The sequence below is a fragment of the Marinobacter sp. Arc7-DN-1 genome (assembly GCF_003441595.1).
GTDB classification, from domain to species: Bacteria; Pseudomonadota; Gammaproteobacteria; order Pseudomonadales; family Oleiphilaceae; genus Marinobacter; species Marinobacter metalliresistant.
Genome location: NZ_CP031848.1, coordinates 3,045,434 through 3,157,704 on the forward strand (window position 1 = coordinate 3,045,434; position 112,271 = coordinate 3,157,704).

A 112,271-nucleotide genomic window follows, 5' to 3' on the forward strand; every position below is an offset into this window, starting at 1 on the left:
ACCTTCCGCAGCCTGGCCGAGCAGGAGCGGGTGAACGAACTGATTCAGGCCGAGGTGAACAAGGGCAATGAACAGCTGCCCCAGGTGGCGCAGATCAAGCGTTTCCACCTGCTTGCCAAGGAGCTCGACCATGATGATGATGAAGTGACTGCGACCATGAAGGTGCGCCGGAGCAAAATCTACGAAAAATACATGGACCTGATCGAGTCGCTCTACGCCTGAGCACGGGGTGGCCTGGAAGCGGACGTCCTCTGCCCCTCGGCCATGTGCTGTAACTCATTGGCCAGCTGGTCGCGACCGCCTCAGTCCTGCTTACTGATCCCCAGTTTCTTCATCTTTTCCCACAGGTTCTTGCGACTGATCCCCAGCTCGCTTGCGGTTTCATTGATATGGAATTCGTGGCGGTGCAGTGTCTCGCTAATGATCTGATATTCATAGTTCATGAGGCGATTGTGTAGATCGCCGCTCATATCCGGGTTGTCCTCTGTTTGCTCACCGTTCATGCTGAAGGCGCTGGCGCCGATGGCCGGCTCAGGGGTGAGGATGGTGGCCCGTTCGATGCTATGGTGGAGTTCCCGTAAGTTGCCTGGCCAGTCGTGTTGCAGCAGTTGCTGTTCAGCAGAGGGCAGCAGGTAGTGTTCGTTCTCCGGGTCGATCTCGCTGAGGAACTGGTGGGTGAACCAGAGGATATCCTCGCGCCGCTCACGCAGTGGCGGGATATGGACATGTACCACGTTGACGCGGTAGTAGAGGTCTTCGCGGAACGCGCCTTCGGTCACCATCTGTTTGATATCACGATGGGTGGCGCAGATTATGCGAAGGTCCAGAGGGATGGGGGTTTCGCCACCGACGCGAACCACCTGCCGTTCCTGAATGACACGTAACAGCCGAACTTGCATGTTTGTCGGCATGTCTCCGATTTCGTCAAGAAAGAGGGTGCCACCGTTAGCCTGCTCGAATACCCCGTGGCGGGTTCGCACAGCACCGGTGAAAGCGCCCTTTTCCGATCCGAACAGCTCGGCTTCCATCAGCCCTTCGGGAATGGCACCGCAGTTGACGGCAATGAAGGGGTGTTGCCGGCTGTCGCCAAAGGCGCAGTGGTGCAGAAAGCGCGCGGCATACTCCTTGCCGACCCCCGACTCCCCGGTAATCAGGGCGGTGGCATTATGACCGGAGACCCGGCACAGGGTCTGTTCCAGTCTGCGCATCGTGGCGGATATACCCAGCGTGGGAGGCAGTGTCTCGCGTTGTGGTGAGCTGTCACGACAGATGAGGTGCAGCTTCTCCATCAGCACATCAAGATCGAAGGGTTTGGTAATATAGTCGGCTGCCCCCTTTTTCAACAACTCGACGGCGTCGCCGATACTGCCAAAGCCGGTGATGAATATGGCCGGAGGGAGCGTACGCCCTTCGTCGAGCAGTTGCTGGTACAGTTCATTGCCGCCCATGTCAGGCAGGCGAATATCGCTCACTATGGCGGCATAGTCAGAAATTCCAATGTGCGCCTGCGCGGCCAGTGCGCTCTTGAACCAGTCGCAACGGTAGCCCTCCAGCTCAAATCGGTAGCGGAGTGATTCACCCATAATCGGATCGTCTTCGACAAGGCAGAGCTTTGGTGGCGTGGTCATGATGGTATGGGAATGGTTGCGGTGAAACAGGTTTCACCATCGCTGCTGTGAGTCTCGATGGTGCCACCGAGTTGACTGACAATCTGATAGCAGACCCAAAGCCCGAGGCCGTTACCGCCAGACCGGTAGTGGACGAAGGGCTCGAACAGGTGTTTCATCTGTTTGTCCGGGATGGGGGGGCCGCTGTTGCAGATTTGCAGCTCCAGTTCATCGGCACCGGCATGAGTGGCACGGCAGAGAACCTGGCCATGGGGTGGCACGGCCTTGGCCGCATTGAGCAGCAGGTTGATCAGTACCTGTCGGATCAGCGAGGCGGGGAGGGGAACAGTTGCCATGCGCACATCCCACACCAGACCCGCCTGTTGGCGCTGAATGTCGGGGCTAATGAGGGTGCGGATGTCACTCATATCCTCAGGGCCAAAATCGCGGCTGCTTTGGCGTGTCTCCACCAGCAGGGCGGAGACGGTGTCCTTGATCTGCAGCAGTCCCCGTTCCAGCATCGCCAGGGTTTTGTCGGTCATGGCGTCATTTTTGCCGTAGCGCTTCTGGGTACTGATGGTGTTGAGCATACCGCCCAGAGGGTTGTTGATCTCGTGGGCGATGGAGGCAGTCAGCTGTCCGATAGCGGCAAGACGTTCAGTGGCGATGACCTGTTTTTCCAGCTCCTGTTTGAGTTGCAGTTCGTGGAGCATCGACTTGAAGCGGGCGCTGACCTGACCGATCTCATCCTTTGATTCACGTAGTTCGTAGCGCAGATTCTCGGGCGCTTCACGACCTACACGCCCAAGGCAGTCGGCCAGTTTGACCAGCGGCTTGGCCAGTCGTGCTCCCCAATACCAGCTCAGCGGTAACAGGGCGGCAAGGACCAGTAGTGTGGCGAAGGCAGCACGTTTGGCAAGCTGGGCAAATCGGGGGGTAAAACTCTCGCGGGGGTAGCTGATCACCAGCGTACCGAGGCGGACTTTGTCGGAGATGATAGGTGTGATGACATACAGGTTTTCGGTCAGTGGCAGATCCAGCACCTCAGTGTTGGCAGCGAGGTTCTGGCGCAAGTGTGTTTCAAATTGAGCGAATTCGGGTCCGGCCGATGAGATGGGAAACTGCATCTGGAATTGTTCCGGGTTGGAGGCGACGTAGATCTGATATTGATTATTGATGATCAGGATGTCCTTCGCCTGAAGGGATGAGTTCTCCGTTGTCACGGCATTGAACGGCGTTTGGACGATTTCGAAGGCACGCCAGATATCGTTCTTGAGTATAGCTGGCACCAGGGTGTATGCCATGACCTTCGCGAGCCCCTCGGCGTTGGCGATGAGGTCCTGTTTCAGATCGTCATAGGCGCGAAAGATCAGGGCCGCGGTAATTGCGAAGGAGGTGATCAGGATCAGCACGGTTCCCCGCAGGGGGATTTTGTAGCGGAAACTCAGATCACTGAACATGCTGACGCTCTTCAATGAGCTGCGCCATTTCGGCGATGTCTTTATAGGCAGCGGGAGTGATGCGGGTGAAACCGTCCAGGTTCAGGTGGTCAAGCAGCTGTACCGCATCCGGATCGCTGCCCATGGCCAGCAGCACATCGCGCATCCTTGTGTTGAGTTCTGGACTGGCCTTGGGCCCGGCCACTATCGGCGGGAATGCAAACGGTTTTGACTGGGTGACCACCCGTGTCAAGTCAGTTATCTCCGGGTTGAAGCGCTGCATGGTCTCCCAGATATAGCCGTCAACATGGGCACCATCGGCCAGACCCACGCCGACCGCCTTGATGGCATTGCTGTGGCCACTGGTGAAGAACGTCTTGCGGAAAAATGTGTCCGGATCGAGGCCCTGTTGTATCAGCTGAAAGTGGGGGACGAGGAAACCGGAGTTGGAATCGGGGTCGGCATAGGCGAAGACCTTATCGCGCAGATCAGCGAGCCTTTCCGTTGTTGTGTCCCGGGCCGGTACGATGAGATAGGAGCGGTAGAGTGGAGCGCCCTGATAAAGGGGCGCAGCGGTCAGAGCCAGGCGGGACCGGTTGCTGACGTAGGGCAGGCCGCAGATCCAGGCAAAATCGAGTCGGCGGGCAAGCAGGTTATTGATGATGTCGCGGTAGGTGTTGCTCTGTTCGAAGCTTACCGGTCGTTCGAGGCGCCGTTCGAGATAATCACGCCAGGCGCGGATAGTCGAGGTACGTTCGGTCTGGAATACTGGGGTGATTCCAATGCGCACCGGTGCGCGCTCCACCGTGCCCAAAGCCCGCCATGGCGCCAGTGACAAGGAGACAAGGTATACAAGCAGTTGGCGACGGCTTGGCATGGGCATCAATCGGCCAGTGATGGGGAGTAGCACTGATAAGAAATATATCAGACATCCAGATTACAGCAAATACTTGACACTCAAGCGTCAAGCGTCGGTGATCGACATCAGCCGCGCGGTCACCCGCCGCCAGGTGACATGCCCGACCGTTACCAGACAGTAACCCCTCCAGGCGATGGAGAGCAGACAGGTTACCTGATGGTAACGACGTGGCAGCAGGTAACGTCAGTCAGAATAAACCCTGTACGCAGCCCCCTTCTCGAACAATCCGTTGTACTCCCCATCGTACTAAGCTCCTCCCTGGCCTAGTTCTCTCTACCCGATTGCGAGGGCGGTGATGTATCAGGCTCTATACCTGTGCTGCGTTGAGTTGGATCGGTTTTTGCTGGAGACCATCAGACGGATATGACAAGAACAGGAGGGGTGGGGATGAGTGAGGAGCTGAGAATATCGGAGCATGAGACCCGTGGCAAGGCGGGGGTGCGGCGCTTTGGGATGGTCATCGACTTACGGCGCTGTATCGGTTGCGATGCCTGCATGGTCGCCTGTAAGGCCGAGTTTGATGTACCCATTGGGGTTTTCCGCACCTGGGTTCCTTATCGCGTCGTGGGCAAGTACCCGACAGTCAAGAAGCAGTTTCTGCCGCGTCTGTGCAACCATTGCGACGATCCCCCCTGTGTGCGTGCCTGCCCGGTGGAGGCCACTTTCAAGGTAGAGGACGGTGGCTTCGTGTTGCAGAACTATGATCGCTGCATTGGTTGCAAGGCATGCATGGCGTCGTGCCCCTACAACGCTCGTTTCATGTTGCCGGAGCACCGCACCCGTACCAGCATCACCCAAGTGGTTGACAAGTGTACCTTTTGTTATCACCGCGTCGTTCAGGGGCTCGTTCCAGCCTGCGTGCAGACCTGCGTTGGCCGTGCCCGTGTGTTCGGCGACATGAACGACCCGAACAGCGAGGTCTCGCAGCTGGTAGCCCGCCACGGCAGCCAGACGCTGCGACCCGAGCAGGGAACCAAGCCGCAGGTTTTCTACATCGGCGCCGACCGCAATCTGACCGAGTATGGCCGAAACATCTATGATCCTGTTCCTGAGCAGGACGAGGAACGCGTCATATTCAACCGGAAAAACGAAGTTTAGGGAGATGAACGATGCTTGACTATAACGTTTTTCATACCATCGCCTGGCCAGGTGCGTACGCCTGGTACTTCTTCGTCATCGGGATCTCCGCGGCGCTCTTTTTCTTCTCGGCGCTGTCCTGGTTTCGCGAGGAGTTCCAGTCATTGCGAAAGTCGGGGCTCTACCTCTCATTCGCACTGCTGGTTGTTGGTGGATTGCTGCTGATCAGCGACTTGTCGCAGCCGTTGCGCTTTCTCAACATGCTGAATCCGGCCTACCTGCAATTCAGGTCGCCGTTGGCCTGGGGGAGTCTTAACCTGATGAGCTTCGGTATCGTCTCCGTTGCCTACTTTTTCTTCATGAACAACGGCAATGACGGTCTGGCGAAGAAGGCAGCAGTTATCGGTGCGCTGCTGGCGCTGGGTCTGCCGATCTACACCGGCTTCGACCTGACCGTCCATCAACACCGGCCGGTGTGGAACACACCGCTGATGCCGGTGCTGTTCGTCGCGCTCTCCCTGCTCTCTGGTGCTGCGCTCGCTTCGTTTCTGGCCCGGGGTAACGACAAGCTGATGGTGACGCTGCGCTACTTCATGCTCTGGTCCGGCGGCGCCACCGCAGTGATGCTTATCCCCCTGCTCGGTACGACCGCCTACGGCGGCTCGGCTGAGGAGTTTACCTTCATGTTCCTGACCTCCGGCGCCATGGGGATGATCTTCATCGGGCTGGGGATGGTGGTCGGGCTGGCTGCGCCGATTGCACTGCTGCTGGCACCGGTTGGGCGGCAGCCGGCGAGCGTGATGGCCGCCGGTACCCTGTTGCTGATCGGTGTCATGGCGCTGCGCTACGCCATTCTGATCGGGCCGCAAATTGTTCATACCTATTATTGAAAACCGTGGTAAATGCGGGGGAGTGAATACCATGTTGGAAATGACGCGCAGAAATTTCGTGAAGGCCAGCGCCGGCACCACGGCAGCGGCATTGGCGGCGCCGTCGATACTCAGGGCGATGGAAAATGAGCTCGGTGGGCGGGACTATAACCCCAATACGCTGAAGGAGCGCACGGCGATCCCCACCAACTGCCACGTCTGCAACATCCAGGACGGTGCTCTGGCGTTCGTCGAGGATGGTCGCGTGGTCAAGCTGGAGGGTAACCCCAATCATGTTTCCACCCGCGGTCGTCTCTGCGCCAAGGGCAACGCCGGAATGTGGCACAGCTACGACCCGGACCGGATCATGTATCCGCTCAAGCGTGTCGGCAAGCGCGGCGAGGGCAAGTGGAAACGCATCAGTTGGGACGAGGCGCTGACCGAGGTGACCGCCCGTATCGACGATGTGCTGAAGAACGGCGACCCCAACGAAATCATGCTTAAATGGGGCCGCAACCGCACCGGCGGGGTGCTGACCCGATTCATGCATACACTTGGTTCGGACACCATCCTCAACCATACCTCGGTGTGCGAATCATCCAAGAAAGTGGGTATGGAGCCGACCTGGGGGCCCGATATCGAGACTCCGGACTTTGCCAACAGCAAATATATCCTCAATTTCGGATCCAACATCCTGGAGGCCGCCTACTTCCATAACCCTTACTCACAGCGCATTACCGAGGGACGGGTCGACAGCAACGCCAGGATTGTCTCCTTCGATGTGCGTCTCTCCAATACCGCCGGCTTCTCCGACGAATGGATCCCGGTCTATCCGGGCACCGACGGTGCGGTGGCGCTGGCCATCGGCCATGTAATCCTGCGCGAGGATCTGCAGGATTCGGAGTTCATCACAGACTGGACCAACGTCACGGTGGAGGAGCTCAAGGCGCATTACACTCAGTTCACTCCGCAGTGGGCCGAGGAAATCTCCGGCGTGCCAGCCGATACCATCGAGCGCATTGCGCGCGAGTTCGCCACTATCAAGCCAGCCACCACCTATACATACCGGGGCCCTGCCAAGCACCTCTACGGCTCCTACAACGAGAGATCCTGCATGATGCTCTCCATCATGACCGGCAACGTTGAGAAGCAAGGCGGCTACTGTCTGCCCCGGGGCATGAGTTATGACCAGCCGCAGCCGCAGCCGCCAGCACCAAAGAAGGTCTCGGTGCTGGCGTCGCCGCCTGAGTTTCCGCTCGCCTCGCACAAGGTGAGCCACCTGGTGCCGTTCTGGATCGCCGAGGGAAGGCAGAAGATTAGTGTCTATATCAACTATATGGACAACCCGGTCTACAGCAATCCGGGCTCCGAGGCGGTGTGGGGCGAACTGTTCCGCAACGAGGAGTTGATCCCCTTTCGTGTGGTGCTAACTCCGTTCATGGGCGAAGAGGCACAGACGGCGGACATCATTCTGCCAGAGCTGCCCTACCTGGAACGCTGGGAGCCCGAGTCAATGCCTAACTCTCTGTGGCCGTGGCTGGGGATCCGCCAGCCGGTGATCGAACCGCTGGGTGAGGGCAGGGAGCATCGCGTCTACATGCAGGAGATCATCCACCGCCTCGATCCGGACGGCTCCCGCGGGATGAAGCAGTACTGGAACTTCAAGGACTCCGAGGACTACATGCGCCAGCAGTTCGAGAACGTTCCCGGGCTGAAAGAGGCCGGCGGTCTGGACTGGCTGAAGAAGCACGGCGTCTGGCCCATCTACGGCAAGCTCAACCCCGCCACCGGTAAGATCAGCGACAAGACCGGTCGTGAGATCCGTGCCGAGTACGGCCTTCATCGCAAGGAACTCCCGGCCTCAGATATGTTGGGAGCGACGGTCGATGAGCAGGGAATCATCCACAAAAACGGCAAGGCAATCGGCGTGCAGCGCCATGGCAAGAACCATGTCGGCTTCCCCAGCGGCAGCCGGCTGATCAATGTCCGTGTCGATGAGTGGGCGGAGTACGGCTTCAACCCGATGCCCGCCTTCAAACGCATCCCGTGGCATGAAAATCTCAAGGATGACGAGATGATTCTCACCACCTATAAGTACAATGTTCACGTACAGTCACGTACCGCTTCGGTCAAGTGGCTGGCGGAGATCGTCCACCGCAACTGGGCACCGATCAATACCGAAACGGCGAAGCGGATAGGCATCAGGACCGGCGACCTGATTCGGGTGGAGAGCCCGGTGGGCTACCTGGTTACCAAGGCCTATGTCACCGAGGGGCAGCACCCCAACGTCATCGCTATCTCCACCGGCTGCGGCCACTGGGGCTATGGTCGTCTGGCACAGCTCAAGCTCAAGGAGAAAGGTGGGCAGTTCGGCGCACAGGAGGATCCGGATCTGAACAACGTCTGGTGGGAAGATAAGGGTGTGCACCCCAACCTCATCATTCCCCCGGTAGCCGATCCCATCGGCGGCTCCGCCGGCTACTATGACACCGTGGTGAGGGTGACCAGGGCCAAGGCGAGGGACAAGTATGGCGATATGGAATCCTCCTGGGACAAGCACTTTGAGTGGTACAAAAAGACCATGAGCTATACCTATGTGGGCGATGAGCACCGCAAGATGCACCCGGAGATGGCCTCCTGGGCCGGCCCGGAGAGCGTCAAGCCGAAGAAGCCGTCCGGTAGCCACTGAGGCCGAACCGGTGTAAGCAAGGCTCCGCTCCATGCGCAGCCTTGCTTTAAGAGGGGGTGGATATGAACGATTCAAGTATTATTCTGGTGGCAATTAGTCAGGACGCAAGTAATCAGGTGGGGAATGTCGAGACTCTGAGCAGCCGTGCCCACTGGTATCGCCTGCTGGCGGGCGTCTTCGCCGAGGAACCGCAGGCCGCCTTTGTGCGCCAACTGCGCAGCCAGGCGTGCTTAGAGGCTCTGGCGGAGGTCGGGGTGAGTTTCGGCGACGATTTCCGTGCTGCCAATGAAGAGGCGCTGATTGAGGAGCTGGCCGCGGAGTACACCATGCTCTTTGTCGCCCCTGGTGGCTTCCCACCGGTAGAATCGGTGCGGCTGCAGGGCGGGTACCGCCAGAGCGCGTCAAATGAGGTGCGCTATGCCTATGCTGCCGAGGGATTCAGCGTACAGTCCGGGCGTTTTGCCATCTTCGATGACCATCTTGCGGCACAGATGCAGTTCGTCGCGGCGCTGCTCGAGCGTCAGGCCGAGGCGTTGGTGGCTGCTGATGAGCAGGAGCAACGGCGTCTGGAGGCGACCGTCAGGCGCTTCTGGATGATGCACCTGGGGCGCTGGTGCCGGGGCTATGCCCAATTGGTGGAAGAGGCCGCTGAACACAGCTTCTACCGCGAGATGGCGCGACTGCTCGACGCCTTTGTCACTGCCGAACTGGATATTATGAGACTGGCTGTGGTCGATGAGGATGGAGGTAGGCTGCGTGCTCCCAAACCCAAGGCTGTGACCGAGCCGATGTGGTGTGGGGGAGCGGCCAGATGAGTCTGTTGCTGTGGGATGAGTTGGCCGCGATTTGGCAGTCAGGCGACTTCCGTGGCGCCCACGACTGGATCAACGAACGCTGGTCGCGCACTGTGCAGGAGTCGCCACAAGGGGATACCGATCCCTTTGCCCGCTTTCTTCAAGGAATCGCCTTTGCGGCCCTGGCGTTCCACTTTGCCGGGGAGCAGAACGGCGAAAGCGCTGCCATCTTTGTCGAGGACGGTCTTAGTACTTTGTCGCGATTCCCTCTATCCTATGCCGGCGTTGAGTTGGCGCCGATCATCGACGCCTTAGCGGAGCTTCGTCACGGCCTTCCAGCCGCCGGCTCCGGCCTGCCCATCCCGCCGGTCATCTCTGGAGTACGGGCACTGCGCTTCGCCGGGAGGGTAGTGCAATGAACGATTACCGCTTTTCATGCTGGCGTGACGTTGGTGTCACCACCCAGGGCCCCTGCTTCCTTCACGAGGCGGCCATTTCAGCAGAGGAGCGGCTGGAGGGTTGCTCCGTGGTTTCCGTCACGGGTGACCTCAGTCGAGTCGATATGCTGCTTGGCGCCGGGGCGCAGGAAGTCCTGTTGGGCGAGGCGGCGCTGAGAGACAATACACTGATGCGCGAGGCGATTGCCCGCCACGGCGGCGAACGGATCGGTCTCTGGCTGCCGGTGCGCCGCGCAGTGGCCAGTTGGGGCTTCGACACCGTCAGCAATGCCGACTTCAGTACGCTTGCCATTACCAATCCCATACCGCGCTGGATGATCCGCCTGGCCGACGGCACGCTCAGCGATGTTGACGCCTGCTGGTGGGCGGGGAAGATGATCAGGGCCGGTTGTGGCAAGGTGCTGGTCTCGGTGGTGGAGCCGGAGGATGACGACCTGTCTGCCTGCGCCGAGATGGCGGAGTGCGCCGGTGAGCATTTCTGGCTGGATACAGGTTCGGCTGATGCAGAGGATCTGCGCTTCTGGGCCCGTTACGGTAAGGCGCGGCAGATGGTGCTGCCGGCCGGGAGTAATGCTGTGGCCGCTTCTACAAACCTTTTCCGATAAGGAACGCTGAAGCCTTATGCCGCTGCCAATGGTGGATGATCTGCCCGAACTGCGCAATTCACGCTGTGTGCGTTATCGCTTTCGCTATAGCCAGTGTAGCGATTGTGCCGACAACTGCCCGTCGGAGGCGTTGACACTTGGCGAGGAGGGGGTGGAGCTGGATGCCACACGCTGCAGTAGTTGCGGTCTGTGTGTGGCAGCCTGTCCCGTGGGCGCCTTTCGTCAGCCCACCTTTCCGACTGCTGCCCTGGCAAAGCCTGCCGAAAAACGGCTCTCCGTGGCCTGCAAACCGTCGGGCGAGAAAGGCGATTTGCTTATCCCCTGTCTCGGCGATATTGAACCGGCGTTGCTGGCCAGTCTGTCCCTACGCAAAATCGCCGTAACACTACGCGGTGCGGGCCACTGCGCCGAGTGTGCCTATGCACCACAGGGTGCTGAGGTGCTGCGGATACTGCTGGAGGGTATGCAGGCACTGGCCGAGTCCGCGTCCACCCAGTCGACCCTGCCGGTGTTAAGCGAAAGTGTTGGTGGTTCAGGCTATCGCGCGGATCGGCGACAGTTCTTTCGCCGTTTCAGCAATCGTGCCGTGGAGAATTTTCGTGCCGAGGATAGTCTGGAGGTGGTACCCCAACAGGCAATAAGGGCTGCGCCTCATTTCGTGCCGGCCCGACGTAAACTGGCTGAGACTGTGCTGGAGCAGCTCGGCGGGATCGATGCCGCCTCGCCGTTACCGGCACTGTTCGGAGTTGCGGTGGTGACTCCGATTGCCGGTCGTTGTACCGGCTGTGAGGCGTGTGCGAGGGTCTGCCCCACCGGCGCGCTGAAAATCGACGAGACAGAGAATCGCTGGGTGCTGCGCTTTGATGCCGCCCGTTGTGTGGGTTGCGGCGTCTGTATTGAGGCTTGTGGCGCCCAGGCTTTGCAGATCGAACCTCGTTGGTATCCCGGACCTGTTGAGCCAGATTCTCCCTTGCATGAACTCGGGCGCTGCCGCTGTGAAAGTTGTGGTCGTTTCTTCATCGGGCTGGAGGGTGAGGGCTGCCCGGTCTGCCGCGATGACGAAGAAAATTTTGGCGCCATATTTGGCTGAGGAGGTAGGTAACATGCAGTGGGAGTTTACACCGGAAGATGTGGTCAGGGGGGAGCTGGAATACGATCTAAAGGCATTTCGCCAGGATCTGTTCGAGGAGGTTGCCGCAAACCTGCCCAGCGACGAGGCGCATGTTGTGCAACAAAGTTTCAACCTGATCTATGACCTCTGTTACTGGCAGGCAACCGGTCGTGAGTTTTCAGGCTTTGTGGCCACACTTGATGAGATAGCCTTCCTGGATGCGCCTGCGTTGCAGGAAATCAACGAGCATATGGGCGACAACATCACCATGCTGGGAGCGATCCTGCAACGGATGATCATGGACGGTGTCGAGAGTGGCCTGGTGCTGGAGCAGGCCGTGGCTCAGGCGGCCGATCTGCACGATCAGGCCGTAGCGGAAACCCGATGAGCTGGGGCTTGACCATCACAAATCCATGGTTACCGAAAGGTAACCTCTCGGGGTGACGGTAGGGTAGGCAAGTCACCTGATGGTAACGAGGTGGTACCCCTATAAATTGAGAGAGTCCCACTCATGGCCCCTCCCAAATGACCTGTCATACCACTCCCTTCTATGAGGCTCCTCTTTTTTGTCTGACGCGAGGACAATTACACCTGGTCCGGCACGAACCGCATCAAGTTGGATCGGTTTTTGCCCCGAGCCAAGGGTCAATCTAACAAAAACAGGAGAAGTAGGGATGAGTGAGCAGCTGAGATTAGCAATGAGGCGTGGACCAGGTAGCGCATTACTGGCGGCCGCCGTGGCGGTGCCGCTAATGAACGCGCCGGTTGCCGCCGAGGAGTCCTTCGAGTCGCTGCAGCGGCAGATCGATGAGCTGCGGGCGGAGCGCGGTCCGGAGGCCAGCTTTGGCGGCCAGTATCGTATCAACTCCTACAGCGCCGACAACGACCTTCCGACTGAAGATAACAATCAGGCGGCGAACCGGTTACGTATCCGCCAGAATATTGACCTGCGGCTCAGCGAGCAGTTTGACACGCATCTGCAGCTCGAACTGGGACACACCACGGGCAATATCGGCACTACCGGCCGTGGTACGCTGAGTGATCAGGACAATCCCGGGACCGGTGAGGTTCGGGTCCGCCATGGCGTGATGCGCTACCGTGCCGACAGCGATACGGTGCTGCGCGCGGGCATTATACCGCTCAGTGACCGGTTCGGTGACGCCCTGTTCTCCGGCGACTGGGATTACAATCCCCTGGCGGCGGCCGCCGACATCCCGCTGACCAATGGCAGTCTGCGCCTGGTCGCCGGCAGTCTCAGTGAGGGCTCAGAGACGCTCAGAGACGATGACGCCAACCACTATCAGGCCGACTTCAGCTTCACCGCCGGCGCTGCCGAGCTCACTCTGTCCGGCGTGCTGTTGCGGATGCCCGATGACTTCACGGGCTCGCCTGGCGGCAACTACAACCATGCCAACTACGGGCTGGCCCTGAGCTACCCATTGCATCACTGGCAGTTGGATGCTTTCGTGCTGGCATCGAGTACCGACAAGGAACTTCTGGGCACAACCGAAGACGGCAGTGGCGTGGCACTGAAGACGGCGCTGAGTGGACCGCTGGGGATTGGCCGGTTGGGAGTGATGGTAACCTACGCCAGCGGGGAGGGTGATGGCAGTGGATTCCTTCCGACCATGGCCCTGCCGGGGACCTATGGCTATTGGGGTTACACCGGGGTGTTGACAGTGCAGGGCCCGACCGATACCGGCATCGACGGTGACGCAGTCAACATCTCCAACAATGGCTATGGGATGACCACCGTGCAGGCCCGTTACAGCTTTCCGATCATGCCGGATCTGGATGGCTACGTAGCGGCGGGCTGGTTCGGAAACACCGACGCGGCCGGGCGCAGCGGCTCCGTGGGCACCGACCTGTTGATGATGGCCACCTACCATTTCAACAAGGTTCTGGCGCTGGACTTCGGGCTGGCCGCAGCTGCCTTGGAGGACAGTGTCAGCGGGTATTGGCGGGGTGCTGCGGGGCGAAGGGCTGGCGACGGTGCTTTCAACCAGGCCGCTGGCGAGGATCGTGACAAGCGCCTCGCCTTTACCAGGATTCAGGCAGAGTTCTGATCTTGCAGGGTGGCCGGTCAGCACTGGCATCGGCGTTGTTGCTGAGTTGACGAACTGTGTGGGGGCGATCAGTACCCCCGCGCGCGGGCGTCTCTCTGTATTCGTTGAAGCTGGAGGTTACCGAGCGTCTCCTTCCGGATAACCCCGATTACCACTTGGCCTTGTAGTGGGTTGCGTTCCTTTTGTTCGTTCTTAAACATGGCTGACTGAATACTCATCCCATCTTCAAAGGAGGCGATCTATGTCCCTTAAGGACGAATTGATCAGAAAAGCCGAAGACCAGCTGGGTGCGTGGGAGAAGGAAGCGGATTCCCTGAAAGCCAAGGCCAAGGCAAAAGAAGCCGAGGCCCAGAATGAGAAGGCCAGTGCGGACATCCAGCAGAGCGCATCCGATGCCTTGCGTTCTGTGGAGGAGAAAATCTCCGATGGCCGGAAAAAACTGGATGAACTGAAGCAGAGCGGGGAAGACAATATGGATTCGCTTCGCAAACAGCTGTCGGATCTTATGGGGCCGGGAAATACACGTTAAGGCTATTGATATTGGCTGTAACAGTGCAAATCTCTGACTGGGTCATCCGAGTCAGGTTTTCCTCATCATCTGGAAATTTCCTCTACAGCTCCGAATTCTACATCTCGGCACCACGTTCGTTGGCAAACATCATGGGCACCACCTGAATGATTTTCGGGTTGCCCGATACTTCTGAGGCCTCGGCTTAACAGCAGAATGAATAGCCAGACGGGACACTGTTTCATACTCCTTTCGTCCCGACTGAGGTTTGCCGAATTTCGATAACCGTTCATCGGCCGCACGGTTAGAATGAAAGAGTGGGCAATATCCATTCCTTCCGGCTGTGTATCGGTGATGCCGGGGCGATCTGTTGGAGTGAAGGCATGCAGCACAAATACTCATACCGGCTGGGTGAGCGGACCTGGCACTTTCGAAGCCTGGCAGACCTGATGGCGAAGGCGACACCGGCCCGCTCCGGTGACCGGCTGGCGGGTGTGATTGCCGAATCCGCCGAACAACGTGTGATCGCGCAGATGTGCCTGGCCGAGCTACCTTTGAAAACGTTTCTGTCAGAAGCACTGATTCCTTATGAGCAGGACGAGGTGACACGCCTGATTCTGGATGAGCACGATGCCAGTGCTTTTCAAACCGTCGCTCACCTCACGGTCGGTGATTTCAGGAACTGGCTGCTCAGTGATCACGCCACACCCGAGGTGATGCTCGGCCTGCGGCCCGGCCTGACCCCGGAAATGGTGGCTGCGGTGAGTAAGCTGATGCGCAATCAGGACCTCATTCTGGTTGCACGCAAATGCCGGGTTCAGACAGCTTTCCGGAACACCATTGGCTTACCCGGGCATTTGTCGACACGGCTGCAGCCCAATCACCCCACGGATGACGTGGCCGGTATTGCCGCGAGTATCCTTGACGGTCTTCTGTACGGCAGCGGTGATGCCGTGATCGGAATCAATCCGGCGACCGATAATGTGGCGCAGGCCACAAAGCTGATGCACCTGATGGACGAGGTGATTCGCAAATACGACATACCAACCCAGTCCTGCGTGCTGACTCATGTGACCAACACCCTCGAAGCGATTGAACAGGGCGCGCCGGTCGACCTGGTGTTCCAGTCCATTGGCGGCACCGAAGCCACCAACAGCAGCTTTGGTTTCAATCTGTCCACGCTTCAGGAAGCCCGGGAGGCGGCTCTCTCCCTCAAGCGGGGGACGGTCGGCCAGAATGTGATGTACTTCGAAACCGGCCAGGGCAGCTCGCTCTCGGCCAACGCCCACCACGGCCTTGATCAGCAAACCTGCGAGGCCCGTGCCTATGCGGTTGCCCGCCGGTTCAATCCGCTGTTGGTGAACACGGTGGTGGGTTTCATTGGCCCCGAATACCTGTTTGACGGCAAGGAAATTATCCGCGCGGGTCTGGAAGATCATTTCTGCGGGAAGTTACTGGGCGTCCCGATGGGGTGTGATATCTGTTACACCAACCACGCAGAAGCCGATCAGAACGACATGGACAATCTGTTGACGCTGCTGGGCGTGGCCGGTTGCACGTTCATTATGGGCATTCCCGGTTCGGACGACATCATGTTGAACTACCAGACCACATCGTTTCACGACGCCCTGTATGCGCGACGTGTGCTGGATCTGAAGCCGGCGCCGGAGTTTGACGCCTGGCTTGAGCGCATGAACATTTTCCAGGACACCGCCCGGTACGAGCCCAGCGTCGCACTGCCTGCCGTCTTTCAGAACAGTCTCAAGGGCCTGGCCCGGGAGAGCGGCAATGACTGATCGCAACAAAGACCTGGTGACTGAGAATGTCTGGCGGTCGCTGCGCCGTTACACCGACGCCCGGATCGGGTTGGGGCGGGCCGGAATCAGCCTCCCGACCTCGGAACTGCTGACCTTCCAACTGGCACACGCACAGGCGCGGGATGCCGTGCATTTTCCACTGGATGTAAACCGCCTGGTTGACGATCTGAACACTCGGGACGCAGTGACCACCCCAAACACACCGCTGTTGTTGCATAGCCAGGCCGAGGATCGCTTCACCTATCTTCAGCGGCCCGATTTGGGCCGGCGTCTGTCCGAGCCGGATCGTGAACGGTTAACGGCGGGGCTCGATCCGGACGCGCCGGCGCCCGATCTGGCGATTGTTGTGGTTGATGGGCTGTCCTCGTCTGCCGTTCAGCACAATGTTGCTCCGTTTCTTGCCAGTTTTCTCAATGCATTGGCTCACGAGCCCAGGGACTGGCAGCTGGCGCCTTTGACCATCGTGCAGCAGGGCCGGGTGGCCATTGGCGACGAGGTCGGGGAACTGCTCAAAGCCCGCATTGTGGTGGTGCTTATCGGTGAGCGTCCAGGTCTTAGCTCGCCCGACAGCCTGGGAATCTACATCACGTTTGGGCCCCAGGCGGGCCTGTCCGACGCGCGACGGAATTGTATATCCAACGTCCGGCCTGCCGGTCTTGATTTTGAACATGCCAGCCAACGCCTCCTTTATCTGATTCGTGAAGCCGATCGCCTGAAGCTTTCAGGGGTAGGTCTCAAGGACAGAACAGAAGAGGTGGTGATCGAAAATCAGCGAACCAACAACAACTTTCTTACTAATGGAATCAACTCTGGAGAATGCAAATGACGACCAGGGAAACTGACTATGAGAGCGAGCCCTGCCCCCTCTGGCAGGATAGTTGGCCAGTTGGCAATTTTTGCGTAAACCGCTGAAGGTTGCCTCCCCATTCCACGTGAGGCCTGCCACCCGGACCGGAGCATGGCTGCCAACCGTCGGAGCGTAGCGACGCGGGGCTCACATTGGTATCTCGGCGGTCGGCTATTCAAAGGTCGATACCTGCCAATCTTTTGATGCCACCAATCAACTGATTAAAACTTTCGGACCGGTTCTCATCCAGTGACAAAGCTGGGCTGATGGTGCCCGTTCCAGCTCCTCATCCTGCTTGCCAAAGTCTTCCTCGTTGGTAATGGCGTAGCCGGTGTCTTTGGTAAGAACTTGATTTCCAGTTCAATGGATTCGGTATCGTCCACGCCCCGGCTGAGAACCTCACGGAACACACCCCTGACTTGTAGGGCCTGTTAAAAGATAGTCGCCAAAAGCCAGTGGTTGACGTATCTGGCTGGTGATGGCCATCAGGATCACATCCGGGCGGCCTTGCTGGTAAGCGGCATTGCTGATTACCACAGCGGGGCGCTTCTTGGTGGCTTGCAGGTTGGTGAAGGGAAAACCCACCAACACCACATCGCCAAACTTACAGGCTGTCGTAGACGGCATTGTCATCGTTATCCCAGACTTTGTTGAATGTGTCCTGGGAAGCCTGGGCGTAATCCTGGCGCAAGTGCTTGTCTTGGTCCCGTTGACTCAGAAAATCGATAAAATCCTCCACTTCCGCCAGGCGGCCGGGTGAGAGGTGTTCCAGTTTTTCCAGCATGTGTTCTACCTGCGGTTGCATATTGAACCCCCTTTAATCCGGATCGCTCACAACGACACAAAAGAAGTCGAATAAAAATGCTTAAGGTACAGTGCGTTAAGGAAATGACCGACATCACCCGCTTGCGAAAATAATACCTGAAACACTGACACTCTCGCCACTTACAACTACGGCAACATGATTGCCTCTGCTGATGGCATCGGGCCGCGTCACCCGCACCAGGCTGGTGGATGACGGTGACACTTTCTATCTTGACCACAAGTACAACGGCCGCTGGCCGCCGTATTCAAACCTGGCCAGGGTGGCGGGTAACCTTTCCCACCCATCTACTGGCTGAATTTTTAAAGAACTAAGGAGCCTCTGATTAAGCTCCGAATACCACCCCGGCGCCCTTCGAATGGGAAGTGCGGTTAGAACGATTATGCACGCCTGAAAAGCATTACAATGCCTGGAAAGCATTTTAATGTAGCTAAACGTGAATTTATTGCGCCAAGACTTGAATAAGTGCAGTATAGTGATCAAAGAGTGGTAACTGTTAACCATTTAGGCAAAGTAATGACAGGCGACTAAAATCATGAAGACCAAACAGGGGTTACTGGAAGCAGTCAATGAAGAGATCCAGCACTTGCAGGCGCTGGCGGGGCGAATCGAGGCATCAGATGAGCCAGATCTGCGCCCTCTTTCGGAGCTGTCCGAGCTTTTGGAGAAACGCAGGAATGCGCTTAATCTCAACCCCACCGAGGTAGGGGAGCTGTGCGGCTTAGCCCCCAATACATACCGAGTCATCGAAAAAGGTAAAGGTAATCCGACGATCCGGACCCTCCAAGGCATAGGTTCGGTTCTCAACTTCAAGCTATGGATCGAGCTGAAATGAGAGCGGAAGTACGAATGAATGGTCGGATGGCCGGTATCCTGGAGCGCGACGGCGAAACGGTTAGGTTTCAGTACGACAAAAAGTACCTGCAACTCCGCCAGCCACCGCTGAGCATGAGTCTGCCGCTGCGTGAGCAACCCTTCGAGTCCAAGGGGCTGCTGCCGTATTTCTGTGGCCTCGTCAGTGAGGGATGGCTCAAGCGTGTGCAGGCCACAGAACAACGCATTGATCCTGAAGACGCCTTTTCCCTGCTGGTACACAACGGGGACGATTTACCCGGAGCTATAACCATTGAACTGCTTGATCTGCCTTAAAGAGTTGCCGGAGACTGCGGCATCGCAATACCACGGCTATTGCCTTGACCGGATGTTTGGCATCCGTAGTTTGAGTCTGGAGCTGGCGGAGAGTCGGAGCGATCTTGTGACATCTATGCCCGAGAAGACGCATGGGTTTTCGATCAGTGGTGTCCAGATGAAAGCTCAGGTCGCCATCAAGAAGGATCACCTTAAGCTGGTCGATAGCGGCGGGCAATTCATCATGAAGCCCTCTCCCGAGGAATACCCCAACGTCGCCGAGAATGAACACGCAACCCTCGTGCTGATGAACAAGGTGGGGTTCCCGGTACCGCCCTGCGGCCTGATAAAGCTTAAAGACGATCACCTGGTCTTTCTGATTCGGCGTTACGACCGAGATTTTGAGAGCGGCGGCAAGCTCCATCAAGAAGACGCCATGCAGGCACTTGGGATCTCCAATTCCGATTCGTCACAGAAGTACACTGCCGCCAGCTACCAGTCGGTGATTGAGTTGGTCATCGAGAGGGCGGGCGTGGCCGTGGCCGTGGAGCTTCTTGAGCGCATCGCGTTCAGCTATTTGGTGGGCAACGATGACCATCACCTGAAAAACATCAGTTTCCTTTACGACCCGGTGGTTAAGTTGACCCCCTGCTACGACGTATTGGCGTCGTCTCTTTACAGTCGCTCCAACGTCGAAAGCCCCCTGGCCCTGCCGATGCTCAAGGACGGTGTGCCGGAGTATTTCGGATCTATGGGCAATGGCTATTACGCGGGGTCGGACTTCGTGGAGCTGGGGACCAAAGCCGGGTTGGTGGAGAAGGCAATCAAAAAGCGCCTGAAGGCACTGCTCAAGCGAGTGGAGAAAGAGGCTTCAACCATTATTCAGGCGTCGTACATGCCCGAAGAGATGAAGGCCCGTTATCAGGCACTCGTGACGGAGCGGCTTAGGTTCCTCAGGTTGTTGGAATCCGGCGAGTAGGAGCGTGTGTCCAGGAGATATTGGATACCCATCCCTTACCACAACACGTTTCTCGCTCTCATGAACAACTCTGTCTTGAGGCAAATCACAGAAAGGACAACTGTTCAAAGTCTTCACTAGTTGTCTCATCTTTTGTCCCAATATAGGTGCAAATTGAGCTTTCAGAATATTTATGTGAATATATTGGTGCATTTTGCGTTTGTCAGATAACACGGTGATTTCCATGGCCTCTAGAGAGAAAGAGCTCGGCCAACAATTAGCAGAGCGAAGAAAGGCTCTCGGCTTCAAAACTCAGCAGTCTCTAGCGGAAGCAACGGGCGTGCTTAGAAAACGCATTAGTGAAATGGAGACTGGACGGTACACCGGCAGAATCACAGACCTTTATCGCGTTCTGGCTGAGCTAGGTCTCGAAATGGATTTCAGGGTGACCACCCGGCCGACTCTCGATGATCTTGAGTCGTTATTTCCTGCTGAGGAAAATTAATGTCAGGCAAGATAAAAACCCTGCGCGTGATCGCGGGGCAAGTGGAAGCCGGGAAGCTGGCCAAGGACGCCCAATTCAGCTTTCAATACAGCACATCTGCCCTGGCCGCAGACGCTGTATCTCTGGTCATGCCTGTCAATGGGGAGGCGGTGACTAGAAACTCCCTGCACCCCGTATTTGAGATGAACCTTCCTGAGGGGTACTTACGCCAGCGCATAGTTGAGCGGTTTCGTAAGCATGCGAAAGTTGATGAAATGTTTTTTCTTGCCTTGCAAGGTTCGGCATCAATTGGTCGCCTGGGATTTGAATCGGAAGATATGGAGCGGGATTCGGTCGAGGGCCTTAACCTTCAGGAGCTTGTTTCGACAGATGATCCAGGGATGTTTGAAAAGCTGGTCGACCGCTACATCGGTCAGACAACTATTGCCGGCGTTCAGCCAAAGGTGCTCGTTCCAGAAAACACCGAACCAAAATCTGCTATTCACCTTCCTGAATTGATTGTGAAAACCAGTGGTCCTGAATTCCCCGACCTGGCCATAAATGAATACGTTTGCATGATGATCGCCGCAAAGGCTGGTCTTACAGTCCCGGAGTTTTACTTGTCTGAGGACCGACGTCTTTTCATCATGCGACGGTTTGATATTACAGACGACGGGCGTCGACTCGGTATGGAGGACGTATGCGCACTTATGGGCATTCCTGCTGACCATAAGTATGATCGCAGCTATGAGCAGGTGGCGAGGGCGATAAAAATCTTTTCGATTGCCCCCAACGACGACCTCGAGGACTTCTTTCGCTCTTTATGCGTCTCAGTGCTGTTGGGGAACGGGGACGCTCATCTGAAAAACTTCGCCATGCTGTATAAAGACCCCAGTACAGGTAAGGGATGGTTGTCGCCAGCGTATGACATCGTGAATACTACGGTTTATCAAGAGGGAGATACCCTTGCCTTGAAGCTCTCTAAGACTAAAGACTTTCCAAACCGTACAACGATGAAAAGATTTGGTCGCGAGCACTGCAACCTCACAGATAAAATGGCCCAAGGTATTATTGATCAGTGCATAGAAGCGGTTTTGTGGGGTATCCAGCATTTTTCCGAATTTGCCGAAACCGTGGAATTCGAGGGGCGAACGCTCAGTGCGGAACTAGAGCACGGTGTTTGTCGTTTGATGACGCCCGAGAAGAAGCAAAAGTTCTGGAAAGGTGAAGTACGCAAGCCCAAACGGGCGAGGTAACCAGCCGGGCCTGATTACTTCCAGGTTCATCAGAAACTGAAGAGCAAGGGTGTCACCCTGTAACTGCTGTGGGCCGGGTACGTGGAACGCGGAGGGGGGAGGTTCTAACCTACACCGGCAGCAGACTGCCGTACTGGAAATCTGCGTCCCCAGGTTGTGTACTGAGGCAACCGTTCATTGATGAGCGTGACTGCATCACCAGGCGTCGGCGCGCTGAAGATCTGGTCGTCCGGAATGTCGGGGTAGCGCGGTCGCTGGTCCAGTGGTGCACCGGCAAGCCTCTCTGCCCACCCTGGTGTCTCCAGCGCAACGATGAGTCGGCGTAACGTCCATGCGAAGGCTATCTCGGAGAGGGTTCCAGCGCCGCCTCCAATCGCGATGACGGCGTCTGCGTTGGCAACCAATGCGTTGCGGGCGTGGTTCATGCCCGTGGCAATGACAACGTCAACCCAAGGGTTTGCTTCCCGCGGATCGTCATGGGGCAGGATGCCGACGGTGTCTCCTTCTCGATACTGATTCGACTCGTGGGCGCCCATGCTCGCGGCCTCCATTACGCCGCCCAGTCCGCCGGTAACGATACGATAACCATGATCTACTGCGAGCTTTCCAGCGAGTCGGGCGGCTTCGTAGCATTCGGACCCGGGGGCTACACCGGCACTGCCGATAACTGCGATAACGGGACGTCTGTTCATGCGGCGTTCTCCTTTGTGGGTTTGATGACCTTGGCAATGTATTCGGGGTTGTCCGGCATGACGATGCGCCGGACCGCATAGGCTGAAGGAACCGACGACGGTGTCGAATTCAATGTGAAGGCAGCCTGGAATCCCATGGCGGCGACCCGCGCAGCCACATCTGTACTGCATGCCCCATCGGGGTACGCAGCAATCGGCAGCCCTCCGATCTCTTCCAGCCACCTCAGGCTGCGACGCAACGTCTCATCCAAGGTATTGGCGTCCAGTGTGGTCCACCGGATATGCTCAATGCCGTGAGTGCCTACGGTGGCCGTTGAGAGAGAGCGAAGTTCTTGGTCGGACAGGTAGAGTCGCTTGCGCTCCGCCGAGAGTACTTCCTCTGGAATGTTCCCGAATTGCTTTCTGACCATCATAAGCTGCTCCTCCAGAGGAAGGGGCAGCAAGCATTCACGCCATTCAAGACTGGGCACAGCGCTGTCGGCGCCGTTCAGTGCCCGGCCAACATAAAGGAGATCCAGAGGGGCCCAAGCGGGGTAACCGTCTGCGACTGGTAGCCTTGGGAATATCACAGGTTTTATTCCCACCTGCGACAGCATCGGTAAAGCAATGTCCTGGAGATCGCGATAGCCGTCATCAATGGTCACCAATAGCGCGTTTTCAGGTAGCGAGCGAGCTTCTCTTCCGGAGGTCGGCACGTCGAAGGTTCGTGCAGGTAGAGCGCATCGCGGATCCAGACCGGATTTTTGGCCATCTCCACCATTGGCAGCATGTACGCCCAATCGTTGGCCAAATCGACCCACTCATTATCTATTTTAAGGTCGCGAGGCTCAATGCGATCGAAGAGCGATTTTCGGAAGGTGCGCAAGTGTTGCCAGACGTTTCCGCCGCGGTTAGCTCTCGGGTCCGAGAAGTTGACGGGATAACGAATTTTTTTGTCGGTGCGGACCATTGAGCCGACGGTGAGGTCCGCACCGGCTCGATGATGTTCGGCAACCTTGCTTAAGGCGTCGCGGTCGGTCAAAGCGTCGTCGAGATCGAGAAGAACGATCACTGCATCCGGGCAGCTGACCAAGTCTCGGACCGCCAGGAAGGTGTTGGCGAGCAGACCCATGCGTCGGCGCCGCCGAATGACGGTCGCGCGATCTCCGAGTCGGGCGCGGGCGCGTGCAATGACCTCATCTGATCCGTCGTCTGAGGCGTCATCGATGATAACGGCGCCCCAATCGACATGGGTTTGCTCTGAGAGGGAAGCCAGGCAGCGATCAATCGCGCCAGGGCGAACGTTGCGTCCACAGATGACGACAACCAGTGGCTCTGTCCGCTGGGGCTGGAGCCAGTCATGCAAAGCACCTTGAATCAGCGGCTTTTGCTGCTGAGCAACAGGAAAATGTCCGGCTTCAATGCGTTCCATGAGCAGCAACAGCTCGTCCACGTTGCGCTTGCGAGCATTGTCAGGCGCCGTAAACCAAATTTCGCCGGAGCCCCTTCGCAGAGAAGTTGCATGCCCACGACTGATCAACTTATCAACTAATCGGTGCCATGGAAGGTCGAGCCGGCTACCTGTAACTGTGGCTGGAAGAGGCCTTAGTAGGCCGAGTCGTTTTTTGGCAATCCATCCGGCCATCGCCTCGGTTCGATACGGACGGCCGTGGGCATCTGTGCTTCGAGCAACGGTGGTGTGATCGCCGTTGACGGCCAGGCTTAGGGTAACCGCTTCGGGGTTTTCATCGAATAAACGCACGGTTTGAGCAACATGGTCGCATCAAGGGTCGGGCCTGCTGATAAGAACGTCAGCATCCGCATGAAGGATGTAGTCGCCCTGACATTGGTCGAACGCCATGAGGATGGCGGTTGCGGGCTGTCCGTTGGCGCAATGGGCATGATGTGCCCCCTGCCCAGTCCAATGACGTGCCCAGTTCGAACACCATGAACTCCGGAGCCCGTTCAAGGTGCTTTGCGTCGAATCCCTTAACGACGGTCTCTTCCCTGATCGCCAGACCTGCGCGCGCAAAGGCGCGCCGGTAAGCCTCGATAGGGCGGTGAAATTCAGTTCGGCTCCTCGATGATCCTGTGACCGTTTTTTTATAGCTGGAACAGAGGGAAGGGTTAAGATCTTCGGTTTCGTGCCGGGTTTGGTCTACAGCATGAGAGACCTTAAGCGCCGCCGGGTCGCAGACAGCGACAACAACGCGCCCCGCTTCGCCGGTCAGACGACGAATGTTCTGGAGAATCTCCATCATGTCCTGGTTGTCGACAGCGCAGAGCACCAGCGAGCAGATGATCAGGTCAAACGATTCTTCCCCTTCAATTGCTTGTTCTAATAGTGGCGTTGTCCAGAAGGGGATATCTGGAGCCTCTCGCTGCCACCTCCCGGGGAGCGCAGGATCAATATCAAAGACCGTCAGGTGGCAAGTCTTGGCCCAATGACTGGCCTCTCTAGGCTTCCCGCATCCATAATCAAGTACCTTTTGGGAAGAGAAGGCTTCCAGCCGGCCGTGAATGTGCTGGTCCAGACGAGTCTTTGCTGGCTCGCTTAGGACGGCTTCTTGCAGTGCCCGCCAGCCTGTGAGCTCCGGCAGTCGCTCAGATTTAAGCGAAGCCCGCATTAATTCAACAAGGTCTTTGCGGTACGCAAAGCGCCAGGACAAAAAGGCCCGTCGGATCATCATTTCCTGGCCAACGGGCGTCGCAAGCTCGAGTGATTTTCCAATGTCGACCAACTGCAGTCCCGAAGGTGTCATGCGAAGATTTTTCGGGCTGACGTTCTCTAGGTCATTTAAGAAGCCGTTAAAATCGCCGACCTCAAGCGACTCTTCTACGCCAGTCTCGACGCGCTTCAAGTGGGCCGGGTCGCTAGTAAACCGCAAGAGCTCGATGAATCTGCGGAATGCCCTATCATCGTTGGCTGAAGCATGTTTGAGCCACCATGGCTCGTCGTTCGCCAACCCCGACAGCACTTTCGTTAATCCCGCGACCCTCCAGAAGCTGAGTCGATAAGCGGCCAAACGCTCAAGCGCGTACTTGCGCGTCCGGCGGTCGATCTGCTTCCGCTCATCGTTGGTGAAAAGAGCGGCACAGGTGCCCGAGCGGGCGCCTAAAGCTTCTTCATAGCTGCGGAAGAAACTGTAGCCGACGATATCGTCAATCAATCGCTGCGTGTCATCTTCGTCGGCCCGCTCCGTGCTTCGATCATGGTTCATGGGCAAGGAAACGGCCTTCACGCTCTTTCCGAACACGAACCTTGCGCTGGCGGCCCAGATCATGTCTGAGCGGCGGGTCGGGCGGCCGTTAACGCGCGGTGCCATGTTGGGAATATCCCGCAAGAGCGTGGAATCGAGAACCAGCGTATTCCCTCCGCGCAGGCAGGAATCTTTTGCCAGTTGAGGCGGGCAGGCAGCAGGAGGGAGCACCGGGCGTGAGACCGCTTCTCCGGCCATGATGCGCTCAGCGCGGCGCAGGAGCTCGCTTGTCGCGCTTGCCAGCGTGTCTGCTTCGAAGTGAGGCAGGAAAGGTGTTTCCAGGCGGTCGGTCGAACTGCGTGTCAGGTCATAGTGGTAGTCGTTATGGTCTTTCAGCCAGCGATGATTTTCCGCGTCGGCGTCAGGCATCTCCATATCTGGATGATGGCAATTCGCCCATTGCAGAAAGTGCGTAATGTCCACCAGCTGAGTTCGCAGTAGAGAGGAAGCGGGCACTGGAGCCGCGCCCGAGTTGCCGCCCAACGCCACATGGATGCCACTGTTGCGGCAGGCGGAGATAGCCTCTACCAGTTCATCAAGGTCATTGGGTAGCCGGAAATCGTCGTCAAGAATCCAGGCAGGCGCGTAGTTGCGGGCATGCGACACCTCGAATACGAACCGCTGCAATAATGTACGGGCGATGGCGATCGGCTTTTTACGAGTGATGTCTTCGGGCTGCAAAGGCACCGCCGGCACGGCTGCATGTTGCGCGTCCATTCCTACCGGCCATAGGTTGAGGCCGAGTTCGCGACCATGCTCAATGATGGTGCCAAACCCGGATGCCTCGCCATTTTCCAGTAGGACGATTTCGATACCGCGGACTTGCCGGTGCTGCGTGAGCCTCCGAAGTCCTTCGAGCAGGGGAAAGCAACGTTCAGGCCGGGAGCCGCTAACAATGACCCCGACGATGAGTGTTAGTGGCTCGCAAGCCCCTTCGGTTTCAGGAAGGGTTGGCGATTGGAGGGGCTCTGGTGCTTGAGGTTCGGGTGCCGGCGACCAGCCAAAGAGTCGCTGTGCGCGTGCACAGGATTTTCCATACTGCTCTGCGCTCATTCGTCGCTGCCATTTGGCGTGAAAGACGTCAAGACCCTTGAGTTTTGCAGCACTACCTTTGTCCGATAGCCGTGAGTAACCGTGCAGGGTGTCGTGGTGCGCAACAGCGTTGGGTATGGCTCGGTATGCGGGTTGAAGGTCCGATAGGCGGAGGCACAGATCCCGGTCAGTGCAACTGCTAAGGGCCTCGTCGAAGAGTCCTGCCAGGAGGAGAGTGGATAAACGCGCCGATAAATTCGAGCCCTGAATACCCGGGTTGCCACGCAGAAAGTCTTTGGCGAGGAGGCGTGCCGGAGGAAGGGAGACTCTTCCTTCAGGCGTAGCAGTGTCGTAGCGAGTTATAGCCGCGGCCATAACATCTGCACCGGATCGTGCGACATCATGTACCGAGGCGAGATAATTGCCGTCCCACCAATCGTCATCGTCGAGGATGGATACGATGTGGGAGGTTGGATCCGACACGAAACGGGCGAGGTGATCCAGGCCTGTGTTCCAGGCGCCACTTGCACCCGGCGTACGCCGGTTCGCAAGGACTTCCACTGGCAGTTCTAGTTGCCTCCCAAGGCGACGAATTGAATCTAATTCTGCTTCTTTCTGATCGACGACTACGACGATGTGCTGAGGCCGCAGGCATTGGATTTTTATGGAGCGGAGGGCGCGCTTGAGGAGTTCGAAGCGGCAAGACGTGGCAATAACCACGGAGTGGCAAAGCTGAGACATTTGACTTTCCCCGGAATGGGGTGATTACGGCGTAGCACAGAACCTTGCAGCGCATTCCGAAAGGCCTGCCGGTCCGATGGGTCTTCCTGCTCAATACGAGCGAACCACAGGGATGAGTCACATCCCCAAGGCCTCTAGAAGGTCATCGCAACCGCACTGCCCGGAACTGTAGGCGACACGCCCAGAAAGTGTCAACTGCGGGATGAGGCCAGTTTCTATCACTGACTGACGCCGACCAGAAAATTGAAGCTCGGATAACCTTCAATAATCAAAGTACTGAGGGCTTGAGCAGTCCGGCCTGCTGCCAGTCTGTTAAAAGATAGTCGCTAAAAGCCAGTGGTTGACGTATCTGGCTGGTGATGGCCATCAGGATCACATCCGGGCGGCCTTGCTGGTAAGCGGCATTGCTGATTACCACAGCGGGGCGCTTCTTGGTGGCTTGCTAGCTTTCCCGAGCGTCAATTATGCTAAACAGATACGATAACGCAGGACGCCCGCGTCCTCCTCCCGAATCCATTCAATCCTGTGACCGGTTATCTCGCACAGGGCCTGTAAATCCCGACGGCCGCTGGGGTCATCGGCCAGGAACTCGACCTGCGTCCCGCTAGGCAAACCCTGAGTCCGTTTTTTGAAACGCAAGATAGGGAGCGGGCACACCAGGCCGACGGCATCGATCTGGTGTACCGTTGACTGATCAGTCAAGGCGGACGCTCTCACTGCGGCTTTGCTCGGCGGAGGACCAGCCGAACTGGTTCAGAACTGGTGGCGCGAGAGAGGCAATTACCAGGGCGGCGATAAATGCGGAAATCATAACCTTCATGATGAACCTCCCTCGCCCTGTTTGGCTTTGACCTCGGCCACCCACAGATCGTGGTGTTGGCGCGCCCACTCCAGATCAACCTTGCCGTTACCCATGGCATCGAATGCCCCTTCCATACCGATCGAGCCGATATAGATGTGCGCAATGATGGCCACCATCAACACGAATGCCACAATCGAGTGCCAGATGTTGGCATACTGCATCTCTTCGTGCGGCGTCAGCACTGTCGGCAAATCCGTTCCCAAAACACTGTTCACGACGCCAAACGTCTTGGCAAACATTGGAATTTCAAACGGAAACAACAGTGACAGGCCCGACAACGAGACAGAAAAACCCAGCAACATCACGGTCCAGAAAACAATTTTCTGGCCGGCGTTGAACTTCCTCGCTGACGGATGGGCGTTGGTGAAGATGCCGCCGCCCACTTTGAGCCACTGCCAATCGAGCTTGTTGGGGATGTTGTGCGCCACCCACATGAAGAAGGTCATCACCAGCCCCAACATAAAGGCCCACGCAATGTTGTTGTGAAGCCATTTGGAGCCGGCAGCCAGAGTGGCAAAGGCCTCGGGCCCCATAACCGGAATGAGGAAACTGCGACCCATCAAGGTGATTAACCCTGTTAACGCTAATGCGACAAACGAGCCCGCCAACAGCCAGTGACCAAATCGTTCGATGGCTTTGAATCGTTCAACCGTGGTGCCCGCAGGGCCGCCTTTAATTTTGATTCTTCCGCGCACAAAATAGAACACTGCCAGTAGCGCAATGATAGCCAGGATTGCACTGCCACCGTAAGTGATGACCGGCCCCTCTCGTAACTCGTACCAGGGTATGCCTCCGTCCTGGATCAGGACGTCAGCGGCAGGCCCCCGGGCCTGGGTACTGGGGTCAATCTTGTTGAATCGAATGGCACGATAGATGTCGGAATCCGAGCGCCCTCCCAGGGTGCCGAGTCGACCACTGATCGGTGCCGCATTGGCAGGATTACCCAGGTTTTCCGAGCGAAAGGACTCGTCAATTTCCAACTGTTTTTGACGAGCCAGGATGTCTTCCAGGGTTTGAGCACCCCCGGTAGACGTGCGATCAACCGCGGGGGCCTCTTCCGCCCAGACAGGATTAAACACCAGTGTCGCCAGTGCAAGGACGACAGCACCTAACAACTTACGCTTCATGCGAGCACCCCAAAAGAATCAAGAAGAAGAGTTCGTTGCCTTGAGGAATCCGGGGCCCGAGGGCCCCGGAACACCCAGGCGGGCTTAAAGGACCTTCTTCCCGTAGGCCGTGCCCCATCCCCAGGCGCCCGAGCCGAAACCACGGCTCACCACACGCTGGCGATAGATGTCTGCCACCTCGCTGCCATCACCGGCCAGCAGCGCTTTGGTCGAGCACATTTCGGCACAGATTGGCAACTTGCCCTCGGCAATGCGGTTGCGGCCGTACTTGGTGAACTCGGCTGTGGAATTGTCTTCTTCAGGGCCACCTGCACAGAACGTGCATTTGTCCATCTTGCCCCGGCTGCCAAAGTTGCCCGCCTGGGGGAACTGAGGCGCACCGAAGGGGCAGGCATAAAAACAATACCCACAACCAATACACAGATCCTTGGAGTGCAACACAATACCGTCTTCGGTCTGGTAGAAGACATCCACAGGACAAACGGCCATACAAGGCGCGTCTGAACAGTGCATGCAAGCTACCGAGATCGAACGTTCGCCAGGCTTACCATCTCCGATGGTCACCACGCGTCGACGGTTGATACCCCAGGGGACTTCATTCTCATTCTTACAGGCCGTTACGCAAGCATTACATTCGATGCAGCGTTCGGCATCGACCAGGAATTTTGCGCGTGCTTTTCCTTCAAGTGCCATGATCTACACCTCTTGTTATGCCGGCATAATCGCGCACAGGGTGGCCTTGGTCTCTTGCATCTGCGTGACCGAGTCATACCCATATGTCTGAATCGTGTTAGTGGATTCGCCCAGGACTATGGGGTCGGCACCTTTGGGGTACTTGTCCCTCAGGTCTTTGCCTTCCAGATGTCCGCCAAAGTGGAAGGGCATAAAGGCCACGCCTTCGCCAACGCGCTCGGTGACCATTGCCTTCACCCGGATGCGCCCGCCTTCGGGGCCGGAAACCCAGACGTCCTTGCCGTCACGAATGTTCAGGTTGTTCGCGTCGCGCGGATTCACCTCGATGAACATGTCCTGCTGCAGTTCCGCCAGCCAGGCGTTTGAACGGGATTCATCACCACCACCTTCATACTCAACCAGTCGGCCTGAGGTCAGAATGATGGGGAAGTCCTTGCTGAAGTCCTTCTTCTGAATGGACTCGTACAAGGTCGGCACGCGCCAGAAATGCTTATCCTCATAAGTGGGGTAGTCCTTGACCAGGTCCCGACGCGGGGTGTAGAGCGGTTCACGGTGAATTGGCACCGGGTCCGGGAAGTTCCAGACCACCGTGCGCGCCTTGGCGTTACCAAAGGGGGCACACTCGTGCTTGATGGCAACACGCTGGATTCCGCCTGAAAGATCGGTCTTCCAGTTGGTCTCGGGACCCGCAATCGCATCAATAGTGGCACGCTCTTCGGCCGTCAGGTCCTTATCCCAGCCCAGGTCCATCAGCATCTGCATGGTGAACTCCGGGTACCCGTCCTTGATCTCGGAGTTTTTCGAGTAAACGCCGTCAGCAAGCAGGCTCTCGCCGTTGCGCTCGACGCCAAACCGGGCACGGAAGGTGAGACCGCCCTGGGACACCGGCAGGGACATATCGTACAGGTTCGCTGTTCCCGGATGGTTCATTTCCGGCGTGCCCCAGGATGGCCATGGCAGACCGTAGAAATCACCATCACAGGGTCCACCTATCGCACGCAGGCTGGTCTTGTCGAAGTGGTGCTGGTACTGCATGTGCTTCTTCAGGCGTTCGGGCGATTGGCCGGTGTAGCCGATGGTCCACATACCGCGGTTGAATTCGCGAGTGATGTCCTCAATCAACGGTTCGTCGCCTTCAATCGCAATATTGCGGAACATGCGATCGGTGAAACCGAACTTGTCGGCAAACAGCTTCATGATCTCGTGATCGACTTTCGAGTCGAACAGTGGCTCGACAACCTTTTCGCGCCATTGAAGCGACCGGTTCGAAGCGGTTAGTGATCCATAGGTCTCGAACTGGGTGGTCGTTGGCAGCAGGTAGGCGCCTTCCTTGCGATCATGCAGCACCGCTGAAACGGTTGGGAAGGGGTCCACGACGACCAGCATGTCCAGCTTTTCCATGGCGTCTTTCATTTCAAGCATGCGGGTCTGCGAGTTGGGCGCGTGGCCCCACAGAACCATGGCCCGGGTGTTATCGGGCTGCCCCAGGTTTTCCTTGGCTTCCAGAACACCGTCGATCCAGCGCGACACCGGAATCCCCTTCTCGTTCATCATGGCTTTGGACTTGCCGTTTTTGTCCCATACGGCAAACCGACCCTTGAGCCAGTCCAGGTCCTCCTCCCAGACCCGTGCCCAGTGGGCCCAGGCACCAGCGCTCAGGCCGTAGTAACCGGGCAGGGTATCGGCCAGGACACCCAGATCAGTGGCACCCTGCACGTTGTCGTGTCCGCGGAAGATGTTGGTACCGCCACCGGAAACACCGATGTTCCCCAGCGCCAGCTGCAGTATGCAGTATGCGCGGGTGTTGTTGTTGCCATTGGAGTGCTGGGTACCACCCATACACCAGATGACAGTGCCCGGGCGGTTATTAACCAGGGTGCGCGCAACGCGCTCAAGCTGTCCTCCGGGCGCACCGGTTACACGCTCAACCTCTGCCGGGTTCCAGCGCTTCACCTCTTCACGGATGTCGTCCATTCCCCACACTCTGGTGCGGATGTATTCTTTGTCTTCCCAGCCGTTTTCAAAGATGTGCCACAGGATGCCCCAGATCAGTGCGACATCGGTACCCGGCCGGAGGCGAACAAACTCATCGGCATGGGCCGCGGTGCGCGTGAAACGCGGATCGCAGACGATGAGCGGCGCGTTGTTTTCTTCCTTGGCTTTCAGGACATGCAGCAGCGACACCGGGTGCGCTTCGGCGGGGTTGCCCCCGATTATGAAGATCGCTTTGGAGTTGTGGATGTCGTTGAACGAGTTGGTCATCGCACCGTAGCCCCAGGTATTCGCTACGCCGGCGACCGTGGTTGAGTGACAGATCCGGGCCTGGTGATCGACGTTGTTGGTACCCCAGTAGGCAGCAAATTTACGGTACAGATAAGCCTGTTCGTTGTTGAACTTCGCACTGCCTAGCCAATAGACCGAATCGGGGCCGCTCTCTTCGCGGATTTGCAACATCTTGTCGCCGATTTCGTTGATCGCCTGGTCCCAGGAGATCTTCTGCCACTGGCCGCCGACCATTTTCATCGGGTACTTCAGGCGGCGCTCGTTGTGCGCACTCTCGCGCACCGATGCGCCCTTGGCGCAGTGGGCACCCAGGTTAATGGGGCTGTCCCAGCCAGGTTCCTGGCCCGTCCATACGCCATTCTGGACTTCAGCCTCGACCGTACAGCCTACCGCGCAGTGCGGGCACACTGACTTTTTGCGAACGACTTCGCCACCCGCCGTCGACGGGGCCGCGGCCTTGACGCGGGTAGATGTCAGCGACAACGCCGCCAGGCCACCCACTGCGACACCGGAGGCCGTCAGAAACCCACGACGGTCCATCGTGCTGGCAGCGAGGGATGAAAGTAAAGATCCCGCACGGGGGCCTTTCGCTACCCCGTTGGTCTTCTTTCGTAACATGTCACATACCTCTCTCTTTTTTTATTCTCGTTTTCCCGGAGGTGTGATCATCCAAGAGCGTCACGCAACCTTGAATGATTCACGCTTCCTCAAAAGCGAGCCGATTCCAGATATTTGCGTGTGTGCTCCGTGTCACGGAGGCCGCGGCTTTTAGGGACGTCTTTTTTGACGATCTCGGCCGCGGCGTTCGGTGCAACCGCCACGGCAACGGCAGCTGGAACGGCAGCGACTGTCATGCGCAAGAAACCGCGACGGCTGTTTTCACACTTTGGGTTATCCACAGGACACCTCCACCTGAGTTAAGGGATCGGGGTGATCCCGGTTACTGAATTGCAAACGCCTCGGCCTCTACGATCATGAAAGCCCGCCCCAGCGAGCCCACAGGCGCGTAGAAGATCGCGGATTGCGCTTCTTCTAAATCGGTAAAAAACAACGCCGCCCACTTTGCCAGGTGCGCGTCAAAAAAGGCTTTCTGTGAAGACAAATCACTGTCACACACGAACTCGCCGGTGATGATGCCCGCCATGATTTCACACAGCGTGCCTATATGATCCTCAGGCTCTTTAACGTCGTCACTGGCCTTGATGCCCCTGGCCATCAGATCAGTACGCAAGTCCGCAAGGGGCTTCTCGTTCAGAAAACCGGTCAGGTAATAACTGGCGTACGGCAGCAGTTCGCCGCGGCCGAGTCCAACGAACAGGTTGTTATACTCCCGCTCGGCGTCATAAGGCGTGGTGCGCTCGGCAAGAGCGGCCAGATTTTTAGAGGCGGAGCCCAGAGTGGTACCGTCACCCTGTAAGGATGCCAATCCCTGAAGCAGCTCTCTCGAAGGTGGGTCACCCAGCAAGACGCCCAGCAATTGGTATATTTGGGCTCGCGCGCGATCTTCGTCGCTGATCGAGCGAGGGCACTGAACTTCAGCAGTGTTGACCAAGTCTCAGTCCTTAGTATTATTGTTTGATTTTTGCACTATTAATCTTTATAGCGCTGATCGGGCTCTGGCGCAACCTGCTCCCGAACATGGTTATTCAAAACGCATCCGGGGGCGATAGCGCGGTTCAGGTTCGGGCTCCGGCTCAGCTTCGCCAACTACCCGTTCGAGGCTGCCGGGATCGGGCAATAGCTCAACCGCAATCCCGGGCTCCGATTCTTCCGTGATCCCTTCAGACTCAATCGGTTCCGGGTCTTCGGCGTGCGCCTCGATCCGGTTTTCGAGTTGCTCATCAATCTTTTTGGTTTTATCGATCAGGCCCTGGCCCACCTTGTATAGGGTCTTTGCGCCTTTAACCGCGGCTCCGGCGTCAGTGAAATCTTCGTCATAGTCATTAAGGCCATCCAGCACCGCCAGCACGGGGTTGGATTTCCAGAGTGCTCGCAGGGCCTTACGGCGCAAGTAGTCAGGAATCTCGTTGCCCATGAATCCGGCGATGTCGGTACCCAGCCCGATGGTATCCGGATCAGGCAAACCGTACTTCTCCAGCACCTCGTGTTCCGGCAGGGCCTCATTACGAGCGAGTTCCTCTGCTTCGGGAGACGGCCCGGAGCCGGCAGCCGAAGGGGGGGCGGGCTCAGCTTTTCTGCCGGCTTCGGTTTTTCTGCGCGACCAACGCTGTAGACGTGACTCAGTCATCACTGAACTCTTGGTTTCTTAATGTTGGAAGGGGCACGATAAACGTCGCTTTGCTGACGGATACGCGGATCGCCTTTGGCGTCCTCGATACCATCGACACGGATCTCGTCACGACGGCGCTTTTTGAAAGGCTCCTCGATATAGTGCATGTCGATAAACTCTTTGATCCAGGCCGCCAGGGACTCGGGAATCGGAACCGCTTCGACGATGCTCTCGCCACTATCCAGGGCATCCAGCGCCTCATGGGCACTGGCGGTAATGGTGCTGACAACCCACCCTGAAGGAGACCGATTGGACTGGTCCTTATCCAATATGACCCAGACGGAGGGAACGATCATATTCAAGGATACAAGGTAACCCTCTACATCGGCGCGAAATAATTCCATTGCCACGGTGCCTGCGTGGTAATCGACCACCTCGCCCTTGCGGACCAGCTCTTTCCAGAATGCCTCCGGAGCCCCCGGTATAAGGGCTACTGGCTTCCAGATGTCCCGCGCCCACCGGGTTACGCCGGGTGACCGGCGAACGACGGCACCGACTTGTAATTCGCGTTTCCAATGATCTGTACGACTACTCATGGCATGTCTCTTCTGTTATAGCTTAAAACTAGCAGGGCCCGAACGATTATCCAATTGTCCAAAAGTAAATAGCTGTGGCATGCTCAAAAAGCGAACCGATACGTATACGCATAACAACAACGAAAAGAGTCGAATTCCTGATGACGGCACACAAGACCCTACTGTTATGTACCTGCGACAAAACACAGTCCTTTGATCCAGAGGCACTGCGGACGGCCGCGGCAGCTGGGCAGGTGATCGCGGTGGATCAACTGTGCGGCAACGATATGAAGACTGCCGCTGATCATCTGGGCGCCAGTAACGAATTGCTCATAGCCTGTGGCCAGCAGGCCGCTTTATTCGAGCGCCTGGGTGAGGACGTATACGCTGGGATTCAGCACTGCGCGCCGTTCAGTACCATCGACATTCGGGATCGCGCCGGCTGGAGTGCCGCCAGCGCGAAGCCCGGGCGTTTACATGCCAAGCAGGCGGCCTTGATCGCCGCGGCCCAACTGCCCGCTCCCATGGCGCCTGCGAAAACCATTCAGTCCAGCGGTGTGTGCTGCATTGTCGGCCCCACCGAGCAGGCCATCAGAATGGCCGAGCTGGTCCAGGACGAGCTGGGCGTCACCTGTATCGTCAATGATGCAGGCCCGATACAGCTACCCTCCGCCGCCTACGACGTGGCCAAGGGGCAACTGACGGGGGCTTATGGCGCGCTGGGCAACTTCAAACTGGAATTTGCCCAGTTGCAGACCCTGAATCCCGCCGGTCGCGGTGCACTGGGTTATGGCGAGGTTAAGGCCACCGCCCGGAGCGAGTGCGACGTGTTTATCGACCTGCGCGGTGCTGGTCCCGCGTTTCCCAGTCATCAAAAACGCAACGGCTACTTCTGGGCTGATCCGGTCAAAACCGGGGAATTGGAGCGTATAGCACTGACGGCGAGAGAGCGGGTCGGTGAGTTCGAGAAAACGGTGTATTTCAGGTTGGAAGAATCGCTGTGTGCGCATTCCCGGGCAAACAAGACCGGTTGTACCCGCTGCCTGGACGCCTGCTGCTCCGAGGCTATTTTTTCCGCCGGGGACCACATCCAGATCGATTCGGATATTTGCGCTGGTTGCGGGTCCTGTGCGGCGGTCTGCCCCACGTCTGCGGTGACCATGAACGAAACCCCGTTCGAGGCTCTGGTCAAAGCCATGGATGTCATGGCGAGGGTTTATCGCGAACATGCCAATGAAGCCCCGCGTCTGGTTTTTCACACGTTGAAAACGGGTGGTGATGCCATCGCCTACCTGGCTCGATATGACGATGGGCTGGCGGATGATCTGATTCCGCTGGGGCTGGAGAATACAGACCGGGTCGGCCATGCCGAGATAATGTCCGCGTTGGGCGCGGGCTACGCCGAAGTGTTGATCCTTGCCGACAACGAGATAGACCGCCGGGCGGTGGCTCCGGAAGTTGAACTGGCCCAGGCCATGCTCAAAGGTACTCATAACTCCCCCAGCCGGGTGCGGATTATTTCCGCCATCGAACTCTGCGACGCCGGCGACAACGCCGGGCGAGTGAGCGAACCGGTACTGCTGGTCGGAGGCCGCCGTGACATCACGCGGGTGACCGTCGGCGCGATGGTGGACAAGCTCGAAGCGCCGATCCCCCTGCCAGCGGGCGCACCTTACGGCGCGATCGAAATCAATTCCGACAAATGCACGCTTTGTCTGGCCTGCGTATCGCTGTGTCCCACCGGTGCCCTTGGCGACCATCCGGACCGGCCTGAGGTTCAGTTCACGGAAAACGCCTGCGTTCAATGCGGCGTCTGCAAAAGCACCTGCCCTGAGACGGCCATTACTCTCAAACCCCGGCTGGACTTGTCGAAGGACGCCCTGAGTGCCCGGACATTGCATGGCGAGGACCCCTTCGAATGCATCAAATGCGGCACGCCGTTTGGCGTCGCGAGCACCATTAGCCGAATCGTTGAAAAACTGGAAAACCAGCACTGGATGTACAAGAACTCTGACAACGTTCAGCTCATCAAGATGTGTGACGACTGTCGGGTCAAAGCCCAGTTCCACGGCGAAAACGCGCCCATGGCGGGGGGCGAGCGTCCCCGGGTTCGCACCAGTGACGACTACCTGGACAGCTAAACATTAAACAGGACACAACATGGTTCAATACGTAGACGCAGCGCGACCAAACCTGATCGGTACCGACGCGCCCCGGCCACAGGACAGAAACCCGAAGGGCATTGATCGCATCATCGCCATCGCCTCGGGCAAAGGCGGCGTGGGAAAGTCCACAGTGGCGTCCAATCTGGCTGTCGCGCTGGCCTCGAAAGGTCTTAAGGTGGGCCTGTTGGACGCCGACGTCTACGGGCCCAGTCAGCCCCGCATGCTGGGTGTTTCAGGTCGCCCGTCCAGCCCCGACGGGCAGACCATCCTGCCCCTGCGCAATCATGGCGTGACCCTGATGTCTCTGGGCCTGATGGTCCCGGATGACGAAGCCATCGTCTGGCGTGGCCCCATGCTGATGGGCGCCCTGCAACAGATGATGAACCAGGTGGACTGGGGCCGACTGGACGTGCTGCTGGTGGATCTGCCCCCGGGCACCGGTGACGTCCAGATGACCCTGAGTCAGAAATTCTTTGTGGCGGGCGCGGTTGTGGTCTCGACACCTCAGGACATCGCCCTGATGGACGCGCGCAAAGGCATTGACATGTTCAACCGGATGGACGTGCCGCTATTTGGCTTGATCGAAAATATGGCATCTTTTGTCTGTGATGGCTGCGGCAAAGAACACCACCCCTTTGGGTCCGGCGGCGCCCGGGCTGAGGCGCAAAAGCTCGGAGCGCCCTTCCTCGGTGAAATCCCACTCGATCTGGATATCCGTGTCGGTTCGGACGGCGGCGTTCCGATTGTGGTGTCAAAGCCGGATAGCCCTCAGGCCAAGGCCTTCCAGCGCATCGCCGATGAACTTGTCGCCTCTGATGTCTACGCCCGGGCCATCCGATGAGTGAGTCACCTCAATTCCCGCCGCTATTCACCGGCGAAGTGCTGCCCAAACACACGGATCCCTTTGATAAGGCCGTCAGCCGGGCCATCGCAGGGGTTGATTCAGGCACGATTTTTTACTCCGAGGCGGTTGATACCTTGCGCGCGGCCCTGGTGCTGGCGCCGGAAACGCCTCTGGAAGAGGCTATTCAGGCCGTTTACGTTGCCCAGATAGGCCTGGCCGAAAGTCTGGGCGCGCTGGCCCCGCCCGAAGTGCCCGTTCACTTTGTATGGCCTGATCGGATCAAGGTCAATGGTGCGGTCTGCGGTGGCGTTCGCTTTGCAGCGGATGTGTCGGATCCTAAAGCCCATCCTGACTGGCTGGTCATTGGCATTGAGGTGCCCTTCATGCATTTGAGCGGCGAGCCGGGCGAAAACCCGAATCAAACCTGTCTGTATGAGGAAGGTTGCGTCGATATCACCCCCATGGCGCTGCTGGAAAGCTGGTCCAAACATACCCTGCTGTGGCTGACCTACTTCATGGACAGCGGATTCGCGCGCGTACACAACGAGTGGCGGCCACGCTGCGACACCCTGGGCGAGACGATCAGCCAGCCCCGGTCCGGTGTGTTTGTCGGCCTGGATGAAAAAGGCCGGATGCTGTTGCGTCAGGGTGTCATGACCGAGACAGTGAGTCTGATTGAATTCGCGGAGCACCTATGAAACTGGCCCGAACCCTGCGACTGGATATCTCCGATGACAATGTGTTTGAAGTGCCGGCCGCCAGCGGCGAATGGGCCATCTCGGGCGGATTTGAATTCTCCAACTGGACCGAAGCGGATCTGAAGGGGAAGGCTCGCCAGGCGTTCAGTAACGGCTGGTACAGCATCGAATCCGGTGGCCGCGCCAGTTTTGTGGGCGTGTGCGACATTACCGGGGCCGAACTGGAGCGGCTGCGTCAGACCCTGGCTCAAACCTTTGTGGAGGTGTACGGTGCGCCGGATATCGACGCCGCCTATCCTGTCGCCTGCGACGAAATCGACCAGATGCGCAGCATGTGTGAGGATTTTGAGGACAACACCCTGCTGATGGTCAGCCGCCGGCTGACCGAGTTGGGTGTTGAGGAAACCTACCAGAGCCGGGTGCCGCAGGATGCTTCGTTGGAAGCCTTTGCCGTCCACGGCAGCTACGAGTAATCACAACCCGAAGCTGCCGTAGGGAATAAACCGCACAGGGGTTCCCGGCTCTATCTGGCGGGCGCTCTCATCCAGTTCCACCAGGCCCTCGGACCAGGCCAGACCGGTCACCCGGCCCGATCCCTCAGAGCCGAAGACCTCAACCTGCCCGTTGCGGACCCGGGCGCGCAACATCTCGCTGCGCCCGGGCTTCTTGTTCTTGGTAAAGTTGGCGGGCACGACATAACCCTGGGGTTCAAACCATTCACCCCCGGCCAACAGCGCCATTGCCGGCGCGCCAAAGCGCAGGGCGCAGACCCAGGCCGCCACCGGATTGCCCGGCAAGCCCACCACGGGTGTGCCCCGGAACATGGCCAGCGCCAGGGGCCGGCCCGGCTTGATCGCGATGCGCCAGTTGCTGATGTCGCCATGGGCCTTCAGCGTTTTCGACACATGATCCTCGTCCCCGGCAGAAACGCCGCCACTGGTCAGGATCAGGTCGCACTGCTCAGCACCGCGCTCCAATGCAGCCTTCACATCCTCGGCCCGGTCCAGCGCATGGCCCAGGTCCACCAGTTGATAGCCAAGTTGCGCCACCAGGGCACTGAGCATCGGGCGGTTCGCGTCATAAATCTGCCAGTCGGTGACCGCTGAACCAACCGGCTTCACTTCATCACCTGTGGACAGGACACCGACGCGCAGCCGCTGATACACATCCACCGACTCGACACCGACGCTGGCGAGGACGGAAATCTGGGTAGGCGTCAGGCGGGTACCTGCGGTAAGAATCCGATCCTGCGCCTTGATGTCCTCTCCGGCTTTGCGTGTGTTGGCGCCGGCTTTTAGTGTGCCGTTCAGGTGCAGCTTTCCCTCTGTGACCTCGCAGTCCTCTTCCAGCACCACCGTATCCGTGCCGGCCGGAATCACCGCACCGGTCAGAATCCGGATAGCATGGCCCCCGGGCACATGCCCCATGTACGGCTCCCCGGCGGCACTGCGGCCATCAACCAGGGGCAGGGCGCAGGGCACCTGAGTTAGAGGTCCCGCAAACGCATAGCCATCGACCGCCGAATTGTTGCTCGGGGGGTGAGCGCGAGGCGCATGGACGTCGCTCGCCAGTATCCGGCCATTGACCTGTGACAGCGGGACAGCGCGATCCACACCCACCACAGGATGCAAGCGTGAACGTAGCCGCTCCAGGGCCTCGTCTACCGGCGTCCAGTTCACCCCGGGGGGCAGGGCAAAACAGTCGTTACGAAGCGGGTTCATAGCTCTCCCGTTCATGGTTTTCCAGGGGTCAGAATAAAGTCAGCGATTCCGGGCACATCGTTCAAATCAAAGCAGGGGCCCGCAAACTCCGAGGCATAGTCCGTCGCCACGGCAATAATACTGGCGTCTTCCGGGTGAAGGGGCGCACGGGAGCTTTCCCGCCTGTGCACCTCAATTTTGGGGTGTGAATGGGTCTTGAACCCCTCGACCACGACCCAATCGCAGGGGCCCAGCCGGGCCAGCAATTCATCCAGCGTCGGCTCCCTGGCGCCCCGCAGCTCGTGCATGATGGCGAAACGCTGTCCACCCGCCAGGATGACCTCTCGCGCCCCGGCATCACGGTGTTGGTAGCTGTCGGTGCCGGGCTGGTCCACATCCACCGTGTGATGGGCATGCTTGATCGAGTTAACCGTTAATCCCCTGCCGGACAGCTCACGAATCAGAGCGGCGGCCAGGGTGGTCTTTCCGCAGTTTTTCCAGCCCACGATGCCTATAACGTTCACTTCAGGTGTTTCTCCGCCCAGGCCAGGTCTTCCGGCGTATTAATGTTGAAAAAGTCGTCCTCACCAAAAATCACCAGCGTCTCACCCTGGGCCTGGGTCCACTGACGAATCTTGCGGACACCGTCGTTCAGGGCGGCTCTCAGATTATGCCGCAACGCGACCTGCCAACGGCCAAAGGTTGGCTGGGGCAGTCGGCCGCGTTCCGGATCCGGCGTGGCCGCCAGCACCACCGGGGTATCGCATTCGGCCAATCGTGCTGCCAGGTCCAGAGGGAACGACGGGGTATCCGCGGCGACGCTGATCAGCCACTCATGGCCCTGTTCGGCAGCCCAATCCATGCCCGCGAGCACACCCGCCAGCGGGCCCGGAAAATCACCAATCGAGTCGGCCACCACCGGCAGACCCAGATCATCAAACCGGCTCAGATCCCCGTTGGCGTTTAACACCACGGCGTCGACCTGCGGCGTGATTCGGTCGATGACACGATGGATCAATGACTGATCGCCCAGCATCAATCGTCCTTTGTCACCACCGCCCATTCGGTTTGCCTGGCCACCGGCCAGAATGACCGCACACTCAGTCATGCTGTGCCTCCGTCAATCATGCTGCGCGCCTTTGCGCCGCAGCTTTTTGTCTTCATCGGGAACCTGCGACAAATCCTGATCGAACACCAGGCGATGCTGGCCGCCGAGGCAGGTGAATTTCCTGCCTCGCATCCTTCCGATCAGCGTTAACCCGACCTGCCGGGCAATATCGACACCCCAGGCGGTAAAGCCTGATCGGCTGATCAGGGTCGGGATGCCCATCAGGGCCGTCTTGATCACCATTTCGGAGGTCAGACGGCCAGTGGTGTATAGGACTTTGTCGGCCGCCGGGATGCCGTTTAAGTGCATCCAGCCTGCGATCTTGTCGACCGCATTGTGACGCCCGACATCCTCCATGTAGGCCAGGATCTGGCGTCCCTGACACAGGGCAGTGCCATGAATGGCACCGGTTTCCATATACAGGCTGGGCGTGTGGTTAATCTGATACGAGAGATCGTAAAAGGTACTGGTGTGCACCGGTGTATCCGGCAATGACAGCCCGTCAAGCCCGGCCATCATATCACCAAACACAGTGCCCACGGCACAGCCGGAGGTGCGGGTTTTCTTTTTCAGCTTGGTCTCTACATCGGTAACACCTGCGGTACGGACCACAGCGACTTCCAGCTCTTCGTCGAAATCAATCTTCGTGACCTGATCGGTCTCTTTCAGCATACCCTGGTTCAGGAGAAAACCGAGCGCCAGATACTCCGGGTGATCGCCGATAGTCATTGCCGTGACGATCTCCTGGCTGTTCAGATAGATGGTCAGGGGACGCTCTTCGATCACGCTGATCGACTTCGGTTGGCCGGCTTCATCAACGCCCTCGACGGTGCGGGACAGCCGGGGGTCGGTCGGGTTAGGTAGAAGGGGTGCACTCGTCATTATCGCTTTAGTCCGCTCAGGAAATACACGTGCTCGAATCTGGCTGGCCTAGTCGGCGTTCGGGAAAAACAGCTGCTTGCCGTCAACCTGATAGGCACCAATCGCGGCTTGTCCGGTGTCAGACAGCAACCACTGTGCAAAGGTCTCCGCCGCCTCTCGATTAACGTTCGGGCATTTTTTCGCACTGACGGGAATAACACCGTACTGGTTGAAAAGGGCGGGGTTTCCCTCGAATAGAATGGCGGCGTCCTGTTTGTTGGCAAAGGCGATCCAGGTGGCTCTGTCCGTTAACACATAGGCGCCCAGGCTCACACCGGTATTCAGGGTTGCGCCCATGCCGCTGCCGGTTTCAAGGTACCATTGACCGGATCCGGCGTCAGGGTCGATAGCGGCCGCCTGCCACAATGAGCGTTCTTTTTTGTGTGTCCCCGAATCATCACCGCGTGAGGCAAATTTAGCGCCGGCTTGCTTGATTCTCTGCAGAGCGTCAATGACGTCGCGGGCGTCTGCCAGATTTGCCGGATCGGCTTTGGGTCCAATGATGACAAAGTCGTTGTACATCAGGTCGCGGCGATAGTCGCCATAGCCATCAGCAACCAATTTTTCCTCGGCCGGCCTGGCGTGAACCAGAAGCACATCGCCATCACAGCGCCTGGCATTTTTGATCGCCTGTCCCGTGCCTACGGCGACGACATTCACCTTTATGCCGGTGTCCTTTTCCAATAGCGGTAACAGGTAGTCATATAGGCCACTGTTCTGGGTTGAGGTGGTGGACTGAACGATGATGGTATCCGCCAGAGTGTGAGCGCTGAAAGCCAACGCAACGCAGATGATCAGGTGCTTCATAGCCGTCCTCTAAAACAGGATTTCGCCGGCTAAATACGCTTTAGCCATCGGGGTTTTGGGCGCGGTAAAAAACTGACCAGCCGGGCTCTGCTCGGCTATCTGCCCATTGGAAATAAATACGATTTCATCGGCTAAACGTCTAGCCTGACTTTGGTCATGACTGACCAGAATAACCTTGGTGCCCCGGGCGCTCTGGGCTTTGACCAACGATTCAATTAATAGCACCGATGCCGGATCCAGGCTAGCCGTCGCCTCATCCAACAGCAATAACGCAGGCTCACTCAACAGGGCCCGAGCCAGGGCCAGTCGCTGTTGTTCTCCACCGGACAGCATCCGGGCCGGTTGATCGGCCCGGTCAGCCAAGTTGACAGACTCCAGAGCCTGAATCAAACGCCGGGGGGCGGTCTTGGCGATCCTGGGGGCCGCAAAGGCCAGATTCTGTAGCGCCGTTCGGCGCAGCAGTACCGGGTGCTGAAAGACCATAGCCTGTTCATCGCGACTGGCGGCCACCGTCAGGGAGCCCAGAGTAATCAATCCTTCATCCGGAGTGATCAGTCCATGCAAACAGCGAAGGAGCATGGTTTTTCCCGCGCCGTTCGGGCCCATAATCACCGTGATGCCGGGTTCATCAATCCGCAGGTTTACACCCTGCAACACGGCACGATCACCTTTAATAAGGCGCAGGTCACTGATAATGATAGGCAGGAGCAGGTTAGGCATATTGGCGCTTTGCAGCGTATTCACGGACGCCGATCACCAGTGCGTTGACCAGCAATGACAGAGTCAGCAACACCGCACCCAGGCCCAGGGCAAGGGTCAGGTTGCCCTTCGAGGTTTCCAGTGCGATGGCGGTGGTCATGACACGGGTCAGGTGATCAATATTGCCGCCGACGATGATAACGGCGCCTACTTCGGCGATGGCCCGGCCGAAGCCCGCCAGAATGCAGGTGGTCAGCGCATAGCGGGCATCCACCAGATAGGCCCCCACCGCGCGGCGCCCGGTGATACCCATCGAGTAGAATGTATCCCTGTACTCCTGATGAAGGTGCTCAATCACCTGATTCGAAAGAGCCGCGATAATCGGGGTGATCAGCACCACTTGCGCGATGATCATGGCAGAGGGTGTGTACAGCAGGCCCAGCCAACCCAGCGGACCGGACCGTGACAGCAGCAAATACACAATCAGCCCCACCACCACGGGGGGCATGCCCATCAGGGCGTTCAGCAAAAGGATGCAGAATTTGCGTCCCGGGAATCTGGTGATCGCCAGCCAGGTCCCCAGAGGCAAACCAATGACGGCGGATACGACCAGCGCACTCAGGCTGACCTGGATGGACAGCCAGAGAATTTCAAATAAATCCGCGTCCAGTGTGATAATCAGTCGGAAGGCTTCAGCCAATGCATCCATTTATAAGGATAGTCCTGAATTAGTACATTGAGGATTCAAGCCTCTTTGCCCAAGATTCGCAAGGATTTTGAGCGGGCTTATGTTTCAGTCCACCAGTATCCGCTCAAGTGCCGCCCGGATTTCGCCGGGGATGGGGGCCGATGCATGTTTCCTGCGGTCCACGAACACGTGCACAACCTGACCGAATGCGGCCGCTTCCGGATCGCCTTCCCTGAAAACGCCAACCTCGTAAGTCACCGAGCTTCCGCCGATTTTTACCACGCGGAGTCCTGACTCGATGGCCTCAGGATAGGCTACCGGTTTTCGGAACTGACAGTTTGAACTGACGATATATCCGACGACGGGGGCATTGTGGATATCCAGGCCTCCCTCATCAATCAGATACCGGTTTATGGCCGTGTCGAAGTAGGAATAGTAGGTGACGTTATTGATGTGCCCATACACATCGTTGTCCATCCATCGCGTGGTGACGGGATAAAAAACGGTGAAGTCTTCTCGTTCCAATGTCGGGCTCCTGAATCTGTGTTAGGCCGGATTGTTCAACTGTAAGGACATAATGTTCTCACATAAAGAGAACCGGTCCGGAAATCGTTCCGGAAAACAGGGCCCGACCGCTCCGACTAATCAAACAGGACAACCTGGCGGACTGCCTTGCCCGAGGCCAGCTTTTCAAATCCCTCGTTAATCTGGTCCAGGGTTAGCGTGCCGCTGAGCAGTTTGTCCACCGGCAGCTTGCCCTGACGAAACAGGGTGACGTAGCGGGCGACATCACGTACGGGAACGCAACTACCGACATAGCTGCCTTTGAGGGTCCGTTCCTCGGCAACCAGGCTGACTTGCTGGATGGCGACTTTCTTTTCCGGATGGGCCAGACCGCCGGTGACGGTGGTGCCACCGCGGCGGGTGATCTGGTAGGCGAATTCCAACGCTTTTTCGGAGCCGGCCATTTCAATCGCGCAGTCCACGCCGCCGCTGGTCAGGGTCTTGATCTTGTCCACGCAACCATCTTCACCGGAGTTGAAGGTGTGGGTCGCCCCCAGTTCCTTCGCCAGCGCGAGCTTGTCTTCGTCCAGGTCAATCGCAATCACCTCGCCGGCTCCGGCTACCAGGGCGCCCAGTACGCTGTTGAGGCCGACCCCTCCGAGACCAATGACGGCCACGGCCTGCCCCGCCTTGATGTTCGCGGAGTTGATGGCGGCACCGACGCCGGTCAGTACCGCACAACCGAACAGTGCAGCGTGATGCAGGGGTAGCGCTGGATCGACCTTGACCAGGGAGTCCCGCGATACCACTGCATGATCGGCAAAGGCGGAAACCCCCAGATGGTGATTGATGGCGGTGCCATCCGCCCGGTGCAGGCGGTGTTCGCCGCTGACCAGTGTGCCGGCGTTATTGGTTTTCGCTGCAGGCTCGCACAGGGCCGGCCGGCCTTCCGCACAGGGGGCGCAGTGGCCACAGCTGGGTACAAATACGGCGACCACATGATCACCTTCTTTCAGGTCACGGACTCCGCTGCCGACCGATTTCACAATACCCGCGGCTTCGTGGCCCAGGGCCATGGGCACCGGGCGCGGCCGGTTACCGTCGATCACCGACAGGTCGGAGTGGCACAGGCCGGCGGCTTTGATCTGCACCAGCACCTCATTATCGCCGGGCGGGTCCAGTTCCAGTTCTTCAATGACGAGCGGTTTGGTGTCTTGATAAGGGCGCTCGGCACCAATGGCTTGCAGAACGGCGGCACGAATTTTCATTGAATCTCTCCTCGGTCAATCGTTGTTCGGGCTCAGTCCACTGACGCCGATGCGTGTTCACGACCCGCCGAAACGGAGCCGCGTTCGATGCGCCAGGTGGCGTCTACCAGATCCGCAGAGTGGGTGTCGTCCGACTCTGCGATCAATACCGTCAGGCCTTCCCCGCGCAGGTCTGCAATGACAGACGTCAGTCGCTTGGCCAGTACCGGCGCCACGCCTTCGAATGGCTCGTCCAGCAGGATCAGCTCCCGACCCGGTATCAGGGCGCGGCCCAGGGCGACTAGTTTTTGTTGACCACCGGAGAGCTGCAGGGCCTTGCGCTCTCCGAAATCGGCGATCTCCGGCATCAGGGAATAAATCCACTTCAGTCGCTCTTCACCGTCTTTGATTTTGTTCGCCCAGGCCGGCATCAGCATATTTTCGGTAACGGTCAGTTCCGGGATCAGGCGGCGGTCCTCCGGCATATAGCTGATGCCCATACTGGCACGGTTATAGGACGCATAGCGGGTCAGGTTCTCTCCCTTGAACTCGATCTTGCCGGCGGTCGCCGGCAGCAGGCCCATGATGGCCTTGATCAGCGTCGTCTTGCCGGCACCGTTATGGCCGATCAGACTCGCCATCTCCCCGCCGGGAATGGTCAGGTTTATATCCCGCAGAATACCGATTTTCTCGATCGAGACGTCAAGGTGGGTGATGTTAAGACTCATGTCAGACGTCTCCCTGCTCGGTTTGTGGCTGGTGGCGTTTACCGGTCACCAACTCCTGGACCTGTTCATCCGCAAGGACCTCGTCGACGGCTCCATCCTTGATGACAACGCCGCTGGCGAAGGCCAGAACCCGGGTAACATAGCGTTGGACAATCTCCATGTCGTGCTCGACAAAAAGCACGGTCAGGCCCCGCCGGCGAACCACCTCCATTACGGTGTCCATTAGAGTGTACTTCTCTTCCGTGCTGACGCCGCTGGTGGGCTCATCCAGCAGCAGCATCTTCGGCTCACCCAGCATGGCAATCGCAATATCCAGCAGTTTTCGGGCACCCTGGGGCATGGCCGTGACCATTCCATCCCGGTACTGAGTGATATTCATCTGCTCCAGAATCTCGTCCGCTGCCGAAATACGTTCCGGCGTGCGCACTGGGCGCGTCATGTTCAGTTGCCGGCCTTCAGCGGCGGACAGGGCGATCGCGAGATTGTCCAGAACGGAAAGTTCCAGGAAAAGTTGTGGAACCTGGAACGAGCGAGCCAGACCACGGCGCATAAGTTTCCGGGGGCCGAGATTCCTGATGGGCTGGCCATCAAAGTTGATGACACCGGAGGAGGGCGGCAGATAACCGGTGACCATATTGATAAAGGTGGTCTTACCCGCCCCGTTCGAGCCGATGACCCCGACGATTTCCCCATCCGTGATGGTGACGTTGATATCCTCTGCGGCAACCACGGCCCCAAAATAGCGGGACAGGCTTTCCGTCTTCAGTATGTCGGTCATGCTGCAGCGCTCCGCTTGCGGGTGAACAGGCTCCAGATACCTTTGGGCAGGAATAGGATAATCAGTAGCAGAACTATGCCAAGAATGAGTTGCCAGGAGTTGGGAAACAGCTCGACCGCGTAGGTCCTCACCAGGATAAAGATGAACGCGGCAATAAACGGCGCGGCAACGTGGCCCGTCCCGCCAAGCAGTGCAATGAACACAAACTCACCGGAAATCGTCCAGTAAGCCATGGTGGGGTCGACATGCCCGGCCGTCAGGGCCGTCAGTGAACCGCCAACGGACCCCAGGGCTGCAGCAATGATGTAATTGACGTACAGCACCTGGCGCCGCGAGATACCCATGTATTCAACGCGCACCTCATTCTCACGGATCGCCTCGCAAGCCAGCCCGATACTGGACTGGAAGTAGCGGTTCAGGAACAGTGCCGCAGCAAGAGCCAGGACGACCGCCAGCCAGAGGGTCGTGGCACTTTCCAGGCCCTGGCCGGGCTGATAACCCAGGATTGACCACTTCACCACGCCAAAGCCGTCCGTGCTGCCGAGCCCCTGGCTCTTCACGAGGACACCGTAGAGAATCATGGAAAAAGCCAGCGTGAGCATGGCGAAAAAGATTTCCCGGTATCGCGTCAACAAAAGCCCCAACACCATGGCCAGGGCAACTGTTGCGATGATGCCCATGCCAATGAGGGCCAGCGCATCGGTCACACCGAGGAAGCGTCCACCGAGACCGACCGCATATCCACCCATGCAGTAAAACAGCCCCTGGCCAAAGGAAATCAGGCCTGCCCGCATTAGCATGACCACACCCATGACGACGAGGGCGGCGGCAATCGCCAGGGTCGATGTGAAGACCATCCAGTCGGGGCTGATGAACGATGACAGCCCAAGCAACAGGGCCGCCACCATCAGCAACATTTCTGTTTTTTGCAGGCGCATCATATTTTCCTCGCCGTGGCCTGACCAAACAGTCCGTGGGGACGGAAGATCAGTACCGCAGCCATCACGGCATAAATGATGAACAGTTCCAGTTGCGGCATGGTATGGATCGAGGCCGCCCGGGCCAGGCCGACGATCAGTGCCCCGATGGCGGCACCGGTAATGCTGCCCAGCCCACCGGTAACGACGACCGCGAAGGCCACGACAATGACCTCAACGCCGATGCCGGGAACCACCGAAATAATGGGTGCGGTAAAGCCACCGGCAATCGCGCCGAGGCCTGCACCGATTACGAAGGTCATGGTAAACATGCGGCGGACATTCACTCCCATGGCCTCGGACACTTCGCGATCGTGAATAATGGAGCGCAGAATCTTCCCGGTACGCGTACGCTCCAGCCAGAACCACATGATGGCGCCAACAACCACGGATACGCCGATCACCATGATCTGATAGCCGGATACCGTCAGCACGCCAATATTGAAGCGGCCCAGGGCGGTGTAAGGCTGATAGGCGAAATAGGGTGTCGTTCCCCAGACGAGCTTCATAAGGTCTTCCAGGATTAACAGCAGGGCAAAGGTAACGATCAGCATCAGTACTTCGTCACGCCCATACATCAGTCGGAGGATTCCCCGCTCCATGATGAGGCCGGCCACTGCTCCGATGGCGATGGCACAACCGGCAAGGAGCGCGAAGGCAATCCACAGTTGATCCCCACCACTGGCGTAATACCAGCCTATGGATGAAGCCGCCGCGTATGCCCCGAGAGCGTAGAGGCTGCCGTGCGCCATGTTCAGGATTCGCATAACGCCGTAAATGACGGTCAGCCCGGCTGCAACAAGAAACAGCCAGGACGCGTAGATAAGGCCGTCTATCAGAATCGCCCAGATGGTTAACATCTGCGTCTACTCCTGTTGGAAGGGTTCCGGTACCTCACAAGAGTCACCGGAACCAGAGTGATGGATCAGTCGCACCTGGCTCCAGGGAAGCCTGCCTTGATCCACTCCTGGGCATTGTGATTATCGGGCGGAGAGACACACTCACCGGCATAGGAGCGAACGTTACGCAGCTCCGGTCCGGAATCCGGTGAATAGTAGTACTCGCCGTAGTACATCGGTTGCAACGCCTGATGGCCATTGGCCAGTGCCATACGAACCGTGCCACTCACGGATTCGAAGGTTGCGCTTTTAAGAGTAGACGCAAGCTGCTCATCCGACGGCTTGTCCTTGGCCCCGGAATTGTCAGCTGCGTACTTCAGTGCCAGCAGCGCCTGGGCCATCTTCGACGAAGGATAGCTGGGCGGTACACCGTGCTCCGCTTCATAGGCTTTCGAGAACCATTCACTCAGGTCGTTGTCTGGCATGAAGGCACCGAAGGGGCCACGGCCACCGATGACAGTGCCGTTAGGTGCCTGGTTTTTAAACCGGTTAAAACCGGATTCGCCAGTAGTCAGCACAGCGGTTGCCTGTTCGAGAAGGCCGCGCACATTGGCCTGTGCTACGAACGCCTCCATGTCGCCACCCCACATACTGGAATGAATGATTTCAGGACGGCGGGTCTGGAGGGCGGAAATTTCAGTGCCGTAACTGCCCTGGAAAATCTGGGGCGTCTGGTTATCCACAAACTCGGTATCTGGCATCAACTGCTTCATGGATTCCTGGAAGTCATTCCAGGAATCCTGACCCCAGGCGTAGTTCTGCTGGATACCGGCCACACGCGTGATGTCCGGGCGGGTTTCTTTCAGGTAGTGGGCGGCGCCAACGTTATCCGCGGTGGCATCAAGGCCGGTCCGGAAAAAGTACTGCGGGTTGTCCAGTTCCGGGAAAAGGCGCGGCGTGCCGCAGTCAAAGGCGATGGTGAACGTCTTCAGTTCTTCGGCGGCCGGGCTGACCGCCAGGCAATCACCACTGGAGATATAGCCGATCACCGCATCAACGTTCTGACGCTGGACCAGGTTCCGGTATTCCTCAACCTGTTTGGTGGGGCCACCGGCTTCGTCGATGACGACCGACTCCAGCTGCAGTCCGTTGATACCCTTGGTGTTGTAAGGCGCCGGCAGGGTGCCCTCGTTAATTGCCTTGATCACTGTCTCAGCGGCCTGCGCCGCCGGGACCCCGAATGGACCGGACGCACCGCCGGACAGGAACGTCACAAGTCCGACCTTGAAGGTGCCTTCCTGGGCGCTGGCGAAGCCCGCGAAGCCCATGACACCGACAGAGGCTATGGCCAGCGAGGTGGCGGTGCCCAGGAGCTTCCGCTGCCATGGTTTGGGTTGCAGGGAGTGTCCCATTGTCTTCTCCTTCATTGTTTTTGTGAAAAAGCAGCTGACCAGAGGTCAGTTGCCGGATTCACCGCGTCGCTTCTTGACGAGAGCGGGGGACGGTTTCAGGGATTCAGCATCGTAAATGTGCCAGTTGCCCAGCATGACCCGGGCTGGCGGATATTGTGTGTTGGGTACCGGTATGCCGACGGCTTGCGCCTGGACGATTTGGTGAGTGTCCGGGTCAATATAGGAGACATAACCGTCGGGATCCTTGGGCAGACGAATGTGCAATCCCTCCAGTGCCGCAATCATGGCGTCTGTGTCGGTGACCTTGCCGGCCTGGCGAATCGCGCTGGCTATGATGAGCATGCCTGCGTAGGCCCCTTGCGCGGAGTAACTGGGATAGCGTCCCGACAGGGCGTGGAACCGGTTGACGAATTGGCGGTTCAGTTTGGTGTCGGGCCAGTTCACGTGGTGTCGGGCGGACAGAATGAGCCCTTCTGGGGCTTCCGGGCCCAGACTGACCAGGGTTTCGTAGTCGCCGCCGGCATCAAAGTTGGCCACGCGCATCTGCGGGAACAGTCGTGTTGTGCGGGCCTGAGCGATAAAGGCCGTAAAATCGCCACCCCACAGAGACACCACGAGTACATCCGGTTGTGACTCAAGCAGAGCCTGGATGTAAAGTGAGTAGTCCGGCTCATAGAGCTTGGGCCAGTATGTACCTGTCACCTCATAGTCCACCCCGAGCAGTTCCAGCGCCTGCTGCAGGTCGCGCCAGGCGACCCGGCCGTACTCATAATCCGGACCCAGAAAAGCCAGCTTCTTCCAACCGGTTTTCTTTTGCAGTTCTTGCAGGTAACGGGCGCCAGCGGCATGGGAATACCAGGTGTCGCTGGAGACCCGGAAGTAGTATTCGTGGCCCTCCTCAAGAGTTGCTCTTGAGGAGGCGTGGTCGGTGCCGATCAGAATGATTTTTCGTTGTTTCGCCAGACGGCTGACGGCCATGCCCACACCCGAACTAACCATGCCGCAGAGGATGTTGGCGTTATCCTGGCGAATAAAGTCTTCCGCCATGCGAACGGCAAAGGAAGACTTGGAGCGGGAGTCGTCGACGATCACCCGCAGCCTGGGCGCAGCAGGATCAGCGCTGAGTTCTTCAAGGGCGAGTTTTATGGCGACAATGCTGTCCCGGCCATAGCTGGCGGAGCGACCGGTCATGGGATACATGCAGGCGACCGTAGCATCGGCTGCATGTATAGCGGCACCTAACTCGACCCGCCCCACTGGTGGTGTGGCCGGCACCCGGACTGCGGCCTGGCTCGAGCTCACGCCGAGCAGTATAACGGCAGCCAAACCCGTATAGACTGGCAAGCTACCCAGGCAGGTCGTTGTGCAATCAATGAATGGAGCTTGGCGTAAGCGGGCCAGCAGTCCCGGCAACTCAGCCTCCCGGGCCGAACGTATCCGGCGTGTGGTTATGTGTTTTTATTGTGAACCAACTGGCAGGACAAAAGGCAAAACGGGTGCCAATGTACGTGAAAGACGCTTTCAGGCCGGACGCAAGTCGAATGAGGCTTCCCTGTCGCTACACCAGGCGGCATTGTGAGCGCAAAGCGCTCAGATCGGGCGGCTGGAGTGAGCGCTTTTCGCTCAATTGCTCAGGTAATCCCCAGGCGTTGCAGGCGGCGTTTGAAGGCATGCCGGGAAAGCCCCAGCTGTTCGGCCGCCTTACCCTTGTGGCCGTCGGTTTTTTCCAGGGCCTCCAGCACCAGCTGACGCTCCGCACGCTGAAGGTGCTGGTCAAGGGAGGATTCCCTCAACTGCTTGTTGTCTCCCTTAGGCGCGCTGGCTGCGTGGAATTCGGCGGGGAGGTGCTGCGGCCGGATCAACTGGCCGGGGTAGAGAATGGTCAGGCGCTCCACCAGATTGCGTAACTCACGAACATTGCCCGGCCAGCTATAGGCCAGCATTAAATTCAGGGCCTCCAGGGGTATCTTGATAGGACGGCAACTTTCTTCCCGGGCCTGTGAGTCAATGAAGGCGTCCAGCAATTCACGAAGGTCTTCGCCTCGCTCGCGAAGTGGCGGGATCGTCATTGCAATGACATTCAGCCGGAAATAGAGATCCTCCCGGAAGTGGCCCTGGCGGACTTCATCTTCAAGGGATCGATTGGTGGCCGCAATGACCCGTACATCTGCGATATGGTTGCTGCCGCCGCCAACCGGCCGGTAGTCACCGTTTTCCAGAAAGTGTAGAAACTTTGCCTGTAATGGGAGAGGCAATTCTCCGATTTCATCCAGAAACAGGGTGCCCCGGTGGGCCATAGCCACCAAGCCCGAGCGCTTTTGGTGAGCGCCGGTGTAGGCCCCTTTTTCAGCGCCAAACAGTTCCGCTTCGATGAGCTGTTCTGGCAGTGCGGCGCAGTTGATCTCAACAAAGGCTTCGGAGGATCGCGTGCTTTGCTCATGGATGGCCCGGGCCACGACGGCCTTGCCGGTGCCAGACTCGCCCAGCAACAGAATTCTGCCTGCACTGCTGCCGGCGACGCGCTGGATCGTCTGCCAAAGATGGGTCATGGCCTCACTTGAGCCTACCAGGCCCGACGAGGAGGCCCCCCGGGTGCGATGGTAGGTGAGCTCTTCCTGCATGCGGGTGCGCTCAGTGATGTTCTGGATCAGGTGAAGTAGTTCGTCAAGTGCAAAGGGTTTGGTGAGGTAGTCGGTAGCGCCGGCCTTTACTGCCTGTACCGCTGCCCGGGTATCGCCATGGGCGGATATCATGACCACAGGTAGTTCAGGATACAGTCGGACCGCTTCGTACAGGACATCCATGCCGCTCATTTCCGGAAGCCGCAAATCGAGCAGCATCAAGTCCGGCGGATTTTCTTCCAGAGCTGCCAGGCCCGCTTCACCCGTATAGGCGCACTGGCTTTGGATGCCGGCCTGGTTCAGGGCGAAGGTGAGTGAACGGACAAAACGTTTTTCGTCATCAACGATCAGAATCTGTGAGCGCATGTTGGTTGTCGGTGGGTCGTTGTTTTTGTGTTTTCTGCTGTAGTAAAAGGTTATCACTGTTTGCTGCCGGCAGGGTGACGGAAACCGTGGTGCCCTCTCCCTCGGTGCTCTGGATCAGCAAATCACCCTCATTAAGCTCAATCAATTGGCGAGTGATGCTCAGTCCGAGGCCGGTACCTTCCTGCCGAGTTGTGAAGAAGGGTTCTGTGACCCGTTGCAGGACGCTTTCATGCATGCCGCAGCCATTATCGTTGATATCCATGGTGATCCGATCCCCGTGGCGGAATGCCCGCAGCTGAACGACGCCCCCAGGTTCGCAGGCCTGAATGGCATTGGCTACCAGGTTCACCAGGCACTGGATGATTTGGTCGGGGCTGGCGTAAATGGACTGCCGTGCATCGCCGCTGGCGCTTACCGTCACCTCATGGGTTTCTGCCAGCCCGGTGGTGAGCACGGAGGTATGGCGGAATACCCGCCTGATATCGACTTGCTGAGGTGCCCCAGCAACCGGACGGGCGTAATCGAGCAAGTTACCGACCACGCGATTGAGGCGATCAATTTCATCCTCCACGGAGATCAGCAGATCCCGTCGCTGGTCATCGGTTTCACCTTTTTCCAGTGCCTGAACCGTCAGCTTGATGGTGGCCAGCGGATTGCGCACCTCATGGGCGACCCCTGTGGCGAACTCCCCCAACACAGCGAGTTTTTCCGCCTGAACCGTGCGCTGGATCATCTCTTGCAGGCGGTCTGCCATGGCGTTGAAGGCGTGTGCCAGCACATCGATCTCATCCTTATCGTTTTTTGGTGCCTGCAGGCGAAATTTCAGGTCACCGGAGGCAAAGGCTTCGGCGCCTTCGGTCAGCCGGGCAACCCGCCGACGCAGACTCCTCGCCAGTGCCCAGAATAAGGCCACCGTGCCCAGGACCATTACGCTGGCCAAAGCATAGAGTCCGAGCTGGGCATCTCGCAACGGGCTCAGGATTTCACTCGCGGAAACCACGTAATCAATACGCCAGCCGGGCAGCACTTCCGGCCCGGTACGCAGGGCCTCCGGCGCGGTTGTCTGCAGGTTGCCGGTGGCATCGAGCAGGTCGCCTGCGGGGGTGCGCAAAAAGGATTTCAGAACGCCGGCCAGGTTTTCGGTGCGCATCAATTCGGTGAGGGACGCTAACCGCACATGCAGACCAATGGAGCCCTCAATAGCCTGATTGGCACTGTTCCGCAAAGGCTGACGGATTAACAGCCAGGCGGGGCCATCGCCATCGGGCAGGTGGGGGCCGATGATCTCACTGCTGCCAAAAGTGATGGTGGGCAGGCCCTTCAGTGACCAGCTCTCACGATTCCAGTAGGGGCTGCCGGAAGCGGCCTGACCCGGAATAACATCAGTCAGCTCCTCATTGCCGTCGAAAAACAGAACGCCGTAGAGGTCCGGTGAATCCGCCTCCACCCGAACCAGTTCTTTGACACCCTCGGGCACCGCATCGTTGTATGAAAGATACAGGGGGGTAGAGGGGTGGGTGGACAGGGTTTCAAGCTGGTAGATCCGGTTCTCGATAAAATTGGTTAAACGATTGACATTGCCGGCGACCTGGGCCTCAAGGCGCTCCCCGGCGAGACGCTCAGTCAGCAAGTCCGAGACTGCGGCGTAAAGCGCGCTGAGCAACGCAACCGAACCAACCATCAGTGTCAGCGAGAGAAAAGTGTAACGGCCCACCAGACTGAATCTGGGTTTCATGGCAACCTCATTTTTTTCATCAGACAGCGATAAAACTGGCCTTTACTGTCTTGTCCGCTCCCCTTAAAGAGGGCAGGCCGCCTGGTAAAGAGCGCCGATACTCTTTTGTGCAAATTCGCGGGCTCGTTGATCTCCGCAACGGCGGTTAAGGAACTTGGGGCATCAGCTTCCGGAAACAGGAACACTCAGCAGACAGCGTGATCGGTCTCCGCGCCGCTGGCAAGATCTTCCGTTTCAATCATAGTTCCAGTGTGAAGATGGCGGCGACGGCGTGGTCCCCATTTAATGGTGTGATCGCCACAGGTTCATTTACAGTTCGATTGCGGAAAAGGGGCAGGCTAACCCGCCGCAGTGGCACGTCAAGTTGTCGAGTGGGCTAAGGTCCCGTGTTGCGGGGCCTGGTCATTAGGCGTTCAAAAATTCGTTCACGTCGACGCCAGACTGTTTCAGAATGGCTTTCAGCGCCCTCTGGCATGTCGCCGGGGTGGCTGGGGATAGTGGTGTAGCGGTCGGTGCTGGAGTTATACCAGATTTCATGGGAGCCGGCTGCTTACCGGTCAAATACAAATCCCAATTTCTTGAGCTTCTTGATGATCTGCCGGTACTTGAAGCCTGCCAATCTACCCATTAGAGGTTAGAGGCCCAGGATCAGTGGGTAATCAAAGGGATCTTGGGTGGTGGCCAAGTGGGCTTGCTGATGGCGTTCCGCTTGCGCTTCCAGCAGTTTCTTGGCGACATCGCGGGCAATCTCGAGGGTTTCGGTAATGGTACGCCCTTGGGCGATCAGGCCGGGAATATCATCCGACGTCGCCAGATAGACGCCTTCGGGCAGCTTTTCGATATGCAGGTTGGCAATCTGTTCCATTAAGACTCTCCAGATCAGGCCGGGTTATGGCCCTCTCTTCTCCAGTTTTGGCAAAGCCACCTCCGGCAAGCCGAATTCCTAGTCTGAAAGGTGTTATTCAATGCAAATAACCTAGCGCTCGTGGTGTTCCCTGTCGAGCCACGCGATCCGCAAGGAATGGCATGCGCTGGGAAGCCTGCCCTGGTCCAAAGAGGTTCAGTATCCTTGTGCCGCCTGCCCAACAGCAACCAACACAGTTGAAAGAAGGGATTGCGGTTGTATCACTAAGTGCTATACCTGCTGTCAATAATAAGGACGAGGAATGCAGGTATTTAAGAACAAGGCTTTCGGCAGGTGGGCCCCCAAGGAGGGGGTAAGAGCGGGGGGGGGGGCAGAGCCCTGCTGGCCTATCGGGCGGGTGACAAGGCCTTCTTTGTCTACGGCTTCGCCAAGAACGTGCGAGCCAATATCAGCGACAAGGAACTGAAGGCCCTAAAGTTATATGCGGATACCTTGCTGCACTACAGCAAGGCCGAGTTGAGAAAAGCCGTGAAAAGCGGCGCATTGATTGAGGTCATTAGCGATGGATAAATCAATCCTGGACACCATCCACGAAGGTGCCAAAGAGTTGCACGACGCCGGTGTGATGGGCGATGTTACCTTGCGCGAGTTTGATGCCCTGTGCCTGCCGCCGGTGAAAGTCTACACCCCTGCCCAGATCAAGCGCATCCGGCAGAAAGCCAGGGCCAGCCAGGCGGTATTCGCCGCCTATCTGAATACCAGCCTCTCCACAGTACAGAAGTGGGAGATTGGCGGCAAAAAGCCGAACGGTCCCTCGTTGAAACTGCTGAACCTGGTGGATAAGAAGGGACTGGACGCACTGGTCTAACCCCCAAGCCTGCGGAGCCATCTTCGCGGGCATTTTTGTCCCGTTCCCACTGGAGTGGTTGGGATCGGCAGGAATTTGATCATATCCTGCTCTGAGAGCGCCCAATATCGACAGTTTGAGCCACAGTCCCGTTCACACCGTTCGCATGATGGGAGCGGTTGGGAAAGGCCGAATTTTGATCAATTTCTGGTCAAGGTTCGGCCAGGTAAGCCTAAAAAGTTGGCAATGTCAGCCAGATTTTGACGGCTTCCGCTCTTTAACAGCCTGACTTTTCGTGTTCCGGGCAGGTATAACCCTCGTTCGATGCGAACGCGGTCTATGTCTGCTGTTTCATTCTGTTAGATGGCGCCTTGTATCCATCAATCCGGGAAATAATACCCCGTCAGCACCCCATCCCAGGCGCTGGCCCAGAGAGGCTCGGTATCCTTGTGCCGTTTGCCTCGGAAGACTTCTTTTGGCGTGAGGCCATCAAGATTCTGGTGTGGCCGCAAGCGGTTGTACCAAGCCTGGTAGATGAGCAATTCGGTCTGCAGGTCCGGGCTGTTAGAGGAGTCCATACACGCCACTAAATCAGCACCTACATTCCAGTCCTGAGATTGAACACACTGATTCCCTCTTCAACTCCAGGAGGAATCAGCATGACCCGCGAACGAGAACAACTTTGGCAGCAGCATATCACGGAGTGGCAGGCCTCTGGATTGTCTGGAATGGCCGCCGTGTCACTTCGCCCCGATGTATGGAGAACCGCATGGAATCACCCGCTGAAAGTTATGGACTTGAGAACATCGTCCTGCACCATTCGTTCAAAAAGTTTGCTGGACGCACCGTTCGGATCCAGTGCAGAGAGCGGACACATGTTGGCGGTACCAACGGAGCTGGAAAAACCTCCATCTTGCATTTGATTCCTGCCTTCTACGGAGAAGAACCGGATCGGATCGTGAGTCGCGCTGGCGGGCGATTATGGTCTGGGTGGCCCTGACAGTAAGATGAGCCATATTGATCGCCTGACCCATGTCGTCCTGAACAAGAATCGGCTGCTTTCCAGCTTCAAGGGCATGATCTGCGAGACCATGTTCGATTCGATTCACATCAACAAGCGACCAACCATCCTGCATGAGCGCGATCTGGTCAACGATATCCGCAGCCTTGAGGCATTTGAGCGGGAAGAGTCGGCCATACGGGAATGCCTGGTCAAGGATGCAGAGCGTAAGGCACCGGGAAAGGCACGGTCTTGATTCCCGCCGACTGGGGGCGCCTCATCGAGGACGAGGACTTACGCGAGGAAATCAGTCAGCGCGATGCCCACCGTCGTCAATCCAGAGCCATGACTCGGCTCAAAGCGTTGGCGAAAGGCACGGACTGGGAGTCTGTCGTGGTCGCCATGGGAGAAGCCGAGCTGGCGGTAATGCAGGAGCACCTCACGGTAAGAGGATGGCTGCTGGCTGGGAACTGCTAACCGCTAACCTCCATGTACGCCAACTACAAGCGCTTAACTAGCCTGGATACAACCGCGGATGTGAGCGTCGATCGGGATGATTTGATACCAGGAGCGTTTTGGTCGGACAAACCGGTCATACGGAATACTGTGGATGATCTGCATTATGAGCTGGAGACAAGACAAGCAGAAAGGGAAGGCTGGAAATTGCCGCTATAAACCGAGAGCGGCCAGAAAATCCATGGACTGCAAGGAACCGAGAGCGAAAGCCCAAAAGGCATTAAAACGCTTGCCTGAAGCGTTCGGACTGTCCAGCTAGCATCATCATCCTTGATGTGAATGTGCTGGATTTCTTCTTTGTTCAGCACCAGATTGCGAAACTCCCCCAAGGTGAGCCCTTGACCAACAGCCGTTTCCTGCGGCTGGGGTCGCGTGCTGCTGTCGGTAAGGCACTAAACTTCGGTCCTCAAGAATGCCGGCCTGGATGAGCGAGGCGTTCAGAGAATACGAGGCAGGGCGAGCCCATGGCTGAGCAGGCGTTTCTCTATCTTAACTCCGAAGTTGCAGTGTCCGTTAACGTTGAGCGGCATTTATTCCGCGAGCTGTCTCCGGTTTGGTTCTATATACCATCACGATAGACTATAGATACCGGCTTAGCGGCATTATATATCAGTATGCTGGTATTTAAGGTCGTTAATAGCTATGGTAAAGTCTACTATGCTGATATTTAGATATGGCTATGCAGAGCGAGCAAAAGATCCTGACCCTACAGGTCTACTGGAACTATCAGTGGCACGACGCCGGCACCGTCCGGTTCCCGAACCCCAAGACCGGCCTCACTGGTGATATGGCGTTCACCTACAACGGCAAGTATGTGAATGCGGTCACCACGGCGAAGGAAGGCCTGTCGTTCAGGGATGAGCGGGCCATTGGCCACCATGTCCCCGGACACCTGATGAAGAGGTACCCCCGGGAACCGGTTGCCCCGGTACTCCGGGACATCATCCCCCAGGGTGCCGGGCGACGGTATCTGCTCCGTCATTGGGACGTGACCGGGGATCCGGGTCCGTCCGTTGACTTCAAATTGCTCAGCGAAGGGTGCATCGCACCGATCGGCAACCTGCGCATCAAGGAGGCCGCGGAGGCTTTCGAGGCGCAGGTAAAAGACACCAAAGTGATCTCGTTCACTCAGGATGACATCAGCGATCGGGATGAGTACCTGCTGGAGTACGCCAATCAGCTGGGTGTGGTCATCGGTGGCGCCACCGGCGCCGGCGGCGATGCGCCAAAGCTGCTGGTCGTCGAGGACCGGGACGGTCGATTCTACCTGGAGGGGACCCTCCCGGAGCTGGAAATCGCCAATCACTGGCTGGTGAAGTTTCCCCGGGGCCGGATGATGCCAGAGGATCAGGACATCCTGCGAGCAGAGGGAATCTTCTACGAGGCCTTAGATCAGCTGGGCCAAAACACTATTCGGGGTGCCCATGTGGTAGAAGGCAGGGTCCCGGCATTGTGGCTGCCGCGATTTGATCGGGAGGTAGCCCCGGGCGGGGTCCGGCGGTACGGGGTCGAGTCGATGTACAGCCTCAACAAGATGATTGGCGACGGCGCCAGGATGGAACACCCTGATGTTATAGTCCGGCTGCGCGAGGCGATCACGCACCCACCGGAGTTCGATACAACCCTGTGCGAGTACCTGGTGCGCGACGTCATCAACTACACCTTCGGCAACAGCGACAATCACGGGCGCAATACCGCCCTGATCAAGCGCGACGGCCGGATCAGCCTGTCCCCGGCTTACGACCTGGCGCCCATGGTGCTGGACAAGGAGGCCATTGCCCGGACGACAGTCTGGCCGCAGGAATACCAGCATTCGGTCTATGAACCGAACTACCACAAGATCATCCGGGACTTTGCCGAAAACCCGGACATCACCCGGGCCCGATTCATTGCTGAGCTGGAAAAGCTGGCGGGCCTGAAGAAAAAGGTGGTGGACCTGGGTGCACCCGGGCGGGTCCTGGAACATAAGAACATCGTCTTTGAGCGCCCGGAGAGGTTCTTGGAGACCCTGAAGACCGAGGCGGGAGGCGATGATGCCCAGAATGCCACCAAAGGTTGAAGATGATGAGCGCGAGGCGGCCCAGGCTGATCTGGAAAAGCGCATGAAGCAGGGCAAGATCTCGGTGGGGGCCGCAGTGCGTGAGATCCGCCAGCGCTTTGTCGGTATCACGCTGGAAGACTACGCTCGGCTGTGTGGACTGTCGAAGACCACCCTTATGAATATTGAGCGTGACGACCCCCGGGTCCTGCTCGAATCTGTCAAGAAGGCCGTGCAGCCACTGGGTTACCAGTTGTCCCTGGTGCCCCCTGCAGATCTTTAGAGAAGGCAGTACCCAAGCGTGCAAGTCTGGCTCCAGACCATGTTGGTACGAAGGCCGTTGTCTACTGCACCTGATAGGAATGGAGCGCCACATAAATGGCCGTCCAAATTAACTGCAAATAGGTCTTCCTGTGGAGCGCAACGGTGAAGCTGATCTTGAGCCGAAAAGGATTCGATTCATCCGCCGGTGGATGTCCCAGCCCGGTATTTCCCGACAACTCCTTTTACGCACTACCTATCCCGGACAAGAAATCACGCATTACCTATCAAGAGCTGAACTATCAGGGTATAAATATCGGTAAGCTCGTTGCAGATTTAACGGGCGATCCCCGACGCATTGCGCATTACGCTCACCTCGATCCTGATCTCATTGATCATGTTTACCCGCGACATACTGACTGGCGACCTCTGCTTGGGCAGTCGGGTAGTGCTCAAGGGCATTTGCGTAAGCAAGAAGTAGGCGTGGGTGACGTCTTCATGTTTTTCGGACTATTCAGACCAGTTGAGAAAAGTGGTGAGAACTGGAGGTTCATTAAGTCGGCACCCGCATTTCATGCCCTGTGGGGCTGGCTCCAGATCGGAGAGATTCGTAAGGTTGACCAATTAGCAGAAAAAGAGTTGGCCTGGGCCCGTTATCACCCTCACTTTCACGGTCAAATTGATGCAAGCAACACACTTTATCTTGCTTCTGAAACCTTGCGCCTGGATGGACTGGATATTGGGTTACCGGGGGCGGGAACATTCAGACAAATGCATGACCAGTATAGGCTGACCGCACCAGGGGTAACTTCCCCAACACATTGGCGCTTGCCCGGTTTTTTCTATCCCAATAGCTCTGGTTTTACATTGAGTTTCCATAGCAACCCGGCTCGCTGGTCCAGGGCTGGAAAGTACTGTCATCTGATGAGCGCTTCCAGAGGTCAGGAGTTCGTTCTTGACGCTTCGGGTTATCCTGAGGCTATCTCCTGGCTTAATGGGCTTTTGCGGCAGTGATCAGCTATTAAGCAGTTTCTCTATTTGGGCACAAGCCTGATAAGGATTTGATGTCCGGAAGACGGACGTTTGATGCCAGTGGATCGATCTGTGTATGAGTAGACGCCCGGTGACGACCATCGATTCGTTGAAGGCGCTGGTTTTCGTGACTTGAGCCACCTTTACAGCTTTGATTCTACCAATGCTACCAGCGCCCCTGGGGTTCGCCGAACGAGGCCAGCACTTTCAATGCATCCAACACAACTCTGGGGCAGACTCGCCCACCGATCGGCATTAATGTTGTCACCGGAGCATTGAGGCAACCGCCGGAGATGAACGGTGCACAGCAAGCAGGTGTTACCCGATTTTGAGACTCGATTAGCCAAGGTTCAAGACGTATGGCGGGATAACCGCAGCCTCAAGCAGGCTACGATTGTTCAGTATCTTTACTGGATACGCCGTTTTCATCGTTACTGCATGGTGGAAGCCCTTAGTCCCGATGAGCAACTGACCCAGGCCGGCGTAAACAATTTTGCTCAGTGGTACGCACGACAACGGCAGGTCGATACGGAGTGTGCTTGCGAGGAAGCACAGTCTGCACTGCGAGCCTGGGCATTTGGACTAAGCGCCTTAGGCGTTGAAGTCCCGCCGTGGCAAACAGGGATGGTTGGTATTTTTCAGCCCGAGCCCCAACTGCAGGCTTTCGCCGAACATTTGCGCCAACACCGTGGTTAGTTACCGAAAGCTGCTTGGTTAAACCTTGAGAGTTGTCAGAAAAAATACTACTTTTTCTGACAATAATGTCAGTGCCGAGGTCTTGAGGCGAATCAAGGAAGGGATGAGCGAGGAGGAATTCGAAAAATGCCTTCTTGACCAGGAGCAAAGAATTGGCCTCGGTATCGACGACCGTAGACCTAGCGCTCAGTGGGGTCTTGTGCGAAAGCCTCGGCAACCCAAACTTTGAAATCCATGTCCTCGAATACCCAGACCCCTTTCTCGACCGGCGCCAGGAACTCGCCACGCAGCCGATTCAACGCATTCTGGATCGTGTGCGTTGCCACATTGGACTCTGTCATCCCCAGCCAGGTGGCAATGAATCGACGGGCCTCCTCATGGTAGGGCCCGGCGATGTCCTGGGCGATGACAGCGAGGATGGCCTGCTCAATAGGCTTGAGCTGGGACCAGGTTTTCTCGTACTCATCCGTATCACTGGTGAATTGCCGGTACCGCTCGGTTGCGGAGGTGATGTCCGTTTCGCCGGAGAGCACCATGCCTTCGATGACGGCTCGGAAGTCCCGTGGAACCCGATTCAGTAGAAGGAAGGCGTTCAAGGCGTTGTTGTAGCTCAGAGTCCGGGCTGTGGCCTGATCAAAAGCATCAAGCATGTGCTTGACAAAGCCCGAGCCCAGCTCTGGCAGGTCGATCTGGGAGGACGAGCGAAACAGCGGTGCCTTTCTGCGATTGAACAGACGATACAGGCCGTCCCGGGAAGATCCGGTATAGACGACATAAAGCTTGTCCCTGTTTTCATCCAGCAGGGTCCGAAGGAAAAACACCAGGGGTTCGAAGGCCCGGTCGGTGGCAAGATGCTGGACTTCATCCAGGCACAGTAGAATTTTCTTTTTTCCGCTGAGTAACGTCTCGAACCGGCTGCGAAGCTGGCTCAAGTCATCCTCTTGTGGCGGGATGTTCTGTCCGGAGACCTCGGCGGAGGCCTTCACTGTCCCGTCAATGCCGACCTCTCCACCTAGCTTAAGAGCCCCGAGGTGGGAGTTAGCCCAGCGCCGGCGTTCCAGCCAGGTCATTTCCCCGATACCCCGTTCAAGGCCTTTTTTGAGACAGGTAACCGGGTTCCTGGGGTTGTCCCAGAAGCTCACATAGATGGGACGGTACCCCTGCTCATGCGCTTCAGGGATAAGGTCAAAGAGGATGAATTCCGTCTTGCCCATGCGCCGGGGCGCAAAGAGCGTCAGAGTGTTGGAGACACCGCTGGCGAAGGTCGACAGAAACTGATCGGTCAGCTCGTGGCGGGGAAAGTGCCAGTCCACATGTGCATTCATAAAGTGTCTCGGCGGCCAATAGTCATGTTTAGTAAACATTATACTATATTAGTAGTATAAAATACTAAAGCATACTAAGGGCACCTTTGGAATAGCGAAGCCGGCCATCTCCTAGGCACGGAGAGGCTCTCCGTGAGGCAGAATACACCATGGTTTATTAGTGTCTTCGGTTTGTTTGGGCCGCTTCAGCGATGCAAACCACGTTCTTATTGATTTCCTCGTCCACTTTGTCTTTTGGCTGTGTTCGACCAACATTTTGGTAGCTCTAAGCTATCGTTCGATGAACCAGTCAAGATAATTCATAACTGCCCTAAACCCTCCGGGCGTCTGAATTAGTTCCAGTGGCAATCCTTTCAGCGCCAAATTGTAGTTCTGCATCCAATGCGCAAGGTTTTCCCGATCATTGCCATTTGGTCGAAGAATTGCGTCAAGTTGTAGCATGCAGGCACGTCTTTCTGGCACTGAGGTTTCTTGTTTCGGAGCAAATGTCTGGCGTCAACTATCTTGGTTCGATCCTGAAAGCATTCAATGGCTGTTCAACGAAAACCGAATTCCGAGCCTGGCTCAAAGCGACAATTTTCAAAGAACTTTTCCCTGACCTGGAGCCTCTGAATCAGTACACAGATCCTGACCATCTGGAGTCGGACATCTCTGATTTTGTGGACCAGCTTTCTTATGAAAACAAGCGGGAGACGGTGGTTTCGATCCTGTTGATGTTTAACGTAGCCACGCTGTTTCTTAACCCTAGTAGCAACGCTCGATTTCAATTTGATCAGTTCAAAACCGGCACCTGGGATATCGAACACATTCGCTCGGTTACCAGCGATATGCCACGGGCCCCAAGCCGACAAAAAGAGTGGTTGTCGGACATTATCGAATACTTTAATAAAAAGCCTATGGAGCCCCCCGGGGAGGGCTCTGAGCTTCGACCAGAAGTAGGTGGCATGTTGGAAGAAGCTACGCAGCTCCTGGAAGGCGAAACGTTCAATTCCGACCGTTTTGAAGAACTGTTCTTAGCCATCCACAAGCTCTACGCCCAGGATTCTAATGGCGAAGCAGAACACTCCATTGGCAATCTTGCACTGCTGGATAGCACCACCAATCGCAGCTACAAAAACGCGATCTTCCCCATCAAGCGGAACCGCATTATCGCCCTGGACCGGGACGCGACCTTCGTCCCCATTTGCACGAAGAATGTGTTCCTGAAGTATTACAGCGATGAAGTCGACAACATGCTTTTCTGGAATCCACGTGATATCGAATGTCACAAAGATGCCATGACAGCAACGCTCCGCAGTTTCTTTAAAGACGACAAGGGGGTCTCATGAATCAGGGGATGACAATCAGCTTTAGCCAGATGTTTGGCGAATTGGAAACGGCCCAAATTCCTGTCATTCAGCGTGACTACGCGCAAGGACGCGAGGAGGCCTGGGAGGTTCGTCGACAATTTCTGGCGGCCCTTCGGGGCTCACTCACCAAGGAAAGCCCCTCGCATCCGCTAAACCTGGACTTTGTTTATGGGAACTTTGAGGACGACAACGAAAAGACCTTTTCAATTCTCGATGGTCAGCAGCGGATAACGACCCTGTTTTTGCTCCATTGGTACCTTGCGGCAAAGGAGGGGGTCCTTGAATCGTTCAGAAACACGTTTGTTGCAGGAGAACACGCTCGCTTTACATACAAAACCCGAACCAGCGCCTCTGAGTTCTTTGACGCCTTGGCGAAAGCTGAGGATGTGAATCCGAACACTCTGCCAGCAACTCTTTCTAAGGCCATTGTGGACAAAAGCTGGTTCATGCTTTCGTGGAAGGGAGACCCCACCGTTCACGCTTGTTTGAATATGCTCGATTCAATCCATGACGCTTTCTTCGATTGCCCGAATAGCTCTTATGACCGGTTAACGGATTCCCAGTCACCACGCATCACGTTTCAGTTTCTCAAACTGAATGACTTCGGGCTTTCCGATGAGCTGTACATCAAGATGAACGCTCGGGGCAGGCCCCTGACTGACTTCGAAAATTTCAAAGCCTGGCTGTGTGGTCAGCTTGAGCATATCCCCGGTGGCAAAGAGCTGGAAAGCAAATTGGATCAGCAATGGACGGATCTCTTCTGGCAGCTAAGCCGTCGAACCAAAGAGGCGACGTTCGACCAGCTTTATCTGCGATTCTTCCATTTGATGGCGTTTTACCGTGCCTGTTGATGAGATGTCGTCTATCGTGCCTTCCCTCCAGAGCCTGAATGAGCTTTCGGATCATTGCGCAGACCTCTATGAATTTGTTGCGGACTCCGGGATTGAGAGTGGCTTCACCCCGGCCCAGCGGGAAGAGGAACAATTGAAGGCGAGCCTGATTCTGGAAGATCCGTCCTGGGAATCGCTTTTCGAACGTTTTGAGGTCCACGTCTACCTCAAGGGAAAGCTTGGCTTCTTGCTGGATATGGCTAGGGAGCCTGACGACAGCATAAATTACGAAACCTTTGAGTATCTGGCTACGAAGGCCGCTTCGGTTCTCAGTGACGAAATAAGGGCCTCCAAAGAACAGCTCTTGGAGCGGGCACTGCTCTCCCTCGGCGATTACCTGGTCTTCCATACCTTCCACAGATCGAGCTTCTGTCTTCCGAACCGGGGGACTTACCGGGAACGCTCCGAGAACTGGTTAAGGGTGGTTAAAAAGCCGGAATTCAGAGCACTGCTTGACCACATTGACATCCACGACACTGAGGCCTCCCTAAGAGACCTGATTGTCAAATGCGACTGTGGTGGCTGGCGACAGCTGGTGGTAGAAAACCCGCAGGCCATTCGTTACTGCACAAAGCGACTGATTCACCGGGAAGGTGATCATGTCTGCTTGCTCAGCAAGGCATCTTTTAAAGGCTTCCATGCCGAACTGCGTACATACGTCCTGGACCTTAAGCTCAAGCAATTGCAGCAGGAAAAGGGACTCCCAGAGCTAATCCGGTCAGTCGCTTTCAAACCGGTCTATGGGTCGAACGAATGGAGCTACAACCTGATTGAGATGCAGGATGGGGGTGTCTACGCCATTTACTACGACTACGAAGGCTTTACGACACAGCTCCGGCAGGAACCGAAGAGCGGCTGGGTCGACATCGGCATGCCGTCATTCTTGGAAGAAATTATCCAGGAATGTTTGCCCGGCAGCGCGGTGCGCTAAAACAACACTCCAGTTTCACAGCAAAGGATGCCTACAATGACTTACGATCCGACTTTCGATCAAACTCGACTGGATCAGTTGGCCGATCAGTGCCTCGCTGACAATACAGGAACGGGAAAGGTCATCTTCCTTAGCGACGACGAGGATAATCGACTTGAGCTGACCTCATGGCGATTCGAAGATGAAGAGGCCAAGGCGCGTCTAATGAAAAGCGACTTCAAGTTGTACCTGCTGGAATTGCTGGACACGCTCTTGGTATATCGGGCCCAGCACAAACAGCCTAATGCGAGTCGGGGTGTGGTTAGCGTGTGTAAGAACCAAATGACTGTGCAGTGGGTTTCCCGAGCGGAAGCTGAGCGTTTGCGGGATTTGTAATGCATCAGCGCTGAGCCGGATTTTTCTGACAATGAGCGGTACTAAAACGGGGTCAGGGTCAGTTAAGAGGCCTTGGTTGCAAGCCTTGAATGTCCGCTTTGCGACCCTTGGACTCTTTTCCCCGTGGCCAGGGCCGCTTCTGTTTCTTCCTAAAGTTGCTAATTTGAAATCCGCGCCATAGTTGTCAAAAGGCTAACTACGGGCTTTCGCCCATTGTTGATACTCGGTCAGGGGAAGAGGCCGGGAGTAGTGAAACCCCTGAACCAGATCCGCCCCTAGGTCGGTGACAATCTTCCTTTGTTCTTCTGTCTCAATGCCCTCAACGGTAACTTCGAGTTTTAGTGCCTTGGCCATGGAGATCATGGATTCCATGATAGTGCGGCCATCAGCGCTGGTTTCCAGGTTTTCGACAAACGCCCGGTCGATCTTCAACCCCGACAGCGGCAAGTGAGTCAGGTACTGAAAGGATGAATACCCTGTTCCGAAGTCATCGAGGCTGACTTTGAAACCCTGGTCGCGCAAGCTCCTCACGGCTGTTTTTGCTTGTTCAGGGTCCCGGATCAGTGCGCCTTCCGTAATTTCGATTTCCAGAGATTCAGGACTGACACCATAGGAAGCTACGATCCGTCCCAGATCCTCGATTAAAGCCGAGTTCATCAAGTTGTCGATCGCGAAATTTATGCTCACCGACATGAGATTGTGTGATTTGATGTTTTCACAGGCCTTGGCGATCACGAATCGCGTTACAGGGTCTATCAACGAAGTACTTTCAACCTTGGGCATGAACAGCCCGGGCATGACCATCTTATTATCCTGGTCAAACCAACGCAGCAAGGCTTCAGATCCAACGTGGCGGCCCGTTCGCATACAGATTTTGGGCTGGTAAAACAGCTGGAATTGTTGTTTGACAAGTCCATCACGGACTCGCGCTATCAGTTGAACGCGCTCCGCGGTCTTCTGGTCGAACATGGGATCGTAACGCCTATAGGGAACATTTTTCTCGATTGCCACGGACAGGCCGGTTCTCGCGCGGTTTATGACGATTTCCGGATTCTGATCGTTATCTCTGATGAGGTAACTTCCGGCAACTATCTGAACGCGAAATGGGATGCCCTTCACAACGGTTTCTTCTTCGCCCACTCGCTTGGCAATGTCAAAAACGGCGCCCACTTTTTCCTGGCGATCAACCTCCTCTTGAGACTCAACGGAGAACAGAATTGCCAGCTCCGATTTGCTGAACCGGTAGACTTGATGAGGTATCTCGATGTTCTGAGTGATTTGCTTGGCCAGGTCTTTGACCACCTGTTCCGCTGTATCAGCACCCATTGACTGCAAGATCTCCCACAGGTCCTGCATCCGGACCAATAATATCGCGGATGAGGGGGGATTATCCTGGCTCGTCCTTCGCAGTAACCTTTTGAGGTCGCGGTTAAGGGCTGCTTGTGTTCCTAGGCCGGTTTTATGATCGATTTCGAGTGCATGGAGATGCCGCTGATTGGCTAGCCGAAGGCTCTGAAAAATCCCTGCTGAAAAAACACCGATAAGCAGAAAGAAAGCGATTCGCGCCAGCCAATTGTCCGTCGATTGGTAGGTATCGGTTGATACGTTCAGCGGCATTAACGGGCCGATGAGAAGTCCACCCGCCACCGCACCGAGGATTGCCCCGGGGAGTCCAAACCAAACTGTGGATAACAGAATTGGCAGCAGGATTACATAGGGGTAGGCATATCCTGTTCCACCAGTGAAGTAAACCACCCATGTGCCACCTGCAAAAAAATGATAATAAACAGGAGCCTAAAAATAGACCTCGCAAACTCCGACATCTGTGGCCAGTTCTGCGAGTGCCAAATACTGTTGAAGGTAGGAAGGTAGCTACTACTCTCTTTATTCATCCGACTGCCTTTTATAGTCCGGTCCTCGCAGGAATAATCAATTCATTGTTGATGGTTTACCCAAAAGACTGACAATTGCAGACTGCCTTAGTATTGCTATTTAAGGCGGCCATTGTGAGCGTAGTTGAAAAAAGAACGGTCATCCTGTAACGATTTGTTACGTCAGTAATTACCAGGAAGATTTGATTCGAATTGAAAATCGTAGGAGTCACGCCCCATGTCCTAAACGCAGACGCTCTCAGCAAATTTGAGTTCCTAAACCGCTGCAACTAAGCTCAAGTCGCAGGTTGTTCCAGAAAAGGGTCGCACCGTAAAAACCGCTATGTGCACCTGGTCTGGTACGTGACCCTCACCGAACCACTGAGAGGCCGGCATGATTTTTCCTCCCCAGTCTATGTCCATATTGGTTGTCGAGGACATTGCGGCAATGCGAAAAATGGTAAAAGACAGCCTGCGATTGATGGGGTTAAACAATGTTTCACTGGCTGAAAATGGTGAACAGGCACTAACCCTGTTGGGGACCACTCGAGTCGACCTAATTATTTCGGACAGCAACATGCCAAAAATGAACGGCATGGAATTGCTGAGAGTGATCCGCAAAACTCCAGCCTGGCGCAGCATTCCTTTTATGATGGTGACTGCGGAAAGCGACAGGACGTTGGTCAGTGAGGCCATTCAGGAGGGCGTCACCCAGTTCCTGATTAAGCCTTTTACCTACGCGGATCTCCAGTATCGGGTCAACAAGATTACCAATCAGGTGAAACACGCTGGCCCCGCAGAGATTGTCCCAACTGCGGAAGTAGCTCATGAAACACCAAACGAGGCGTTTGGCCACGATTTTGGGAGCGCCACTATTCTGCTGGTCGGCGATCTTTCGTCGGACAGGGCGGTGGCCACTACCATAGGCCGTCTTCACAATGTTCAGTCAGCTGCCAATGGCGAGCAGGCCTTGGAGATGATTCATATTCAGGCGACACCCGACCTCGTCCTGATGGAGGTGGCGCTACCTGATACATCTGGATATGAGGTGTGTCGCCAGCTAAAAAGTGACCCCTCTACTGCTGCCATACCGGTTATATTTCTTACTGCACATGCAACGTCCAAGGAGATCACCCGGGGATTCAAGGCCGGTTGCGTGGATTACATCACCAAACCGGCTGATCCGACGGTGCTGCAGGCTCGCATCGCGACACATATTGAAATCCGCCATGCAAAAGAGGACCTGCGAAACCACATTGATGCTTTATTGGAGAATGCTCGCCTGCGCGAAGATGTGGAACGCATGACGCGCCACGATATTAAAAGTCCGCTATCTGCCATTATTTCTACCGCTGACGCGCTGTTACAAAACGGGCCTTGGACCAAGCATGTCGCAGGTGCATTGGAAACGATGCGAGACGCGGGTTTTGATGCCCTTAATATGGTGAACCGAACCCTGGATCTCTACAAAATGGAGACGGGTGCCTACCACTTCGAGCCAGCATCCGTGAACCTGATCAAATTGGCAAAGCGGGTTGTCCGTGAGCTGCAGAGTGAGGCAGACCAGAAACAGGTCCGCTTATCACTGCGGCCGGCCTCGAATTGCGTTTGTCTCGGGGAGGAAAGCCTGTGTCTTTCCTTGTTGCGCAACTTACTCAAGAATGCCGTCGAAGCTTCTCCACCTGGCGATACGGTGCATATTATGGTGAACAGAAAAGCCAAGATTAATCTCCTGATCCACAATAAAGGAACAATCCCCGAGAATCTGCGAGACACTTTCTTCGACAAGTATACGACTGCCAATAAAGCACAAGGGACGGGCTTGGGTACCTATTCTGCAAAGCTGATGACTGAAGTGCAGGGCGGTAAAATACGCTTCATGTCCAATCACAAGCAGGGCACTGTGCTGCACGTCGCGTTGGAACCTGCCTTCACTGACGGGGATCAGCAACAAATGGCTTCGTAAGAACTGTTCCTGCCACTTTCTTTGCCGGAATCTGTGGACAAAATCTCATGAACTGGACTACCCCGAAAGGCATGACACCCCTCAGGCTCAACGGAGGCCAGTTGCGTGAGTCTTGAACCGTATAAATCAAGGCTATTAGATCTTTTAAGGGCTGGTGGCACTCTAACGGACGATCCTGGTGTAGGCACCGCCAATGGCTGGCGTTACAAGGCTCATCTGAATGTTCGCTTGGCGACCAAAGCTGAGGGTGCCAAGTGAAAATGTCTGCTTGGATGGCGCAGCGCGGCTGTGCCATGAAGAGAGTCAGGTGAAAACAGTGCAAAGGTCACGTCGGTAGGTTGCGATGCATTCACCTAAATTAACTGGGCACTGCCAGGGCACCATTTGGGCACAGGCGCAATAATCGAGAAAAATTCCTGCTTTTAATCTTACCGTGCAAAGGTCACTGATCGAATCGGAGGTGTTCGGACTGCTCAAGCGCGAGCGATACAGGTGAGGGTATTGCCTTGGTGATAACTCATTGATTTGCCATGTTAATGGCCCGCCCGTCAGGATTCGAACCTGAGACCTTCGCCTCCGGAGGGCGACGCTCTATCCAGCTGAGCTACGGGCGGATTTCAACAAGTTTGGCATGTTTGACCGTTGCCTTCGGTTCCGGATTTTTTCTCTGACCCTTGCCTCCGGAGGGCGGCGCTCTATCCAGCTGAGCTACGGGCGGGTGTCGTCATTAACGCCTTCGCGTCAATTTCGAGTGCGCAATCTTACGTGTGATGGAGTGCTCTGTCTAGTCCTGTTGGCGCCGGTTTGGCCAGTTATAACGTTCAGGCGGAATCGGCCTCCGCTCTGGGGTTTCTTGGGTAGTAGCGTTCGGGCAGGCGTTCGATGTGGGGGAAGAAGCGGGTGTCCTTGTAGGGCATTTTCATGAAGCCGGAGACGCCTAGCCCGGTGATCTGGTCCACGGCGGAGAGGATCTCGTCGAGCAGGCGGGAAAACTCACCCTCCCGGTCCGGGGCCAGCAGCCGGTAGTGGCTGTGGATCTTGAGGTGGCGGGGCAGGGCTTCGAAGATGATCATGCCGGTGTGGTGGATATCGTTCAGGGACTCCAGCGCGGTGATGATGGTTTGCGGCAGCACCAGGAATTCCTCCGGGTCGGGGCCGTCCTCGAAATAGGAATGCACCCGGGATTCGTCTTCAACTTCCGGTGCCGCACTGACCTCGTAGCGCAGTTGCATGCCGGGTTCGGTCAGGAACGGCTGGTCCGGTTCGGCACGGTCGATGTGCAGGGTGTTGCGGGCGTTGAACAGGCAGCTTTTGAAGATACCCTGGCGATAAATGGCCTGGGCCAGGTAGACCATATTGTTGACGGCCCTGATGAAGGCGGTCTTGAGGTTGGGGTCGTGCAGGTTCAGCGAGGTATCGATGTAGACACCGTCGGTCTCCCAGCGCACGGCCAGCCCCCCCTCGACAGGGTATCGCCCCAGACGGCTGACGGCGGCCAGGAATGCCTTTTCCGTTTCCCCCATGCCCTGCATGAAGTTCTTGTAGTAGCGGTCAAGCTGTACGTCGTTAACATCGTTGAGGGTTTCCGGGGCGCCTTCCTGCCGAAGGAAGGATTTGCGGGAACTGTACACCACGGTGTCGATCTCGTGGTCCGAGGGCCGTGTCCAGACCGGTACCAGTGGGTTTGCCGGGGGCTCCGGCAGGTCAACCATCACCGTGCGCGCCATTCTTGGCATTTCATTCAGATAGTAATCGCCGGCCCGCAGGCGAGTCTTCGGATCTGGGGCCAGCATGCCGTCGAGCATGCGGGCGAACTCCATGGGAAGCCCCAGGGAGGTGGCGGGAATCGCCTGGTGCCCGAACCGGCACGACTGGCCGGAAGCCAGCGCGTAGAGTGTTCCTGCGGCACCCTGTTCATCGAAACGGGGAGACGACAGGCCGCCGTTAAGCTGTTCCTCGCCTATGAAGTAGACATCCCCCAGTCGTGCGTTGGTCTGCTGCAGGTTGTCGGACATCAGCTCCATGACATTGGTGGCGAGGAACTGCTGGTTGGCGTCGAGTTGGGCGAACACCGAGGAGCCCCAGTCGATCAGGGCGATGTTCTCTGTGCTGGCGTCGAATACCAGGTTCGATGGTTTGATGTCGCCGTGCACGATGGGCCGTCCGGCGGGGCCGTTCTCCCGGCGCAGGTTGCGCAGGATGTCCGCAAGCTGGTCGGCAATCCGCATCACCACCCGTGGTTTGAGGCAGCCCTCGCGCAGGGAGACTTCCTCCAGGTTAAGGCCGGCCGCCCGTTCCATCACCAGGATGGGCTGGTTGTGCGCCCTTTGGTAGGCGATCAGCCGGGGTACCCTCGGGTGGCGTACCTGCTCAAGTATGTAGGCTTCATCCTCCAGACGGTCCTGCAGGTGTTGGGGCAGATTGATGCGGGTAAACTTGAAAACGTGCTCCGGGCCGGTCTCGCCCTGGCGTGGCAGGCGGCCTGCGAATACGAAGCCGTAGGCGCCCTTGCCGATAAGTTCGATGTCCTGGTAACCCAATTGGCGGAGCTGGGTGGCGCAAAGCGCCACCCAGTCTTTGAGCTTTTTCGCATCGTCATGGCTGAGCAGGTAGATCGACTGCTCTTCAGGTATGTAGAACTGCTGCAGTTGCGTCTTCTGCGCCATGATGCCCCGTTAGCCCAGATGCAACAGCATCGATTGCGGCGATTCCAGGTAGCCTTTCCAGCGATTGCAGAAGCGCGCAATGGTGCCGCCATCGATGATGCGATGGTCCCCCGCCCAGCTTACGGTCATGATGGCCCGCTCCACGACCTGGCCGTTGGCGTCGAAGCGGGGCAGTTTCTGGGTCCGGCCCAGGGCCACAATCGCCACTTCCGGTGCGTTGATGATGGGCGAGGCATAGGTGCCACCCAATGCGCCAATGTTGGAGATGGTGATGGTGCCGCCCTTGAGGTCGTCCTGACTGACCCGGCCCGAACGGGCGGCCTCAGTCAGGCGGGCCACTTCGTTGGCAATGCCCAGCAGTGTGAGGCTTTCGACGCCCTTGACGTTGGGGACCATCAGTCCCGCTTTGCCGTCTACGGCCATGCCGATATTGCAGTTGGGCAGGTAGTGAATCTCCGTAACATCGTCGTTGACACGGCTGTTGAGTACCGGGAATTCCTGAGCCGCCAGGGCCATGGCCTTCATGAAGAAGGGCATCAGGGTCAGCCGCGCGCCCCTGGCTTCGGCTTGGGGTTTGAGTTGTTCCCGCAGTTTCAGCAGGTCGGTAACATCAATGTCCTCACTGTAGATAAAGTGAGGGATGGTGGTTGCCGACGCCACCATGCTGCGGGCCATCGCCGCTTTCACGCCCCTTATTGGCTCGATCCGTAGTTCCTGCTCACGATCCGGCGCCCTGCGTTCACGGCCTGAACTTGCGGGCTGCGAGTCGCCTGCGCGTGCCTGCCTTTGGGCCGACGCGGCGGGCTTGTCGAGGTGGGCCAGTATATCGGCCTTCAGTACCCGTCCGTCCTTGCCGGAACCGGCGATGTCCGTGAGCTCCAGGTTGTGCTCCCGCACCAGGCGGCGCACGGCAGGGCTGGCGGGAATCCGCTGCCGGTTTCCCGTTGCGACCGGTTTTGCCGTTGCTGGTGTGGGTTCCGGTGCCGGCCTTGGTTGTGCTTTTGTCTCGGCGGGCTCGTCACGGTCGCGGGGAATAAAAGCGAACAGCGGGGAATGCACCCGGGCCATGGCCTGCTGCTGATGGTATAGCTTGGTGACGCGGCCAGCCTTGGGCGCGGTAATCTCGACCATGGCCTTGTCGGTCATGACATCAACCACCGGCTGGTCTTCTTCGATCTCGTCACCTTCGGCCACGCGCCATTCCACCACTTCACATTCAACGATGCCTTCGCCAATATCCGGCAGGATAAAGTCCTCGGTCACATCGTCACTGGCCGTGGTGTTGCCAGGGGGTTCCTGCGCAGCTTTAGCTTCGCTGGTGGTAATCCCGGCTTCGGCGGGTGTTGTCTGAGACTCCGCAGTTTGTTCACCGTCGCCACCTTCCTCCACCAGTTCGAACAGCGGGGTGTGAACCTTCGCGATGTCGCCTTCCTTGTAGTACAGGCGGGTCACCCGGCCCTTGTATGGCGCCGGAATTTCCACCAGAGCCTTGTCGGTCATCACCTCGGCGACCGGCTGGTCTTCTTCGATGATGTCCCCTTCGCTGACCAGCCATTTGACCAGTTCGCACTCCACGATACCTTCGCCGATATCGGGCAGTATAAAATCACTCATGATTGCTCTCCTGTCCTGATATCAACCTAGAATTCCACGCTCGACCTGATGGCCTCACAGACCTTCAGGTGATTGGGTAGGTGCTCTTTTTCCAGCACCAGCGGGAAGGGGGTGTCCATCCCGGTCACCCGGGCGATCGGGGACTCCAGGTACAGGAAGCAACGCTCCTGTATGGTCGCAGCAATTTCGCCGGCGAAACCGCCGGTCAGCGGGGCTTCGTGGGTAACCACCAGGCGCCCGGTTTTGAACACCGAGTTGGCGACGGTTTCCACATCCCACGGCAGGATGGTTCTCAGGTCGATGACTTCACAGGAAATACCTTCTTTCTCCGCCTTCTCGACGGCCTGTTCAATCACTTCCATCTGTGCGCCCCAGCCCAGCACGGTGACATCCGTACCTTCCTTGAGAACCTCGGCTTCGCCCAGCGGCAGCCGGTAATCTTCTTCCGGCACGTCGCCCACGGAGGCGCGGTAGAGTCTTTTGGGCTCGAAGAACAGGGTTGGGTTGGGGTCGTGGATCGCCCCCAGCAGCAGGCCCTTGGCTTGATGGGGGTTGCGCGGCACCACAATTTTCAGGCCTGGTGTGTGGGCGAAATACGCTTCCGGCGACTGCGAGTGATAGAGCCCGCCGGCAATCCCGCCGCCGTAGGGTGCGCGAATGGTCAGCCCGCCCACGTTGAACAGGTTGCCGGAGCGGTACCGGAACTTGGCCGACTCGTTAACGATCTGGTCAAAGGCCGGGAAGATGTAGTCGGCAAACTGTATCTCGGCTACCGGCACGGAACCCTGCGCCGCCAGACCATTGGCGAAGCCGATGATGCCTTGCTCCACCAGCGGCGTGTTGAAGCAGCGGGCCTTGCCGTATTTCTGTTGCAGGTTGCTGGTGGCCCGGAAAACCCCACCGAAGACGCCCACATCCTCACCGAAGCACAGTACCCGCTCGTCGGCGGCCATGGCGGTGTCGAGGGCGTTGTTGATGGCCTGGAGCATGTTCATCTTGGTCATCTCAGGCCTCCCTCTTTACGTGTTCGGCACTCTTCGGATACTCGTCCGGATACCGGCGGATGTGCGCCTTGAGCTTGTCGAACTGTTCAGCCAGGGCAGGCGGCACTTCGTCGTAGACATCGCTCACCAGGGTATCAAGCGCCGGGGGTGGCCGTTTCTGCGCGCGCTTCATGGTTTCGAGAACCTCGCGGCGCATGCTCTCCTGAAGCTGTTTCTCGTCGTTTTCGCTCCACCATTTCCTGCCCTCGAGCCAGAGACGCATCCGCAGGATCGGGTCTTTGTCACGCCATACGGCTTCCTCGTCCTTGCTGCGGTAGCCGGACGGGTCATCGGAAGACGAGTGCGCGGCCAGGCGATAGGTCATGGCTTCGATCAACACCGGGCGGTTGTGCTCCACCGCCAGGCGGCGTGCCGCTTTGGTGGCCTCGTGGACGGCCAGGATGTCATTGCCGTCGACACGGATTACATCCATCTTGTAGCCATAGGCCCGGGGTGCCACACCGTCGGCGGCGAACTGCTCGGTGGACGGGGTGGAAATGGCGTAGCCGTTGTTGCGGCACAGGAAGATCACCGGGACGCGATGAACGGTGGCCATGTTCAGGGCGGCGTGGAAGTCGCCTTCCGACGCGGCACCTTCGCCGAAATACGTGATGGTGCAGTGGCCGTCGCCCGCCAGTTTCTGGCCGTAGGCATAACCGGTGGCCTGGGGAATCTGCGTGGCCAGGGGCGATGAGATGGTCATGTAGTTCAGCTTGCTGGAACCATAGTGAACGGGCATCTGGCGACCTTTGCCATAGTCCAGTTCGTTGCCGAACAGCTGGTTCATGAATTCATCGATGGAAAAGCCACGATAAGTCAGGGCGCCCTGTTCCCGATACTGCGCCATGATCATGTCGGCGTCGTCCAGTGCCGCGGCGCTGCCGATCACGGCGGCTTCCTCGCCGGTGCACTGCATGTAGAAACTCAGTCGCCCCTGGCGTTGGGCGGCGAGCATGCGCTCATCGAGAATTCGGGTGGTGACCATCGCACGATAAATGCGCAGGGCCTTTTCTTTATCCAGATCAGGTGCTTTGGCGCCCTTATAAAGGGAGCCGTCCTGCTTCAGTAACTTGAAGGTGGGAATACGGAATTCCGCACCGTCGGTAAAGACCGGGGAGTAAACAACTTTGGCTTTTGTTGTTGTCATAATCCTCTTCCTGGGGTGGTGGCCTGAGGAACAAAACACCCCTTGTGAGGGTGTCGTTGGTTTTAGTATAGCCAAGCTGAGCGGGCCTGGTGTGGCCCACGTCACTGTCGGCTAGAGTTTACCTTAACGTAAACTGCGATTCTCTGGTAGGTCCGGAGCGCAGATTTTTTAATCGGGGTGCAGTGGTTCAGGTGTCAGGCTGACAAGGGTTTCCTCGTTGCCGATATTCACGGTTCCGTCCTGGATGGTGCACTGCAGATTCATACCGCGTGCCGCCAGGCCGGCAAGTGGCTCGGTGCCTTCCGGTGGCAGGTTGATGATGGTGAGGTTGTTGAAGCGGGTCAGTTTGCCCTGATTTTTCTCCCACCACAGAGGCACTGCGCGGCTGCCGTAGGTGTACAGAATAACCCGGTCGGCCCGGTTGCAGGCTTTGCGCAGGCGGCTTTCGTCCGGCAGGCCCAGTTCGACCCAGAGTTCGATTTCACCGCTCAGGCTCTTTTGCCAGAGCTCCGGCTCGTCGTCGGTGCTGAGGCCTCGTGAGAATTCGAGATGTTCGCTGGCATTCAGGACAAATGCGAGCAGCCGGATCATCATCCGCTCATCGGTTTCCGACGGGTGCCGGGCGATGGTCAGGTGGTGGTCGGCATAATAGTGCCGGTCCATATCGGCGATGTTGAGAGTTGCCTTGAAGATGGTTGCTTTGAGCGCCATGAGCTTCCTGCATTGGTATCGGGGTGTCGGTTTGGGCTAGTGTAGTGCAATTCTTCCGTGGCTGAGTGGGAACGCATGTCGATGTTGCGTGGTTTTCTGGTCCTGGTGCTGTTCTTCATTCTTGGCGAGTCCATACGGGTGCTCTTCGCTTTGCCGGTCAGTGGCGGTGTTCTGGGTATGGTCGTCATCACCTTCACCTTGATGGTGAAAGGCAGTGTAAGCGATGAACTGGCCTCGGCCAGTCAGGGGTTGATCTCGGTACTGGTGCTGCTGATCATGCCGGGTGTTGTCGGCGTGTTCTTCATGGCGGATCAGTTCTCCGGGCAGTGGCTGGCAGTTGCGGCAGCTTTGCTTGTTGGCACCTTCCTGAGTGTTCTCACTACGTTACTGTTGATGAAGCTGGTGACGGCCGGCGGGGATGGCGATCGTGAGTGAATTCTTCGCCCGATTCCAGGCGCTGCCGGATATCCTCGCAGCCACGCCGATTCTCGCCATTGGTTTAACCCTGGGCGCTTTCTTTGCCGGCAACTGGCTGTTTGCTCGCATGGGCAGGCCTTTATGGCTGCCTCCTGTGGTGTTATCAGCATTTCTACTGTCCGGTGTGATCGCTGTTCTGGCGGTGGGTTACCAGAACTATCAGCAGGGTGCTCGTTGGCTCACCGTGCTGCTTGGCCCCGCCACCGTGGCCCTGGGTATTCCCCTGTATCAGCAGATGCACCATATCCGTGCCATGTGGCGCCCCATCCTGGTGACGCTGCCAATTGCCGCCACTCTGGCGGCGGTTTATGCGGTGGTGATTGGCTGGGCCCTGGGTGCCACGCCGGAGGTGCTGGCGTCGCTGGCGCCCAAGTCGGTCACGGCACCGATTGCCATCGGTATCACCGAACAGCTGGGTGGTTCTGTTCCCCTGATGATGGGTGGCCTGCTGATTACCGGCGTGGTCGCAACCCTCTTTGTTGACCTTCTCGCCCGCCTGTTGCCGGTAAAGGACGAACGAATCCTGGGCTTCGCCCTGGGTCTGAACGGCCATGCCGTCGGTACGGCCCGGGCGTTTGAGATCAGCCATACTGCCGGTGCCTTTGCCTCGCTGGGCATGGGCCTCACTGGCGTGTTCACCGCGCTGATCCTGCCGCTGGTTTTCCGCCTGTAGGGCTGCGCCAAATCAGGCCATTCCCCTGGCGCATGCCTCCATATCGCAGTTTCGATTGCCGTAGGTGTTTTCCGGGGCAACAAACCATTGCACAAAATTAAGCCAATGGGGTTGCAATTTGTGATGCTAATGACAATAATTATCACTAACCTTTATTGTCATTGGTGAGTCACTGCTATGTACGTATGCCTTTGTCACAGCGTAACCGACCGGGAAATTCGCGAAGCTGCCGATAACGGTGTTTCTTCCATGCGCCAGCTTGGCAAGGAACTGGGTGTTGGTACCCAGTGCGGGCGCTGCGCCTGCACCGCCCGTGAAATACTGCGGGAGAGCCGTTCACCTGATTACCTGGCAATGGCCAATATGCTCGCCCAGCCGGCCTGACCTTCCTGATTGTCTGACTCTATTTTTCTCCTGTCCGATAAGGGGCTATCCTAAAAGGCTGATACACCCGGCCATCAGGGAGCCACATTATGAAAGGCGACAAGAAAGTCATTCAGTATCTCAATAAGGTCCTCGCCAACGAGCTGACCGCCATCAACCAGTATTTTCTCCATTCCCGCATGTACAAGGATTGGGGCATCACCAAGCTGGCCGCCAAGGAATACGAAGAATCCATCGACGAAATGAAGCACGCGGACCAGCTCATCGAGCGGATCCTGTTTCTCGAAGGATTGCCCAACCTCCAGGACCTTAACAAACTGCTGGTCGGCGAGAACGTCGAGGAAATGATCTCCTGCGACCTCAAGCTGGAGCAGATCGCCCATACCGACCTGAAAGAAGCCATTCTCTATTGTGAGCAGGTTCAGGACTTCACCAGCCGTGAGCTCTTCCGCAGCATTCTGGACAGCGAAGAAGATCACATCGACTGGCTGGAAACCCAGTTGGAAATGATTTCCCAGATGGGTATACAGAACTACATCCAGCTTCAGTCATCCGCCTCGGAGTAAAATCAGACAATGGATCTGTCCTGTTTTAAAGCTTACGACCTGCGCGGCCGAGTGCCGGATCAACTGAATCCGGCGCTGGCCGAGAAAATCGGGCACGCCTACGTGGACATTACTGGCGCAAAAAAAGTGATCGTCGGCTACGACATCCGCCTGTCCAGCCCGGACATCGCCGAGGCCCTGAGCTCTGGCCTGATGGCTGCCGGCGCGGATGTGTTTGATATTGGCCTGTGCGGCACCGAACAAGTGTATTTTGCCACCAGCCACTACAAGATGGACGGCGGTATTATGGTCACCGCCAGCCATAACCCCAAAAACCACAACGGCATGAAAATGGTCGGCCCCGAATCCCGGCCCATCAGCTCCGACAACGGCCTGAACGACATCCGTGACCGGGTACTGGAGCCCTTTGCGGATGCACCGCAGCAGGGCCGCTACGAACCGCTGGAAGTGATGAGCGCCTACATCGATCACCTGCTGGGTTACGTCGATGCCGCCTCCCTCAGCCCCATGACCATCGTGGTCAACGCCGGCAACGGCGGCGCCGGCCTGGTGATCGACGAACTCGAACAGCATCTTCCGTTCGAATTCGTAAAAGTGCATCACGAACCGGATGGCCATTTCCCGAACGGCGTGCCCAACCCGATCCTCCCGGAAAACCGCGCAGTCACCGCCGATGCCGTTATCGAACAGGGCGCCGCCATGGGCATTGCCTGGGACGGCGACTACGACCGCTGCTTCTTCTTCGACGAAAACGGCCGCTTTATCGAGGGCTACTACATCGTCGGATTACTGGCCGACCAGTTCCTGCGCAAAACCGGCGGCGGCAAAGTCATCCACGACCCCCGCCTCACCTGGAATACCCTGGATCTGGTCAAAGCCGCCGGCGGTGAAGCCGTCGAAAGCAAAACCGGCCACGCCTTCATCAAACAGAGAATGCGCGACGAAGACGCCGTCTACGGCGGCGAAATGAGCGCCCACCACTATTTCCGGGACTTCGCCTACTGCGACAGCGGCATGATCCCCTGGCTGTTGATCGCCGAACGCCTCTGCCAGTCCGGCCAGCTTTTCTCTTCCCTGATCGACGCCCGAATCGAAGCCTACCCGGCCAGCGGTGAAATCAACCGCACCATCGACGATCCCCCCAAAGTCATCGCCGCGATTGAAGCCAAATACAGTGTCGGCGCCAAAAACGTCAGCCACGTGGACGGCGTAAGCATCGAATTCGACGACTGGCGCTTCAACCTCCGGATGTCCAACACCGAACCGGTTGTGCGCCTGAACGTGGAATCGAGGGCGAATATCCCGCTGATGGAAGAAAAAACAGAGGAATTACTGGCTGAAATGCGAAGGCTGAATGAAAAGGGCTAGCCTGACGGCACGGGGCCGATCGGCGCGGCTCCCTCTCCTGAAACTGTGCGGAGCCATGGATGGCGGAGCCCAAGCGCCACAGGGATGTGCCGCAAGGAGCGTGTTTCAGGAGAGGGAGCCGCGACGAGCGGTCTTGCACCGAATTATCAGAGCGCGGTTAGAGCCAGTCGTTCAGCATAATCCCGATACCAAACCTCTGAATCCGGTGGTTATAGTCAATCAGACTCTCCCCATACCCGTTGTAGTACTGGAAAAACCCCTTAACCGTATCCCCCATCGGGAAACTGTACCCAAACTCCACCGACGTCTTGTTGTCATCCGACCGCAGATTATTCATCAGCCGCAGTGAAAACGTACGATCCGCCGTCAGCTTGTAAACCGCCTGATAGTTGGCATGGCCCAGATACCGCTCAATGTCCGCATTATCATCGTTGCTGTTCTCCGGAATCCGATACCAGGGCTGCACCATGAAAAGCCAGCGACCATAGCTGTAGGCTGCATTGGCCATAATCCGGTTCCAGCTCCGTGACCGCGGCTCAGACTGCCCGTTTGACTGGTGATTGAAGCCGAGTGTCACTCCATTTAACCTGCCAGGGCCGATGTCCCAATCGGCCTGATAACGCACAAAGATCTCCGGCTCGTAGTTGGTTTCCCGGAAAGGCGCAGAATCGTCCTGGTTATAGACCTGCCAGTAGGACTGCTGGGTGTAGCCAAACCACATTGTGGTGCGATTATCCAGAAGTCCCGTCAGCAGGGGAACTTTGAAACTGATCTGATACTTTGCTTCTTCCCGCGCCAGCTCGTAATCGTAGCCGACGGAACCCAGTCGTGGGCTGGATGGTGTCGAGTTCGGCTTCTCCACCCAGGTCACCGGCAGGATATAAGTGGGCCGGTGCCCGACAAAACTGCCGGAAAATGAAAATATCGCTTTTTCGGCAGCGACATATCGATCCACGAGCGCAGACATTACGCCGGTGTCCGAATCGTCTTCCAGGGCGTTGCCGCCTACTTGCTTCAGCGCCTCGTCATCCGGAGCAAGATTGTCAACGCGTCTGCGGACTTCTTCTTTCTGTGCCTCGGTAGCCTGTGCCTGCTGTTTCTCCGGCTCGAAAATGCTGTCGAAGCACGCAAGCCTCTGGATGCCGTCTTCGATCAATGCACATTGCTCGGGAGAATCGATCGGATTTTCCAGTGTGGGTTCTGCCTGGACGGCGCCGGGGGCCAGCACAAAAGCCAGAATGAACGGATGTGAGGCAAATGAGGCACGAAAGGGCGTCATGAGCAATAATTCTCCTAGCTGGCGTTCAGGCTGAACCAGGTATTCGCTATGCCATAGATCCAGACGCCGATAAGGGTAACCGCCAGAAGCAAGAAAATGACCTTGTGGCGAAACCGGTTGGCGCTGTCGGCGGATGCCACCCAGCGCAGGTACATCAGCCCGATGAAACTCAGGAAGACGCCCAGGCTTGCCAGAGCGGGGATCAGCAGCCAGGCCGCACTGATGGTCTGGCCGCCGCCGGTCTGGCTGGAGAACCACCCCATGGAAGCCAGCAAAACGGCCAGTGCTGTAAATTCAGTAATCAGCAGCGGTTTGCGCAGCGGGTGGGGCGAAGTTGGTTCCTTAGTGGTCATGGAAACAGGTCCTGAAAGGTTAAACATCGGCGAACACCATGGTAACCGGATTGTCCGTGAAACACCCTCTGACTTACGAAATCGCAATTAAAATGGTTGAAATCAATTTATGATTTTGCTGTTTGGTTTTTTTGCCTGGTTTCAGTCGCTATAATGCGGCGACCGAAGATTATAACGCTCAAATGCGAGGTGCATTGTGAAGATGAAGAGAGTCCTGGCTGCTGTATTGGTTGGTTTTGGCCTGACAGCGGGTGCCGTAATGGCAAGTGTCGAAGATGAAATCCGTGCACGTATTCAGCCGGTGGGCGAAGTATGTCTGCAGGGTGAAGAGTGTGGTAGCGCAGCTGCTCCGACCGAGACAGCCAGCTCCGGTCCTCGCTCGGGCAGCGAAGTGTACGATGCCGTGTGCATGGCCTGTCATACCACCGGTGCTGCCGGCGCCCCGGTAATTGGTGACGCGGATGCCTGGGCTCCCCGGATCGACAAGGGGCTGGAAACCCTGGTCAGCAACGCCATTAACGGCTTCAATGCCATGCCTGCAAAAGGCGGCTGTGCAAGCTGCCCCGACGAGGAAATTCAGGCGGCCGTTGAGCATATTGTTGAGCAAAGCCAGTAACCGGGAAATCTTGCCTGTTACCTTTAAAGCCCCCTTGCGGGGCTTTTTGCCTTCCTGGCGCAGCTAAAGGCCAAGGTCTCCCAGCAGGGCACTGAGGGTTGCCTTGCCTTTTTTCTGGTTGGCTTCCACATCAAGATCGCCCAGGCCTTCCCACTTCAGGTCTTCTTCAGGCAGTTCATCCAGGAACCGGCTGGGGATGGTTTCCAGCTTTTCGCCGTACTGTTTCCGGGCCGCCGCGTAGGTCAGGGTCAGCGTTTCACGGGCCCGGGTGATGCCCACGTACATCAGTCGCCGTTCTTCCTCGATGTTGCCTTCTTCAATGCTGCTCCGGTGGGGAAGAATCTCCTCCTCCAGGCCCATAATAAATACATGGGGAAACTCCAGGCCCTTGGAGGCGTGGAGAGTCAGCAACTGAACCTTGTCACTGTCGTCCTCTTCCTCACGCTGCTCCATCATGTCCCGGAGGATCAGCCTGGTGATGGCATCCTCAATACCCAGTTCGTCAGCGGTGCCCTTGCCATCATCCAGCATGCGCTGAATGGACTCCACCAGATACCAGATGTTCTCCATCCTGCGCTCGGCCTGTTTCGGGGTGCCGGAGTGCTGGTGCAGCCATTCTTCATATTCGATGTCGGTAAAAAGCTGCTTGATCACGGGGACCGGATTTTCGCTGTGCAAGCGCTCGCAAGTGGCATCTACCCAGTGGGCAAAACGTCGCAGGCGATCCAGGCCCTTCTCGGTCACATGGGTTTCCGCTCCCATGTCGCCCAGGGCCTTGAACAGGCTGACGTTCCGGGAGCGGGAATAGTGGCTCAGTTGTTCAAGGGTACGGGGCCCGATCTCCCGGCGGGGTACGTTCACGACCCGCAGGAAAGCGGCGTCGTCATCGGGATTGATCAGCAGGCGCAGGTACGACATTGCATCCTTGATCTCGTTCTTGGAGAAGAACGACTGGCCACCGGAGATGCGGTAGGGAATCTGGTAGCCCTGGAGCTTCATCTCCAGCAGGCGGGCCTGGTGATTACCCCGGTAAAGCACGGCAAAGTCCCGGAAATCCAGGCCTTTTTTCAGCTTCTGGTCGAGGATCTCGGTGGCAACCCGCTCGGTTTCCGCGTCCTCGTTGCGGCACCGGACAACCCGGATCTCCTCGCCAATGGTGTGGTCACTCCAGAGCGCCTTTTCAAACACATGGGGGTTGTTGGCAATCACCATGTTTGCGCTGCGCAGGATCCGGGCTGTGGAGCGGTAATTCTGCTCCAGCTTGACAATCTTCAGGCTGGGAAAGTCTTCCTTGAGCTGCTCCAGATTCTCCGGTCGGGCACCGCGCCAGGCGTAGATTGACTGGTCATCATCCCCGACCACGGTGAATGCGGCCCGTTCGGCCACCAGAAGCTTGACCAGTTCGTACTGGCACACGTTGGTGTCCTGGTACTCGTCCACCAGCATGTAGCGGATTTTCCGGCGCCATTTCGCGAGCACGTCCGGGTGCGAGCGAAACAGCATCACCGGCAGCAGGATCAGGTCATCGAAATCCACGGCGTTGTAAGCCTTGAGGTATTCGTTGTACTTGTTGTAAATGATGGCGATGCGCTGTTCCCGCTCATCCGCCGCCTTGCTCAGGGCCTCGGCCGGCCCGCGCATGGCGTTTTTCCAGGACGAGATGGTCATCTGGACATCGCTGAGTTCGTCCCCGGCCTCGGCACTGGCCTCCCGGAGCATCAGATCCTGTAACAGGGCCTTGGCATCCTCGGCGTCGAAAATCGAAAACCCCGGGTGGTAGCCCAGATGAGCGTGCTCTTCCCGGATCATATTGAGGCCAAGGTTATGAAAAGTGGATACAATCAGTCCCCGGGTCAGCTTTCGGTCAACGATCCGGCCAACCCGCTCCTTCATTTCCCGGGCGGCCTTGTTGGTGAAGGTCACTGCGGCAATATGGCGCCCCGGAATACCGAGGTGCTCGATCAGGTAGGCAATCTTGCGGGTAATCACGCTGGTTTTGCCGCTGCCGGCACCAGCAAGTACCAGCAGGGGACCGTCTGAATAGCGGACTGCCTCGCTTTGTCTCGGGTTGAGTTTGTTCACAAATAAGTTGCCAGAATGGAACGAAATGGGGGAAACAGGCGTGAGGCTATTCTACACCAACCAGCGTTCCTGTACCTTGACGATCTATCGGCTATGATTGATAAAACGGACTCGGTTGTTCACGCATAAATGGATTCTGCTTAATGACTCTGCCACTGGAAACCATGAGGCCCGGACAGTTACGCCTCCTGGTTCTGACACCGGATTATGCTGATTTTCTCTGGCTGAATGATCTTCTGGCGGGTGACGTCGAAATCAGTGCGGACGCTACCTGGTGCCCGGATCTGGTGGATTGTGACGACCTGATCCGCAACGCCAGTTTCGATGTCATTGTCTGGGACTGTATTTTTCATGGCGGTTCTGAGGCCTCCTTTCTTCAATACCTGGCGGTTGGCAGCAATGAGAAGCCTGTCCTTGCCCTCAGTGCGGAGTTGCCGGAACTGCGGGCTCCCGAACTGCTCGCCGCCGGCGCCGCCGATTATCTCTGCCGCCAGAATCTCGACCAATGGAATTTCCGCCGGGCTGTGAAGTGCCTCTGGTACCGGGAACAGTTGTCCGAGTCGGCCTACGGCCAGCTGGGGCGGGAGGTCGCCACCGGTTTTATAAACCGGGATCTGTTCTTTGATCGTCTCCAGCAGGCGCTGCTGCGGGCTGAGCGGGCCAGCCACCGGCTGGCACTTCTGCACCTCAATGTCGACGATTTCCGCAGTATCAATGAATCCTTCGGTTACCAGAAAAGCGATCAGTTGATGATGAAACTGGCGGAGCGTCTCCGGCACTCCCTGAGGCGGGTGGATTCCCTGATGCGCATTGGCGGCGATGAGCTGGCCATCATCATCGAGAAGGTCGAAGACTCCCTCGACATCACCCAGATCATCCGCAAGGTGGTCAATGCGTTGGATGAGCCGGTCGCGATCGACGGCCAGAATGTGGTGGTCAGCGTCAGCCTCGGCGTTGCCACTTACCCGGAAGCCGGTGACAGTGCCGAAAATCTGTTGCGCCGGGCCAACCGGGCCATGTTCGAGGCCAAGCGGGATCCTGGCACCAGTTATCGCTTCTACGACCGGCAGTTGCATATCTCTGCCGGCTATCAGCTTCGGCTCGAGGCCGACCTGCGCAATGCCCTGAGGGGCAAGGAACTGGAGCTTTACTATCAGCCCCGGATTGATCTGGCCACTGAAGAAGTTCGTGGTGTCGAGTGCCTGTTGCGCTGGAACCACCCGGAGCGGGGGCTGGTGGGGCCGGACGAATTCATTCCGGTCGCCGAGCGCAGCGGCCTGATCGTGCCGATCGGGTACTGGGTTATCGAACAGGCCTGTAAACGCCTGCAGGAGTCTGCCGAGCTCGGATTTCCGGGGCTGGTGTTCGCCGTCAACCTGTCGTTCCGGCAGTTCCACGATCGCAAGATGACCGAAACCATTTTCCGGATTATTTTCAACGCCAATGTGGATACCAGTCTGCTGGAGCTGGAGCTTACGGAAAGTGCCATGATGCACGACCCCGAGTATGCCCAGCGTTGCCTGCGAGAGCTGAACCAACTGGGTATCAGCTTTGCCCTTGATGACTTCGGGACCGGTTTCTCCTCCCTGAGCAATCTGCAGCATCTGCCCATTTCCCTGGTCAAGATCGACAAGTCCTTCGTGCAGGAGCTCGGCCACTCGGCCGACGCGGAGCACATCATCCGGGCCATTATCAGCCTGGCCCACAGTCTGCAGATCAGCGTGGTCGCCGAAGGCGTGGAAACCGAAGGGCAACTGGAGTTCCTGCGTCAGCAGCATTGCGATGAAATCCAGGGTTACTATTACGCCCGCCCCATGCCCTGGGCCGATCTTGTGCAATTCCTGAACAAGCGTGGCCAGGCCGCTTGCCTGCAACAGTAAGCCGCTGTACCTTTGCTGCTTTATTGGCAAAGCATGAGACAGAGGTTGCATGAACAGTATCTCCAGGCGCATCGCCGACGAGCTCGGTGTCCGCGAGCAACAGGTTAATGCCACCGTCGCCCTGCTCGACGAGGGTTCCACCGTTCCGTTTATCGCACGTTACCGGAAAGAGGTGACCGGTTCGCTGGACGACAGCCAGCTGAGGAACCTGGAGGAGCGTCTGCGCTATCTGCGGGAACTGGAAGACCGTCGCGCCACCATCCTCAAGAGTATTGAGGAGCAGGGCAAACTGACCGATGAGCTCAAGGCCAGCATTAACGAGGCGGATGCCAAGAACCGCCTGGAAGATCTCTACCTGCCGTATAAGCCCAAGCGCCGGACCAAGGCCCAGATTGCCCGGGAAGCCGGCCTGGAGGCCCTGGCGGATGCCTTGTATGACGACCCGACACAGGATCCGGAAATTACCGCGCAGTCCTACCTGAACAAAGAGGCAGGTGTGGAAGACACCAAGGCCGCCCTGGATGGAGCCCGTTACATTCTGATGGAGCGCTTTGCCGAGGACGCCGAGTTGCTGGGCAGCCTGCGGGATTTGATCTGGCAGGAAGGCCAGTTGAAAGTGACCGTGGTGGAAGGCAAGGAAAACGAAGGGGCCAAGTTCCGGGACTATTTTGATCATGTCGAGCCGTTGAAAAAGGTGCCGTCCCACCGTGCTCTGGCCATCCTGCGTGGCCGCAACGAAGGCATCCTGGCCTACAGTATCGTGGTTGGCGATGCTGATGCTGATCGCCGCACGCCCCATCCGGCGGAGCAGCGGATTGCTGCCCGCTGGAACATCCGGGATAACGACCGTGCCGCTGACAAGTGGCTGTCGGAAGTGGTGCGCTGGACCTGGCGGGTCAAGCTCTCAACCCAGATTGAAACCGATCTCATGGCCCAGGTGCGTGAAGCCGCCGAGACCGAAGCCATTAATGTTTTCGCCGCCAACCTCAAAGATCTTCTGCTGCTAGCCCCGGCCGGCCCGCGCCCGACACTAGGGCTGGACCCGGGGCTGCGTACCGGTGTGAAGGTGGCCGTTATCGACGGTACCGGGCAGGTGGTGGGCCACGGAGCCATATACCCCCACGCACCCAAGAACCAGTGGGACCGCTCCATCGAGCAGCTGGCGGCCTGGTGTCGGGAGTATAAGATCGAGCTGGTGGCTATCGGCAACGGTACTGCGTCCCGGGAAACCGAGAAGCTGGTGGGCGACCTGAGCAAACGTTATCCGGAACTCAAACTGGCCCGAATCGTGGTTAGCGAATCCGGTGCTTCCATATATTCGGCCTCCGAATTTGCCTCCAAAGAGCTGCCGGATCTGGATGTGACCATTCGTGGTGCCGTGTCCATTGCCCGCCGCCTGCAGGATCCGCTGGCGGAACTGGTGAAGATTGAGCCGAAATCCATCGGGGTGGGGCAGTACCAGCACGATGTGTCCCAGGTGCAGTTATCCCGCAGCCTGGATGCGGTGGTGGAAGACTGTGTAAACGGCGTGGGCGTGGATCTGAACACCGCTTCGGCGCCTCTGCTGGCACGGGTGTCTGGTCTGAATCAGACCATCGCCCAGAACATCATTGAATTCCGCAACCAGAACGGCATGTTCCGTAACCGCAAGCAACTGCTGAAGGTCACCCGGCTCGGGGACCGGACGTTTGAGCAGGCGGCGGGCTTTCTGCGGATCGCCGGTGGCGAGAATCCGCTGGACCGGTCTTCTGTTCACCCGGAAGCCTATGGGGTGGTGGAGGCTATCGCCGCGCGCAACAACCGCAAGGTCGACGATATTGTCGGGGATTCTGCATTTTTACGTGGTCTGAACCCCCAGGATTACGTAACTGAACGGTTCGGATTGCCCACCATCAAGGACATCATCTCCGAGCTGGAGAAGCCGGGCCGGGATCCGCGCCCGGAATTCCGTTTTGCCAGCTTCGAGGAGGGCGTTGAAACCCTCAATGACCTGAAGCCGGGCATGGTACTGGAGGGTTCCGTCACCAACGTGACCAACTTCGGCGCCTTTGTGGACATCGGCGTCCATCAGGATGGGCTGGTGCATATTTCGGCGCTGTCCCACACGTTTGTCAAGGACCCGCGGGAAGTGGTCAAAGCCGGGGATATCGTTAAGGTGAAGGTGCTGGAGGTGGACATCCCGCGCAAACGGATCGCCCTGACCATGCGCATGGACGATCAGCCTGGCGAGAAAAATGAGGGCAAACCGACGGGTGGAAACCGCGCCGGTGCCAGCCAGAAAGCCGGTCATCGAAACAGCCGTAGCTCTGGCTCCGGCGAGAAATCCCGGCAGGGTGCCATGGCGGGCGCACTTGCCCAGGCACTGGCTTCGGCCCGCAAGGACAGCCGTTAACAGGCTTTTAATCTTTTCACCGGTCGGTCCCGCTCACGAGGAGGGACCGGTCGCAGCAGGAGTCGACCATGGCTGAATCCCGCCATTCCGTATTTCGCCAGTTCGCAGCCAGCGACTGGCACGGTTTCCTCAAGGGTGTCGAGAAAGAAGGGCTGCGGGTGGACCGCAACGGGTTCATCGCCCAGACGCCGCATCCGGAAGCCCTGGGTTCAGCGCTGACCCATCCGCGAATTACCACCGATTATTCCGAAGCCCTGCTGGAGCTGATCACGCCTGTGTTTGACAGCACTGGCGGGATGCTCAACTCCCTGAGGGATACTCATACGTTTGTTCAGGAGAATCTCGGCGACGAAGTGTTCTGGGCAGCCAGCATGCCCTGTGAGCTGGATGGAGATCCGAGTATTCCCATTGCAGAATACGGCAGCTCCAACATTGGCCGTCTCAAGCACGTTTACCGCCAGGGGCTGGCGGTTCGCTATGGCCGGATGATGCAGAGCATCGCCGGCGCTCACTACAACCTGTCATTGCCGGACAGTTTCTGGCGGAAATGGCAGGAGGCTCTGGGTGATCAGCAAAGCCTGAAGGACTTCAAATCGGACCAGTATTTCTGGCTGATCCGGAATTTCCGGCGCCGGAGCTGGCTGCTGATGCTGCTGTTTGGTGCTTCTCCGGCACTGGATGCGAGCTTTGTTGTCGATGTCAGCCATGATCTGAGTCGGTTTGATGAGCGCACCTGGTACGGCGAATACGCCACTTCCCTGCGTATGGGTGATCTGGGTTACCACAACAACGCCCAGGCTTCCCTGAACATCTGTTTCAATGAGCTCAGCACCTACACCGGGACCCTGGACCGGGCCATCCATACTGCCTGGCCGGCTTACGAGGAGATCGGTACCCGCCGGGGCGACCAATTCATTCAGATCAACACCAGTGTCCTGCAGATTGAAAACGAGTATTACAGTGCCGTGCGGCCCAAGCGAACCACAGAACGGGAAGAAAAACCCATTCAGGCCCTTGAAGCCCGGGGTGTGGAATATATTGAGGTGCGTTGCCTGGATCTGGATCCGTTCTCTCCGGTCGGCGTGAACGAAGCCCAGATCGATTTCCTGGATCTGTTTCTTTTGGATTGCCTGCTGTCAGCCTCTCCCCGTATTGGCGACGCCGAGTGCGAGCGGCTGGACGATAACTACAAGGATGTGGTGGCCCGTGGACGCTATCGGGAACTGACCCTTTGCCGTGGAGGGCAGCGCACGCCGGTACCAGAGGCCGCGACTGGTCTGCTTGAGCAACTGGAACCCCTGGCGGAGCTGCTGGATGGCTGGCAAGGGGGCGATACCTACCGCAAGGCCCTGGCCGCCCAGCGAGAGGTGATGTCTGGCGAGGGGGCCGCGCCCTCGGCCCGGGTGCTTGACGCCATGCGTTCGTCTGGCCTGGGGCACCGGGAGTGGGGTATGGAAATGGCGCGCCAGCATCAGCAAACCCTGAGGCAGGAAGGCCTGGATGCCGACGTACGCAAAGCCTTTGAAACCATGACCGCGGACTCCCTGTCGGACCAGCAGCAAATGGAGCGGGCCGATACCCTGGCGTTTGGCGAGTTTCTGGAGCACTACCTGCGCTCCTGAACCGGTGGCCAGGTCCGCCTTCTCATTTGTCTGCGGACCTGACGCACAGAAACTGAACAAAGATTTGTCACCCTCCGGTCAGCCTGTTAATTTTTGTAACATCAGGATCGGAGGAGTCGGCATGGCAAGGGATATCAAACTTGGCTGGGATGTGGAAGCTCTGAACAAGGCTTACCGCCAGGGTTACATGGCGGCCACGATGAATATGGACAAGACACGCTGCCCCTACCGGGGCGATGTCGTCATCGCGGCCTGGGAGGCCGGATGGGATGATGCCGATCTGGTTGCCTGTGAAAACCGGGACAAAGGCGACGACCTGTTTTCACAAATCGCCTGAGTCCTCGCCTCTGGCCGCGTCTCGCACTATTTCTGCACGACGAATTCCGTAAACAGTACGCCGGCGATGCTTTCGCCGGTCTGTTGCTCTTCCAGTACGGCATTTATCCGTTGTTTTGCTTCCTCACGGAGCGCCTGCTGACCTTCCATGGAAGTCAGGCGTTCGATATCCGTTTGCTCGCCAAAAAGCATCACCAGCTCATGTCGCAATCGCGGCATGTGAGCCTCCAGAGCCGGCCGGGTGCTCGCGCTCCGGGCCCGGAGACTGACCGCTGCCTTCAGATAGGTCGGCTTGTTGTCTGCAGCGCCCACGTGGGTGACAAACGCCGGATCCATGCTGATGTAGTCGGTGAAGCCACTGTCTTCCTGCACTACCTCCTCTTCTGAGGTTTCCTCATCCTGGGAAACCGCCGGCAGGGAGACCAGTGAAAGCAGCAGGAAGATCATAGTGAGAACAGGTTTTGGCTGGTGTGTCATAGGCTTGAAGTTGATCGTGGTTTAGGGTTTAGTGACGAGTCGGAGGCGATATCGCCGGTAGCACCGAGAATAGCAGGCCCGGTGCGAGGTTGCAGTTTCAATTCACGAATCGAGGTGTTCTTTTGACCAGCAGATGGGTTTTCGGGCTTATTTTCCTTGTGTGTGCCGCACTTCTGGGCGTCGCGTTTTATATGGAACATGTGATGGGGCTCGAGCCCTGCCCGCTATGCTGGCTGCAGCGTTTCGGATTCATGGGGGCTGGCCTGGTCAGCTTTCTGGCCCTGCTGCAGGGGCCTACCGGATTCGGGGTTCGTATTTATGGCTTCCTGCTGGTACTGACCGCCGGTGCCGGGCTTGGCGTGGCCAGCCGGCAGTTGTGGCTGCAGAGCCTGCCGGCGGATCAGGTGCCCGCCTGTGGCCCTTCGGTCGACTATATGCTGGAGGTGCTGCCCTGGTTTGAGGTGCTCTCCACCGCCCTGAGAGGCACCGGGGATTGCGCCCAGGTAGTGTGGCGGTTCCTGGGGCTGAGTATTCCCGGCTGGACAGCGGTGTTCTTTTCACTGCTGGTGATTATCGGGCTGATTCTGGTGTTTCGCCGGCGAAAGTCCGGGGAGTGGATTCGGAGCTGAAACGGTTGCGGGGGACCGCTGGCATGGGGTAACTTGACCGAAACCTGAGAAACATCAAAACCGAAACAGAAGTGCCGGAATACCAAGCGGAGAACAGGCGTCATGTTGGAAAATTGCCGAAATGCCAGGGAGCGTTGGGGTGGCGTCAGCGAACTGATTGATCGCTGGCTCAAGGAACGTCAGGAGCTGTTGGTTCATTACTGTGATCTGTCCGGAGAGAGCGACTTTTCACAGACAGAAGCGCTGAGAGAGAAATTCGTGCGCCTGTGCGAAGTGCTTGTGGATTATGTCTCCACGGGCCATTTCGAAATCTATGAGCAACTGGTCAGCGAGGCCCGTGAATTTAACGATGGTGGCCTGGAACTGGCTGCGAAGGTTTATCCCCGGATTGAGCAGACGACAGAGGTCGCCCTTAACTTCAATGACCGCCTGGACGACAGGGAGCTGTCTGAGGAGGACGTGAAAGCGCTGTTTGGCGAACTGTCGAAGCTCGGCGAAACCCTCGAGACCCGGTTCGAGATGGAAGATTTCCTGATTGAGCACCTTCACAATGCCCATGCGGGTAAAGTAGCGCCTGCCTGAGAAATGTCTGATATAAAAAAAGCCCCGGTTCGGTGTTGCCGACCGGGGCTTTTTTATGGCCGCAATTTCACAAACTGCGGCCTGATCTGATCGGTACTTTACTCTCCGGATTCCGGATTGACGTCCAGAAGCTCGACATCGAATACCAGGGTCTCGTTCGGGCCGATGGCACGGTTGCCGCCCGGGCCGTAGGCCAGGTCAGATGGAATATAGAGCTTGTAGCGGGCGCCCTCGCTCATCAGCTGCAGACCTTCGGTCCAGCCCGGGATAACCTGGTTCAGGGCAAAGGTTACTGGCTCGCCACGCTCGCGGGAGCTGTCAAAGACTTCGCCGGACAGGAGTTCGCCAGTGTAGTGTACCTGGACGGTATCGGTTTCCGCAGGCTTTTCGCCGTCGCCTTTCTCCAGCACTTCGTATTGCAGGCCGGATTCAGTGGTCTTTACACCGTCGCGTTCGGCATTCTCCGCCAGGAAAGCCTTGCCAGCCTCAAGATTCTTGCTGGCCAGCTCTTCCGTCTGCTTGGTCTGCTCTTCCTGAAGCTGCTGCTGATAGGCCATCAGGGCCTGCTGGATTTCCTCACGGCTCATGCGCCTGGCTTCTTCATCGCCGGCCTGGCCATGCTGAATGCCCTGAAGGAACTGGTCCATCTGCAGATTCGGCAGATCGTTGCTCATGCGCTCACCGAGAACCAGACCCATGCCATAGCTGACCTTCTGGTCGGTTGACTCCAGTTTGGGTTGTTCCGGAGCCTCGGGTGGTGTTGAGCAGCCAGCGACGAGGCCGGTCACTGCCAGTGCGAGGAGCGTCTTTTTCATTGCTTCATCCTTTATAACGTCTGTGCATGGGGCTGAGCCCCGTGTTGTGTTTGTCAGAACGGAGAAGGTAACGGGTTCCGGCGCGAGATGCCACTGAACATGTGTTAAGAATCCGGACGGGTCAGATCAACTGTCGTTGTTGTCGGCTGCTGAAGGGCCCAGAGAAAATGGCGCGGTGTAGGGGGACTGCCAGTCGGGCTCCGATTCCGGAGTGCGGTTGAGTGGCGAAGCCTTGTCCCGCCGCTCGATGGCCAGCGTGTACCAGGGCCCCTGTTTCGGGGGCTGGTCTGCATAATGCCAACTGCCGTCCGTGTCCTTCCATTTGAACACAATTTCCGGACCCTCGGTTGGAATCGGGGACGGTACCAGGCCTTCAAAGGCCGGGATTTCCGGCTGTTCCTCGTCTGCAACCGGTTCGGATACCTGCTCCGGATCGTTGAGTCCGAAGATAATCAGCAACAACAGTAACCCGAGGGCGGGAAACGAGAGCCTTATGAGCCATTTCATTATCATGGCTGGTGGTCTCCCTTTGGGAAGTTGGCCAGGGCTGTGCCCAGTGCATTCAGCAGGGGCCCGGCACGGTCATCGATTCGCGATGCCGGTGCAGCCGCGGCAAGGTTGGTTCTGATCAGCGTATCGAGTCCTTGCATGTCAGATTGTTCCGGGTTGTTGGTCATTAGCGTCCGCCAGGCCAGGGCCAGCTCTATCTGTTCGGCTTCGAGTTCCAGGCCGGCGATGCCGGTGCGAAGCTGGTGATACCTGCCGGCCATGCCCGGCAGGGATTTTCTCGCGCTACGCAGCGCACCGGTTACACGGTCGCGCCACTCTGTTACCGTAGCGTCCTCGACCCCGGCGAAGGCCCTGTCAGACAGTGCGAGCCAGGCTGCAGTCAGAATCCGCGTCACGCTCCAGCCCTGGTTCTGAAGCGCCAGGCAGCTGTCCTGAACGTCCGGAAGCTTCCAGAACGCCAGTGCAAAACACCAGAGTGGATTCTCCGGTTCCAGATCTGCCGGCAATTCCAACGGCGGTGTCGATAAATCCGGGATGGTTGCCGAGCGGAGCGACATAGGCGCTGTGCCTTCCCTGAACACTTTACGTTGATAAAATGAAAACATGTTAACGATAACCGATCTCAGTTTACAACGGGGCGGCGTCTGGTTGCTAGAATCCGTCAGCCTCACGGTCCAGCCCGGCCAGCGAGTGGCCATCGTCGGCGCCAACGGTGCCGGCAAATCCAGCCTTTTCCAGCTGTTGCTGGGCCAGTTGTCACCGGAACAGGGCGCGGTTTCGCTGCCCGGGGGCTGCCGCATTGCCCACATGGCCCAGGAAGTCGAAGCCTCAGGGCGCAGCGCCCGGGATTTTGTTCTTGATGGCGATCTCGATCTGCGCCGCCTGGAGCGGGAGCTGGCTCAGGCTGAAGCCGCCGGTGATGACCATGCCATTGCCCGCATACACGGTGAGCTGGACGTGCACGAGGCCTGGTCCGCGGCCCGTCGCGCCGAGGCGCTGATAAGGGGGCTGGGTTTCTCGGACGAGGACGCGGACCGGCCGGTATCGGCGTTTTCCGGTGGCTGGCGGATCCGCCTGAACCTGGCCCAGGCCCTGATGCGACCGTCAGACCTGCTGCTGCTCGATGAACCCACCAACCATCTGGATCTGGATGCCTGTCTGTGGCTGGAAAACTGGCTGCGCCGGTATCAGGGTACCTTGCTGTTCATTTCCCACGACCGTGATTTCATGGATCGGGTCGCTACCCATGTGGTGCATTTCGACCGCCGGAAGCTGGAGCTTTATACGGGTAATTACTCTGCCTTTGAAGGCCAGCGCAGCGAACGTCTGGCCCAGCAGCAGGCTGGGTTCGAGCGCCAGCAGGCCAGGATTGCCGAGATTCAGCGCTTCATCGACCGCTTCAAGGCGCAGGCTACCAAGGCCCGTCAGGCCCAGAGCCGGGTGAAGGCCCTGGAACGTATGGAGCGCATTGCACCGGCCCATATTGATTCGCCCTTCAGCTTTGAGTTTCCGGTCGCGGAAAAGGTCTCCAACCCCCTGTTGTCGATACGCAATGGCAGGGCCGGACACGGCAATACCACAATCCTCGACGGCATCAACCTGACCCTGTTACCCGGCAGCCGGATTGGTCTGCTGGGCCCCAACGGTGCGGGTAAATCCACCCTGATGGATACGCTGAGGGGCGAAGGCACCCTGTTGTCCGGAGAACGTACCTGTGGCGAGCATCTGGCCATTGGCTATTTTGCCCAGCATCAGCTGGAATCCCTGGACCTGGATGCCAGCCCGTTCCTGCATCTGCAGCGGCTGGCACCAAAGGCCTCGGAACAGGGTATCCGGAACTTCCTCGGCGGCTTTGATTTTCATGGTGATGAGGCCCTGAGCCCTGTCCGTTCGTTCTCCGGTGGCGAAAAGGCCAGGGTGGCACTGGCGGTGATCGCCTGGCAGAAACCGAACCTGCTCCTTCTGGACGAGCCGACCAACCACCTGGATCTGGAAATGCGCCAGGCCCTGACCATGGCCCTGCAAAACTTTGAGGGTGCCATTGTGGTGGTTTCCCACGACCGGCACTTGCTGAGAAACACCGTGGACGAATTCTGGCTGGTGAACGATGGCCGGGTTGTTGAGTATCAGGGTGACCTTGAAGACTACGAGCGCTGGCTGGCAGACCGTCGCAAGGACGAAACCGAAGCACCAAAGCGATTGCAGACTGGCCAGCAAGACCCGGTGGAACCCGCGGTTGGAACCGGCGAAAGCGCCGATGACCGAAAGGCCCGCAAGCGCGCGGAGGCAGCCCTCCGGCAAAAGCTCAGCCCCTATCGCAAGCAGCAGACCTCCCTGGAAAAGGAAATGGAGCAGTTGCACCGGAGACTGTCGGTGCTGGAGGAAGAGCTCGCGGACCCGGGGCTGTATGAAGAAAGCCATAAGGTCCGGATGAAAGAGTTGCTCGGCGAGCAGGCCATTTCAAAAAGCCGCCTCGAAGAGGTTGAGGCGCAGTGGCTGGAAGTCAGTGAAGCTGTGGAATCGCTGGAGGCGGAGCTGGCGGATTGACTGCCCTCAGCCTCCGTTCAACTCCAGGGTGAAATCCTGTCTGGCGAGGTAATCACGTTCGTTATCGAGATCGGCCAGGGTCAGCGGCCGATCATCCAGCCAGCCGGATGGAAACGTCAGTACCAGCTTGTCCTTGCGGGCATTCAGGGTGAACTCCGGCGGTGGCTCCATGTTGCGGGGGTGCTGAAGCAGGACGGCCAGACGCACCAGGACGCAGAGATAGCGAAGCCGGATGGTATCGTCCGGGTCCAGCCCCTCGAAGATGGCCGGGGAGAACTTGCGCCGGTGCCCGCGAACCAGCGTGGCGAGGTCCCGCTGGAATTGCTGGCTGAAGCCGGGAAGGTCCGAGTACCGCAGCAGGTAGGCTCCGTGTTTATGATACTGGCTGTGGGAAATGGTCAGGCCGATTTCATGCAGACGGCAGGCCCAGCGCAGCACTTCTTCGTCGACCGCGGTATGCAGCCCCCAGGCATCCGCCACCTGTTCCCAGGCTGCAACGGCGGTCGCTTCGACTGCCGCACCGTGCTCCGGATCAACGTGATAACGCTCCTGCAGGGCGGAAATTGTCCGCTCCCGCACATCCTCGTGCCGGATCCGCCCGACTATGTCGTAGAGCAGCCCTTCCCGAAGGGCGCCGTCGGCAAACGACATTTCAGTGATGCCCAGGGACTGGAACGCCCCCATCAGGATGGCAAAGCCGGCGGGGAAAATACTCTGACGGTCAGATCGCACACCCAGATCAGCCAGCTTTTCCGTTTTACCCATACCCACCAGGCGCTTGCGCAGCTCCTGCATGGCGGGGAGGGTAATGGTGCCATCGGTAATCTTCAGGGATGACAAGACACTGGCAATCGCTTTGATCGAGCCGGATGAACCGACGGCACTCTGCCACCCCACGGAGCGGTAATGCTGGCGGATATTCAGCAGTTCCTGTTCGGCGTGGGTCACTGCCTTGTCCATCTGCCGCCGGGTAATCTTTCCGTCCGGGAAGTACCTGTTCCGGAAGGAAACACAGCCCATGTGCAGGCTTTCCAGCTCCTGGGGCTCAAAACGCTGGCCGATAATGAACTCGGTACTGCCGCCACCGATATCGATCACCAGCCGGCGCCCGATATCGTCAGAAAGGGTATGGGAGACGCCCAGATAAATCAGGCGCGCTTCCTCGCGCCCGGCAATGATCTCCACCGGATAGCCGAGAACCTCCTCCGCGCGGGCCATGAACTGATGGGCGTTACGAGCCACTCTGAGGGCGTTGGTGCCGACAATCTGTACAGCCTCCGGTGGCATCCCCTGAAGGCGCTGAGCAAACCGGCCCAGGCAGCTCAGGGCGCGCTCCTGGGTCTCTTCAGTCAGCCGGTTGTACTGATCCAGACCTGCGCCTAGCTGGACTTTTTCCCCCATCTTCTCAAGGGTCCGGATTTCCCCGTGCACGAGTCGGGCAACCACCATGTGGAAGCTGTTCGAGCCCATGTCGATGGCTGCAAGCACCCCTGGCGAGGAGGCAGCGTTTTCGGCGGTGGAGGCGGCCGTCACGTGGTCGAAATCCTTTTGGTATGAACTTGCGGGGTACTATAAGCGAAATCCCTCAGGCCTGTCAGTAACCGGCAGACGCGGCATTTGACCGGGGTCAGCCCCGGATCGATTGATAGAGGTGGATCTACTGCTTCACATCCGGCTGATCAATCGCGTAAAGTATGACATACCGTGATGAGGGTGAAGGGTTGCCTTGCAAGCCACGGCAGCCTTCAGCGACAGTCAACAGCACCTGTGACGGTACCGGATCCTTTTTCGAAACCCCGTACCGGCGATTAGCAGTCGTGCATGAATCAGGAAAATGTAATGAGCGGAAATATCGTAAATGTAACTGACGCGTCTTTTGAGCAGGATGTACTGCAGTCCGACGTCCCCGTGCTGGTGGACTACTGGGCGGAATGGTGCGGCCCGTGCAAGATGATCGCGCCGGTGCTTGAAGAGATTGCCGACGAATACGACGGCAAACTGAAGGTCTGCAAGCTTAACATTGACGAAAACGAGCAGACCCCGCCGAAGTTCAACATCCGTGGTATCCCGACCCTGATGCTGTTCAAGAACGGCAACGTGGACGCCACCAAAGTCGGCGCACTCTCCAAATCCCAACTGGCGGCCTTTCTGGACAGCAATCTCTGATTGCAGCCAGGCCGCTAAAAACCGCCCCTGAGCACAGGTTCACGGGCGGTTTTCTATTGCCATTCACTCCCAGCCCTGAGACCGCTCCAGATCCGAATCCTTCTGTTCCACCCAGTGCTCACCGCCTGAGGTGATCTCCTTCTTCCAGAACGGTGCCGAGGTCTTCAAGGCGTCCATAATGAACTCGCAGGCCGCAAACGCATCTCCCCGATGGGCACTGCACACCCCCACAAACACAATCTGATCCTGCAGCGCCAGCCGCCCCACCCGATGAATCACCCGGGCCTTGCGCACATCCCAGCGTTTTGAGGCCTCATCAACCAGCTCCTGAATCACCTGCTCCGTCATCCCCGGATAGTGCTCCAGGTAAAGCCCCGTGACCCCCTGCAAATCACCGCTGTCCCGGACCAGACCGGTAAACGTGGCAATGGCGCCGGTCCCGGCACCACTGGCCCGTAACGCGGCATATTCGGCGGCAGCATCAAAATCTCCGGGCTGAATCGAAATCATCTCAACCTCCGGTTACCGGGGGGAAGAATGCCAGCTCATCGCCGGCCTCCACTGCAGAGCCGGGCTTCGCCATGGCCTGATTGACCGCAATCATCACTGGCTGGTCTCCCTGTAGCTGGCCCCAGGGCCCGCCCTGGCTTGCCAGGTCCGCCAGCACATCGCCGGCGGTAAGCCCCGGCCTGGCCTCGATGACCAGCTGTTCCGTATCCAGCTCTTCTCGCAGACGGGCAAAGAAACGCACCGTAATCGTGTTATCACTCATGGTTAGCTCAACAATTCCGCAAACGAATAATAGGTTAGCAGGTCGCCGGGGCTGACCGTGGTGTTCTCCGGAATCACCGCCAAACCATTTGCCCAGCAGGCAGAGCTCAGGATACCGGAACTCTGGTTGGGAAAGGCGGTAACCACAAGCTCCGATCCCCGGGGTTCTTTCCGTGCCCTGACAAACTCCCTCCGCAGCGACGTCGAAGCTACGGAAAAGTCTGCCGGTATCCGCTCTCCGGCGGGATCTTCATGGTTCCGCCCCTGGCATTTTCGGATATAGGGCATGCCCACCACCAGAAAAGTGACCAGCACAGACCCCGGGTTACCGGGCAATCCCAGCACCGGTGTGCCGCCGATGGCGCCAAAGGCCACAGGCTTTCCGGGTTTGATGGCCATGCGCCAGAGCGACAGACTGCCGGATTCCTCCAACACCGCACGCACGTGGTCCTCTTCACCCACGGAAACACCGCCGCTGGTGATGATCAGATCCGACGACTCCGCCGCGCGGAGCAGTGTTTCCCGGGTCGCCTCACGTTTGTCCCGCAGCGTCTCGCACAGCGCCACCTCGCAGCCGGCCTGGGTGAGCAGGCCGATCAGGGTGAAGCGATTGCTGTTGTAGATCTGCCCCGGGGCCAGGGGCGTTCCGGGATCCACCAGCTCGTCGCCGGTGGAGAGGATGGCGACCTTCAGCCGTGCCAGAACGGCGACCCGGGCCACACCCATGGACGCCAGCAGACCCATTTCGTGCGGGCGCACCTGCGTGCCCTTCACAAGGGCAAGGTCGCCCCTGGTCAGATCCTGGCCCCGGCGACGAATGTTCTGCCCCTCGGTCACCTCTGCCTGGACAAGGATGCCCGCGTCGGTCACCTCCACTCGCTCCTGCATCACCACCGAGTCTGCGCCTTCGGGGATCTCCGAGCCGGTGAAAATGCGCGCGGCGGTGCCTGGCGCCAGAGCGTTCGGCGCTTCACCGGCGGGAATCCGGGCCGAGACCGGTATCGCCTGATCCTGGTGAAGATCCTGTTTGCGCAGGGCGTATCCGTCCACCGCACTGTTGTCCGCCGGCGGCACGTCGGCCGGGACATAATGGTTCTCGGCCAGCACCCGGCCCAGGGAGTCGGCGAGCCCCACGGTTTCGACCCGGGTGACCACGGGCGCTTCCGATAGCAGGTGAGACAGGGCGTCTTCCAGTGACATGAGGTTTGGGTTAGCCATCAGTTCTGAACTCCGATCCGGATTACTGTTGCCCTCAGCGCTCGGCGCGCTGTCCAATGACTTCATCAAGCCGCTGCATCGGCTTTTCGGGTTTGCGCAAGACCAGGGCCGAGAAGTTGCACGGCGTGTGGCGGCTGTCCAGCTGGCTGCTGAGAATACCGTTCCAGCCGGTACGACAGGCACTGGTAGAACCGGGCAGGCAGAAAATCACCGTATGGTTTGCCATACCTCCGAATGCACGGGACTGGATGGTCGAAGAGCCGATTTCAGAGGCGGACAGGCGCCGGAACTCCTCGCCGAAACCTTCAACGGTTTTATCCAGCAGGGGGCCGACTGCTTCCGGGGTACTGTCACGCTCGTTGAAGCCGGTACCACCGGTAATGATCACCACATGCACTTCGGGATCGGCGACCCAGCCGGACATTAACGCCCGCACCAGGTAGACGTCATCGGGCAGGATGCGACGGGCGACCAGGCGGTGCCCCGCGTCAACGACGCTGTCCTCCAGAAACTGGCCGGAGGTGTCTTCGTCAGGCCCGCGGGTATCGGAAACAGTCAGTATGGCGATGTTCAGGGGTTTCAGTTCGGTACTGGGTTCACTGCTCATGGACGGGGCTCCGCAAATCGCTGAAAAATTATATACGCCAGTATCGTCATCACAGGCTCTTCCAGTATCGTCATCACAGGCTCTTAATGGAAGGGAGTAACCCATCAGGGGGAGGCGGCCAGCCGCCATTAAGGCCAGTTTAGCGTGAAATTGGCGTTAAATTATGCAGTGCACTTGACATTCGCCAGTCAGGTAGCCGATGATCCTCCTTGCCCGGCGAACGGTTGTTCCCACTCTCTGGCTTCAGTACCTTAATCCCGGACTCCATCTACACCGGTTGCTCCATCTGGCCAGCATCAGTTCAGCGTTTATTTGATCAATACGTTCAGTGGCACCCCTGTCATTCCAATATTCGTTTACTTCCATTCCTGAAAATCCAATAAACTATGAATCTTACTGAACTCAAGCAGAATTCCATGCCCGAATTGCTCGATATTGCGCAAGAGATGGGCCTCGATAACCTGGCCCGTTCGCGCAAACAGGATGTGATCTTCACAATCCTGAAGAAGCATGCCAAGAGCGGCGAAGACATCTACGGTGACGGCGTACTGGAAATTCTGCAGGACGGTTTCGGTTTCCTCCGTTCTGCTGATGCCTCCTATCTGGCAGGACCTGACGACATCTACGTCTCCCCTAGCCAGATTCGCCGGTTCAACCTGCGGACTGGCGACACGGTTGCCGGCAAGATCCGCCCGCCGAAAGACGGCGAGCGCTATTTCGCCCTGTTGAAAGTCAGCGAGATCAATTTCGACAAGCCGGATAACGCCCGTAATAAGATCCTGTTCGAGAACCTCACGCCGCTGTTTCCCGACGAACGCCTCAGGCTCGAAGCAGGCAATGGCAGCACAGAGGACCTCTCCTCCCGCGTTCTGGACCTGGTGGCGCCCATCGGCAAGGGACAGCGCGGCCTGATTGTTTCCCCGCCCAAAGCGGGTAAAACGCTGCTGATGCAGAGCATTGCCCAGTCCATCACCCGAAACAATCCCGAGTGCCATGTGATGGTACTGCTGATTGACGAGCGGCCTGAGGAAGTGACCGAGATGCAGCGCACCGTGCGCGGCGAAGTCATCGCCTCCACCTTCGACGAGCCCCCGGCCCGTCACGTTCAGGTGGCTGAGATGGTGATCGAGAAGGCCAAGCGCCTGGTCGAGCACAAGAAAGATGTGGTTATCCTGCTGGATTCCATCACCCGTCTGGCTCGCGCCTACAACACGGTGATTCCGTCCTCCGGCAAGGTACTGACCGGTGGTGTCGACGCCCACGCCCTGGAAAAACCGAAGCGTTTCTTCGGTGCGGCCCGTAACGTGGAAGAGGGCGGAAGCCTGACCATCCTGGCGACGGCACTGGTGGATACCGGTTCCAAGATGGACGAGGTGATTTACGAGGAGTTCAAGGGCACCGGTAACATGGAAATTCACCTGGACCGCAAGATCGCCGAGAAGCGTGTCTACCCGGCCATCAACATCCGCCGGTCCGGTACCCGCCGTGAAGATCTTCTGATGTCCGAGGCGGATATCCAGCGTGTGTGGATCCTGCGCAAACTGCTGCACTCCATGGATGACGACACAGCGGCGCTGGAGTTCCTGCTGGACAAGCTGCGGGACACCAAGACCAACGACGAATTCTTCCAGTCGATGAAGCGTCGTTGATTTCTGGTCTGATGCCCTTTTAATAAGAGCGCCTCTGGCTGTGGGGCGGGCAGAGCCGGGATGAGCCTCCCCGGGCACGCCGTGAACCCATCCCCGGGGGCTCGGCATTGCCGTCCTTGGCAATGCACGGTCCGGGGAGGCTCACCCCGGCTCCGCCGTTCAAGCCCGGTGCGCGCTCTGATTGTCTCAGAATGAGAGTTTCGGAAAACCGCAGGGACGATCATTGTGTTGCGGATAACTGGTGATCTGAAGAACGAGGTGGGGACCTGCTTTCCCAGACTGTGTCTTGCCATGGATGGCAAGACCAAGCCCCCAGGGATGGGTTCACGGCGTGTCTGGGAAAGCAGGTCCCCACCTTGTTCCGACTCCGGAAAAAGCAGTCCACCGACCTCCGTAATACTGGCATAAATGAACGGAGCAACCGATGAAATACAACGACCTGCGGGACTTCATTGACCAGTTGGAGAAGCTGGGCGAGCTGAAGCGGATCAGCGTTGAAGTCGACCCCCATCTGGAAATGACCGAAATCTGCGACCGCACGTTGCGGGCAGGTGGTCCTGCGTTGTTGTTTGAGAATCCCAAAGGCTACGACATACCGGTACTGGCCAACCTGTTCGGGACCCCGAAGCGGGTCGCGCTGGGTATGGGGCAGGATAACGTGACCGCGCTCCGTGACATCGGCAAGTTGCTGGCGTTTCTGAAAGAACCGGATCCCCCCAAGGGTTTCCGGGATGCCATTGAAAAGCTGCCGCTGTTCCGGCAGGTGATGCGCATGAGCCCGAAGGTGTTGCGATCTGCCCCCTGTCAGGACGTGGTGGTCGAGAAAGATCAGGTGGATCTGTACCAGATTCCGGTCCAGCACTGCTGGCCCGGGGATGCCGGGCCGCTGGTAACCTGGCCGCTGGTGATTACCCGCGGGCCGCACAAGGAGCGCCAGAATCTGGGCATCTACCGGCAGCAGGTGATTGGGCGTAACCGGCTGATCATGCGCTGGCTCAGCCATCGCGGTGGTGCGCTGGACTTTCAGGAGTTTCAGAAGATCAACCCGGGCAAGCCTTATCCGGTGGCCGTGGCTCTGGGTGCGGACCCCGCGACCATTCTGGGAGCGGTGACGCCGGTGCCGGATACACTGTCTGAATACGCATTCGCCGGCTTGTTGCGAGGTGGGCGTACCGAGCTGGTGCAGTGTGGCCTGAGCGACCTGCAGGTGCCGGCCAGCGCCGAGATTGTGCTCGAAGGCTTTATTTATCCCGACGATATGGCCCCGGAAGGGCCGTTTGGCGATCACACCGGCTACTACAACGAAGTGGACCAGTTCCCGGTGTTTACCGTAGAACGGATGACCCATCGCAAGGACCCGATCTATCACAGCACCTACACCGGTCGTCCGCCCGATGAGCCGGCAATTCTGGGGGTGGCGCTGAACGAGGTGTTCATTCCAATTCTGCAGAAGCAGTTTCCGGAGATCGTCGATTTCTACCTGCCACCGGAAGGCTGTTCCTATCGGCTTGCTATCGTGACCATGAAGAAACAGTACCCCGGCCATGCCAAACGGGTGATGATGGGGGTATGGTCTTTCCTGCGGCAGTTCATGTACACCAAGTTTGTGATTGTCACCGACGATGATGTGAACGCCCGCAACTGGGAAGACGTGATCTGGGCGATCACCACCCGGATGGATCCGGTGCGTGACACCACCCTGGTGGAGAACACGCCTATCGATTATCTGGATTTTGCCTCGCCGGTGTCGGGGCTCGGTTCCAAGATGGGAATGGACGCCACCAACAAATGGCCGGGTGAAACCAGCCGGGAATGGGGCGAGCCCATCACCATGACCGACGAGGTCAAACAGCGGGTGGACGATCTCTGGGGCAGCCTGGGCATTGAAAGTTCGCTGTCCCGACCCGACTGATATGGCCAATGACCATCGGCGCGTGGTGCTTTCGCCCTCCGGTATTGCCTTTAACGCTGCCCGGGAGAGCGACTTACTCAGTGCCGCTGCCAGCGCAGGCATTGAGGTGCCTGCGGCCTGTCGAAACGGGGTGTGTGAAATCTGTGAGGCGCGGCTAATGGCCGGCCTCGCGCTTAACACCCGAAACCAACAGACTATTGAGGCCGGCGAGCAGCTGATGATGTGCAGAACCACAGCGCTCACGGACCTGGACTTGGAGATATCCGCCGTTATGGCCGCCGGAAACAAGCAGCCTGGCAAGTACCAGGCGAAAGTCGTGGACGTTCGTTCCATCAGTCACGATGTCTATCGCGTTGAGCTACAGCTTCCGCGGCGTCGGGAACTTTCGTTTCACGCCGGGCAGTATCTCTCAGTCAACCTGCCGGATGCAGAGCCCTGTTACTTTTCCATCGCCAGCAGCCCTTCGGCCCAGAACATCGAGCTGCATATCCAGGCGACGCCGGAGTGGGTGTCGGCACAGAAAGTCATTGATGCCCTGACCTCAGGCGGCGAGGTGACCGTGGAACTACCCCACGGCAAGGCCTGCCTGGCGTCAACACCGGAAAAACCCCTGCTGCTGGTGGCGGCCGGTACCGGTTTTGCGCAGATGAAAAGCCTGGTGGATTATCTCCGGGAAACCTCATACGAGCATCCGGTGAAACTATACTGGGGGGTGCGCCGGCATGAAGACATGTACCTTCGTTCCCTGGCCCAGCAATGGCAGGAGGAGTGGCCACCCTTCACCTTCCTGCCGGTGGTGGGTGATGATGAAGACAATGACTGGAGCGGTCACCACGCCCAGCTGGTGCGCGCGGTTCTGGCATCGGGGGCGAACTGGAAGAAGGTGGAAGTGCACGCCAGTGGCTCGCCGACCATGGTGTACACGCTGATGGATGCGCTTGTGGAGGCCGGCCTGCCTGAGGGCGCCTTCTTCTCGGACGTGCTCGAATACGCACCCAGAGCGTGAAATCGGGGTCAGATGAAAATGGGGTCAGATGAAATTTTCATCTGACCCCATGTTTACGCCCTTGGCATCGGCAGATCCGGTAGTCCGTTATCTTTCTCCAGCCCCTGCATCAGCAGTTTGACGCTGACCTCTTCCTCGCCCATGTGGGCATTCAGTCGACTCAGCTCCGCGAGCGCTTCCCGGCTCCGTTTCAGCCGCAGGCTGGTTTCGAAGTATTCCCGGGCCTTGCCCCACAGCTCATTGCGCAGGCTAAGGCGGCCCAGGGCCAGCAGAAGCTCGGCGTTGTTCGGCCGGTCTTTGAGCCACTGTTCTGCCAACAACAACTGCTCGTCGGGCTTCTGACCCTTCACCCGGCCGTAGAGGTTGATCAGCTCGTCGCTCCAGTGATTGCGCAGCACCTTGCGTAACAGGGTTTCTGTCTGTACTTCGTCGCCAAGGCCTGCCAGCAGGCGGGCGTAATCCCGGATGGTATATTCGTCGCGACGGAGGAAGCCGGGTAATTCATCCCAAAGCCGGGTTAGCGGTTCCAGAGATGCCTCCGGGTCCTGTTTCTGCTGGCGGCGGCAATCTTCCGCGGCACGCTCCAGGAGGTTGTGCCAGACCTGACGTTCCAGATCATTCAGTTCCGTTTCCGGCAACACGCTGCGCTTGCGCAGCTCCGGTACCAGCTTCGACAGCTCCCGCCAGTCTTCCAGGCGCAGGTAGGTGTTTTTCAGCAGTTTCAGCACAAAGGGATGATGAGGTGACTGTTTGCGAAGGCGAACCAGCGTGGCCAGGGCCTGCTCAAGGCGGTTGCCGGCCAGCTGCAACTGGGCCTGGGTGATGCCGACGGCCATATCCGACCCCGGGGTGCTGTCGAACGCCTGGCGCAGCAGGTTATCCACCGCTTCATGATCACCGGATTCGAACGCCGCCTGGGCGGCCGCCAGATAATTGATCAGCGGGGTGTCCGCATGGCCGGCCGAGGCGGTCAGTAATTTGCGGGCCCTGGGCCAGTTACCCTCCGCCAGAGCCAGCAGGCCCTGGGTCGTCCGGCGGCGTGCCCTGCGTTCATTGCTCCGGGCAATCCAGCCGGCGACCAGTCCGGTACTTTTCCCGAGCCGGCGGGCGACGTTGATGATCAATACGGTCAGGACAACAACGGCTACCAGAAGGCCCAGCCCCACCCAGAAGTTGGTTTCGACCAGGTAGTGACCCAGGCTGATCCTGATATAGCCCAGATCATACTGTAGTCCCAGGGAAAGCCCGGTGCCAATCAATAGCGCAAGCAGGATAATCAGTAGCAGGCGAATCATGAATCACCGCCCCCATCAGCCTGGCTGGCGTTGTCCCCGCCATCACCATTGCTGGCATTGAGGCGGCCGGCCAGCCGTTCCTTGAGCAGGGCCAGGGACTGGCTGATATCCGGCAGTTCGGGATCCACGTTTCTCTGGGCCAGCTCGGCCAGGGTGTCGGTGAGTGCGGTGATCCGGGGATTGCTGGCATCGTACCAGTCGTCGATGGTTGTGCGGGCCTTGGTCAGTGCCCGCTCGTACAGAGACTGGTTGCCCCGCAGGACCGCCATTTCCGCTTCTTCCAGCATCAGCTGGAGATTGAGCCGGGCGTAGGCGCTCTGGTCGGGCGAGAGAAGGGGTTTCACCGGCTCGTCCAGGCGGCGGACAACGACGACCTGCATCAGGGTTGCTTTGACCTTGTTCCAGGCCTGAAGCATCGGGCCGGGTTCGCCGCCGGTGTCGGCCTCCACTGAGGTATCTGAACCGGTGAAGAAGCCTGGTGCGCTCTCGCTGATCAGGGCCTGGTCGGTCAGTTGACTAATGCTGCCGATGGCGGCTTCGAGCTTCAGGTAGAGACCGGTCCGGTCGACACCGGTCAGCCCCTTGAGCGCCAGGACCTCACGGGCAAGCTGCTGGCGCACCGGATAGACGCCGATATCGTCAGACTCGTTCAGCACTTCGTCGGCCGCTTCCAGTGCCGACAGGGCACCACGGATGTCTTTTTCGATCATCAGCCGCTGGTTGGCGATCCGCAGCAGGTATTCCGCCTCGGCCAGCAACCAGTCGGTACGGCTCCGGTTACCGGCTTCCAGAAGCTCCCTGGCGTTGTGATCGATCTGGCGCTGCTGGGTGGCAATCAGCTCGCGCTGGCTCGCCAGTTTTTCTTCAAGGGATTGCAGGCGCTGACTCTGCTGGCTGCCCCGGTCGCCATAAAGATCTTCGAGCTGGGCGGTGTCCTGCTGCAAGGCCTGCAGTGACTGCATGACGGCCTGATGGTTGTTCCACTGCTGCCAGCTCCAGAGTGCCAGGGCAACAGCAAGAATCAGGGCAATGAGGGCTACCAGCCAGACCGGCCACAGTGTCTGGCGCTCAGGTGGTTCCTTGGCAATGGGTGCGGGTAGTTGATTCGTTGTGTCTGTCACGGGCGTCCTTACTTGGCTTTTCCGGAGCCACCGTCCCGGCCGGCGAGTTGCGTTGCAACCGTAGCCACGATGTCGTTATCGGCAAGGCTTCCTGGTATACACGGATTTCGGAACCCCGCCTCACGGGCCTGTTCGGCAACCCGATCTGCGGGAACAATCAATAACCTATCGTATAGATTATGGCTGCTATTCGCACTGAGTGCGATGAGATTGTTCAAGGTTTCTCCGGAGAGCACGATGATGGCCTCCGGAGCGAAGGTCTCAAGCGTCGCCTGAATCTGTTCCGGCGTATAGTCCGGGCAGAAACGCCGATACAGGGGCAGGGGGGTGACCCTGGCGCCCCGGGATTCCAGGGTTTCCCGGATCAGCTCGCGGCCGGTTTCACCCCGGGCCAGCAACACCCGTTCGCCCTGAAGATTGTTCAGCGACGGCAGGGCAAGAAGCGCTTCGCTGGTCCAGCCTTCCGGAGGCATTCGGGGGTTAAGTCCGTGTTCTGCGAGCACCGCTGCCGTGCCAGCGCCGACACCATACCAGCGGATACCCATGGGGATCTGAGGCCACCAGGTGTCTACCTCATCCAGCAGAAGACGGGCGGCGAAAGGGCTGACCGCAATGATGTGGGCGTACTCGTCCAGGCTGAGAATGAGGGTGCGACGCTCCGGGGTTTCCGGCAGAGGTTGCCGGTCAATCACTGGCAGGATGCGCACATCGGCACCCGCCGCACGAAAACGGCCGGCGAGCCGGGACGCTTCCGGTTCGGGCCGGCAGACCAGGATCCGCCGGCCGCTCAGATCAGGCTCAGGTTGGTTTATGGCCATAGATTTCAGCCAGCACCTTGTCGGCACCCAGGGCCAGCAGATCTTCCGCCAGTTCACGGCCAAGACGCTCTCCCTCGGCCCGGGGAGCCCGGCCCTCAACGCGGAAGATCTGGGTTCCGTCAACGGCACCCACCAGCCCCCGCAGCCAGAGAGTGTCCTGGTCTTCAAGCAGTGCGTAGGCGGCAATCGGCACCTGGCAACCGCCCTCGAGGCGACGGTTCAGGGCCCGCTCGGCCCTGACGCGATCGGAAGTGTCCTGGTGATTCAGCGGCTCAAGCATGGCCAGCAGCTCGTTATCATCAACCCGGCATTCAATGCCGAGGGCGCCCTGGCCGACCGCCGGCAGGGAGACGGTGTCTGGCAGGCTGTAGCGGATGCGCTCATGGAAACCCAGGCGTTTCAGGCCGGAGCTGGCCAATACGATGGCGTCGTACTCACCGGCATCCAGCTTGGCCAGCCGGGTATTGACGTTGCCGCGCAGAACGTGAATCTTCAAGTCCGGGCGGTAGGCCCGCAGCTGGGATTCCCGGCGCAGGCTGGCGGTGCCAACCACGGCGCCATCGGGCAGGGCGTCAACGTTCTCGTACTGGTTGCTGACAAAGGCGTCGGTGGGGTCTTCCCGCTCACAGATGGCCACCAGCCCCAGTCCTTCCGGGAATTCCATGGGTACATCTTTCATGGAGTGCACCGCCAGGTCTGCGCGGCCGTCCAGCATGGCCTCTTCCAGTTCTTTGACAAACAGGCCCTTGCCGCCGATTTTGGCCAGGGGCACATCCAGAATCTTGTCGCCCTGGGTCTTGATCTTGACCAGCTCCACGGCGATGTTGTCGTGCAGCCTTTCCAGTTCTGCCTTGATAAATTCCGCCTGCCACAGCGCCAGTGCGCTGCTGCGGGTTGCAATGCGAAGGGTACGTTTGGACATGACACTCACTGTCGGTTTGGAAAATGTCCGCCAAGGGTACCTTGTGACGACAAAAAAGTCCCGTAGGTACCACCTTTAAAATAGGCGCCACCTCAGCCCGGCTGGTGCTCCTGGAGCCACTGGCGCACGTTGCCGGCATGCCTGCGGCTGACCGGGAGTTCGCCTTGGCCGTCCCGGAGTACAACCAGGTTCTGACCGTCGGATGTTCGTTTCAGCCCCTGGATGAAACGCACGCCCACAAGAGTGTGCCGGTGGGTCCGGAGCAACACGCGGGAGTAGCTGTTTTCCA

116 protein-coding genes, 1 tRNA gene and 1 pseudogene (2 of these 118 running past the window's edge) are annotated in these 112,271 nt (G+C 57.9%); 55 read left to right on the forward strand and 63 right to left on the reverse strand.

Annotated features, from left to right (window positions below; translation table 11 throughout):
* On the forward strand, positions 1-222 hold the end of the coding sequence (locus D0851_RS14310; RefSeq protein WP_117619252.1) for an AMP-dependent synthetase/ligase. 1,581 nt of this gene lie to the left of the window's left edge; only the last 222 of its 1,803 coding nucleotides appear in the window; its start codon lies off the left edge, out of view; the stop codon is at positions 220-222.
* A gap of 80 nt (positions 223-302) precedes the next feature.
* Here D0851_RS14310 and D0851_RS14315 read toward each other — a convergent pair whose 3' ends face one another.
* From D0851_RS14315 to phnD, 3 genes are read right to left on the reverse strand one after another with little or no spacing between them, the layout of a single operon-like run.
* Entirely contained in the window at positions 303-1,628 is a 1,326-nt protein-coding gene (locus tag D0851_RS14315; protein WP_117619253.1) for a sigma-54-dependent transcriptional regulator, read from the reverse strand.
* Positions 1,625-3,067, reverse strand: a complete 1,443-nt coding sequence (locus tag D0851_RS14320) for a sensor histidine kinase (protein ID WP_117619254.1) — start codon at positions 3,065-3,067, stop codon at positions 1,625-1,627. Before D0851_RS14320 ends, D0851_RS14315 begins: the two co-directional genes overlap by 4 nt.
* Complete coding sequence (phnD, locus tag D0851_RS14325; protein ID WP_162893743.1) at positions 3,057-3,923, reverse strand: phosphate/phosphite/phosphonate ABC transporter substrate-binding protein; 867 nt, start codon at positions 3,921-3,923, stop codon at positions 3,057-3,059. The genes D0851_RS14320 and phnD overlap by 11 nt, the downstream gene beginning before the upstream one ends.
* Positions 3,924-4,328: 405 nt before the next feature.
* On the opposite strand from phnD, the gene dsrO reads away from it, so the two are divergent.
* The 12 genes from dsrO (at position 4,329) to eutC (ending at position 16,785) form a co-directional block, all read left to right on the forward strand.
* The gene (dsrO, locus tag D0851_RS14330) at positions 4,329-5,063 is read left to right on the forward strand and encodes a sulfate reduction electron transfer complex DsrMKJOP subunit DsrO (RefSeq protein ID WP_205422210.1); all 735 of its coding nucleotides are present in this window, start codon (positions 4,329-4,331) and stop codon (positions 5,061-5,063) included.
* An 11-nt stretch (positions 5,064-5,074) separates the two neighbouring features.
* Positions 5,075-5,932, forward strand: coding sequence for an NrfD/PsrC family molybdoenzyme membrane anchor subunit (gene nrfD, locus D0851_RS14335; RefSeq protein WP_117619257.1), 858 nt, complete (start codon positions 5,075-5,077; stop codon positions 5,930-5,932).
* 31 nt (positions 5,933-5,963) lie between these two features.
* The gene (locus D0851_RS14340; RefSeq protein WP_117619258.1) at positions 5,964-8,600 is read left to right on the forward strand and encodes a molybdopterin-dependent oxidoreductase; all 2,637 of its coding nucleotides are present in this window, start codon (positions 5,964-5,966) and stop codon (positions 8,598-8,600) included.
* A 62-nt stretch (positions 8,601-8,662) separates the two neighbouring features.
* Entirely contained in the window at positions 8,663-9,415 is a 753-nt protein-coding gene (locus D0851_RS14345; protein WP_117619259.1) for a molecular chaperone, read from the forward strand.
* Positions 9,412-9,813: a DUF309 domain-containing protein gene (locus D0851_RS14350; protein WP_117619260.1), complete on the forward strand. Its 402-nt coding sequence runs from the start codon at positions 9,412-9,414 to the stop codon at positions 9,811-9,813. Before D0851_RS14345 ends, D0851_RS14350 begins: the two co-directional genes overlap by 4 nt.
* Positions 9,810-10,457: a hypothetical protein gene (locus D0851_RS14355; RefSeq protein ID WP_117619261.1), complete on the forward strand. Its 648-nt coding sequence runs from the start codon at positions 9,810-9,812 to the stop codon at positions 10,455-10,457. The genes D0851_RS14350 and D0851_RS14355 overlap by 4 nt, the downstream gene beginning before the upstream one ends.
* A 16-nt stretch (positions 10,458-10,473) precedes the next feature.
* On the forward strand, positions 10,474-11,547 hold the full coding sequence (locus D0851_RS14360) for a 4Fe-4S dicluster domain-containing protein (protein WP_117619262.1): 1,074 nt from the start codon (positions 10,474-10,476) through the stop codon (positions 11,545-11,547).
* Positions 11,548-11,560: 13 nt separating this feature from the next.
* Positions 11,561-11,956, forward strand: coding sequence for a hypothetical protein (locus D0851_RS14365; RefSeq protein WP_117619263.1), 396 nt, complete (start codon positions 11,561-11,563; stop codon positions 11,954-11,956).
* Positions 11,957-12,242: 286 nt separating this feature from the next.
* Positions 12,243-13,634, forward strand: a complete 1,392-nt coding sequence (locus D0851_RS14370; RefSeq protein WP_162893744.1) for a hypothetical protein — start codon at positions 12,243-12,245, stop codon at positions 13,632-13,634.
* Between the two features lie 241 nt (positions 13,635-13,875).
* Entirely contained in the window at positions 13,876-14,163 is a 288-nt protein-coding gene (locus tag D0851_RS14375) for a hypothetical protein (protein ID WP_117619265.1), read from the forward strand.
* Between the two features lie 362 nt (positions 14,164-14,525).
* Positions 14,526-15,938: an ethanolamine ammonia-lyase subunit EutB gene (locus D0851_RS14380; protein WP_117620418.1), complete on the forward strand. Its 1,413-nt coding sequence runs from the start codon at positions 14,526-14,528 to the stop codon at positions 15,936-15,938.
* On the forward strand, positions 15,931-16,785 hold the full coding sequence (eutC, locus tag D0851_RS14385; protein WP_117619266.1) for an ethanolamine ammonia-lyase subunit EutC: 855 nt from the start codon (positions 15,931-15,933) through the stop codon (positions 16,783-16,785). Before D0851_RS14380 ends, eutC begins: the two co-directional genes overlap by 8 nt.
* Before the next feature lie 420 nt (positions 16,786-17,205).
* On the opposite strand, the gene D0851_RS14390 is transcribed toward eutC, so the two are convergent.
* Positions 17,206-17,433 carry a type II toxin-antitoxin system PemK/MazF family toxin gene (locus D0851_RS14390; RefSeq protein ID WP_117619267.1) on the reverse strand — a complete coding sequence of 76 codons (228 nt, stop codon included), beginning with the start codon at positions 17,431-17,433 and terminating at the stop codon, positions 17,206-17,208.
* Positions 17,411-17,611 (reverse strand): toxin-antitoxin system, antitoxin component, Xre family protein, encoded by a 201-nt coding sequence (locus tag D0851_RS14395; protein ID WP_117619268.1) that lies wholly within the window; start codon positions 17,609-17,611, stop codon positions 17,411-17,413. The genes D0851_RS14390 and D0851_RS14395 overlap by 23 nt, the downstream gene beginning before the upstream one ends.
* A gap of 172 nt (positions 17,612-17,783) precedes the next feature.
* Between D0851_RS14395 and D0851_RS20235 the strand changes: the two genes are divergently transcribed.
* The 6 genes from D0851_RS20235 (at position 17,784) to D0851_RS14420 (ending at position 21,455) form a co-directional block, all read left to right on the forward strand.
* The gene (locus D0851_RS20235; protein ID WP_162893745.1) at positions 17,784-17,927 is read left to right on the forward strand and encodes a hypothetical protein; all 144 of its coding nucleotides are present in this window, start codon (positions 17,784-17,786) and stop codon (positions 17,925-17,927) included.
* A 237-nt stretch (positions 17,928-18,164) separates the two neighbouring features.
* On the forward strand, positions 18,165-18,464 hold the full coding sequence (locus tag D0851_RS14400) for a helix-turn-helix domain-containing protein (protein WP_117619269.1): 300 nt from the start codon (positions 18,165-18,167) through the stop codon (positions 18,462-18,464).
* 14 nt (positions 18,465-18,478) lie between these two features.
* Complete coding sequence (locus D0851_RS14405; protein ID WP_162893746.1) at positions 18,479-18,778, forward strand: HipA N-terminal domain-containing protein; 300 nt, start codon at positions 18,479-18,481, stop codon at positions 18,776-18,778.
* A 115-nt stretch (positions 18,779-18,893) separates the two neighbouring features.
* Positions 18,894-19,736, forward strand: coding sequence for a type II toxin-antitoxin system HipA family toxin (locus tag D0851_RS14410; RefSeq protein WP_227539550.1), 843 nt, complete (start codon positions 18,894-18,896; stop codon positions 19,734-19,736).
* Positions 19,737-19,959: 223 nt separating this feature from the next.
* Complete coding sequence (locus tag D0851_RS14415; RefSeq protein ID WP_117619272.1) at positions 19,960-20,220, forward strand: helix-turn-helix domain-containing protein; 261 nt, start codon at positions 19,960-19,962, stop codon at positions 20,218-20,220.
* Positions 20,220-21,455 (forward strand): type II toxin-antitoxin system HipA family toxin, encoded by a 1,236-nt coding sequence (locus D0851_RS14420; protein ID WP_117619273.1) that lies wholly within the window; start codon positions 20,220-20,222, stop codon positions 21,453-21,455. Before D0851_RS14415 ends, D0851_RS14420 begins: the two co-directional genes overlap by 1 nt.
* Positions 21,456-21,559: 104 nt before the next feature.
* Here D0851_RS14420 and D0851_RS14425 read toward each other — a convergent pair whose 3' ends face one another.
* From D0851_RS14425 to D0851_RS14485, 13 genes and pseudogenes are all read right to left on the reverse strand, one after another.
* Positions 21,560-22,147, reverse strand: coding sequence for a TIGR00725 family protein (locus D0851_RS14425; protein ID WP_117619274.1), 588 nt, complete (start codon positions 22,145-22,147; stop codon positions 21,560-21,562).
* The gene (locus tag D0851_RS21105; RefSeq protein WP_413773540.1) at positions 22,144-22,560 is read right to left on the reverse strand and encodes a polysaccharide deacetylase family protein; all 417 of its coding nucleotides are present in this window, start codon (positions 22,558-22,560) and stop codon (positions 22,144-22,146) included. Before D0851_RS21105 ends, D0851_RS14425 begins: the two co-directional genes overlap by 4 nt.
* Positions 22,561-22,787: 227 nt before the next feature.
* On the reverse strand, positions 22,788-23,579 hold the full coding sequence (locus D0851_RS14435; protein WP_162893749.1) for a glycosyltransferase family A protein: 792 nt from the start codon (positions 23,577-23,579) through the stop codon (positions 22,788-22,790).
* A gap of 358 nt (positions 23,580-23,937) precedes the next feature.
* Entirely contained in the window at positions 23,938-27,159 is a 3,222-nt protein-coding gene (locus D0851_RS14440) for a glycosyltransferase (protein ID WP_117619277.1), read from the reverse strand.
* Positions 27,160-27,427: 268 nt separating this feature from the next.
* Positions 27,428-27,583: pseudogene (locus D0851_RS20365) on the reverse strand (hypothetical protein); the annotation flags it as partial.
* Positions 27,584-27,621: 38 nt separating this feature from the next.
* The gene (locus D0851_RS14450) at positions 27,622-27,876 is read right to left on the reverse strand and encodes a sulfurtransferase TusA family protein (RefSeq protein ID WP_227539310.1); all 255 of its coding nucleotides are present in this window, start codon (positions 27,874-27,876) and stop codon (positions 27,622-27,624) included.
* Entirely contained in the window at positions 27,854-27,979 is a 126-nt protein-coding gene (locus tag D0851_RS20870; protein ID WP_264756450.1) for a hypothetical protein, read from the reverse strand. The genes D0851_RS14450 and D0851_RS20870 overlap by 23 nt, the downstream gene beginning before the upstream one ends.
* Positions 27,976-29,148 (reverse strand): formate dehydrogenase subunit gamma, encoded by a 1,173-nt coding sequence (locus D0851_RS14455; RefSeq protein WP_117619279.1) that lies wholly within the window; start codon positions 29,146-29,148, stop codon positions 27,976-27,978. The genes D0851_RS20870 and D0851_RS14455 overlap by 4 nt, the downstream gene beginning before the upstream one ends.
* A gap of 84 nt (positions 29,149-29,232) precedes the next feature.
* Positions 29,233-29,841: a formate dehydrogenase FDH3 subunit beta gene (gene fdh3B / locus D0851_RS14460; protein WP_117619280.1), complete on the reverse strand. Its 609-nt coding sequence runs from the start codon at positions 29,839-29,841 to the stop codon at positions 29,233-29,235.
* Positions 29,842-29,856: 15 nt separating this feature from the next.
* Positions 29,857-32,742, reverse strand: a complete 2,886-nt coding sequence (locus D0851_RS14465) for a formate dehydrogenase subunit alpha (protein ID WP_117619281.1) — start codon at positions 32,740-32,742, stop codon at positions 29,857-29,859.
* Positions 32,743-33,064: 322 nt separating this feature from the next.
* Positions 33,065-33,676, reverse strand: coding sequence for a molecular chaperone (locus tag D0851_RS14475; protein ID WP_117619283.1), 612 nt, complete (start codon positions 33,674-33,676; stop codon positions 33,065-33,067).
* A gap of 90 nt (positions 33,677-33,766) precedes the next feature.
* Complete coding sequence (locus tag D0851_RS14480) at positions 33,767-34,372, reverse strand: DUF3306 domain-containing protein (protein WP_117619284.1); 606 nt, start codon at positions 34,370-34,372, stop codon at positions 33,767-33,769.
* Positions 34,372-34,950, reverse strand: coding sequence for a DUF3305 domain-containing protein (locus D0851_RS14485; protein WP_117619285.1), 579 nt, complete (start codon positions 34,948-34,950; stop codon positions 34,372-34,374). The genes D0851_RS14480 and D0851_RS14485 overlap by 1 nt, the downstream gene beginning before the upstream one ends.
* Positions 34,951-35,090: 140 nt before the next feature.
* Between D0851_RS14485 and D0851_RS14490 the strand changes: the two genes are divergently transcribed.
* The 4 genes from D0851_RS14490 to D0851_RS14505 are packed head-to-tail and all read left to right on the forward strand — an operon-like array spanning position 35,091 to position 39,109.
* On the forward strand, positions 35,091-37,070 hold the full coding sequence (locus D0851_RS14490) for a 4Fe-4S binding protein (RefSeq protein WP_117619286.1): 1,980 nt from the start codon (positions 35,091-35,093) through the stop codon (positions 37,068-37,070).
* A 19-nt stretch (positions 37,071-37,089) separates the two neighbouring features.
* Positions 37,090-37,935 carry an Mrp/NBP35 family ATP-binding protein gene (locus D0851_RS14495; protein ID WP_117619287.1) on the forward strand — a complete coding sequence of 282 codons (846 nt, stop codon included), beginning with the start codon at positions 37,090-37,092 and terminating at the stop codon, positions 37,933-37,935.
* Positions 37,932-38,636 (forward strand): biotin/lipoate--protein ligase family protein, encoded by a 705-nt coding sequence (locus D0851_RS14500; protein ID WP_117619288.1) that lies wholly within the window; start codon positions 37,932-37,934, stop codon positions 38,634-38,636. The genes D0851_RS14495 and D0851_RS14500 overlap by 4 nt, the downstream gene beginning before the upstream one ends.
* Complete coding sequence (locus tag D0851_RS14505) at positions 38,633-39,109, forward strand: DUF6505 family protein (protein ID WP_117619289.1); 477 nt, start codon at positions 38,633-38,635, stop codon at positions 39,107-39,109. The genes D0851_RS14500 and D0851_RS14505 overlap by 4 nt, the downstream gene beginning before the upstream one ends.
* Here the strand turns inward: D0851_RS14505 and D0851_RS14510 are convergent, their stop codons facing one another.
* From D0851_RS14510 to D0851_RS14600, 18 genes are all read right to left on the reverse strand, one after another.
* A complete protein-coding gene (locus tag D0851_RS14510; RefSeq protein ID WP_117619290.1) occupies positions 39,110-40,357 on the reverse strand; it encodes a molybdopterin-binding protein in 1,248 nt (415 codons plus the stop codon). It abuts the gene before it with no gap.
* Positions 40,358-40,368: 11 nt separating this feature from the next.
* Positions 40,369-40,860 carry a molybdopterin-guanine dinucleotide biosynthesis protein B gene (mobB, locus tag D0851_RS14515; protein ID WP_117619291.1) on the reverse strand — a complete coding sequence of 164 codons (492 nt, stop codon included), beginning with the start codon at positions 40,858-40,860 and terminating at the stop codon, positions 40,369-40,371.
* Entirely contained in the window at positions 40,857-41,444 is a 588-nt protein-coding gene (gene mobA / locus D0851_RS14520) for a molybdenum cofactor guanylyltransferase MobA (protein ID WP_117619292.1), read from the reverse strand. Before mobA ends, mobB begins: the two co-directional genes overlap by 4 nt.
* A 12-nt stretch (positions 41,445-41,456) precedes the next feature.
* Complete coding sequence (locus tag D0851_RS14525) at positions 41,457-42,326, reverse strand: formate dehydrogenase accessory sulfurtransferase FdhD (protein WP_117619293.1); 870 nt, start codon at positions 42,324-42,326, stop codon at positions 41,457-41,459.
* 48 nt (positions 42,327-42,374) lie between these two features.
* Positions 42,375-43,172 carry a substrate-binding domain-containing protein gene (locus D0851_RS14530; RefSeq protein WP_117619294.1) on the reverse strand — a complete coding sequence of 266 codons (798 nt, stop codon included), beginning with the start codon at positions 43,170-43,172 and terminating at the stop codon, positions 42,375-42,377.
* Between the two features lie 9 nt (positions 43,173-43,181).
* Positions 43,182-43,916: an ATP-binding cassette domain-containing protein gene (locus D0851_RS14535; RefSeq protein ID WP_205422213.1), complete on the reverse strand. Its 735-nt coding sequence runs from the start codon at positions 43,914-43,916 to the stop codon at positions 43,182-43,184.
* Positions 43,885-44,580 carry an ABC transporter permease gene (locus tag D0851_RS14540; protein ID WP_117619296.1) on the reverse strand — a complete coding sequence of 232 codons (696 nt, stop codon included), beginning with the start codon at positions 44,578-44,580 and terminating at the stop codon, positions 43,885-43,887. Before D0851_RS14540 ends, D0851_RS14535 begins: the two co-directional genes overlap by 32 nt.
* Before the next feature lie 84 nt (positions 44,581-44,664).
* Complete coding sequence (locus D0851_RS14545; RefSeq protein WP_162893791.1) at positions 44,665-45,036, reverse strand: acyl-CoA thioesterase; 372 nt, start codon at positions 45,034-45,036, stop codon at positions 44,665-44,667.
* 164 nt (positions 45,037-45,200) lie between these two features.
* Positions 45,201-46,331 carry a zinc-dependent alcohol dehydrogenase family protein gene (locus D0851_RS14550; RefSeq protein WP_117619298.1) on the reverse strand — a complete coding sequence of 377 codons (1,131 nt, stop codon included), beginning with the start codon at positions 46,329-46,331 and terminating at the stop codon, positions 45,201-45,203.
* A gap of 32 nt (positions 46,332-46,363) precedes the next feature.
* Complete coding sequence (locus tag D0851_RS14555; protein WP_117619299.1) at positions 46,364-47,038, reverse strand: ATP-binding cassette domain-containing protein; 675 nt, start codon at positions 47,036-47,038, stop codon at positions 46,364-46,366.
* Between the two features lies 1 nt (position 47,039).
* A complete protein-coding gene (locus D0851_RS14560) occupies positions 47,040-47,816 on the reverse strand; it encodes an ABC transporter ATP-binding protein (RefSeq protein WP_117619300.1) in 777 nt (258 codons plus the stop codon).
* Positions 47,813-48,754 (reverse strand): branched-chain amino acid ABC transporter permease, encoded by a 942-nt coding sequence (locus tag D0851_RS14565; RefSeq protein WP_117619301.1) that lies wholly within the window; start codon positions 48,752-48,754, stop codon positions 47,813-47,815. Before D0851_RS14565 ends, D0851_RS14560 begins: the two co-directional genes overlap by 4 nt.
* Complete coding sequence (locus tag D0851_RS14570) at positions 48,754-49,653, reverse strand: branched-chain amino acid ABC transporter permease (RefSeq protein WP_117619302.1); 900 nt, start codon at positions 49,651-49,653, stop codon at positions 48,754-48,756. Before D0851_RS14570 ends, D0851_RS14565 begins: the two co-directional genes overlap by 1 nt.
* Positions 49,654-49,718: 65 nt before the next feature.
* Positions 49,719-51,044: an ABC transporter substrate-binding protein gene (locus D0851_RS14575; protein ID WP_205422215.1), complete on the reverse strand. Its 1,326-nt coding sequence runs from the start codon at positions 51,042-51,044 to the stop codon at positions 49,719-49,721.
* 45 nt (positions 51,045-51,089) lie between these two features.
* Entirely contained in the window at positions 51,090-52,244 is a 1,155-nt protein-coding gene (locus tag D0851_RS14580) for an ABC transporter substrate-binding protein (RefSeq protein WP_117619303.1), read from the reverse strand.
* Between the two features lie 431 nt (positions 52,245-52,675).
* Positions 52,676-54,031, reverse strand: a complete 1,356-nt coding sequence (locus D0851_RS14585) for a sigma-54-dependent transcriptional regulator (protein ID WP_117619304.1) — start codon at positions 54,029-54,031, stop codon at positions 52,676-52,678.
* The gene (locus D0851_RS14590) at positions 54,006-55,766 is read right to left on the reverse strand and encodes a sensor histidine kinase (protein WP_117619305.1); all 1,761 of its coding nucleotides are present in this window, start codon (positions 55,764-55,766) and stop codon (positions 54,006-54,008) included. Before D0851_RS14590 ends, D0851_RS14585 begins: the two co-directional genes overlap by 26 nt.
* A 634-nt stretch (positions 55,767-56,400) precedes the next feature.
* The gene (locus tag D0851_RS14600; protein WP_117619306.1) at positions 56,401-56,631 is read right to left on the reverse strand and encodes a type II toxin-antitoxin system HicB family antitoxin; all 231 of its coding nucleotides are present in this window, start codon (positions 56,629-56,631) and stop codon (positions 56,401-56,403) included.
* Between the two features lie 333 nt (positions 56,632-56,964).
* On the opposite strand from D0851_RS14600, the gene D0851_RS14605 reads away from it, so the two are divergent.
* Together D0851_RS14605 and D0851_RS14610 are read left to right on the forward strand one after the other, a co-directional pair.
* Entirely contained in the window at positions 56,965-57,201 is a 237-nt protein-coding gene (locus D0851_RS14605) for a type II toxin-antitoxin system RelE/ParE family toxin (RefSeq protein ID WP_205422216.1), read from the forward strand.
* Entirely contained in the window at positions 57,194-57,499 is a 306-nt protein-coding gene (locus tag D0851_RS14610; protein WP_117619307.1) for a helix-turn-helix domain-containing protein, read from the forward strand. The genes D0851_RS14605 and D0851_RS14610 overlap by 8 nt, the downstream gene beginning before the upstream one ends.
* A gap of 359 nt (positions 57,500-57,858) precedes the next feature.
* On the opposite strand, the gene D0851_RS14615 is transcribed toward D0851_RS14610, so the two are convergent.
* A complete protein-coding gene (locus tag D0851_RS14615) occupies positions 57,859-58,056 on the reverse strand; it encodes a hypothetical protein (protein ID WP_117619308.1) in 198 nt (65 codons plus the stop codon).
* Between the two features lie 81 nt (positions 58,057-58,137).
* Here D0851_RS14615 and D0851_RS20625 point away from each other — a divergent pair, with 81 nt between their 5' ends.
* From D0851_RS20625 to D0851_RS14645, 8 genes are all read left to right on the forward strand, one after another.
* Positions 58,138-58,401: a hypothetical protein gene (locus D0851_RS20625; protein ID WP_227539590.1), complete on the forward strand. Its 264-nt coding sequence runs from the start codon at positions 58,138-58,140 to the stop codon at positions 58,399-58,401.
* Complete coding sequence (locus tag D0851_RS20630; RefSeq protein ID WP_227539551.1) at positions 58,332-58,478, forward strand: ATP-binding protein; 147 nt, start codon at positions 58,332-58,334, stop codon at positions 58,476-58,478. The genes D0851_RS20625 and D0851_RS20630 overlap by 70 nt, the downstream gene beginning before the upstream one ends.
* Before the next feature lie 7 nt (positions 58,479-58,485).
* A complete protein-coding gene (locus tag D0851_RS20635; protein ID WP_227539311.1) occupies positions 58,486-58,734 on the forward strand; it encodes a hypothetical protein in 249 nt (82 codons plus the stop codon).
* A complete protein-coding gene (locus D0851_RS14625; protein ID WP_117619309.1) occupies positions 58,731-58,955 on the forward strand; it encodes a hypothetical protein in 225 nt (74 codons plus the stop codon). The genes D0851_RS20635 and D0851_RS14625 overlap by 4 nt, the downstream gene beginning before the upstream one ends.
* Before the next feature lie 712 nt (positions 58,956-59,667).
* Entirely contained in the window at positions 59,668-61,053 is a 1,386-nt protein-coding gene (locus D0851_RS14630) for a type II toxin-antitoxin system HipA family toxin (protein WP_117619310.1), read from the forward strand.
* On the forward strand, positions 61,037-61,315 hold the full coding sequence (locus D0851_RS14635) for a helix-turn-helix domain-containing protein (protein ID WP_117619311.1): 279 nt from the start codon (positions 61,037-61,039) through the stop codon (positions 61,313-61,315). The genes D0851_RS14630 and D0851_RS14635 overlap by 17 nt, the downstream gene beginning before the upstream one ends.
* Before the next feature lie 143 nt (positions 61,316-61,458).
* Positions 61,459-62,307, forward strand: coding sequence for a hypothetical protein (locus tag D0851_RS14640; RefSeq protein WP_117619312.1), 849 nt, complete (start codon positions 61,459-61,461; stop codon positions 62,305-62,307).
* 318 nt (positions 62,308-62,625) lie between these two features.
* Complete coding sequence (locus tag D0851_RS14645) at positions 62,626-63,021, forward strand: phage integrase N-terminal SAM-like domain-containing protein (RefSeq protein ID WP_227539312.1); 396 nt, start codon at positions 62,626-62,628, stop codon at positions 63,019-63,021.
* 179 nt (positions 63,022-63,200) lie between these two features.
* Here the strand turns inward: D0851_RS14645 and D0851_RS14650 are convergent, their stop codons facing one another.
* Together D0851_RS14650 and D0851_RS21110 are read right to left on the reverse strand one after the other, a co-directional pair.
* On the reverse strand, positions 63,201-64,346 hold the full coding sequence (locus D0851_RS14650) for a hypothetical protein (protein WP_117619313.1): 1,146 nt from the start codon (positions 64,344-64,346) through the stop codon (positions 63,201-63,203).
* A gap of 270 nt (positions 64,347-64,616) precedes the next feature.
* Positions 64,617-64,787: an MbcA/ParS/Xre antitoxin family protein gene (locus D0851_RS21110; RefSeq protein WP_117619314.1), complete on the reverse strand. Its 171-nt coding sequence runs from the start codon at positions 64,785-64,787 to the stop codon at positions 64,617-64,619.
* Between the two features lie 44 nt (positions 64,788-64,831).
* Here D0851_RS21110 and D0851_RS14660 point away from each other — a divergent pair, with 44 nt between their 5' ends.
* The 4 genes from D0851_RS14660 to D0851_RS14675 are packed head-to-tail and all read left to right on the forward strand — an operon-like array spanning position 64,832 to position 67,891.
* Positions 64,832-65,674: a DUF1524 domain-containing protein gene (locus D0851_RS14660; protein WP_117619315.1), complete on the forward strand. Its 843-nt coding sequence runs from the start codon at positions 64,832-64,834 to the stop codon at positions 65,672-65,674.
* Positions 65,671-66,546 carry a DUF262 domain-containing protein gene (locus D0851_RS14665; RefSeq protein WP_117619316.1) on the forward strand — a complete coding sequence of 292 codons (876 nt, stop codon included), beginning with the start codon at positions 65,671-65,673 and terminating at the stop codon, positions 66,544-66,546. The genes D0851_RS14660 and D0851_RS14665 overlap by 4 nt, the downstream gene beginning before the upstream one ends.
* Complete coding sequence (locus D0851_RS14670; protein WP_117619317.1) at positions 66,536-67,516, forward strand: hypothetical protein; 981 nt, start codon at positions 66,536-66,538, stop codon at positions 67,514-67,516. The genes D0851_RS14665 and D0851_RS14670 overlap by 11 nt, the downstream gene beginning before the upstream one ends.
* 36 nt (positions 67,517-67,552) lie before the next feature.
* Positions 67,553-67,891 carry a hypothetical protein gene (locus D0851_RS14675; RefSeq protein WP_117619318.1) on the forward strand — a complete coding sequence of 113 codons (339 nt, stop codon included), beginning with the start codon at positions 67,553-67,555 and terminating at the stop codon, positions 67,889-67,891.
* 192 nt (positions 67,892-68,083) lie between these two features.
* On the opposite strand, the gene D0851_RS14680 is transcribed toward D0851_RS14675, so the two are convergent.
* Complete coding sequence (locus tag D0851_RS14680; protein ID WP_117619319.1) at positions 68,084-69,646, reverse strand: bifunctional diguanylate cyclase/phosphodiesterase; 1,563 nt, start codon at positions 69,644-69,646, stop codon at positions 68,084-68,086.
* Between the two features lie 510 nt (positions 69,647-70,156).
* Between D0851_RS14680 and D0851_RS14685 the strand changes: the two genes are divergently transcribed.
* Entirely contained in the window at positions 70,157-71,728 is a 1,572-nt protein-coding gene (locus D0851_RS14685; RefSeq protein ID WP_117619320.1) for a hybrid sensor histidine kinase/response regulator, read from the forward strand.
* Positions 71,729-72,265: 537 nt separating this feature from the next.
* On the opposite strand, the gene D0851_RS14690 is transcribed toward D0851_RS14685, so the two are convergent.
* The 6 genes from D0851_RS14690 to D0851_RS14715 all read right to left on the reverse strand — a co-directional run bounded on the left by D0851_RS14690 (position 72,266) and on the right by D0851_RS14715 (position 78,909).
* Positions 72,266-72,342 (reverse strand) — tRNA-Arg (locus tag D0851_RS14690).
* 207 nt (positions 72,343-72,549) lie between these two features.
* The gene (locus D0851_RS14695) at positions 72,550-74,394 is read right to left on the reverse strand and encodes a protein kinase domain-containing protein (protein WP_117619321.1); all 1,845 of its coding nucleotides are present in this window, start codon (positions 74,392-74,394) and stop codon (positions 72,550-72,552) included.
* A gap of 9 nt (positions 74,395-74,403) precedes the next feature.
* The gene (locus D0851_RS14700; protein WP_117619322.1) at positions 74,404-76,008 is read right to left on the reverse strand and encodes a dihydrolipoyllysine-residue acetyltransferase; all 1,605 of its coding nucleotides are present in this window, start codon (positions 76,006-76,008) and stop codon (positions 74,404-74,406) included.
* A 26-nt stretch (positions 76,009-76,034) separates the two neighbouring features.
* The gene (locus tag D0851_RS14705) at positions 76,035-77,012 is read right to left on the reverse strand and encodes an alpha-ketoacid dehydrogenase subunit beta (RefSeq protein WP_117619323.1); all 978 of its coding nucleotides are present in this window, start codon (positions 77,010-77,012) and stop codon (positions 76,035-76,037) included.
* 1 nt (position 77,013) lies between these two features.
* Complete coding sequence (locus tag D0851_RS14710; RefSeq protein ID WP_117619324.1) at positions 77,014-78,198, reverse strand: thiamine pyrophosphate-dependent dehydrogenase E1 component subunit alpha; 1,185 nt, start codon at positions 78,196-78,198, stop codon at positions 77,014-77,016.
* A gap of 168 nt (positions 78,199-78,366) precedes the next feature.
* On the reverse strand, positions 78,367-78,909 hold the full coding sequence (locus tag D0851_RS14715) for a YaeQ family protein (protein ID WP_117619325.1): 543 nt from the start codon (positions 78,907-78,909) through the stop codon (positions 78,367-78,369).
* Between the two features lie 75 nt (positions 78,910-78,984).
* Between D0851_RS14715 and D0851_RS14720 the strand changes: the two genes are divergently transcribed.
* The 5 genes from D0851_RS14720 to D0851_RS14740 all read left to right on the forward strand — a co-directional run bounded on the left by D0851_RS14720 (position 78,985) and on the right by D0851_RS14740 (position 82,377).
* Entirely contained in the window at positions 78,985-79,344 is a 360-nt protein-coding gene (locus D0851_RS14720; protein ID WP_117620420.1) for a CidA/LrgA family protein, read from the forward strand.
* Positions 79,328-80,059 carry an LrgB family protein gene (locus D0851_RS14725; RefSeq protein WP_162893751.1) on the forward strand — a complete coding sequence of 244 codons (732 nt, stop codon included), beginning with the start codon at positions 79,328-79,330 and terminating at the stop codon, positions 80,057-80,059. Before D0851_RS14720 ends, D0851_RS14725 begins: the two co-directional genes overlap by 17 nt.
* Before the next feature lie 177 nt (positions 80,060-80,236).
* Positions 80,237-80,443 carry a bacterioferritin-associated ferredoxin gene (locus D0851_RS14730; RefSeq protein ID WP_117619326.1) on the forward strand — a complete coding sequence of 69 codons (207 nt, stop codon included), beginning with the start codon at positions 80,237-80,239 and terminating at the stop codon, positions 80,441-80,443.
* Positions 80,444-80,532: 89 nt separating this feature from the next.
* On the forward strand, positions 80,533-81,009 hold the full coding sequence (gene bfr, locus D0851_RS14735; protein WP_117619327.1) for a bacterioferritin: 477 nt from the start codon (positions 80,533-80,535) through the stop codon (positions 81,007-81,009).
* A 9-nt stretch (positions 81,010-81,018) separates the two neighbouring features.
* The gene (locus tag D0851_RS14740; RefSeq protein ID WP_117619328.1) at positions 81,019-82,377 is read left to right on the forward strand and encodes a phosphomannomutase; all 1,359 of its coding nucleotides are present in this window, start codon (positions 81,019-81,021) and stop codon (positions 82,375-82,377) included.
* A 157-nt stretch (positions 82,378-82,534) separates the two neighbouring features.
* Here the strand turns inward: D0851_RS14740 and D0851_RS14745 are convergent, their stop codons facing one another.
* Positions 82,535-83,656, reverse strand: coding sequence for a phospholipase A (locus D0851_RS14745; protein ID WP_117619329.1), 1,122 nt, complete (start codon positions 83,654-83,656; stop codon positions 82,535-82,537).
* Between the two features lie 14 nt (positions 83,657-83,670).
* Entirely contained in the window at positions 83,671-84,009 is a 339-nt protein-coding gene (locus D0851_RS14750; RefSeq protein ID WP_117619330.1) for a hypothetical protein, read from the reverse strand.
* A 202-nt stretch (positions 84,010-84,211) separates the two neighbouring features.
* Between D0851_RS14750 and D0851_RS14755 the strand changes: the two genes are divergently transcribed.
* Positions 84,212-84,625, forward strand: a complete 414-nt coding sequence (locus D0851_RS14755; protein ID WP_117619331.1) for a c-type cytochrome — start codon at positions 84,212-84,214, stop codon at positions 84,623-84,625.
* A gap of 63 nt (positions 84,626-84,688) precedes the next feature.
* Here D0851_RS14755 and rep read toward each other — a convergent pair whose 3' ends face one another.
* A complete protein-coding gene (rep, locus tag D0851_RS14760) occupies positions 84,689-86,707 on the reverse strand; it encodes a DNA helicase Rep (protein WP_117619332.1) in 2,019 nt (672 codons plus the stop codon).
* 143 nt (positions 86,708-86,850) lie between these two features.
* On the opposite strand from rep, the gene D0851_RS14765 reads away from it, so the two are divergent.
* The 4 genes from D0851_RS14765 to rmf all read left to right on the forward strand — a co-directional run bounded on the left by D0851_RS14765 (position 86,851) and on the right by rmf (position 92,938).
* On the forward strand, positions 86,851-88,587 hold the full coding sequence (locus D0851_RS14765) for a putative bifunctional diguanylate cyclase/phosphodiesterase (protein WP_117619333.1): 1,737 nt from the start codon (positions 86,851-86,853) through the stop codon (positions 88,585-88,587).
* A gap of 49 nt (positions 88,588-88,636) precedes the next feature.
* On the forward strand, positions 88,637-90,979 hold the full coding sequence (locus D0851_RS14770) for a Tex family protein (protein ID WP_117619334.1): 2,343 nt from the start codon (positions 88,637-88,639) through the stop codon (positions 90,977-90,979).
* Between the two features lie 68 nt (positions 90,980-91,047).
* Complete coding sequence (gshA, locus tag D0851_RS14775) at positions 91,048-92,601, forward strand: glutamate--cysteine ligase (RefSeq protein ID WP_117619335.1); 1,554 nt, start codon at positions 91,048-91,050, stop codon at positions 92,599-92,601.
* A gap of 121 nt (positions 92,602-92,722) precedes the next feature.
* Positions 92,723-92,938, forward strand: a complete 216-nt coding sequence (rmf, locus tag D0851_RS14780) for a ribosome modulation factor (protein ID WP_117619336.1) — start codon at positions 92,723-92,725, stop codon at positions 92,936-92,938.
* 26 nt (positions 92,939-92,964) lie between these two features.
* Here rmf and fliL read toward each other — a convergent pair whose 3' ends face one another.
* Positions 92,965-93,414: a flagellar basal body-associated protein FliL gene (gene fliL / locus D0851_RS14785; RefSeq protein WP_117619337.1), complete on the reverse strand. Its 450-nt coding sequence runs from the start codon at positions 93,412-93,414 to the stop codon at positions 92,965-92,967.
* Between the two features lie 122 nt (positions 93,415-93,536).
* Here fliL and D0851_RS14790 point away from each other — a divergent pair, with 122 nt between their 5' ends.
* Together D0851_RS14790 and rsd are read left to right on the forward strand one after the other, a co-directional pair.
* Entirely contained in the window at positions 93,537-94,043 is a 507-nt protein-coding gene (locus tag D0851_RS14790) for a disulfide bond formation protein B (protein WP_205422217.1), read from the forward strand.
* Positions 94,044-94,145: 102 nt separating this feature from the next.
* Entirely contained in the window at positions 94,146-94,625 is a 480-nt protein-coding gene (gene rsd / locus D0851_RS14795) for a sigma D regulator (protein ID WP_117619339.1), read from the forward strand.
* Between the two features lie 98 nt (positions 94,626-94,723).
* Here rsd and D0851_RS14800 read toward each other — a convergent pair whose 3' ends face one another.
* The 3 genes from D0851_RS14800 to D0851_RS14810 form a co-directional block, all read right to left on the reverse strand.
* On the reverse strand, positions 94,724-95,440 hold the full coding sequence (locus D0851_RS14800; protein WP_117619340.1) for an FKBP-type peptidyl-prolyl cis-trans isomerase: 717 nt from the start codon (positions 95,438-95,440) through the stop codon (positions 94,724-94,726).
* Positions 95,441-95,566: 126 nt separating this feature from the next.
* A complete protein-coding gene (locus D0851_RS14805) occupies positions 95,567-95,953 on the reverse strand; it encodes a DUF4124 domain-containing protein (protein ID WP_117619341.1) in 387 nt (128 codons plus the stop codon).
* Positions 95,950-96,507, reverse strand: coding sequence for a DUF2390 domain-containing protein (locus D0851_RS14810; protein ID WP_117619342.1), 558 nt, complete (start codon positions 96,505-96,507; stop codon positions 95,950-95,952). The genes D0851_RS14805 and D0851_RS14810 overlap by 4 nt, the downstream gene beginning before the upstream one ends.
* Positions 96,508-96,553: 46 nt before the next feature.
* On the opposite strand from D0851_RS14810, the gene D0851_RS14815 reads away from it, so the two are divergent.
* On the forward strand, positions 96,554-98,497 hold the full coding sequence (locus D0851_RS14815) for an ATP-binding cassette domain-containing protein (protein WP_117619343.1): 1,944 nt from the start codon (positions 96,554-96,556) through the stop codon (positions 98,495-98,497).
* 6 nt (positions 98,498-98,503) lie between these two features.
* Here D0851_RS14815 and ppx read toward each other — a convergent pair whose 3' ends face one another.
* Complete coding sequence (gene ppx / locus D0851_RS14820) at positions 98,504-100,030, reverse strand: exopolyphosphatase (RefSeq protein WP_117619344.1); 1,527 nt, start codon at positions 100,028-100,030, stop codon at positions 98,504-98,506.
* A 306-nt stretch (positions 100,031-100,336) separates the two neighbouring features.
* On the opposite strand from ppx, the gene trxA reads away from it, so the two are divergent.
* Positions 100,337-100,663 (forward strand): thioredoxin TrxA, encoded by a 327-nt coding sequence (gene trxA, locus D0851_RS14825; RefSeq protein WP_008169901.1) that lies wholly within the window; start codon positions 100,337-100,339, stop codon positions 100,661-100,663.
* Positions 100,664-100,726: 63 nt separating this feature from the next.
* On the opposite strand, the gene D0851_RS14830 is transcribed toward trxA, so the two are convergent.
* The 4 genes from D0851_RS14830 to moaB are packed head-to-tail and all read right to left on the reverse strand — an operon-like array spanning position 100,727 to position 103,259.
* Positions 100,727-101,173: a molybdenum cofactor biosynthesis protein MoaE gene (locus D0851_RS14830; protein ID WP_117619345.1), complete on the reverse strand. Its 447-nt coding sequence runs from the start codon at positions 101,171-101,173 to the stop codon at positions 100,727-100,729.
* Position 101,174: 1 nt separating this feature from the next.
* Positions 101,175-101,435, reverse strand: a complete 261-nt coding sequence (locus tag D0851_RS14835) for a MoaD/ThiS family protein (protein WP_117619346.1) — start codon at positions 101,433-101,435, stop codon at positions 101,175-101,177.
* A 2-nt stretch (positions 101,436-101,437) separates the two neighbouring features.
* Complete coding sequence (gene glp / locus D0851_RS14840; protein WP_117619347.1) at positions 101,438-102,652, reverse strand: gephyrin-like molybdotransferase Glp; 1,215 nt, start codon at positions 102,650-102,652, stop codon at positions 101,438-101,440.
* Between the two features lie 34 nt (positions 102,653-102,686).
* Positions 102,687-103,259: a molybdenum cofactor biosynthesis protein B gene (moaB, locus tag D0851_RS14845; protein WP_117619348.1), complete on the reverse strand. Its 573-nt coding sequence runs from the start codon at positions 103,257-103,259 to the stop codon at positions 102,687-102,689.
* 386 nt (positions 103,260-103,645) lie between these two features.
* On the opposite strand from moaB, the gene rho reads away from it, so the two are divergent.
* The 3 genes from rho to D0851_RS14860 all read left to right on the forward strand — a co-directional run bounded on the left by rho (position 103,646) and on the right by D0851_RS14860 (position 107,826).
* On the forward strand, positions 103,646-104,908 hold the full coding sequence (gene rho / locus D0851_RS14850; protein ID WP_117619349.1) for a transcription termination factor Rho: 1,263 nt from the start codon (positions 103,646-103,648) through the stop codon (positions 104,906-104,908).
* A 424-nt stretch (positions 104,909-105,332) separates the two neighbouring features.
* The gene (gene ubiD, locus D0851_RS14855; protein ID WP_117619350.1) at positions 105,333-106,820 is read left to right on the forward strand and encodes a 4-hydroxy-3-polyprenylbenzoate decarboxylase; all 1,488 of its coding nucleotides are present in this window, start codon (positions 105,333-105,335) and stop codon (positions 106,818-106,820) included.
* Between the two features lies 1 nt (position 106,821).
* The gene (locus tag D0851_RS14860) at positions 106,822-107,826 is read left to right on the forward strand and encodes a 2Fe-2S iron-sulfur cluster-binding protein (RefSeq protein WP_117619351.1); all 1,005 of its coding nucleotides are present in this window, start codon (positions 106,822-106,824) and stop codon (positions 107,824-107,826) included.
* A gap of 53 nt (positions 107,827-107,879) precedes the next feature.
* Here the strand turns inward: D0851_RS14860 and D0851_RS14865 are convergent, their stop codons facing one another.
* From D0851_RS14865 to D0851_RS14885, 5 genes are all read right to left on the reverse strand, one after another.
* The gene (locus D0851_RS14865; RefSeq protein ID WP_117619352.1) at positions 107,880-109,121 is read right to left on the reverse strand and encodes a heme biosynthesis HemY N-terminal domain-containing protein; all 1,242 of its coding nucleotides are present in this window, start codon (positions 109,119-109,121) and stop codon (positions 107,880-107,882) included.
* Positions 109,118-110,242, reverse strand: a complete 1,125-nt coding sequence (locus D0851_RS14870) for a uroporphyrinogen-III C-methyltransferase (RefSeq protein WP_117619353.1) — start codon at positions 110,240-110,242, stop codon at positions 109,118-109,120. Before D0851_RS14870 ends, D0851_RS14865 begins: the two co-directional genes overlap by 4 nt.
* Positions 110,243-110,250: 8 nt before the next feature.
* Positions 110,251-111,060: a uroporphyrinogen-III synthase gene (locus D0851_RS14875; RefSeq protein ID WP_117619354.1), complete on the reverse strand. Its 810-nt coding sequence runs from the start codon at positions 111,058-111,060 to the stop codon at positions 110,251-110,253.
* The gene (hemC, locus tag D0851_RS14880) at positions 111,041-111,982 is read right to left on the reverse strand and encodes a hydroxymethylbilane synthase (protein WP_117619355.1); all 942 of its coding nucleotides are present in this window, start codon (positions 111,980-111,982) and stop codon (positions 111,041-111,043) included. Before hemC ends, D0851_RS14875 begins: the two co-directional genes overlap by 20 nt.
* A 92-nt stretch (positions 111,983-112,074) precedes the next feature.
* A protein-coding gene (locus D0851_RS14885) for a LytR/AlgR family response regulator transcription factor (RefSeq protein WP_117619356.1) crosses the window boundary here: on the reverse strand, positions 112,075-112,271 show its 3' end. 553 nt of this gene lie beyond the right edge of the window; 197 of the gene's 750 nt are visible here — the last part of the coding sequence; the start codon falls outside the window, past its right edge — the gene reads right to left on this strand; the stop codon is at positions 112,075-112,077.

Coding starts and splice junctions, on each gene's coding strand:
- D0851_RS14800 (WP_117619340.1), bottom strand. CDS start 95,440: ATGAAAAAGACGCTCCTCGCACTGGCAGTGACCGGCCTCGTCGCTGGC.
- D0851_RS14580 (WP_117619303.1), bottom strand. CDS start 52,244: ATGTATCCCATGACCGGTCGCTCCGCCAGCTATGGCCGGGACAGCATT.
- D0851_RS14805 (WP_117619341.1), bottom strand. CDS start 95,953: ATGATAATGAAATGGCTCATAAGGCTCTCGTTTCCCGCCCTCGGGTTA.
- D0851_RS14710 (WP_117619324.1), bottom strand. CDS start 78,198: ATGACAACAACAAAAGCCAAAGTTGTTTACTCCCCGGTCTTTACCGAC.
- D0851_RS14665 (WP_117619316.1), top strand. CDS start 65,671: ATGAATCAGGGGATGACAATCAGCTTTAGCCAGATGTTTGGCGAATTG.
- D0851_RS14370 (WP_162893744.1), top strand. CDS start 12,243: ATGAGTGAGCAGCTGAGATTAGCAATGAGGCGTGGACCAGGTAGCGCA.
- D0851_RS14495 (WP_117619287.1), top strand. CDS start 37,090: ATGGTTCAATACGTAGACGCAGCGCGACCAAACCTGATCGGTACCGAC.
- D0851_RS14505 (WP_117619289.1), top strand. CDS start 38,633: ATGAAACTGGCCCGAACCCTGCGACTGGATATCTCCGATGACAATGTG.
- nrfD (WP_117619257.1), top strand. CDS start 5,075: ATGCTTGACTATAACGTTTTTCATACCATCGCCTGGCCAGGTGCGTAC.
- D0851_RS14350 (WP_117619260.1), top strand. CDS start 9,412: ATGAGTCTGTTGCTGTGGGATGAGTTGGCCGCGATTTGGCAGTCAGGC.
- D0851_RS14550 (WP_117619298.1), bottom strand. CDS start 46,331: ATGAAAATTCGTGCCGCCGTTCTGCAAGCCATTGGTGCCGAGCGCCCT.
- D0851_RS14490 (WP_117619286.1), top strand. CDS start 35,091: ATGACGGCACACAAGACCCTACTGTTATGTACCTGCGACAAAACACAG.
- D0851_RS14315 (WP_117619253.1), bottom strand. CDS start 1,628: ATGACCACGCCACCAAAGCTCTGCCTTGTCGAAGACGATCCGATTATG.
- phnD (WP_162893743.1), bottom strand. CDS start 3,923: ATGCCAAGCCGTCGCCAACTGCTTGTATACCTTGTCTCCTTGTCACTG.
- D0851_RS14650 (WP_117619313.1), bottom strand. CDS start 64,346: ATGAATGCACATGTGGACTGGCACTTTCCCCGCCACGAGCTGACCGAT.
- rmf (WP_117619336.1), top strand. CDS start 92,723: ATGGCAAGGGATATCAAACTTGGCTGGGATGTGGAAGCTCTGAACAAG.
- trxA (WP_008169901.1), top strand. CDS start 100,337: ATGAGCGGAAATATCGTAAATGTAACTGACGCGTCTTTTGAGCAGGAT.
- D0851_RS14500 (WP_117619288.1), top strand. CDS start 37,932: ATGAGTGAGTCACCTCAATTCCCGCCGCTATTCACCGGCGAAGTGCTG.
- D0851_RS14630 (WP_117619310.1), top strand. CDS start 59,668: ATGGCTATGCAGAGCGAGCAAAAGATCCTGACCCTACAGGTCTACTGG.
- moaB (WP_117619348.1), bottom strand. CDS start 103,259: ATGAGCAGTGAACCCAGTACCGAACTGAAACCCCTGAACATCGCCATA.
- D0851_RS14510 (WP_117619290.1), bottom strand. CDS start 40,357: ATGAACCCGCTTCGTAACGACTGTTTTGCCCTGCCCCCCGGGGTGAAC.
- ubiD (WP_117619350.1), top strand. CDS start 105,333: ATGAAATACAACGACCTGCGGGACTTCATTGACCAGTTGGAGAAGCTG.
- D0851_RS14410 (WP_227539550.1), top strand. CDS start 18,894: ATGCCCGAGAAGACGCATGGGTTTTCGATCAGTGGTGTCCAGATGAAA.
- D0851_RS14675 (WP_117619318.1), top strand. CDS start 67,553: ATGACTTACGATCCGACTTTCGATCAAACTCGACTGGATCAGTTGGCC.
- D0851_RS14360 (WP_117619262.1), top strand. CDS start 10,474: ATGCCGCTGCCAATGGTGGATGATCTGCCCGAACTGCGCAATTCACGC.
- D0851_RS14725 (WP_162893751.1), top strand. CDS start 79,328: ATGGCGATCGTGAGTGAATTCTTCGCCCGATTCCAGGCGCTGCCGGAT.
- D0851_RS14570 (WP_117619302.1), bottom strand. CDS start 49,653: ATGTTAACCATCTGGGCGATTCTGATAGACGGCCTTATCTACGCGTCC.
- rsd (WP_117619339.1), top strand. CDS start 94,146: ATGTTGGAAAATTGCCGAAATGCCAGGGAGCGTTGGGGTGGCGTCAGC.
- D0851_RS14355 (WP_117619261.1), top strand. CDS start 9,810: ATGAACGATTACCGCTTTTCATGCTGGCGTGACGTTGGTGTCACCACC.
- D0851_RS14660 (WP_117619315.1), top strand. CDS start 64,832: ATGTCTGGCGTCAACTATCTTGGTTCGATCCTGAAAGCATTCAATGGC.
- fliL (WP_117619337.1), bottom strand. CDS start 93,414: ATGACACACCAGCCAAAACCTGTTCTCACTATGATCTTCCTGCTGCTT.
- gshA (WP_117619335.1), top strand. CDS start 91,048: ATGGCTGAATCCCGCCATTCCGTATTTCGCCAGTTCGCAGCCAGCGAC.
- D0851_RS14750 (WP_117619330.1), bottom strand. CDS start 84,009: ATGACCACTAAGGAACCAACTTCGCCCCACCCGCTGCGCAAACCGCTG.
- D0851_RS14600 (WP_117619306.1), bottom strand. CDS start 56,631: ATGGAACAGATTGCCAACCTGCATATCGAAAAGCTGCCCGAAGGCGTC.
- D0851_RS14365 (WP_117619263.1), top strand. CDS start 11,561: ATGCAGTGGGAGTTTACACCGGAAGATGTGGTCAGGGGGGAGCTGGAA.
- D0851_RS14340 (WP_117619258.1), top strand. CDS start 5,964: ATGTTGGAAATGACGCGCAGAAATTTCGTGAAGGCCAGCGCCGGCACC.
- D0851_RS14715 (WP_117619325.1), bottom strand. CDS start 78,909: ATGGCGCTCAAAGCAACCATCTTCAAGGCAACTCTCAACATCGCCGAT.
- D0851_RS14695 (WP_117619321.1), bottom strand. CDS start 74,394: ATGGCGCAGAAGACGCAACTGCAGCAGTTCTACATACCTGAAGAGCAG.
- glp (WP_117619347.1), bottom strand. CDS start 102,652: ATGGCTAACCCAAACCTCATGTCACTGGAAGACGCCCTGTCTCACCTG.
- D0851_RS14770 (WP_117619334.1), top strand. CDS start 88,637: ATGAACAGTATCTCCAGGCGCATCGCCGACGAGCTCGGTGTCCGCGAG.
- D0851_RS14865 (WP_117619352.1), bottom strand. CDS start 109,121: ATGATTCGCCTGCTACTGATTATCCTGCTTGCGCTATTGATTGGCACC.
- D0851_RS14815 (WP_117619343.1), top strand. CDS start 96,554: ATGTTAACGATAACCGATCTCAGTTTACAACGGGGCGGCGTCTGGTTG.
- D0851_RS14555 (WP_117619299.1), bottom strand. CDS start 47,038: ATGAGTCTTAACATCACCCACCTTGACGTCTCGATCGAGAAAATCGGT.
- D0851_RS14390 (WP_117619267.1), bottom strand. CDS start 17,433: ATGCCGTCTACGACAGCCTGTAAGTTTGGCGATGTGGTGTTGGTGGGT.
- D0851_RS14345 (WP_117619259.1), top strand. CDS start 8,663: ATGAACGATTCAAGTATTATTCTGGTGGCAATTAGTCAGGACGCAAGT.
- D0851_RS14575 (WP_205422215.1), bottom strand. CDS start 51,044: ATGGGACACTCCCTGCAACCCAAACCATGGCAGCGGAAGCTCCTGGGC.
- D0851_RS14745 (WP_117619329.1), bottom strand. CDS start 83,656: ATGACGCCCTTTCGTGCCTCATTTGCCTCACATCCGTTCATTCTGGCT.
- D0851_RS14480 (WP_117619284.1), bottom strand. CDS start 34,372: ATGACTGAGTCACGTCTACAGCGTTGGTCGCGCAGAAAAACCGAAGCC.
- D0851_RS14525 (WP_117619293.1), bottom strand. CDS start 42,326: ATGACGAGTGCACCCCTTCTACCTAACCCGACCGACCCCCGGCTGTCC.
- eutC (WP_117619266.1), top strand. CDS start 15,931: ATGACTGATCGCAACAAAGACCTGGTGACTGAGAATGTCTGGCGGTCG.
- D0851_RS14425 (WP_117619274.1), bottom strand. CDS start 22,147: ATGAACAGACGTCCCGTTATCGCAGTTATCGGCAGTGCCGGTGTAGCC.
- hemC (WP_117619355.1), bottom strand. CDS start 111,982: ATGTCCAAACGTACCCTTCGCATTGCAACCCGCAGCAGCGCACTGGCG.
- D0851_RS14465 (WP_117619281.1), bottom strand. CDS start 32,742: ATGTTACGAAAGAAGACCAACGGGGTAGCGAAAGGCCCCCGTGCGGGA.
- dsrO (WP_205422210.1), top strand. CDS start 4,329: ATGACAAGAACAGGAGGGGTGGGGATGAGTGAGGAGCTGAGAATATCG.
- D0851_RS14610 (WP_117619307.1), top strand. CDS start 57,194: ATGGATAAATCAATCCTGGACACCATCCACGAAGGTGCCAAAGAGTTG.
- D0851_RS14485 (WP_117619285.1), bottom strand. CDS start 34,950: ATGAGTAGTCGTACAGATCATTGGAAACGCGAATTACAAGTCGGTGCC.
- D0851_RS14765 (WP_117619333.1), top strand. CDS start 86,851: ATGACTCTGCCACTGGAAACCATGAGGCCCGGACAGTTACGCCTCCTG.
- D0851_RS20635 (WP_227539311.1), top strand. CDS start 58,486: ATGAGCCATATTGATCGCCTGACCCATGTCGTCCTGAACAAGAATCGG.
- D0851_RS14545 (WP_162893791.1), bottom strand. CDS start 45,036: ATGGACAACGATGTGTATGGGCACATCAATAACGTCACCTACTATTCC.
- D0851_RS14830 (WP_117619345.1), bottom strand. CDS start 101,173: ATGATTTCGATTCAGCCCGGAGATTTTGATGCTGCCGCCGAATATGCC.
- D0851_RS14860 (WP_117619351.1), top strand. CDS start 106,822: ATGGCCAATGACCATCGGCGCGTGGTGCTTTCGCCCTCCGGTATTGCC.
- D0851_RS14685 (WP_117619320.1), top strand. CDS start 70,157: ATGATTTTTCCTCCCCAGTCTATGTCCATATTGGTTGTCGAGGACATT.
- D0851_RS14720 (WP_117620420.1), top strand. CDS start 78,985: ATGTCGATGTTGCGTGGTTTTCTGGTCCTGGTGCTGTTCTTCATTCTT.
- D0851_RS14635 (WP_117619311.1), top strand. CDS start 61,037: ATGCCACCAAAGGTTGAAGATGATGAGCGCGAGGCGGCCCAGGCTGAT.
- rho (WP_117619349.1), top strand. CDS start 103,646: ATGAATCTTACTGAACTCAAGCAGAATTCCATGCCCGAATTGCTCGAT.
- D0851_RS14615 (WP_117619308.1), bottom strand. CDS start 58,056: ATGGACTCCTCTAACAGCCCGGACCTGCAGACCGAATTGCTCATCTAC.
- fdh3B (WP_117619280.1), bottom strand. CDS start 29,841: ATGGCACTTGAAGGAAAAGCACGCGCAAAATTCCTGGTCGATGCCGAA.
- D0851_RS14400 (WP_117619269.1), top strand. CDS start 18,165: ATGAAGACCAAACAGGGGTTACTGGAAGCAGTCAATGAAGAGATCCAG.
- D0851_RS14540 (WP_117619296.1), bottom strand. CDS start 44,580: ATGGATGCATTGGCTGAAGCCTTCCGACTGATTATCACACTGGACGCG.
- D0851_RS21105 (WP_413773540.1), bottom strand. CDS start 22,560: ATGATGGTCAGAAAGCAATTCGGGAACATTCCAGAGGAAGTACTCTCG.
- D0851_RS20870 (WP_264756450.1), bottom strand. CDS start 27,979: ATGAAGGTTATGATTTCCGCATTTATCGCCGCCCTGGTAATTGCCTCT.
- D0851_RS14810 (WP_117619342.1), bottom strand. CDS start 96,507: ATGTCGCTCCGCTCGGCAACCATCCCGGATTTATCGACACCGCCGTTG.
- D0851_RS14560 (WP_117619300.1), bottom strand. CDS start 47,816: ATGACCGACATACTGAAGACGGAAAGCCTGTCCCGCTATTTTGGGGCC.
- D0851_RS14420 (WP_117619273.1), top strand. CDS start 20,220: ATGTCAGGCAAGATAAAAACCCTGCGCGTGATCGCGGGGCAAGTGGAA.
- D0851_RS14375 (WP_117619265.1), top strand. CDS start 13,876: ATGTCCCTTAAGGACGAATTGATCAGAAAAGCCGAAGACCAGCTGGGT.
- D0851_RS20625 (WP_227539590.1), top strand. CDS start 58,138: ATGACCCGCGAACGAGAACAACTTTGGCAGCAGCATATCACGGAGTGG.
- D0851_RS21110 (WP_117619314.1), bottom strand. CDS start 64,787: ATGCTACAACTTGACGCAATTCTTCGACCAAATGGCAATGATCGGGAA.
- D0851_RS20235 (WP_162893745.1), top strand. CDS start 17,784: ATGGCATCGGGCCGCGTCACCCGCACCAGGCTGGTGGATGACGGTGAC.
- D0851_RS14565 (WP_117619301.1), bottom strand. CDS start 48,754: ATGCGCCTGCAAAAAACAGAAATGTTGCTGATGGTGGCGGCCCTGTTG.
- D0851_RS14380 (WP_117620418.1), top strand. CDS start 14,526: ATGCAGCACAAATACTCATACCGGCTGGGTGAGCGGACCTGGCACTTT.
- D0851_RS14395 (WP_117619268.1), bottom strand. CDS start 17,611: ATGCAACCGCAGGTAGAACACATGCTGGAAAAACTGGAACACCTCTCA.
- D0851_RS14875 (WP_117619354.1), bottom strand. CDS start 111,060: ATGGCCATAAACCAACCTGAGCCTGATCTGAGCGGCCGGCGGATCCTG.
- D0851_RS14755 (WP_117619331.1), top strand. CDS start 84,212: ATGAAGAGAGTCCTGGCTGCTGTATTGGTTGGTTTTGGCCTGACAGCG.
- D0851_RS14440 (WP_117619277.1), bottom strand. CDS start 27,159: ATGTCTCAGCTTTGCCACTCCGTGGTTATTGCCACGTCTTGCCGCTTC.
- D0851_RS14530 (WP_117619294.1), bottom strand. CDS start 43,172: ATGAAGCACCTGATCATCTGCGTTGCGTTGGCTTTCAGCGCTCACACT.
- D0851_RS14740 (WP_117619328.1), top strand. CDS start 81,019: ATGGATCTGTCCTGTTTTAAAGCTTACGACCTGCGCGGCCGAGTGCCG.
- D0851_RS14585 (WP_117619304.1), bottom strand. CDS start 54,031: ATGCGCTCACAGATTCTGATCGTTGATGACGAAAAACGTTTTGTCCGT.
- bfr (WP_117619327.1), top strand. CDS start 80,533: ATGAAAGGCGACAAGAAAGTCATTCAGTATCTCAATAAGGTCCTCGCC.
- D0851_RS14700 (WP_117619322.1), bottom strand. CDS start 76,008: ATGAGTGATTTTATACTGCCCGATATCGGCGAAGGTATCGTGGAGTGC.
- D0851_RS14835 (WP_117619346.1), bottom strand. CDS start 101,435: ATGAGTGATAACACGATTACGGTGCGTTTCTTTGCCCGTCTGCGAGAA.
- D0851_RS14730 (WP_117619326.1), top strand. CDS start 80,237: ATGTACGTATGCCTTTGTCACAGCGTAACCGACCGGGAAATTCGCGAA.
- D0851_RS14415 (WP_117619272.1), top strand. CDS start 19,960: ATGGCCTCTAGAGAGAAAGAGCTCGGCCAACAATTAGCAGAGCGAAGA.
- D0851_RS14590 (WP_117619305.1), bottom strand. CDS start 55,766: ATGAAACCCAGATTCAGTCTGGTGGGCCGTTACACTTTTCTCTCGCTG.
- D0851_RS14405 (WP_162893746.1), top strand. CDS start 18,479: ATGAATGGTCGGATGGCCGGTATCCTGGAGCGCGACGGCGAAACGGTT.
- D0851_RS14320 (WP_117619254.1), bottom strand. CDS start 3,067: ATGTTCAGTGATCTGAGTTTCCGCTACAAAATCCCCCTGCGGGGAACC.
- D0851_RS14455 (WP_117619279.1), bottom strand. CDS start 29,148: ATGAAGCGTAAGTTGTTAGGTGCTGTCGTCCTTGCACTGGCGACACTG.
- D0851_RS14705 (WP_117619323.1), bottom strand. CDS start 77,012: ATGACCAAGATGAACATGCTCCAGGCCATCAACAACGCCCTCGACACC.
- mobA (WP_117619292.1), bottom strand. CDS start 41,444: ATGACTGAGTGTGCGGTCATTCTGGCCGGTGGCCAGGCAAACCGAATG.